105 protein-coding genes, 2 tRNA genes, 6 rRNA genes and 2 pseudogenes (2 of these 115 running past the window's edge) are annotated in these 115,343 nt (G+C 41.2%); 75 read left to right on the top strand and 40 right to left on the bottom strand.

The features are described 5' to 3' along the window. Positions 1-253: pseudogene (locus tag PSM_RS14310) on the top strand (transposase) (its annotated part extends 23 nt beyond the left edge of the window); the annotation flags it as partial. A gap of 194 nt (positions 254-447) precedes the next feature. Here PSM_RS14310 and PSM_RS14305 read toward each other — a convergent pair. The 4 genes and pseudogenes from PSM_RS14305 to PSM_RS18490 all read right to left on the bottom strand — a co-directional run. Then, entirely contained in the window at positions 448-1,323 is an 876-nt protein-coding gene (locus PSM_RS14305) for a hypothetical protein (protein WP_013466103.1), read from the bottom strand. Positions 1,324-1,475: 152 nt separating this feature from the next. Further along, positions 1,476-2,288, bottom strand: coding sequence for a hypothetical protein (locus PSM_RS14300; RefSeq protein ID WP_174961883.1), 813 nt, complete (start codon positions 2,286-2,288; stop codon positions 1,476-1,478). 465 nt (positions 2,289-2,753) lie between these two features. Continuing rightward, positions 2,754-3,755 (bottom strand): hypothetical protein, encoded by a 1,002-nt coding sequence (locus PSM_RS14295; protein WP_013466101.1) that lies wholly within the window; start codon positions 3,753-3,755, stop codon positions 2,754-2,756. A gap of 302 nt (positions 3,756-4,057) precedes the next feature. Next, positions 4,058-4,198 (bottom strand): annotated as a pseudogene (locus tag PSM_RS18490) (transcription elongation factor GreB); the annotation flags it as partial. A 183-nt stretch (positions 4,199-4,381) separates the two neighbouring features. On the opposite strand from PSM_RS18490, the gene ompR reads away from it, so the two are divergent. Together ompR and envZ are read left to right on the top strand one after the other, a co-directional pair. Continuing rightward, the gene (ompR, locus tag PSM_RS14290; protein ID WP_013466099.1) at positions 4,382-5,101 is read left to right on the top strand and encodes an osmolarity response regulator transcription factor OmpR; all 720 of its coding nucleotides are present in this window, start codon (positions 4,382-4,384) and stop codon (positions 5,099-5,101) included. Between the two features lie 5 nt (positions 5,102-5,106). Next, positions 5,107-6,420, top strand: a complete 1,314-nt coding sequence (gene envZ / locus PSM_RS14285) for a two-component system sensor histidine kinase EnvZ (RefSeq protein ID WP_013466098.1) — start codon at positions 5,107-5,109, stop codon at positions 6,418-6,420. Positions 6,421-6,461: 41 nt separating this feature from the next. Here the strand turns inward: envZ and PSM_RS14280 are convergent, their stop codons facing one another. Both PSM_RS14280 and speE read right to left on the bottom strand, forming a co-directional pair. Next, positions 6,462-8,504, bottom strand: coding sequence for a glycoside hydrolase family 97 protein (locus PSM_RS14280; RefSeq protein WP_013466097.1), 2,043 nt, complete (start codon positions 8,502-8,504; stop codon positions 6,462-6,464). Between the two features lie 139 nt (positions 8,505-8,643). Further along, complete coding sequence (gene speE, locus PSM_RS14275; protein WP_013466096.1) at positions 8,644-9,507, bottom strand: polyamine aminopropyltransferase; 864 nt, start codon at positions 9,505-9,507, stop codon at positions 8,644-8,646. A gap of 199 nt (positions 9,508-9,706) precedes the next feature. On the opposite strand from speE, the gene speA reads away from it, so the two are divergent. Genes speA through PSM_RS14255 form a run of 4 tightly spaced genes read left to right on the top strand, consistent with a single transcriptional unit; the run spans position 9,707 to position 14,715 of the window. Further along, positions 9,707-11,587 (top strand): biosynthetic arginine decarboxylase, encoded by a 1,881-nt coding sequence (gene speA / locus PSM_RS14270; protein ID WP_013466095.1) that lies wholly within the window; start codon positions 9,707-9,709, stop codon positions 11,585-11,587. A gap of 60 nt (positions 11,588-11,647) precedes the next feature. Continuing rightward, positions 11,648-12,520, top strand: coding sequence for an acyltransferase (locus PSM_RS14265; protein WP_008109502.1), 873 nt, complete (start codon positions 11,648-11,650; stop codon positions 12,518-12,520). Between the two features lie 18 nt (positions 12,521-12,538). Beyond that, positions 12,539-13,459, top strand: coding sequence for an acetyltransferase (locus PSM_RS14260; RefSeq protein WP_013466094.1), 921 nt, complete (start codon positions 12,539-12,541; stop codon positions 13,457-13,459). Beyond that, positions 13,456-14,715 carry a mechanosensitive ion channel family protein gene (locus tag PSM_RS14255; protein ID WP_013466093.1) on the top strand — a complete coding sequence of 420 codons (1,260 nt, stop codon included), beginning with the start codon at positions 13,456-13,458 and terminating at the stop codon, positions 14,713-14,715. Before PSM_RS14260 ends, PSM_RS14255 begins: the two co-directional genes overlap by 4 nt. Here the strand turns inward: PSM_RS14255 and chrA are convergent. Further along, a complete protein-coding gene (chrA, locus tag PSM_RS14250; RefSeq protein WP_013466092.1) occupies positions 14,675-15,826 on the bottom strand; it encodes a chromate efflux transporter in 1,152 nt (383 codons plus the stop codon). The genes PSM_RS14255 and chrA overlap by 41 nt on opposite strands. A gap of 184 nt (positions 15,827-16,010) precedes the next feature. Here chrA and PSM_RS14245 point away from each other — a divergent pair, with 184 nt between their 5' ends. Continuing rightward, positions 16,011-16,643 (top strand): OmpA family protein, encoded by a 633-nt coding sequence (locus PSM_RS14245; protein ID WP_013466091.1) that lies wholly within the window; start codon positions 16,011-16,013, stop codon positions 16,641-16,643. A gap of 104 nt (positions 16,644-16,747) precedes the next feature. Continuing rightward, positions 16,748-17,413 (top strand): hypothetical protein, encoded by a 666-nt coding sequence (locus PSM_RS14240; RefSeq protein WP_013466090.1) that lies wholly within the window; start codon positions 16,748-16,750, stop codon positions 17,411-17,413. A gap of 14 nt (positions 17,414-17,427) precedes the next feature. Here the strand turns inward: PSM_RS14240 and PSM_RS14235 are convergent, their stop codons facing one another. After that, positions 17,428-19,206, bottom strand: coding sequence for an ABC transporter transmembrane domain-containing protein (locus PSM_RS14235; RefSeq protein WP_013466089.1), 1,779 nt, complete (start codon positions 19,204-19,206; stop codon positions 17,428-17,430). Between the two features lie 88 nt (positions 19,207-19,294). On the opposite strand from PSM_RS14235, the gene PSM_RS14230 reads away from it, so the two are divergent. The 4 genes from PSM_RS14230 to PSM_RS14215 all read left to right on the top strand — a co-directional run bounded on the left by PSM_RS14230 (position 19,295) and on the right by PSM_RS14215 (position 21,140). Further along, the gene (locus PSM_RS14230) at positions 19,295-19,693 is read left to right on the top strand and encodes a DUF3224 domain-containing protein (RefSeq protein WP_013466088.1); all 399 of its coding nucleotides are present in this window, start codon (positions 19,295-19,297) and stop codon (positions 19,691-19,693) included. A gap of 17 nt (positions 19,694-19,710) precedes the next feature. Next, complete coding sequence (locus tag PSM_RS14225; RefSeq protein ID WP_008109493.1) at positions 19,711-19,893, top strand: hypothetical protein; 183 nt, start codon at positions 19,711-19,713, stop codon at positions 19,891-19,893. A 9-nt stretch (positions 19,894-19,902) separates the two neighbouring features. Continuing rightward, complete coding sequence (locus PSM_RS14220) at positions 19,903-20,520, top strand: LysE family translocator (protein WP_013466086.1); 618 nt, start codon at positions 19,903-19,905, stop codon at positions 20,518-20,520. A 77-nt stretch (positions 20,521-20,597) separates the two neighbouring features. Continuing rightward, positions 20,598-21,140, top strand: a complete 543-nt coding sequence (locus tag PSM_RS14215) for a PH domain-containing protein (protein ID WP_013466085.1) — start codon at positions 20,598-20,600, stop codon at positions 21,138-21,140. 62 nt (positions 21,141-21,202) lie between these two features. Here PSM_RS14215 and PSM_RS14210 read toward each other — a convergent pair whose 3' ends face one another. After that, positions 21,203-21,547 (bottom strand): rhodanese-like domain-containing protein, encoded by a 345-nt coding sequence (locus PSM_RS14210; RefSeq protein WP_008467278.1) that lies wholly within the window; start codon positions 21,545-21,547, stop codon positions 21,203-21,205. Positions 21,548-21,552: 5 nt separating this feature from the next. Next, positions 21,553-21,741, bottom strand: a complete 189-nt coding sequence (locus PSM_RS14205) for a YgaP family membrane protein (RefSeq protein WP_008467276.1) — start codon at positions 21,739-21,741, stop codon at positions 21,553-21,555. A gap of 131 nt (positions 21,742-21,872) precedes the next feature. Here PSM_RS14205 and PSM_RS14200 point away from each other — a divergent pair, with 131 nt between their 5' ends. The 3 genes from PSM_RS14200 to PSM_RS14190 are packed head-to-tail and all read left to right on the top strand — an operon-like array spanning position 21,873 to position 26,516. Next, complete coding sequence (locus PSM_RS14200; RefSeq protein ID WP_008467273.1) at positions 21,873-22,175, top strand: ArsR/SmtB family transcription factor; 303 nt, start codon at positions 21,873-21,875, stop codon at positions 22,173-22,175. 5 nt (positions 22,176-22,180) lie between these two features. Continuing rightward, positions 22,181-25,456: an efflux RND transporter permease subunit gene (locus PSM_RS14195; protein ID WP_013466084.1), complete on the top strand. Its 3,276-nt coding sequence runs from the start codon at positions 22,181-22,183 to the stop codon at positions 25,454-25,456. Beyond that, positions 25,446-26,516: an efflux RND transporter periplasmic adaptor subunit gene (locus tag PSM_RS14190; RefSeq protein ID WP_013466083.1), complete on the top strand. Its 1,071-nt coding sequence runs from the start codon at positions 25,446-25,448 to the stop codon at positions 26,514-26,516. Before PSM_RS14195 ends, PSM_RS14190 begins: the two co-directional genes overlap by 11 nt. Here the strand turns inward: PSM_RS14190 and PSM_RS14185 are convergent. The 9 genes from PSM_RS14185 to PSM_RS14145 form a co-directional block, all read right to left on the bottom strand. Next, on the bottom strand, positions 26,513-27,190 hold the full coding sequence (locus tag PSM_RS14185) for a nitroreductase family protein (RefSeq protein WP_013466082.1): 678 nt from the start codon (positions 27,188-27,190) through the stop codon (positions 26,513-26,515). The genes PSM_RS14190 and PSM_RS14185 overlap by 4 nt on opposite strands. A gap of 212 nt (positions 27,191-27,402) precedes the next feature. Beyond that, positions 27,403-28,641 (bottom strand): ABC transporter permease, encoded by a 1,239-nt coding sequence (locus PSM_RS14180; protein WP_013466081.1) that lies wholly within the window; start codon positions 28,639-28,641, stop codon positions 27,403-27,405. Next, on the bottom strand, positions 28,634-29,341 hold the full coding sequence (locus PSM_RS14175; protein WP_008467268.1) for an ABC transporter ATP-binding protein: 708 nt from the start codon (positions 29,339-29,341) through the stop codon (positions 28,634-28,636). Before PSM_RS14175 ends, PSM_RS14180 begins: the two co-directional genes overlap by 8 nt. Beyond that, the gene (locus tag PSM_RS14170) at positions 29,341-30,507 is read right to left on the bottom strand and encodes an efflux RND transporter periplasmic adaptor subunit (RefSeq protein WP_013466080.1); all 1,167 of its coding nucleotides are present in this window, start codon (positions 30,505-30,507) and stop codon (positions 29,341-29,343) included. The genes PSM_RS14175 and PSM_RS14170 overlap by 1 nt, the downstream gene beginning before the upstream one ends. Positions 30,508-30,555: 48 nt before the next feature. After that, positions 30,556-31,266 (bottom strand): YIP1 family protein, encoded by a 711-nt coding sequence (locus PSM_RS14165; RefSeq protein ID WP_013466079.1) that lies wholly within the window; start codon positions 31,264-31,266, stop codon positions 30,556-30,558. Positions 31,267-31,460: 194 nt separating this feature from the next. Beyond that, entirely contained in the window at positions 31,461-32,138 is a 678-nt protein-coding gene (locus PSM_RS14160) for a TorF family putative porin (RefSeq protein ID WP_013466077.1), read from the bottom strand. A gap of 292 nt (positions 32,139-32,430) precedes the next feature. After that, positions 32,431-33,594, bottom strand: coding sequence for a hypothetical protein (locus PSM_RS14155; protein ID WP_013466076.1), 1,164 nt, complete (start codon positions 33,592-33,594; stop codon positions 32,431-32,433). A 149-nt stretch (positions 33,595-33,743) separates the two neighbouring features. Further along, the gene (locus PSM_RS14150) at positions 33,744-33,944 is read right to left on the bottom strand and encodes a helix-turn-helix transcriptional regulator (RefSeq protein WP_013466075.1); all 201 of its coding nucleotides are present in this window, start codon (positions 33,942-33,944) and stop codon (positions 33,744-33,746) included. 8 nt (positions 33,945-33,952) lie between these two features. Beyond that, positions 33,953-34,372: a hypothetical protein gene (locus PSM_RS14145; protein WP_008115399.1), complete on the bottom strand. Its 420-nt coding sequence runs from the start codon at positions 34,370-34,372 to the stop codon at positions 33,953-33,955. A gap of 236 nt (positions 34,373-34,608) precedes the next feature. Between PSM_RS14145 and PSM_RS14140 the strand changes: the two genes are divergently transcribed. From PSM_RS14140 to rrf (PSM_RS14030), 23 genes are all read left to right on the top strand, one after another. Further along, positions 34,609-36,546: an AsmA family protein gene (locus PSM_RS14140; protein ID WP_013466074.1), complete on the top strand. Its 1,938-nt coding sequence runs from the start codon at positions 34,609-34,611 to the stop codon at positions 36,544-36,546. A gap of 274 nt (positions 36,547-36,820) precedes the next feature. Continuing rightward, entirely contained in the window at positions 36,821-37,189 is a 369-nt protein-coding gene (gene rplN / locus PSM_RS14135) for a 50S ribosomal protein L14 (RefSeq protein ID WP_008115397.1), read from the top strand. 10 nt (positions 37,190-37,199) lie between these two features. Then, positions 37,200-37,514 carry a 50S ribosomal protein L24 gene (rplX, locus tag PSM_RS14130; RefSeq protein WP_004589210.1) on the top strand — a complete coding sequence of 105 codons (315 nt, stop codon included), beginning with the start codon at positions 37,200-37,202 and terminating at the stop codon, positions 37,512-37,514. 16 nt (positions 37,515-37,530) lie between these two features. Beyond that, on the top strand, positions 37,531-38,070 hold the full coding sequence (gene rplE, locus PSM_RS14125) for a 50S ribosomal protein L5 (protein ID WP_010392500.1): 540 nt from the start codon (positions 37,531-37,533) through the stop codon (positions 38,068-38,070). 10 nt (positions 38,071-38,080) lie between these two features. Then, entirely contained in the window at positions 38,081-38,386 is a 306-nt protein-coding gene (gene rpsN / locus PSM_RS14120; RefSeq protein ID WP_006794245.1) for a 30S ribosomal protein S14, read from the top strand. 21 nt (positions 38,387-38,407) lie between these two features. Next, positions 38,408-38,800, top strand: a complete 393-nt coding sequence (gene rpsH / locus PSM_RS14115) for a 30S ribosomal protein S8 (RefSeq protein ID WP_008115392.1) — start codon at positions 38,408-38,410, stop codon at positions 38,798-38,800. Between the two features lie 13 nt (positions 38,801-38,813). Next, on the top strand, positions 38,814-39,347 hold the full coding sequence (gene rplF, locus PSM_RS14110) for a 50S ribosomal protein L6 (RefSeq protein WP_006794247.1): 534 nt from the start codon (positions 38,814-38,816) through the stop codon (positions 39,345-39,347). A gap of 9 nt (positions 39,348-39,356) precedes the next feature. Continuing rightward, positions 39,357-39,707: a 50S ribosomal protein L18 gene (gene rplR / locus PSM_RS14105; RefSeq protein ID WP_008115388.1), complete on the top strand. Its 351-nt coding sequence runs from the start codon at positions 39,357-39,359 to the stop codon at positions 39,705-39,707. Positions 39,708-39,716: 9 nt separating this feature from the next. Next, positions 39,717-40,223 (top strand): 30S ribosomal protein S5, encoded by a 507-nt coding sequence (gene rpsE, locus PSM_RS14100; protein WP_008115387.1) that lies wholly within the window; start codon positions 39,717-39,719, stop codon positions 40,221-40,223. Between the two features lie 3 nt (positions 40,224-40,226). Next, entirely contained in the window at positions 40,227-40,409 is a 183-nt protein-coding gene (gene rpmD, locus PSM_RS14095; protein ID WP_008115384.1) for a 50S ribosomal protein L30, read from the top strand. A 4-nt stretch (positions 40,410-40,413) separates the two neighbouring features. Further along, complete coding sequence (gene rplO / locus PSM_RS14090; RefSeq protein ID WP_013466073.1) at positions 40,414-40,848, top strand: 50S ribosomal protein L15; 435 nt, start codon at positions 40,414-40,416, stop codon at positions 40,846-40,848. A gap of 10 nt (positions 40,849-40,858) precedes the next feature. Beyond that, on the top strand, positions 40,859-42,187 hold the full coding sequence (gene secY, locus PSM_RS14085; RefSeq protein ID WP_008115380.1) for a preprotein translocase subunit SecY: 1,329 nt from the start codon (positions 40,859-40,861) through the stop codon (positions 42,185-42,187). Between the two features lie 22 nt (positions 42,188-42,209). Further along, positions 42,210-42,323 (top strand): 50S ribosomal protein L36, encoded by a 114-nt coding sequence (gene rpmJ / locus PSM_RS18485; protein ID WP_002959476.1) that lies wholly within the window; start codon positions 42,210-42,212, stop codon positions 42,321-42,323. Between the two features lie 125 nt (positions 42,324-42,448). Next, complete coding sequence (gene rpsM, locus PSM_RS14080; protein WP_008115377.1) at positions 42,449-42,805, top strand: 30S ribosomal protein S13; 357 nt, start codon at positions 42,449-42,451, stop codon at positions 42,803-42,805. A gap of 12 nt (positions 42,806-42,817) precedes the next feature. Next, complete coding sequence (rpsK, locus tag PSM_RS14075) at positions 42,818-43,204, top strand: 30S ribosomal protein S11 (protein ID WP_002959471.1); 387 nt, start codon at positions 42,818-42,820, stop codon at positions 43,202-43,204. 21 nt (positions 43,205-43,225) lie between these two features. Further along, positions 43,226-43,846, top strand: coding sequence for a 30S ribosomal protein S4 (gene rpsD, locus PSM_RS14070; RefSeq protein ID WP_002959461.1), 621 nt, complete (start codon positions 43,226-43,228; stop codon positions 43,844-43,846). A gap of 24 nt (positions 43,847-43,870) precedes the next feature. Beyond that, positions 43,871-44,857, top strand: a complete 987-nt coding sequence (locus tag PSM_RS14065) for a DNA-directed RNA polymerase subunit alpha (protein WP_008115371.1) — start codon at positions 43,871-43,873, stop codon at positions 44,855-44,857. Between the two features lie 39 nt (positions 44,858-44,896). After that, positions 44,897-45,298, top strand: a complete 402-nt coding sequence (rplQ, locus tag PSM_RS14060; RefSeq protein ID WP_013466072.1) for a 50S ribosomal protein L17 — start codon at positions 44,897-44,899, stop codon at positions 45,296-45,298. Between the two features lie 981 nt (positions 45,299-46,279). Next, positions 46,280-47,815: ribosomal RNA gene (locus tag PSM_RS14050) — 16S ribosomal RNA — on the top strand. 76 nt (positions 47,816-47,891) lie between these two features. Next, positions 47,892-47,968: transfer RNA gene (locus tag PSM_RS14045), tRNA-Ile, on the top strand. Positions 47,969-48,079: 111 nt separating this feature from the next. Further along, positions 48,080-48,155 (top strand) — tRNA-Ala (locus PSM_RS14040). Positions 48,156-48,459: 304 nt separating this feature from the next. Continuing rightward, positions 48,460-51,346 (top strand): 23S ribosomal RNA (locus PSM_RS14035). A 134-nt stretch (positions 51,347-51,480) separates the two neighbouring features. Further along, positions 51,481-51,595, top strand: a 5S ribosomal RNA gene (rrf, locus tag PSM_RS14030). The 16S, 23S and 5S rRNA genes sit together here with 2 tRNA genes alongside, the layout of an rRNA operon. 589 nt (positions 51,596-52,184) lie before the next feature. Here the strand turns inward: rrf (PSM_RS14030) and recG are convergent. From recG to asnC, 3 genes are read right to left on the bottom strand one after another with little or no spacing between them, the layout of a single operon-like run. Beyond that, positions 52,185-54,266, bottom strand: a complete 2,082-nt coding sequence (gene recG, locus PSM_RS14025) for an ATP-dependent DNA helicase RecG (protein ID WP_024601821.1) — start codon at positions 54,264-54,266, stop codon at positions 52,185-52,187. A 57-nt stretch (positions 54,267-54,323) separates the two neighbouring features. Beyond that, positions 54,324-55,010, bottom strand: a complete 687-nt coding sequence (gene trmH / locus PSM_RS14020; RefSeq protein ID WP_013466069.1) for a tRNA (guanosine(18)-2'-O)-methyltransferase TrmH — start codon at positions 55,008-55,010, stop codon at positions 54,324-54,326. Positions 55,011-55,051: 41 nt separating this feature from the next. After that, positions 55,052-55,510, bottom strand: coding sequence for a transcriptional regulator AsnC (gene asnC / locus PSM_RS14015; RefSeq protein ID WP_013466068.1), 459 nt, complete (start codon positions 55,508-55,510; stop codon positions 55,052-55,054). Positions 55,511-55,695: 185 nt separating this feature from the next. Here asnC and asnA point away from each other — a divergent pair, with 185 nt between their 5' ends. Then, the gene (gene asnA / locus PSM_RS14010) at positions 55,696-56,691 is read left to right on the top strand and encodes an aspartate--ammonia ligase (RefSeq protein WP_013466066.1); all 996 of its coding nucleotides are present in this window, start codon (positions 55,696-55,698) and stop codon (positions 56,689-56,691) included. Between the two features lie 33 nt (positions 56,692-56,724). On the opposite strand, the gene PSM_RS14005 is transcribed toward asnA, so the two are convergent. The 5 genes from PSM_RS14005 to gmk all read right to left on the bottom strand — a co-directional run bounded on the left by PSM_RS14005 (position 56,725) and on the right by gmk (position 62,136). Beyond that, on the bottom strand, positions 56,725-58,329 hold the full coding sequence (locus tag PSM_RS14005; protein ID WP_013466065.1) for a DUF342 domain-containing protein: 1,605 nt from the start codon (positions 58,327-58,329) through the stop codon (positions 56,725-56,727). 147 nt (positions 58,330-58,476) lie between these two features. Then, a complete protein-coding gene (locus PSM_RS14000) occupies positions 58,477-58,869 on the bottom strand; it encodes a RidA family protein (RefSeq protein WP_013466064.1) in 393 nt (130 codons plus the stop codon). Between the two features lie 12 nt (positions 58,870-58,881). After that, positions 58,882-60,987, bottom strand: coding sequence for a bifunctional GTP diphosphokinase/guanosine-3',5'-bis pyrophosphate 3'-pyrophosphohydrolase (gene spoT / locus PSM_RS13995; protein WP_013466063.1), 2,106 nt, complete (start codon positions 60,985-60,987; stop codon positions 58,882-58,884). Between the two features lie 127 nt (positions 60,988-61,114). Next, positions 61,115-61,390, bottom strand: a complete 276-nt coding sequence (rpoZ, locus tag PSM_RS13990; RefSeq protein WP_008108220.1) for a DNA-directed RNA polymerase subunit omega — start codon at positions 61,388-61,390, stop codon at positions 61,115-61,117. Between the two features lie 125 nt (positions 61,391-61,515). Next, the gene (gmk, locus tag PSM_RS13985) at positions 61,516-62,136 is read right to left on the bottom strand and encodes a guanylate kinase (RefSeq protein WP_013466062.1); all 621 of its coding nucleotides are present in this window, start codon (positions 62,134-62,136) and stop codon (positions 61,516-61,518) included. Between the two features lie 382 nt (positions 62,137-62,518). Here gmk and PSM_RS13980 point away from each other — a divergent pair, with 382 nt between their 5' ends. From PSM_RS13980 to PSM_RS18640, 11 genes are all read left to right on the top strand, one after another. Next, entirely contained in the window at positions 62,519-63,223 is a 705-nt protein-coding gene (locus PSM_RS13980; protein WP_013466060.1) for an AHH domain-containing protein, read from the top strand. Next, positions 63,223-63,810, top strand: a complete 588-nt coding sequence (locus tag PSM_RS18300) for a hypothetical protein (protein WP_013466059.1) — start codon at positions 63,223-63,225, stop codon at positions 63,808-63,810. The genes PSM_RS13980 and PSM_RS18300 overlap by 1 nt, the downstream gene beginning before the upstream one ends. A gap of 330 nt (positions 63,811-64,140) precedes the next feature. Continuing rightward, positions 64,141-64,419 carry a restriction endonuclease gene (locus PSM_RS13970; RefSeq protein WP_013466058.1) on the top strand — a complete coding sequence of 93 codons (279 nt, stop codon included), beginning with the start codon at positions 64,141-64,143 and terminating at the stop codon, positions 64,417-64,419. 13 nt (positions 64,420-64,432) lie between these two features. After that, positions 64,433-66,112, top strand: coding sequence for a class I SAM-dependent DNA methyltransferase (locus PSM_RS13965; protein WP_013466057.1), 1,680 nt, complete (start codon positions 64,433-64,435; stop codon positions 66,110-66,112). After that, the gene (locus PSM_RS13960; RefSeq protein ID WP_013466056.1) at positions 66,102-67,169 is read left to right on the top strand and encodes a PDDEXK nuclease domain-containing protein; all 1,068 of its coding nucleotides are present in this window, start codon (positions 66,102-66,104) and stop codon (positions 67,167-67,169) included. Before PSM_RS13965 ends, PSM_RS13960 begins: the two co-directional genes overlap by 11 nt. A gap of 63 nt (positions 67,170-67,232) precedes the next feature. After that, positions 67,233-68,546 (top strand): restriction endonuclease subunit S, encoded by a 1,314-nt coding sequence (locus PSM_RS13955; RefSeq protein WP_013466055.1) that lies wholly within the window; start codon positions 67,233-67,235, stop codon positions 68,544-68,546. Continuing rightward, entirely contained in the window at positions 68,547-69,785 is a 1,239-nt protein-coding gene (locus tag PSM_RS13950; protein WP_013466054.1) for an SIR2 family protein, read from the top strand. A gap of 1 nt (position 69,786) precedes the next feature. Continuing rightward, a complete protein-coding gene (locus PSM_RS13945; protein ID WP_013466053.1) occupies positions 69,787-72,960 on the top strand; it encodes a type I restriction endonuclease subunit R in 3,174 nt (1,057 codons plus the stop codon). 90 nt (positions 72,961-73,050) lie between these two features. Further along, positions 73,051-73,185, top strand: coding sequence for a hypothetical protein (locus PSM_RS18835; RefSeq protein WP_013466052.1), 135 nt, complete (start codon positions 73,051-73,053; stop codon positions 73,183-73,185). A 288-nt stretch (positions 73,186-73,473) separates the two neighbouring features. Continuing rightward, positions 73,474-73,992 (top strand): hypothetical protein, encoded by a 519-nt coding sequence (locus tag PSM_RS13940; protein ID WP_024601827.1) that lies wholly within the window; start codon positions 73,474-73,476, stop codon positions 73,990-73,992. A 150-nt stretch (positions 73,993-74,142) separates the two neighbouring features. Beyond that, positions 74,143-74,313 carry a hypothetical protein gene (locus PSM_RS18640; RefSeq protein WP_013466050.1) on the top strand — a complete coding sequence of 57 codons (171 nt, stop codon included), beginning with the start codon at positions 74,143-74,145 and terminating at the stop codon, positions 74,311-74,313. Positions 74,314-74,473: 160 nt separating this feature from the next. On the opposite strand, the gene PSM_RS13935 is transcribed toward PSM_RS18640, so the two are convergent. From PSM_RS13935 to PSM_RS13900, 8 genes are all read right to left on the bottom strand, one after another. Next, positions 74,474-75,436, bottom strand: coding sequence for an NYN domain-containing protein (locus tag PSM_RS13935; protein ID WP_024601828.1), 963 nt, complete (start codon positions 75,434-75,436; stop codon positions 74,474-74,476). A gap of 295 nt (positions 75,437-75,731) precedes the next feature. Next, positions 75,732-76,298, bottom strand: coding sequence for an HGGxSTG domain-containing protein (locus PSM_RS13930; RefSeq protein WP_013466048.1), 567 nt, complete (start codon positions 76,296-76,298; stop codon positions 75,732-75,734). Between the two features lie 151 nt (positions 76,299-76,449). After that, positions 76,450-77,331, bottom strand: coding sequence for a YagK/YfjJ domain-containing protein (locus tag PSM_RS13925; protein ID WP_013466047.1), 882 nt, complete (start codon positions 77,329-77,331; stop codon positions 76,450-76,452). 200 nt (positions 77,332-77,531) lie between these two features. Beyond that, positions 77,532-77,705: a helix-turn-helix transcriptional regulator gene (locus PSM_RS18880; protein WP_442852290.1), complete on the bottom strand. Its 174-nt coding sequence runs from the start codon at positions 77,703-77,705 to the stop codon at positions 77,532-77,534. A 47-nt stretch (positions 77,706-77,752) separates the two neighbouring features. Beyond that, the gene (locus PSM_RS13915; RefSeq protein ID WP_013466045.1) at positions 77,753-77,986 is read right to left on the bottom strand and encodes a helix-turn-helix transcriptional regulator; all 234 of its coding nucleotides are present in this window, start codon (positions 77,984-77,986) and stop codon (positions 77,753-77,755) included. A 119-nt stretch (positions 77,987-78,105) separates the two neighbouring features. Further along, positions 78,106-78,900: a hypothetical protein gene (locus tag PSM_RS13910; RefSeq protein WP_013466044.1), complete on the bottom strand. Its 795-nt coding sequence runs from the start codon at positions 78,898-78,900 to the stop codon at positions 78,106-78,108. Positions 78,901-78,914: 14 nt separating this feature from the next. Continuing rightward, the gene (locus tag PSM_RS13905; RefSeq protein ID WP_013466043.1) at positions 78,915-80,144 is read right to left on the bottom strand and encodes a tyrosine-type recombinase/integrase; all 1,230 of its coding nucleotides are present in this window, start codon (positions 80,142-80,144) and stop codon (positions 78,915-78,917) included. A 182-nt stretch (positions 80,145-80,326) separates the two neighbouring features. Continuing rightward, positions 80,327-81,187 carry a YicC/YloC family endoribonuclease gene (locus tag PSM_RS13900; protein WP_013466042.1) on the bottom strand — a complete coding sequence of 287 codons (861 nt, stop codon included), beginning with the start codon at positions 81,185-81,187 and terminating at the stop codon, positions 80,327-80,329. A gap of 179 nt (positions 81,188-81,366) precedes the next feature. Here PSM_RS13900 and rph point away from each other — a divergent pair, with 179 nt between their 5' ends. The 8 genes from rph (at position 81,367) to PSM_RS13865 (ending at position 92,461) form a co-directional block, all read left to right on the top strand. Further along, entirely contained in the window at positions 81,367-82,080 is a 714-nt protein-coding gene (rph, locus tag PSM_RS13895; protein WP_008111261.1) for a ribonuclease PH, read from the top strand. Positions 82,081-82,094: 14 nt separating this feature from the next. Then, positions 82,095-82,739 (top strand): orotate phosphoribosyltransferase, encoded by a 645-nt coding sequence (gene pyrE, locus PSM_RS13890; RefSeq protein WP_013466041.1) that lies wholly within the window; start codon positions 82,095-82,097, stop codon positions 82,737-82,739. 106 nt (positions 82,740-82,845) lie between these two features. After that, the gene (locus tag PSM_RS18830) at positions 82,846-82,977 is read left to right on the top strand and encodes a diacylglycerol kinase (protein ID WP_138687202.1); all 132 of its coding nucleotides are present in this window, start codon (positions 82,846-82,848) and stop codon (positions 82,975-82,977) included. Between the two features lie 562 nt (positions 82,978-83,539). Beyond that, positions 83,540-85,075 (top strand): 16S ribosomal RNA (locus tag PSM_RS13885). A 288-nt stretch (positions 85,076-85,363) separates the two neighbouring features. Then, positions 85,364-88,250 (top strand): 23S ribosomal RNA (locus PSM_RS13880). A 133-nt stretch (positions 88,251-88,383) separates the two neighbouring features. Next, a 5S ribosomal RNA gene (gene rrf, locus PSM_RS13875) occupies positions 88,384-88,498 on the top strand. 396 nt (positions 88,499-88,894) lie between these two features. Further along, positions 88,895-90,397 carry a bifunctional ADP-dependent NAD(P)H-hydrate dehydratase/NAD(P)H-hydrate epimerase gene (locus PSM_RS13870; protein ID WP_013466040.1) on the top strand — a complete coding sequence of 501 codons (1,503 nt, stop codon included), beginning with the start codon at positions 88,895-88,897 and terminating at the stop codon, positions 90,395-90,397. Positions 90,398-90,493: 96 nt separating this feature from the next. Continuing rightward, positions 90,494-92,461, top strand: coding sequence for a methyl-accepting chemotaxis protein (locus PSM_RS13865; protein WP_013466039.1), 1,968 nt, complete (start codon positions 90,494-90,496; stop codon positions 92,459-92,461). An 80-nt stretch (positions 92,462-92,541) separates the two neighbouring features. Here the strand turns inward: PSM_RS13865 and rnk are convergent, their stop codons facing one another. The 4 genes from rnk to PSM_RS13845 all read right to left on the bottom strand — a co-directional run bounded on the left by rnk (position 92,542) and on the right by PSM_RS13845 (position 95,706). Next, on the bottom strand, positions 92,542-92,955 hold the full coding sequence (gene rnk, locus PSM_RS13860) for a nucleoside diphosphate kinase regulator (RefSeq protein ID WP_013466038.1): 414 nt from the start codon (positions 92,953-92,955) through the stop codon (positions 92,542-92,544). Positions 92,956-93,133: 178 nt separating this feature from the next. Then, entirely contained in the window at positions 93,134-94,780 is a 1,647-nt protein-coding gene (gene groL, locus PSM_RS13855) for a chaperonin GroEL (RefSeq protein ID WP_013466037.1), read from the bottom strand. Positions 94,781-94,829: 49 nt separating this feature from the next. Continuing rightward, positions 94,830-95,117 carry a co-chaperone GroES gene (locus PSM_RS13850; protein ID WP_008113511.1) on the bottom strand — a complete coding sequence of 96 codons (288 nt, stop codon included), beginning with the start codon at positions 95,115-95,117 and terminating at the stop codon, positions 94,830-94,832. Positions 95,118-95,226: 109 nt separating this feature from the next. Beyond that, positions 95,227-95,706 carry an FxsA family protein gene (locus PSM_RS13845; RefSeq protein WP_013466036.1) on the bottom strand — a complete coding sequence of 160 codons (480 nt, stop codon included), beginning with the start codon at positions 95,704-95,706 and terminating at the stop codon, positions 95,227-95,229. A gap of 240 nt (positions 95,707-95,946) precedes the next feature. Between PSM_RS13845 and cutA the strand changes: the two genes are divergently transcribed. The 15 genes from cutA to PSM_RS13770 all read left to right on the top strand — a co-directional run bounded on the left by cutA (position 95,947) and on the right by PSM_RS13770 (position 111,458). Beyond that, positions 95,947-96,267: a divalent-cation tolerance protein CutA gene (gene cutA, locus PSM_RS13840; protein WP_013466035.1), complete on the top strand. Its 321-nt coding sequence runs from the start codon at positions 95,947-95,949 to the stop codon at positions 96,265-96,267. After that, complete coding sequence (locus PSM_RS13835) at positions 96,267-98,072, top strand: protein-disulfide reductase DsbD (protein WP_013466034.1); 1,806 nt, start codon at positions 96,267-96,269, stop codon at positions 98,070-98,072. The genes cutA and PSM_RS13835 overlap by 1 nt, the downstream gene beginning before the upstream one ends. Positions 98,073-98,302: 230 nt before the next feature. Then, on the top strand, positions 98,303-98,755 hold the full coding sequence (aroQ, locus tag PSM_RS13830) for a type II 3-dehydroquinate dehydratase (protein WP_013466033.1): 453 nt from the start codon (positions 98,303-98,305) through the stop codon (positions 98,753-98,755). Between the two features lie 33 nt (positions 98,756-98,788). Then, complete coding sequence (gene accB, locus PSM_RS13825) at positions 98,789-99,250, top strand: acetyl-CoA carboxylase biotin carboxyl carrier protein (RefSeq protein WP_013466032.1); 462 nt, start codon at positions 98,789-98,791, stop codon at positions 99,248-99,250. A 26-nt stretch (positions 99,251-99,276) separates the two neighbouring features. Beyond that, complete coding sequence (gene accC, locus PSM_RS13820) at positions 99,277-100,617, top strand: acetyl-CoA carboxylase biotin carboxylase subunit (protein ID WP_013466031.1); 1,341 nt, start codon at positions 99,277-99,279, stop codon at positions 100,615-100,617. Between the two features lie 126 nt (positions 100,618-100,743). Continuing rightward, positions 100,744-101,211, top strand: a complete 468-nt coding sequence (tsaE, locus tag PSM_RS13815; protein ID WP_013466030.1) for a tRNA (adenosine(37)-N6)-threonylcarbamoyltransferase complex ATPase subunit type 1 TsaE — start codon at positions 100,744-100,746, stop codon at positions 101,209-101,211. Between the two features lie 28 nt (positions 101,212-101,239). After that, complete coding sequence (locus PSM_RS13810; protein ID WP_016899733.1) at positions 101,240-102,583, top strand: N-acetylmuramoyl-L-alanine amidase; 1,344 nt, start codon at positions 101,240-101,242, stop codon at positions 102,581-102,583. Between the two features lie 29 nt (positions 102,584-102,612). Continuing rightward, positions 102,613-104,439: a DNA mismatch repair endonuclease MutL gene (mutL, locus tag PSM_RS13805; protein WP_013466028.1), complete on the top strand. Its 1,827-nt coding sequence runs from the start codon at positions 102,613-102,615 to the stop codon at positions 104,437-104,439. Positions 104,440-104,449: 10 nt separating this feature from the next. Continuing rightward, positions 104,450-105,367: a tRNA (adenosine(37)-N6)-dimethylallyltransferase MiaA gene (gene miaA / locus PSM_RS13800; RefSeq protein WP_024601935.1), complete on the top strand. Its 918-nt coding sequence runs from the start codon at positions 104,450-104,452 to the stop codon at positions 105,365-105,367. Between the two features lie 81 nt (positions 105,368-105,448). After that, positions 105,449-105,712 (top strand): RNA chaperone Hfq, encoded by a 264-nt coding sequence (gene hfq / locus PSM_RS13795; protein ID WP_013466026.1) that lies wholly within the window; start codon positions 105,449-105,451, stop codon positions 105,710-105,712. 16 nt (positions 105,713-105,728) lie between these two features. Beyond that, a complete protein-coding gene (gene hflX / locus PSM_RS13790; protein WP_013466025.1) occupies positions 105,729-107,018 on the top strand; it encodes a ribosome rescue GTPase HflX in 1,290 nt (429 codons plus the stop codon). 100 nt (positions 107,019-107,118) lie between these two features. Beyond that, complete coding sequence (gene hflK / locus PSM_RS13785) at positions 107,119-108,288, top strand: FtsH protease activity modulator HflK (protein WP_013466024.1); 1,170 nt, start codon at positions 107,119-107,121, stop codon at positions 108,286-108,288. 5 nt (positions 108,289-108,293) lie between these two features. Next, positions 108,294-109,172 (top strand): protease modulator HflC, encoded by an 879-nt coding sequence (gene hflC, locus PSM_RS13780; RefSeq protein WP_013466023.1) that lies wholly within the window; start codon positions 108,294-108,296, stop codon positions 109,170-109,172. A gap of 209 nt (positions 109,173-109,381) precedes the next feature. Continuing rightward, complete coding sequence (locus PSM_RS13775; RefSeq protein ID WP_013466022.1) at positions 109,382-110,695, top strand: adenylosuccinate synthase; 1,314 nt, start codon at positions 109,382-109,384, stop codon at positions 110,693-110,695. A 124-nt stretch (positions 110,696-110,819) separates the two neighbouring features. Next, on the top strand, positions 110,820-111,458 hold the full coding sequence (locus tag PSM_RS13770) for a tetratricopeptide repeat protein (RefSeq protein WP_013466021.1): 639 nt from the start codon (positions 110,820-110,822) through the stop codon (positions 111,456-111,458). Positions 111,459-111,591: 133 nt separating this feature from the next. Here PSM_RS13770 and PSM_RS13765 read toward each other — a convergent pair whose 3' ends face one another. Beyond that, entirely contained in the window at positions 111,592-113,451 is a 1,860-nt protein-coding gene (locus PSM_RS13765; RefSeq protein ID WP_013466020.1) for a cation:proton antiporter, read from the bottom strand. Positions 113,452-114,313: 862 nt separating this feature from the next. Here PSM_RS13765 and proB point away from each other — a divergent pair. Next, on the top strand, positions 114,314-115,343 hold the 5' portion of the coding sequence (proB, locus tag PSM_RS13760) for a glutamate 5-kinase (RefSeq protein ID WP_013466019.1). 77 nt of this gene lie beyond the right edge of the window; the window shows 1,030 of its 1,107 coding nt (coding positions 1-1,030); the start codon lies at positions 114,314-114,316; its stop codon lies off the right edge, out of view.

Here is a 115,343-nt window from a genome sequence, read left to right as displayed (position 1 = left end):
TGAGATTCTGACAGAAGAAATGCTTCAAAAGCTAAAGAATGAACCTGAATTGATGCTTCATCGCAAGCAAACTGTTGAGCACCCCTTTGGCACAATTAAACTCTGGATGGGAGCTACCCACTTACTAACACGAGGTTTAAAAAGCGTGGGGACAGAAATAAGTCTTCATGTCCTAGCTTACAACTTCAGAAGAATGATAACAATTATGGGAGTTAACGGCCTAAGTAAAGCAATTAGAGTAGCGTTGCCATAGCAGTTTCGCTCGCGCGGAGAAAATTGCGATACTGAGAAAAAATCGATCGCAACCATCCTAGATGGTTTTAAACTAAGAACATACCCAAGACAATTTATTAAAAATTAGTTTTTACACAGTCTGTGCCAACAGTGGACGGTCAGGAAAATAGTGCCTGAAGTCAAGATTTTCCCCCTTTGGCCTAAAACTCCGCATTATATGCCAGCTTGAATAATATCTTGCTTACACTTTTGCCATGCAACAATATGATCCATATTTAATTCATTTACAGGCTCTACATGAAGCTCATTTAATTGAATATGATTTATAACTTTTAGAGCCAAAATTGATGGATTAAATGCGAAAGTTAATAGAGCAGAAAATTTATCTCGTTGTTTTTCTAAAAATGCATCTATTTTTTCTTTTCCAAATTTGTGTTCAAAAATAAAATTTTGATCATTAATTGGAATCATCATATGTAGCACCCCTTGTGCTGCGGGGTGGCTAAGTTGGCATAGTTCAGAATAACAATCATAAAAATCTGAGCTTGTTTCTTCATCTAACATTTTAACATAGCGTGCGGCTGTTTCTGCTTTATGAGAATCAGGCGCAGATTCACCACTATTTAATCTTCTAGCATGGGAATAGTGGATAAGTTGATTTTCTAAATCTGTGTATATATGGAAATTCGGGGAGTTTTGATTAATGGAGATATTAATATCTTTTATGTTCTTTGAAAGAGTGGTGCATAAATTTGATAGAGAAAAATAACTGTCGGCTACTGACTCAATAAGGCACCTAAATGAAGATGAAAAGGGCAAATATAGTCCAGCCTCATATGAATTATGCATTCCTCTTAACCATTCATAATTTTTAGCAATTGCAGATAAGGAACCAAAATTTGCTCTATACAATAATTCTTTCATATATTGAGATTGCCCCTCACTTGGTGAGGTTTGCGTTAGGGATGTAAATTCACTCTCGTTCATGAAATGATATTTATGATTTTTAACTTCGGAAAGAATCTTATTAATTATAGGGATAAACTGTGATGCTTCTTTACCTAGTATTTTTTCGTACGTGTTTTCCATTACAACTTAACTCCTTTGATGGGCCTGAATATTTCGCCAATAGTTGATTTGGCATATAACTAACTCACTAAGAGGAAAATAATAGTTGGTTTAAATAAGCGACGAAGGCGTAAAAACCAGCTGCTATTTTTCCTTTTGAGTGACTTATAGTGCTACACACTCTCGCTGACGGACAAGCTTTTTGGTGCTGAAAGTTGAGCTCCAGTTTTATCATAAGCTAAGAATTTAAACGATGACTTATTTTTGAGCCCCTTGATTTCTGTCTCTACAACGTTTTCCATTTCTGTTTGTACATTGGCATGCACTTTAAACATTTCTTCATTTGTTTCTTTAATAGTTTTCTCTAAAGCTTCCATAGCTGTACCTAAAACTGGAATTTTAGATAACTCTCCCCACATATAATTTTGTAAGAAAGTAATTAAAAACTCCCATGCGCCATTAATGGAAAAGTATGAGCCATCCTTATTCTTTTTCAGAGTGGCGATAACTTTGCCTAGTCCCTTAATCATAACAAGGCTATCCAGTTCACCGCTTGCTTGAATTTCTTCGAGGATTCTAACTATGTCATTGAATAATTCAGGTAAACGACTTTCTGCTTTGTAGTGTTCATAAATTGAATCAAAATCAAATGCAGTATCAGTTGGGTTTTCAAAAACCCACTTATGACTTTTAATTTGATTTATATTCTTAATTAAATGATCAATTAAGTGAGTTTGCTTCCACGAATTTCCTTGGAAGTGATTGAGTCCTTGAATTAAACTAGGTAGCCACGCTGGTGAGTCTTGCTTAGATATTGAAGCTTTTAAATCATTTGCCTTCGTTAAGGCTTCTTTTCCCTTATTCTTTTTACCCTCAAGTTTTTCTCCTACGAGAGCAGCAACTAATTCATCTAGCGTTTTAATTAATTCTTGATGTTTCTCAGTCACAAAACGCATGTGAAACTGAACGCTTTCATTGGTAGTCAAAGTGTAACTCCTGTAGCACTAACATTTTATAGTGCGCTAATGGCGCATATTTCTGCCGACGCCACACTTATTTATCTATTTTATATAGTTTTATCAAATAACCTAAGGTATTGCTATCATAAAGTTTTCTAAAGCTTTAAAGAAAAGTTAAATAGAACAATATGCTCGCGTCGCTCATTTTCATGAATATATGCGCAAAGAGCTGTTTGCCCACTCAATTGACTATTATATTTATCCAATCTCAAGACCGTTACTCGCTCTATGCCGAAATTCGGCTCAGTCCCATGAGCGGACATTGGGCATCTATACAATGTACATTGCATGACGCGACCCCTGCGGATTTAGAAATATGAATAAGTCTTAAATTAAACTTTAGATTTGTTTACAGATCTCAATCAAATCTAACTGTCGTATATGCGCCAGAAGCTAATCTTCAACGCCAACATATGCGGCATGATGTTCTTGCTATATGAAGTTGCAATGCTTCTCGATGAACTCTTGCGGATTACACACGACGGTCGAACAATCAACGTATGCGAAACACGCTTTAGCCTTTTTGACAAAGTTTATGTCACCTGAAATCAAGAAACTTGCCCCCAAAGCTGACACTGCATGTTGCATATCATTATTTGAAGCATTGAAACGATCTTTACCCTTTTTGGTTCTGGTAAAATCATCAGCGTGATAACCAGCCCAATTCATTAGACTATATGCACGCGCAACGGCATTTTGCGGTGTGTCCTCAAAGTAATCTGCAAAATCAAAACTATTATTTTCCAATTTAAACGTTGCTTCAATAGCATTTACTACATCCTTGATCTCAATACTTTTTACTTCCAATGCTTTAATGCTCGGCATCTCTCTAAATTGTTGAGGCCCTAATTGTTGCTCATTAGCAATATTAGGCGCTTGCAACGAGGACAATTTTGTTCTCAACTCATCCAGTTGACTATGCATATTTACGAAATAGCTTCTTAACGGTTCATCAAGTTTTTCGAGGTCAATCGAATCCAATTGCGATTCACAATTAAAAATTAAAGTGCCCAAGTTCACCTTTAACTTCTCGTTGATTTCGGAAAAGCTTTCATCAATCGGCAACCCCGAAATTTTACGAGAAGATAACTGGCTAATCTCCATTAGACTAGTAATACCGAGGTCTGCATTTGATTTTTTGTTTTCTAGGTGTGCGTACCATATATTATCTGGCTCTTGGTTGCTAAGTGTATGTTGTAATGGCTCAATATATTTAGCATCTAATTCAGCTAGAATATCGATATGTTCTTGGCGATATTCAGCCTTTGGAATTTGCAAAATTTCATCAAGAGTAACATGAGAATAAACGACCGTTATTTGTTCAGATTTGAGAGCATGTTTAAGTAGTCTGAATAAGTCGTTTGGAGACTCATCTATTTTACGTTGACGTAAATCACTCAATGTATTTTGATCTAAATAGATCACGAAACCCATTGAACACCTCCATTTATATAGCAGCTTATTGAACACCATTTTTGTGGTTCATAACACATCAAAACGAAATAACTATAACTTTTTTAGTGTCTGTTTTTCGCTCACACCAGTCTGGAACATGAAACTTTATCTCTTGAATCATGGAGTAGCATAATAAATACCAATAGCAAGGAACAGTATAAAGTTATATTACTTTCTGTATCGGTAATTCAGTATGGTTTATAGTATGCGTACTAAATATAAATAATTGTTTTTATTTGTTAAAAGTTAAAATAGTATTCTTTGTGGGGTTATAACTTTTAGTCTGCGTTTTCAGAGCGATCACCTAGGCTAGCAGCCCAACTCACAATTTTGGTCACTTCTGGACGTTTTTCATTCCAAAGATGATCATGTTCTTGCTGCAATTGTAAATAACCTTCGCGAGTAATTAAGTTTGTTTTCACGCTGAGTTCTTGTTTAATCTTCATGAGTGGCAAGGTATTAAAATAAGGGCAGCTTGTCGAGATAAAATAGCTATCAATGAATTTGAAATGTTCAGTAACAATCTAAGCACTTAATTAGTTTTTTATTATTAAGTTTTTCATTTATATTAACTATTAATAAATTATAAAAATAAGCAACAGATTATGGGACAAGAGACAGTAAAAGTATTAGTGGTTGATGACGATAAACGTTTGCGCAGTTTGCTTGAGCGCTATTTAGTAGAGCAAGGATTTATTGTTAGAACAGCCGCCGATTCACAGCAAATGGATAGGCTTATTGAGCGTGAAAACTTTCACTTAATGGTGCTTGATTTAATGCTGCCCGGAGAAGACGGGCTCTCTATTTGCAGACGGTTACGTCAAAAAGAAAACCAAATCCCAATTGTGATGTTGACCGCTAAAGGTGATGAAGTAGACCGCATTATTGGTTTGGAGCTCGGTGCTGACGATTATATTCCTAAACCGTTTAATCCACGTGAGTTACTTGCCCGCATAAAAGCAATATTACGCCGCCAATCAAAAGAAGTGCCAGGGGCGCCCTCAGCAGAAGAGAATTTAATCAAGTTTGGTAAATTTACCTTAAATTTAGCCACACGAGAAATGAGCGAGGGGGATAATACCGTATCACTCACAAGTGGTGAATTTGCCGTATTAAAAGCGTTGGTATCTCATCCTCGAGAGCCGTTAAGTCGTGATAAATTAATGAACTTGGCAAGAGGTCGTGATTACAGTGCGCTAGAGCGTAGTATTGATGTGCAAGTGTCACGCCTTCGCCGTATGATTGAAGTGGATGCGGCTAACCCGCGTTATATTCAAACTGTATGGGGATTAGGTTATGTGTTTGTTCCTGATGGTGAAAAGTAATAATTATGGGGATGTTTCCACGTAGTGCGTTTGGGCAAACTGTTTTTTTAGTAGCAGCTTTGTTGCTGATTAACCAAATTGTATCCTACGTCACAGTAAGTTTATATGTTGTTAAACCCACTATTGAGCAAGTTAATTTGATGCTCGCTAAGCAAATTAAAACTGTATTTATTGACTGGGAAGATGGGGTTGAAGTAACCGATGAAGTTTCAGAAAAGTTTTTTGAAATAACCGGTATTGAGGTGATGACTCAGCGTGAAGCGATGCGCAATGGCTTAGGGCAAAGTCGTGAGTATTCAGGGCTATCGCGAAGTATGTCAGAGCAGTTGAATGGGTTTTCTCGGGTACGCATTAGTCAAACTGATCCACTTATTTATTGGGTGGAAGCCCCGCAAGCACCGGGCTATTGGGTTAAAGTTCCCTTAACCGGATTTAAAGAAAGTAATCTTGAATTTTTAACTTTTTACTTATCCAGTATAGGCTTTTTAAGTGTATTAGGCGGGTGGCTATTTGCAAGACATTTGAACCGACCATTAAAAGCACTGCAACAAGCGGCAATAAAAGTAGGCGTTGGTGATTTTAGTACTAAGTTACAAGAACAAGGCTCAAGTGAAGTTATTGAGGTAACGCGGGCTTTTAACCAAATGTCGCGAGGTATAGCAGCCCTTGAAAATGATCGTCGATTACTCATGGCAGGTGTCTCTCACGACTTACGAACACCGCTTACCCGTATTCGGTTAGCCACAGAAATGATGGTTGATGAAGATGATTATTTACGCGAAGGTATTATTTACGACATTGAAGATATGAATGGCATTATTGATCAGTTTATTGAATATTTACGCCATCATAAACGTGAAGAACAAAGCTATGAAGATATCAATGCGTTAGTAGCCGAAGTCGTACAAAGTGAATTAAAGCATCAACGTGTTATTACGTTTGAAAGCAATCCTAACCTAGGTAATATTCCCATAAGCTCAGTGGCTATTAAGCGAGTAGTGACGAATATGATTGAAAATGCACTGCGTTACTCGCAAGGGGATATTGAGGTGCAAAGTTATTTTAATAGCAATAAAAAGTACGTCATTATTGCGGTTAACGATAATGGCCCAGGTATTCCTGAGAGTGAATTAGAATCAGTGTTCGAACCATTTAAGCAAGGTGACGCTGCACGAGGCAGTGAAGGCAGTGGTTTAGGCTTAGCTATTATTAAACGCATTATAGACATGCATAATGGCAAGGTTGTGCTCTCTAATCGCCCTGAAGGTGGTTTAAGTGCGCAAATATATTTGCCAGTTAAAGTGGTTAATCAAAACTAAATAAAGCTATCCGCCGTTATATGCGGATAGCTTTAACCATTTTATAGTGCTTTAAAACGAATGGCTGTACCACCACTGGTGGCCAATTTTAGTGTGAGTTTATCATTTGCGGTAACAGTGCGTTTTTCAATACTTAAATCATAAGGATTGTCCTTCCACTCAGCGTTTTTACCGTCTTGGTAGATTTGCGCTTCAAACTGTTTATCTTTATCTAAGAAGTCGAGTTTAACCTCAATGGTGCGGGCGTTTTCATCAGTTACAGCGCCTAAGTACCAGTCATTACCAGTGTAATGATCGCGTTTACGTTCTTTTCGTGCAAATACAATAAAGTCGCCTACTTCTCCATCAAGCGCAATACTTTGTTGCCAATCGGTCGGTACGTCTTGAATAAATTGAAAAGCATCGGGCTTAGCTAAATAATTTTTAGGTAAATCAGCCGCCATTTGAATTGGGCTGTACATTACAACATAAAGTGCTAATTGCTTTGCAAGTGTTGTTTGCGGGCGATTTGTATCGCCACCTAAGCCATTAAAGCTCATATCAAAAATACCTGGCGTAAAGTCCATTGGGCCTGCCAGCATACGCGTAAAAGCAAGCATTGGAATGTGCTCTGGTGGATTGGGTGGCGTGCCCCATGCGTTAAATTCTTGGCCGCGAGCGCCTTCACGAGCAATCCAATTAGGGTAAGTACGGCGAAGGCCGGTGTCTTTTATTGGCTCATGAGTATTAATACTTATTTTATGTTTTGCAGCTAGCTTAACGTTGTATAAGTACTCATTAACCATAAATTGGCCGTCATGCCACTCAAAACGGGCAATGCCGTTTTCATCAATGCGTTTAATATTGCCACCATCGGCCACATAACCGGTTTTAATTTGGCTTACATTTGATTGCTCGTAAAGCGCAAAAGCGTCTTCCATTTGATTACGATAATTTGTTACGTTACCTGAAGTTTCATGGTGGCCAATTAACTGCACCCCTTTTTGCTTACCGTAGCGGGTAAGCTCCTCAATATCAAAGTCATCATATGCTTGGGTAAAGCTAAATACATCGCCATTAAAAAACCAGTCGCCATCCCAACCAGTGTTCCAACCTTCAACTAATACACCATCAAAGCCGTATTTTGCGGCAAAGTCCATGTAGTATTTAGTATTTTTTGTGGTAGCACCGTGTTTTTCGCCACTACCCCAAGTATTCTCATTGATGTGCATGCCCCACCAAATACCTACGTATTTGCCTGGTTTAACCCAGGACACATCACCGAGCTTATTTGGCTCATTTAGATTTAAAATAATATCTGAATTAACTAAGTCTACCGCATGTTCGCCAATTTGAATGGTGCGCCAAGGCGTATTAAATGCACCGTGCTTTTTGACTGCTATACCATCTGACCATGGCGTTAAATCGGCGCTAAAAGTGCCTGGGCGACGTTGGTTAAGCACCATGCCCGCATAATCGACTAGGGCTGCTTCATGAATACTGACATGCACGCCGTTGCCATTTTTAAAAGTAAAAGGGGTGTGAGCGAGTGCAGCATCTTGTAAGGCTGTGGTGTTGTAGACATATTCGTAACGATTCCAACCGCGAGCAGGTATCCACCATGCAGTGGCTTTATCGGCACCGGCGATGGCAAACTCGGTCAGCTCTTTAGTAATTTCTGTTTTTTCAAAACCGGCTTGTTTAGGGACTTCATAGCGAAATCCCACACCGCTATCAAAGGCTTTAAATCGCACTGTGTATGTGCCACCGTGGGGTGCGGGTTTATTAAAGGTAACGGCAATTTCATTGTGCTTGTCGACAACGGTTTGACGCTCTCCCCAAGGTTGCTGCCATTGACTATCTGTTTGTGAGCGAGTTACTTCACTAATAACAAAACCTTCATCAAATGGCGCTTGGCTTTTAAATCTAAAACCTAAATGTGACTGCGTAATAACAGGTTTACCGTTAAAGCTAATAGAATAGTAAGGAGATGAAGATTGATCAGATATGGTGATTTTAATTTTTTGATCAGGCGATTCCAGCATGGCTTCTTTTGCAAAAGCGCTGCTTGAAAGTAAAGCAACTAGCAGTAAAGGTAATCTCATTGTGTGTCCTTTATGTCAAATTGTAGACTATGAGCATAAAGTGAAGGTGGGGTTATTACGAGATGACTGCAAACGTATTCAGTGTAATTAAACACATAAAAAAGGGCTCTAGCGAGCCCTGTTTTATATTTATAACTTATTATTTTTTATCAAAAGCGCGTTTCATGTAATTAGGTGTTGCGAGTGCACCGTGATGAATGCCGCCATTGTAGTATTCACTATGCTGTGCAATTGTTGCTGCGCCGTCTTCTCTAAAGCCATTAAATGCCTCAGATTTGCGAGCTAGCGTCACTGACCATAACCCACTTGGGTAAATAGGTTGTGGGAATGGGAGTGTTTGTAAATCGTTAAAACCAACACTTAGCATAGCTTCGCGCATTTCAACCAACAGTGGCATATGCATTAATGGCGATTCACTTTGTTGTACCAGTATTCCACCAGGGCGAAGTGCGTTTAAACAGCTAGTATAAAACGCATGGTTAAATAAACCTTCACCTGGGCCTACCGGATCAGTACCATCAACAATCACTACATCAATAGACTCACCAGCTGCTTCGCGCATGTATTTAATGCCATCGTCAAACATCACAGTAGCACGTGGGTCATTATTTGATTCACATAACTCTGGGAAGTACTTTAACGACATTTGGGTAACCACTTCGTCAATATCTATTTGAGTTACAGTTTCTACGCTTGGGTGCTTGAGCACTTCACGTAACGTACCGCAATCGCCGCCACCAATAATAACTACGTTTTTTGGGTTTGGATGCGCCAGTAATGCTGGGTGGCTGATCATTTCGTGGTAAAAAAAGTTTTCACGGCTACTTACCATAGTACAACCATCAATGATCATTAAATTACCAAAGTCTGTGGTTTCAAACATTTCTACTTTTTGAAAAGGAGACTGTTTTTCATCTAACTTTTTGTTAATACGTAATGAAAATGCGCTGCCATCGCGGTCGCTAATTTCAGTAAACCACTTACTTTGATCTAAATTTGCCATAGTTGTTGTTACACTTTTGGTTGAGTATGAAAAAAAGGAGGCAATTCTGCCAGTGCTTGGCCTATTGCTCAATCAAATTTTACTCTCTTTAGCGAATAAAGTTAGCTATAAAGAGGGGAAAGTTCAATTTTTGTTAGCTTAGCAGATAGTGACGTATTAAAATGCCCCTTTACACCTAATTTAATAAAGAAGAGTTGCCATGACTTGGGGTTTAGAAACAGCACGTGCTACATACAATGTTGCTCATTGGAGCGATGGTTATTTTGATATTAACGCACAAGGTGAGTTGATAGCCTATCCTGATGGCGACCAAACAAAACCTGCCATTTCTTTAAGTCAGCTTACTGAGCAATTTAAGCAGCAAGGGTTAACATTGCCCGTACTGGTGCGCTTTACTGATATTTTAAAAAATCGTGTAGATACGCTCACCAATGCCTTTACTCAAGCGCGCACTAACCGCGAATATAACGGCAAATACACCTGTGTTTATCCTATCAAAGTAAACCAACAGCGCTCTGTTGTGAGTAAGTTATTAGCTCACCCAAGTGGCCTAGTGGGACTTGAAGCTGGTTCTAAACCTGAACTAATGGCCATTTTAGGGGTGGCGAAAGAGCCTATTACTATTGTATGTAACGGCTACAAAGACAGCGAGTTTTTACGTTTAGCCTGTATTGGTCAAGCAATGGGACACAGCGTTAAAATTGTGGTTGAAAAACTCTCAGAGCTAACCACATTGCTTGAAGAAATTGATAATTTAGGCATTGAACCGGCTATTGGAATTCGTATTCGCTTAAATTCGGTTGGCAAAGGTAAATGGCAAAATACCGGTGGTGAAAAAGGTAAGTTTGGTTTAACCGCAGGACAAGTACTCAGTGCAGTGGAAGTACTTAAGCAACATAGCAAGTTGCATTTAATGCAAATGGTGCATTTTCATATTGGTTCTCAAATCGCCAATATTCGTGATATCCATCGTGCCTTGCGCGAATGTGCTCGCCATTTTGCTGAATTAACTCAATACGGTGTACCGCTAAATACGGTTGATGTGGGTGGCGGGCTTGGCGTTGACTACGAAGGCTCAGGCTCACGCAGTGCCTGCTCAATGAACTACACAGTCGAAGAGTACGCGCGTAATGTAGTGAATGCATTTGCCGATGTGTGCGATCAGCATAACTTAACGCACCCTGCTATTATTACAGAATCTGGCCGTGCATTAACGGCTCATCATGCAGTGTTGATCACCGATGTCATTGATGTAGAAAAAGCACCGAATCATTTAAACCCAGAACCGCCATTGGAAAACAGCGCATTAGTGCTAGATGAAATGTGGCAATGCTTACAACGTTTGAACCCACGTATGGCACTTGAAATATATCATGATGCTATGCACTTATTTAGCGAAGCACACGATCAATACGTGCATGGTTTAGTGAGCATGCTAGAGTGGGCGAAAATAGAGCAGCTTTACTTTACGATTTTACACCGAGTTCGTGCATCGTTAAGCGTTAACGCACGCGCTCATCGCGAAGTGCTGGATGATTTAAACGAAAAGCTAGCCGATAAACTGTTTGTGAATTTTTCATTGTTTCAGTCATTACCTGATGTATGGGGTATTCAGCAGTTATTTCCGGTCATGCCCATCGAAAATCTAACGCAGCCGCTTACTCAGCGCGCGATTATCCAAGACATTACTTGTGATTCTGACGGGCAAATACGTGAGTACGTTGAAGGTGCAGGTATTGAAACTAGTTTACCTATCCCTGAATATACACAAGGTCAGCAGTATCATATTGCCATGTTTATGGTGGGGGCATACCAAGAGATTTTAGGTGACTTACATAACCTATTTGGTGATACCGACTCAGTCCATGTTGAGCTTAATGAGCAGGGATATGTATTAACCAATGCCATTAAAGGAGACAGCGTTAAGGATGTATTAAAATTTGTTGATTATGATAGCGAGTTATTAGCTGATAACTTTGCCACTCAAATTAATAAACTTGATGTATCAGAACACTGTAAAGAAGGGTACCTAGCCGAGCTCAATGCAGGGCTTGAGGGCTACACCTATTTTGAAGATTAATTTAGTTGCATAGTTAAGCGCGGTCTTAGTGGCTGCGCGATGTTTAAAGGAATAGAAGTAATGTCAGTTATTCGCAGTGTATTTAGTATTTTCTTTTATACAATAAACACTCTTTTTTGGTTTGTGCCTATTTTTATTTGTGGCATCGTTAAGTTAATCCCAATCAAACCACTACAAAAATTAATGAGCTGGACGGCCAAGCAATGTGCCTCTATTTGGGTGACCTTCAACACGTTAAATCAAACGTTATTAACGCCAACTAAACTTAATGTTATTGGCCTTGAAGAGCTTAAATTAAAAGATTGGTACCTAGTTATTGCGAACCATCAAAGCTGGGTGGATATTTTAGTGTTACAGCGGGTGTTTAACCGAAAAATACCTTTTTTGAACTTCTTTTTGAAAAAAGAGCTTATTTACGTACCTGTTTTAGGTTTGTGTTGGTGGGCACTCGACTTTCCTTTTATGACCCGTACCAGTAAAAGCCAATTAAAAAAGAATCCTAAATTGCGTGGTAAAGATTTAGAAACCACCCGTAAAGCCTGTGAAAAATTTAAAGAAATGCCAGTCAGTGTGGTTAACTTTGTTGAAGGGACGCGGTTTACAGCGCAAAAGCATGCGCGTCAAAATAGCCCGTTTCCTCACTTACTTAAACCGAAAGCGGGTGGTGTGGCGTTTGTAATGCAAGCCATGGGTGAGCAAATTTCTAAAGTGGTAAATGTCACTATTCATTACCCTGAGGGCATTCCTACCTTTATGGATTTTGCAGCCGGTAAAGTAAAACACATTGATGTACATGTTGAAGTAAAAGGCGTTAGTGACGACTTAATTGGTGATTACACTAATGATCCTGACTTTAGAGTACGCTTTCAAAGTGAATTAAACCGCGTGTGGGAAGAAAAAAACCAGACGTTGGTTAATCTCAAACAAAAATAACAAAATGAGCTGACAGTTATGCTAAAAAAATGGTTACCTAATTGGTTAAATGGCTTAATTGTTGGCTGTGTTTTATTTGCTAATTTAATAATATTTGGCGCATTAGTGCTTACCCTAGGGTTAGTTAAATTAGTGCTGCCCATACCTGTAGTGAGTAAATTATTACACAGTGCGTATAAAGGGTGGTGCAAAGGTAACCGCTTAGGGCTGTGGTTAGGCTGTAATAATATTAAAGTTAATATTAGTGGGGAGGTAAACGCCAACAGTTGGTATTTGCTAATCAGTAATCATATTAGCTGGCTTGATATTGCGGTATTGAGCTCGTTGGATGCATTGCCAGCCCCTAAGTTTTTTTTAAAAGATGAGCTTAAATACGTGCCATTTATTGGCACTGGTGCGTGGGCGATGGGTATGCCCTTTATGAAACGAGTGACCAAAGCGCAATTGGCTAAAAATCCGAATTTAAAAGGCTTAGATGTCGAGCGTACTAAGCGCAGTTGCCGTAACTTTCGTCATCATCCTACAACCATAGTTAACTTTGTAGAAGGTACGCGTTTTACTGCGCAAAAGCACCAGCATCAACAAAGTCCTTTTCAGCATTTATTAAAACCTAAGGCTGGTGGAACTGCTTTTGCCTTAGAGGTTTTAAACGAGCAGTTTGACGCTATGCTTAACACCAGTTTAGTGTATAGCGGTCAGTCAGATCATGTGTGTCGTAATATTTTAAAAGGCGAGCTGGAGTCTATTCATATTACTATTGAGGTTATGCCAATAAATACACAGATGATTGGCAGTTACCAAACCGATAAGGCATTCAGGGCCCAGTTTCAGCAATACTTAAATAACTTATGGACAGTAAAAGATAAGCAATTAAGCGCTATTCATATTCAGCAAGCTAGTACTGAATTAACACCCAGTAAGGAAATTGAAATACCATGAGCAAAACACACCTACAGGAGCTAATTACTCCTTGGTTTGAAAAAGTCCCCGATGCTTTTTTTCTCAGCGCAATCACCGCCTCATCAATTGGCATCCTTTCGTTATTATTTGTTTACTTATTTACTCGTCGCTTGATGTTACCGGGTATTCAAAAGGTGGTGACTAAACTCTCTCCTGAGCGTATTGGTTCATTGTCACCTATGTTAACTAAGCTGAATAAACGAATTGCTTGCTTGTTATGTTGTGTACTTTTTTTAGCCACATTTGATAGTGTTTATCCGGTTAATGCAATTGCTCAAGAGATCCTTAAAACCATTGGCCAAGCATTATTAATTATTTATATTGGTTTTATTATTAGCAGCATAGTGAGCATTGCTGGCGCTATTTATAACCAATTAGATTTTGCTCGCGAAGTACCTATTCAAGGCTTAATTCAAGTGGTTAAGCTGATCACCTTTATTGTGTGTTCAATATTAATTGTTAGTATTGTGCTTGAAAAATCGCCGACTTATATTCTCTCTGGTTTTGGTGCTATTGCCGCTGTTACTTTATTAGTATTTAAAGACACCATATTAGGTTTTGTCGCCAGCATTCAAATTGCCGCTAATCGTTTGGTGACCTATGGGGACTGGATCCAAGTAGATAACTACGGCGCCGATGGCGAAGTAATTGATTTAGGACTTAATACTGTAAAAGTGCGTAACTGGGATAACACCATAACGACCATCCCTACTTATATGCTGGTGGCCGGTTCATTTAAAAATTGGCGCGGTATGCAAGAATCTGGTGGGCGACGCATCAAGCGTTCTTTAAACATAGATATGAATAGCATTTTCTTGGTTAATGATGACTTTAAAACACAAATAGAAGCGGCTATACCACTGCAAGAATATATTCGACTAGGCACCCTTCCCGATCCGGTGTCGAACTTAGGGCTATTTCGTCGCTATGCAGAGGGTTACTTAAAACAACACAGTAAAATCAATACCTCGCTCACACTTATGGTGCGTGAACTACAACCGCTTAATCATGCCTTACCGATTGAGTTTTACTGCTTCAGTGAAGACAAACGTTGGATATCGTACGAGCACTTACAAGCTGAAATTATGGACCATTTACTGGCCGTATTACCTGTGTTTGGGCTGCGCGCTTATCAAAGTGTCAGTGGGCAATTAAGCCCAGCTGACGGGGCCAATATGGCAGGTAAACCCAGCATTAAAGTGCCCAATAATGCTGTCCAAGGCCAACACCAATAAACAATAACAATAGCCACCAAATAGGTGGCTTTTTAATACGTAACCATGCAAACGCAGCAATCACTAATGCAATTTGCCAAATATTGCTTACGGCAGAAGTCCAAATGGGTGAATATAATACAGCTGCCAAAAAGCCAACTACAGCAGCATTAAGCGCTGCAATTGAGCTGGCAAAGCGAGGATTACTGGCCAAGTTTATCCAGCTTTTTTGAAACGCCAGCATCAGTAAAAAACCGGGTAAAAATATCAATAATGTTGCGATTAGCGCACCCACTAATGGTTGTGCAGAGTTCAATTGTGCCCCCAAGTAGGTGGCGATAGTAAACATTGGGCCAGGAACGGCTTGGGCACTGGCGTAAGCCGTTAAGAATTGATCATTACTCAGCGTTGGAACTCCCGCTTGCAAAACAGGTAATACAACGTGTCCACCACCAAATACCATGGCACCTGCTTGGTAAAAAGGCGCGAATAACGCAGCGTTTTCGCCAAGTGGGATAAAGCTGATGGCAAGTAGTAGTGCAAATAAGCCAAGAGCAATCCAATTGATGTTGGTTTTTTCTCTGCTAACATTTTCTGTAGATTTAGCTAAGTTAAGTAAAGGCCATAAAGCACCGATAATGGCAGCGGTTACTAAAATGGCGATTTGAGTGCCCAACATAGGAAATAAAATCAGTGCTAAAGTACTCATTATTGCCAGAAGTTTAAGTACCGCACTGGTGCAAAAGCTTTTCGCCATACTAAGGGTCGCATCAGCAACAATAACCACGGCAAATAGTTTCAAACCTGCAATAATAGCAAAATAAACAGCATCAAACTGATGTGCACTTATTGCTATTAGCACCATGATCAAAAACGAAGGCAGGGTAAAGCCTATAAACGCAGCGATACCACCGAGTACACCCGCACGTTCTACGCCAATAGCAAAGCTAATCTGACTTGAACCAGGGCCTGGCAGAGCTTGACTTAAGCTAATTAGCTGCGCGTAACGCGCTGTACTTAACCAGCGAAGCGAATCAACAAAGTGGTGCTTAAAGTAACCTAAATGCGCGGCAGGGCCGCCAAAGCTCATGCAGCCAAGCAAAAAGAACTGTCTAAAAATCGCAATTAACATAGTGGCAATCGCCTTTTGATAAATCATAAAATTGTCACAAACAAGTATGACATTATTATGAAACGCTATCACTACTTCCTTATTTGATAGGCAATATCAACGCTTATACGTTATTCTTCATTGTTGGTTCATACATATATTTGCATAATCGCAATAATAAATTCTAAATGAATAGGAAATCACCATGACGTTAACTAAATCACTTTTAAGTGTCACTGTCGTTGCTGTATTACTTTCTGGCTGTGAAATGAATAACACAGGTAAAGGTGCCGCTATTGGTGCAGCCGCGGGTGGTATTTTAGGTAAAGCTACAGGTAATCATAAAGATAAGCGTATTTTTATTGGTGCAGCTATTGGTGCGCTAGCGGGTGCTGCTGTAGGTGATTACATGGATAAACAAGAAGCTGCTTTTCGTGATGAGTTAGCGGGTTCGGGAGTTGAAGTGGTTCGTGAAGGCGATAACTTACGCTTAGTGATGCCCTCTAATATTACGTTTGCGACTGATCAATCTTATATTTCATCGGGCTTTCATGACACTCTAAATGCGATAGCAAGTGTAATGAATAAATACGAAAAAACCTACTTAAGTGTTGAAGGTCACACCGACAGCACGGGCAAAGACAGTTACAACATGACTCTTTCAGAGCAGCGTGCACAAAGTGTAAAAAACTACTTAGTGAACCAGCAAATTATGGCGGCACGAGTAAGCACGAGTGGCTATGGCGAATCACGCCCAATAGCGACTAACGACACAGCGAATGGTCGTGCGCAAAATCGCCGAGTAGAAATTCAAATTGTACCAAACACTCAAGGTTAGCTTTTGTAATTACAAACCGCGTTTGCGCGCGGTTTGTGTACTTATTTAAAGGGCACTTTTAAATAAGTTAGTTGTCATAAGGAGTTCTTCATAGGGACATGTTTATGACAAATTGGCGTACAGCAATTATTTTATCGGTATGTTTACATGGGTTAGTTTTGTTTTTTTTAACTACCTTAAAAGCCCCTAAAATTAAACAGCCGCAATTAACGCCAATTAAAGCGTATATGGTGAATGTGCCTGCCAAAACTAAAGTAACGCAACAAGCCACTCAGCAAAGCGCTAATAAAAATGTTAATACAGAAATAACCCCAACCAAGCCTGTTAATGCAACCCAATCAAAACCACTAAATGCGACTAATAAAAAAACAAAGGAGACGACTGAGCCGGTAAGTACCACCTCCATAAACACCCACCCTGTAACCGCAACGTCTTATAAAAAGATCGACCTGAAAAAAGGGCTCAATAGTATTTTACAGCAACAAACTGGCTATTCTGATACTGCAAAGAATGACCCTCAGAAAAAGCGCATTACCGTCCCAAAAGAGCATGCAGGGAAGGTGAAGCCGCTATTAAAAATAGAGCAGCAAAATATGCAATTTACCACTTACCGACGAGGTGATAGCTGTTTTAAAAAGGTATCCGTTGGTGCTGGAGTTATGCCAAAAAATGACTTGCCAGAGAGTTATATTGTTGGTGCAAAGTGCGATAAAACCAAGCTAACTGAGGCTTACGATACCGCAATGAATAAATGGCTTGATAAAAAGTAGCGACTAAATTGCAATCAATCTAGATTAAACTGTAATTCACATAGCTTTTGATACAAAGGGTTGCTTGCCATTAATTGCTGATGAGTGCCTGTGGCTTTTATTTCGCCATTTTCCATTACCACAATCATATCGGCGTGTTTTACCGTGGCTAGTCTATGGGCAATAATCAGCGTTGTTCTATTTTGCATTAAGTGCTCAAGTGCGGCCTGAACATGATGCTCGCTTTGCGCATCAAGTGCGCTGGTAGCTTCATCGAGTAGCAGTATTTCGGGATCTTTTAAAATGGCGCGGGCAAGTACAATACGCTGCTTTTGCCCACCCGAAAGCCTAACACCTTGCTCACCTAAAAAGCTGTTATAGCCTTGTGGTAACTGTTTTATAAATTCATCAGCATGTGCATGTTTGGCGGCCGCATAAACTTGCTCGTCACTGGCGCTTGGGTTGCCATAGCGAATGTTATGCATGACATCAGAGCTAAATAAAATCGGGTTTTGTGCCACCATCCCCATTTTGTTACGCAAGGTATTTAATGACAACTGTTTAATATTTATATTATGAAACTTAATCGCTCCGCTGGCAGGGTCATAAAAACGCTGTAACAGTTCAAACAAGGTGGTTTTACCGGCACCGGAAGGGCCAACAATAGCCACAGTTTTACCTGTTTCAATATTTAAGCTGATATTATTTAATGCGCTTACATCTGGGCGAGAAGGGTAATTAAAACTAATACTTTCAAGTGAAATTGCACTGTTGCTGGTTGTTGCATGTAACTGATCATCTTTTGGAATTTCGGGATTTTGTATTTTACTTTCAACCGCAAGTAGCTCGAGTAACCTTGCTGCTGCTCCTGCTGCGCGTTGTAGTTCACCGTAAACTTCTGCAACGGTCGCTACCGACATGGCCACCATAATGGCATAAAACACAAAAGCACCGAGTTCACCGCCCGTCATAGTGCCTGCTAACACATCACTACCGCCTACCCAGAGCATGGCACTAATAGCACTAAAGGTAAGAAAAATAACAGCTGCAATTAAAAACGAACGTTGTTTAATTCGGCTTTTAGCCACATTAAAGGCCTTTTCGGTTTCAAGCGCAAAAGCAGATTGTTCTTGTTGTTCATGGCTATAACTTTGTACCACTTTTATGTTTTGAATGATCTCACCCGCGTAGGTGCTTATATCGGCAATAGCATCTTGGCTAGAACTGGCGAGTTTGCGCACCTTTTTACCAAACACTATCATAGGCACCAGTACTAAAGGGACGCAGGCCACAACGACCAAGGTAAGCTTTAAATTAGTAACAAGCAGCATAATTAAACCACCGACTAACATTAGCGCGCTTCGCAGTGCCATAGAAAATGACGAGCCAATAATAGATTGTAATAATGTGGTGTCGGTGGTTAAACGCGACATCAGCTCGCCGCTACGATTTTCTTCAAAGTAACTCGGGTGCAAGGTAACAATACGATTAAACACGGCTTTTCGAATGTCGTTACTGACTCGTTCGCCAATCCACGACATTAAATAAAATCGGCTGAATGTACCCACTGCCAATAAACTGATCAAACCAATTAATACCAACACAGCTTGTTGTAATTGCGCTTGCGAGCCGGCAATAAAGCCATGATCAATCACAAATTTAACGCCTTGCCCTAGCGATAAGTTAACTCCTGCGGTGGCAAGTAACGCCACTAAAGCCCCTAAAACTACCCATTTATAAGGCTTAATAAAATTGAATATAGGGAATAAAGCGCTAAAGGCGGCTTTATCTGAAGCAGGCTTGTCTGTAGGCATAGTAGATTCTTATTGATGATTAAGGTATAGATATGGCATCAATAGATTAAAAATCAATAGTATTAAAAATCATCAATAAGGAAAAATTATGACAACTAAACAGGTAACAGGCGAGTTTACCGTTTCATTAGCGCCTATAGAGGGGTATGCACACGGGCAGCAAGGCGTTAATTTAGGTCGTATGTCGATTGATAAACAATTTACTGGTGGCCTAACCGCAACTAGCCAAGGTGAAATGCTCAGCGCCATGACCCCCACCCAAGGCAGTGCCGGTTATGTGGCTATTGAACAAGTAATAGGCGAACTTGATGGTTTGCAAGGTGGTTTTGTACTGCAGCATTTTGGCACCATGGATAAAGGCCAAGATAGCTTGATTTTAAAAGTGGTACCCGACTCAGGCACTGATGAGCTCGCAGGATTAACAGGCAGTATGAAAATACGGATTGAGCAAGGGATTCACCATTACGATTTTGAATACATGTTATAAGTTCAACAAGGATTAAAATGCAAAAAGTAATCGAATTCAGAAAGGCCCGTTTTTTGGGTGGGGTAGATATAGTCGCACTAAATGATCGCATACAGGAATTAAACCAAGACGGCTGGAAAGTAATAAACGCAGTGCCATTGACAGGCTTTTATGGGCAAGTGCATGGTTATGCATTACTTATTGAAAATGAAGAAATATAAGGGTTACTAATGGCATTATCATTATGGTTTAGCTTAGCACTGGTATGCATGATGGGCGCAATGTCGCCAGGGCCTAGTTTAGCTGTGGTATTAAAGCATAGCTTAAATGGCGGGATGAAAAATGGCATGCTGGCAGCGTTAAGCCATGGTTTTGGGGTTGGTTTATATGCAGCGGCCTCATTATTGGGATTAGGCGCATTGATGTTGCAGTTTCCTACTGTGTATCAATTTTTAGTGTACTTAGGGGCAGCCTATTTAGCGTATTTAGGTTTGAAAATACTATTTTCAAAACCTAACGACAGCGAGCTGCAAGTTCAAAAAAGTGCAGTGAGCAGTTCTAAGGCGTTACAAGATGGTTTTGCGATTGCATTTTTAAACCCTAAGTTGGCAATTTTCTTTTTGGCGCTATTTTCGCAGTTTATCGATCCAGAAAACCTTACATTAAACATCGGTATTATTATGTGCTTAACCGTTTTTGTAATAGATACTGGGTGGTATTTATTGGTGGCTTTACTCACTGATGTGTCTAAAAAGCGCTTTGGCTTTACCAAGCAAAATGTGTGGTTAGATAGACTATTAGGTATGGTATTTATTGCGCTTGCGATCAAAGTGGTAATTGGATTTTAACTATCAAAGTGATTGAATTGCGTACAGTTGGTAATTAATGTAACTTAAAAAAACTATAATTTAAAAGTGATAAAACGATGTCTAATATAATTTTAAAAAGTGCCACTTTTGATAACAAAGTCAAACAGTACTGGATGTGCTTAGCTGCAATATTTAGCCTTTTTCCAGTTGTAACTATTGTGTTTTTACCCGTTGTATTGCTTTTGGTGTGGCTAGTCGCAGGGCGAGTATTAGCAGCTATGTCGGCCGATTTACTAGAGCGCAAGCTAGTGGTTAAACGCGGTATTTTGTTTAAAGAAGAAAAATCGATTCCGCTTGAAAAAATCACTGATGTGGGATTAAGTCAGGGGCCATTAATGCGACTATTTGGTTTATACCGCTTAAGCTTTGAAACTGCAGGGCAGTCTGGTCACGGTGCATTAGTATCGTTACTTGGGGTAGTTAATGCCAGTGAATTTCGTGAAGCCATTTTAACTCAAAAAGATAACCTCACTTCAGATCAGCCAGCCCAATCTAATAACGATGAACCACAAAGCCAAGTAGAGCTCATCCGCTCGCTTACCTACAGCGTAAAAAATATCGAGCAAATGTTAGTCAACTTGTTGGATGAGAGGAAGTAAGGCGCAGGTATACATTAATTTTCGGCGATCGGTTGATCGCCGAGAGATTTAATTTTTGGCCTTTAAAATGCCTGACAAACAGCTTCTGCTTTACAGGTAATAACTGTGACGTTTTCATAACCTACGCGTGTCAGTGCTTCAGCACTTAGTGTTGCACGCGCACCACTAGCGCAATGTAAGTAAATAGGGCGTGCTGCGTCTTTTTCTATTTCCATTAACTTCATTTCAAGTAAGCCGCGCGGAATATTAATTGCGCCGGTAGCGGCTTTGGTTGCATGTTCAGCCGGTTCACGCACATCAATGAGTAATCCTTTGTTTTCACTGATCTCCTGTTTAGCTTGTTCGGCGTCGATACGACGTTGATTAGGCGTAATAATTTTTAGTAAATCGGGGATAGATGTAAGCATGGTGATTATTCCTTAAAGCCAAGTTTGCGTAATAGAGTGATCATTGGGCACCAGCTAGTAAAAGCTGATTGGATTAAGTTTACAGCGATAAAAGCGGTAAAGTATATCCACTTCGGATCGTGATACGTTTGCAAAAGGATTGATACAACAATCATGATGCCAGCGATAAGACGAAGTGCGTTATTGAGTTTCATAATAGTAGGCCACTTATTTGATTGAGTACAGAGCTACTATATTAGATATTATTAAATTAGTAAATTCTAATATTAGACATTTCTTATCTAGCAATTTATACTAAGTGCATATTTTAGAATAAGAGCATAGTATGAAAATTGACTTTACAGCGATGGCGACTAATGTAGATCAAGCTGAGCAGCTATTAAAAATATTAGCGAATAAAAATCGACTAATGATTTTATGCTCATTACAAGATACCGAAATGAGTGTGTCGCAGCTTAACGAAGCCGTACCGCTAGCGCAGTCTGCGTTATCACAGCACCTAGCGGCACTGCGCAAAGCCAATGTAGTGGCTACTCGCCGCGAAAGCCAAACTATTTATTACCGCGTGATTGATCAAAATGCCGTGCATTTGTTAGGCACATTATATGGACTGTTTTGCAAGGGCTAAAAGTTATGAGCATGATTGATAACGCAGTAAAAAGCAGCTTAAGTGGCCGTATTCCGGTTATTATTTTTGTGTTGTCGATTTTGTTTGGCTTATTTGCTTTACAACAAACAGCGCGAGAAGAAGAACCACAAATAGTGGTGCCTATGCTCGATATATACGTATCGGCGCCCAACGTAGAAGCTCCAGAGGTAGCCAGATTGGTTACCCAGCCACTTGAAAAGCTACTTGCCCAACTTGGCGGTGTGGAACATATTTATTCCACTACACAAACGAATGCCGCAGTGGTTACACTTCGCTTTGAGGTTGGCCATGACCGCGAACAAGCTATTTTAGATACCTATGCAAAACTTAACAGTTATCAACATACTATGGCTTCTGTTATCAAAAGTTGGCAAATACGGCCCGTTGAAGTGGATGATGTACCTATTGTTATGCTGGGGCTATACAGTAAAGACCCACAACTTTATGGTGATTACGAGTTAACCCGCTTTGCTAACGAAATAGCCAACAGTTTACAGCGTATTGAACACACCAGTGAAGTAAAAGTCATTGCTGGTCGTAAACGAACCCTCACCATTAATTTAAATGCCAGCGCATTGGCTGCCCACCAAACAACCGTAAATGACGTTTTTTATGCATTAAGCGTGTCTAATCAACTAACGCAAGTAGGCAGTGTGGTTGATGGTCAGCAGCAAATTGAATTGCAAGCAGGTGATGTTCTACGAAGTCAATCTGCTGTAGAACAGCTGGTAGTGAATGTTGTTAATGGCAAAAGTGTTTACTTGCTTGATGTTGCAAACGTTATTGATGGCCCAAGTGAAGCTAAGTATTACCAATGGCTTGCTCAATCGGCAAACCAGCAGCATTTGCCAATGGTAACACTAAGCGTTGCAAAACAAACCGGCACGAACGCTGTTGCAGTTGCCAACGATGTTCATCAAATGATGGCGCAGCTAACACGCACGCTATTACCCCCTGAAGTGAGCTATGCGGTATTAAGAGATTATGGCCAAACTGCCGATGAAAAAGTAAATAACCTCACTTCAAGTTTAGTCTTTGCGGTCTTTACTGTGGTGATATTTGTGGGGGTGTTTTTAGGTTGGCGTCCGGCGGTTGTGGTAGGGCTGGCTGTGCCTATTTGTTATGGCATTACATTGGCTCTGGATTTTGCATTTGGCTATACCATTAACCGGGTGACCTTGTTTGCGCTTATTTTATCTTTGGGTTTACTGGTAGATGACCCAATCACAGGTATTGATAATATTAGCCGCTTTTTGAATAAAAAAGGCGATAAAAAACAGCAGATTGTTGGCGCAATGAGCGAAATTAGAAGTGCCTTACTTATGTCTACGCTCACTATTATGGTGGCGTTTATTCCACTGGCGTTTATTACCGGAATGATGGGGCCGTACATGGCACCTATGGCATTTAATGTGCCGGTTAGCGTGATGGTTTCTACCATTGTTGCATTTTTTGTAACCCCTTGGCTTGCGATGAAGTTACTCAAGCCTGATAACGAACAACCCTCCGAGCTTGCTCCTAAAGTTGGTGCATATCAAAGAATATTAAGCCCATTATTGGTTTCTAAGGGGCGAGCAAAACTTGTTTTGTGGCTAACCCTAGCATTATTTATCATTAGTGCCATGTTACCCGTGATGCGTTTGGTGCCTTTAAAGCTACTCCCTTTTGATAATAAAAATGAGCTGCAAGTGCTGATAGATATGCCAGAGGGGACTAATCTGGAGCGCACAGCTGCATTTACTAAACAAATCCAAACACTCACATGGCAATTAAACGAAGTAAGTGAAATAGCGGCCTATGTTGGTCAACCTTCAAGTATGGACTTTAACGGTATGGTGCGCGGTTATTATCGCCGTGATGCAGCGAATCTCGCCGAGCTGAGGGTATTGTTAGTGGATAAGTCTGAGCGCGATCATCAATCGCATGGAGTAGTTATGCGCCTTCGCGAACAGCTCGCGATGCTAGCAACCGATGGCATTGTAATAAAAGTGGTTGAAGTACCACCAGGGCCGCCGGTACTGAGTACCTTAGTTGCTGAGGTTTACCGAGATGCTTTTGTTGATGAGCAAACACATTCTCAAGCTGCCTTGCGGTTAGCTGCGCGTTTACAACAAGAGCCTCATGTAGTTGAAGTCGATACCTCAATGGTGGCACCCTCGCCATTACAACGTTTTGTTACCAATAAAACCAAGGCCGCACTCAGTGCGGTTTCAACTCAAAATATTGCACAAACACTCAGTATTGCCTCTCAAGGTGAAAACGTGGGTGTACTTTATGTGAGCAATGAAACAGAGCCCGTTGATATTAAATTACAGCTACCGTACAGCGAGCGAAATCAGCTTTCGCAATTACTTGCACTTCAGGTTAGGGGCGACAGAGATTTAGCTAAAACCAGTAACGAGTTTGGTTTAAGCAGTGCGCCAAGGCCGTTAGTATCGCTTTCAGAACTCGGTGAATTTACACAACATCATGTTGCTAAAACGATTGTTCGTAAAGATCAGCGTGACGTAATTTATGTTATGGCTGAGCTTAATGGGCGCACACCAGCGGAAGTGATTGCTGATGTGAATGCTGATTTAAATGTATCAAACGATGAGTTTGTTAAAACATCGTGGGTAGGTCGTCACTTTTTTAATAATGGCGGAACAGCCCCATGGCAACTACCACAAGGAACCCATGTCAGCTTTAGCGGCGAGGGGGAATGGCGCATAACCATTGATGTATTTAGAGATATGGGCATTGCCTTTGCGTTTGCGCTCAGTGCCATATTTATAATTTTACGGGTACAAACACAGTCGGCGAGTTTATCGCTGATTATCATGTCGGCTATTCCGTTAACAGTGATAGGTATAATGCCAGGTTTTTGGCTGTTAAATCAGTTTGGTGAGCGCTCCATAGCAAGTGCCCCAGAGCCGGTATTATTTACTGCCACAGCGATGATAGGCATGATTGCCCTTGCAGGTATCGTGGTGCGTAACTCACTTATTTTGGTTGAGTTTATTAATCAAGCTCGTGGCCAAGGCATGGCAATTAAAGAGGCGCTTGTTGCAGCGGGTACGGTGCGAATGCGCCCTGTGCTCCTAACCGCAGGTACCACTTTATTAGGTAACTTAGTGATCACACTCGATCCGGTATTTAGCGGGCTCGCGATTGCGATTATTTTTGGCATTGTGGCGTCTACATTATTTTCATTATTTGTAGTACCGCTTGTTTATTATTTAGTGTTTGCAAGCACAGAGGATGAAGCGCATGCAGGGTAAATCAAAACTTATAGGCACATTTGCCGCGTTATTTGTCATTATTATGGCTGTGTTTTATATGGCAGGCAGCTTTTCTGACAAGCAAGCTGCTGGCTTAAAAGAATCACAAATAACGAGCTATCAAGGTGAGCGAGTAACGGTAACGCTGCAAAGTATTGCAGGCACTGAGCAGGTACCAGGTAGTGTAATAGCAAAACAAAATACGCAAATTTCATCGCATGTTATGGCGCAGGTTGAGCAGTTAAAAGTACGTGCTGGCGATAAAGTCGCTAAGGGCGATTTACTTATTATGCTCAAGCAAGATGATTTTAAAGCGGCGTTAGCGCAAAGCAGCGCAAATATTAATGCGGTGCAAGCGTCGTTAACGCAAGCTAAAAAGCAACTAGCCAGAATGATTGATTTAAATGCGCAAGGATTAGTATCTGTTAGTGAATTAGATGACGCCAAAGCAAAGTTTGAAAACTTAACCGCTAATTTAGCGGTTGCTAAGCAACAGCAAACGCAAGCTCAGGTATCGCTTAATTATACGCGTATTACTGCCCCTATTTCGGGCGTGGTCGTTGAGCGCCTAACTGAACCTGGCGATACTGCAACACCCGGTAAACCGCTGATTACTTTGTATAACCCATTACAGTTACAGCTTGAATTTAATGTACGTGAACAACAAGCAGTAAAATTAAGAGTCGGGGACAGTTTAAATGTGGTATTACCTTCTCTAGATATAACAACACCCGCAACGGTGAGCGAAATTGTACCAGTGGCAGATAACGCGGCGCGCAGCTTGTTTATTCGTTTAGAAGCCGATGCGCAACTTGGTTTAATGCCAGGCCTTTATGCTCAACTACAGTTACCAATAAAAAGTACCCAAGGTGTATTAATTGATCCACGTTGGGTGCATGAGTTTGGTCAGCTCAATATGGTGTATGTACTTGAAAACGAAACGCTGGTTAAACGTTTCGTGCGTTTAGGCAGTATTATAAATAACCAGCAACACGTAATAGCAGGCCTAAAAGAGGGTGATGTACTTGCTGTTGATTACATGCCAAGTCAAAGCGATTAAATAAAACTCGCAATTTCATCAATCGACTTTTTATCTAGGGCGTGCAGCGGCACTGTTGCATGCTCATCTGGGTAACCAGTAATAAGTAACATATAAGGGCGTTCGTTGTCTTTATCACGTCCACAAATATCGGTTAGAAAACTCATCGGTTTTGGTGTGTGGGTAAGTGTTGCAAGGCCTGCGCGGTGCAAGGCTTGAATTAAAAAGCCAGTGGCAAGGCCTACCGATTCATGCACATAGTAATTGGTGTTTTTATCGTCCGTATTTACACCCCCCTTTTTTTGACTAAACACCGCGATTAACCATGGCGCGTGCTCTAAATAGGGTTTGTTAGCATCAGTGCCTAAGGGTTTTAATGCATCAAGCCATTCTTCGCCTGCGCGACCTTCATAAAATGAGCGCTCTAGCTTTTCAGCGGCCTCTCGTATTTGTTTTTTAACATCTGCACTATTAATGGCTACAAAATGCCAAGGCTGGTGGTTTGCGCCACTAGGCGCTGTACCTGCCGCTTTTATACAGGTTTCGATGATTTCTTTTGGCACTGGGCGGTTACTAAAGCTGCGAATACTATGACGGCGTTGACTCGTTTGTAAAAACTCATTCGCACGCGTCAGCATTTCCTCTTGAGGGTATTCTATAAAATCGGCTAATGGTTGGCTTTTATGATTTTGCATGGCTGTTCGCTTCTTATTTTTAGAGTGTGTGGTTTAAAATAGCAGCAAAGGCTTTATCTGCTAAGGTTTATAAAACCCGCGCTACGCATAAAATATTTATATCATATTACAAGGCTTAGCCAATAGATAAGAGCCTATTAGGTATCCTAAAACAGTAAAAGTCAGCTATTTTAGGATACTATTTTAAGCAAACAGGTCGCTATTTTGAGTGTTTATTCATAACGTAAGGCATCAATGGGATTAAGCCTAGCTGCTTTTATTGCGGGAGCTAAACCAAATACAATACCGATTAAAGAGGTAAAACCAAACGACAGCATAATAGCCCAGCCTGGTATATAAGCGTCGGGCATGCTTGGTACAGAGAGCGAAATGAGCTCGGCAGCACCATAGCCAATGACTAAGCCAATTAAGCCTCCAAATAATGACAGCACCACGGCTTCAACTAAAAATTGCAGCATGATAAAACCAGGAGTCGCCCCCAGTGCTTTTAATGTGCCTATCACACGGGTGCGTTCGGTGACAGATACAAGCATAATGTTCATTACACCAATACCGCCAACAACAAGACTGATACCTACAATCCCTGCGGTAATTGCTGTAGCGCTACCTGTAAATTTATCAACGTTAGCGCGTGCTTTTTCAGCTGTTTCAAATTCAAAGTCGTTTTCTTGATTGTCTTTTAGTTTATGTAATTGGCGTAAAATGCGAGTGATTTTAGCAAGTACCAATTCTTCATCACTGTCTTCTTTGAGTCTAAACATAATTTGTACATTGCTGCTGCTACTTGGACCCTCTAATGCGCTCATGGTACTGATGGGAATATTAATATAATCGTCTTGATCGAACCCCAATAAACTACCTTGTTTTTCAGCCACGCCAATAATTCTAAACCACTCGCCGCCAAGTTTAATATATTCGCCTACAGGGTTTTTTGGCAGGTTTAGCTTTTCAATAATGGATGGACCAATAAAAGCGACTCGACGGCGCTTTTCATCATCCTCTGCGCGAATAAAGCGCCCAAGTTCTGGAAAGGTTCTATACGCTTTTTGGTAATCTTGCTCTGTACCCATTACTCGTGATGAGTGGCTTTTATTTCCATATTCAGCGCCACCAGAAAAACGCCAAGTAAACATCAGTGCAGTGAGTGTTTCAGCCTCTTTTACTCGGGCTTTTAAGACTAAAAAATCGTTGTAAGTGAGTTTAGCATTTTTGCCCACCATTTCTTGTTCAATGCTGGTAAAGGGTTTAATTGTGGTTACATCAGGTGCCATATCTGCGAGTTGATCGTTAATTTGCTTAGTAAAGCCTTGCATAACGGCTACCACTGTAATAACCGCGGCAACCCCAATTATAATCCCTAAACAAGTGAGTGCGCTTCGCATGGCATTGGCTTTAATGGCCATTAGTGCTGCTTTTGTTCCTTCCATAATTGCAATAGCAGATTTAAACATGTTGTTTGTCTCCCTCGCCTTTACGAACATCACTCACTACCTTGCCATCAACTAAGCGAATAACTCGCTGGCAATGATCTGCAATTTCTTGTTCGTGAGTTACCAAAATAATGGTGTGGCCTTCATTATGTAGCTCATCAAATAGCGCCATAATTTCAGTGGTAGTTTTGCTGTCTAGATTCCCGGTTGGTTCGTCACCGAGTAAAATATGCGGTTTAGTCACTAGCGCTCGTGCAATGGCAACACGCTGGCGTTGCCCACCAGACAACTGGCTTGATAGATGATCCACTTTATCACCGAGTCCTACACGTTTGAGTGCATCGAGGGCTTTTTGTTTACGTTGTTTTGCGGGTATAAACCTATAAACCAAAGGCTGCATCACATTTTCAAGTGCCGACGCACGCGGAAGTAAGTTAAAGCTCTGAAAAATAAAGCCAACACTTTCGTTACGCTGATGAGCGAGCTCGGTTTCTGTCATACTTTTTACAAGTTTATCTTTTAAAAAGTAATCCCCAGTAGTTGGAGTATCTAAGCAACCCAATAAGTTCATTAAAGTTGACTTACCTGAACCTGAAGGACCGATTATAGCGACATACTCGTTTTCATTAATGACCACGTTTACATCATCAAGGGCTTTAAATATTTGCTCACCCATTTTGTATTGCTTGTTAATATGCTCAAGCTTAATTACCGCCGACATTATTGTGTATCCTTGGCGGTAGATTGCTTAACTTTTACTGTATCATTTTCTTTTAACTTACTGATTGGGCGTGCAGGGCCAATAACAATACGCTCTCCTTTATTTAAACCTTGGGTAATTGCTTGCTCTATATCTGAAGAAATACCTACTTCTACATAGGCTTTGCTTACAGTGTTATCGTCGTTTAAACGCCATACAAACGTTTTATCATCTTCTTTTTGTACGGCTTCGATAGGGAGCTTTAAGCCATTCACAGCAAGGCTTGTTGCGATTTCTGCACGGCAGCTCATACCTGCATATAGTTGCCTATCGGTATTATCAAGTAACACTTTCACTCGAAATGATAAACCTTGTGAACCTGCTTGGTTTTTTGCTGAGGTTCCAATGTTAATGACCTTGCCAGTGAAGGGTTGATTGGGGTACGCAGCAGCATAAATATCTGCATGCTGGTCCAATTTAATGCCAGCAATATCAGTTTCATCAACTCTGAGCTCAGCTAAAATAGCGCTTGGGTCGGCAACCAGCATTAAATCTGAGCCAATAATATTAGTGGTGCCGGCAATAACGGTTTCGCCTTCTTTAATATTTACTGAGGCGAGCAAACCACTCATTGGAGCACGAAATACACTTTTGCTAAGTCTATCTTCAGCGATTGAAAGAGAGGCTTTGGCTTGATTATAAGACTCTACTCTGGCTTCAATATCTATTTTGGCAAGGTCGCGTGCATTTTGTAAGTTCTCGTATACTTCTTGCCCTGCTAGGCCTACGTCATAAAGCTCTTTTTGACGTTTAAGCTGACGTTCAAAGTTCAAAAGGCGTGTTTTACTATGTTTTATTTCTATTTCGCTAGCTCGCAATACCGCTTTATTACGTGTTACTTCTGACTCAAAAGCAGTGGTATCTAAGCGCATTAAAATGTCGCCTTGTTTTACACTTTGCCCTTCTTCAACAAACACCTTGTCGACTCGTCCGGTTACCTCTGAACGTAACTGCACTTGAGTATTAAAGACTAAATTGCCAGAGGCCATAATGGAGTCTGCAATACTACCTTGCTCAACCTGTGCAACATTTACCTCTGGTGCTTTTTCATCGCCAGTAATTTGCTTTGATACGATAAGAGCAATAAAAGCTGCAATTGCAAGGGTAATGATAATCGCTTTTTTCATTTTTATTTCCGTATTTATGAGTAGGCAGAAAAGTTTGCCTACATTCCTTTAAGCAACAATAATAATTGTCCAGATGCTGTAAATGATAATGGTCGGTAGCGCAGCAAAAAGAAGTGCTTTATTAAAGCTGAAATTAGTCCAACACTTTAACCCAATAGCAACCAAAGCTATGCTCCAAAGACTAAAAATACTTAAACTCTCCATCATATTATAGAAGCTATCTCCAAGCTCTAATCCCAGAAATAACTGATTTATAGACGCGTAATTGAATAAACTAATAGGTAATTCATTGTTACTGGCTGTAAGAACTAGCGCAACAACACCTAAACTTGAAATAACCATGGGCATCATGCTCCAAACACCAAAACCATACCACGCACCATAGCTATAATTAGCATCAGGGTCTTGCTTAGATATCAACATGTAATACCCAGATAGGAGTGCATTTATAAAAAGAAGGCCGAAAATACCCCCGCCAATTGCAAACCACACTTGGTTATCGAGGCTTTGCTCCATACTTTGACGGATCATTTTTTTCTCGCCGATTGTGGCATCCACACTCGCTGCAGCAACCTGCTGGTCTAAAATAAATTGTGAGTCTGCAGTGGTATAAAATGTATAAGCAGAGGCTGCAAGGGTTAGAGCGAGAAGTGCAAAAGCAAGCCAAGACCAGCCTTTAGCTTCTTTTAGCCCATTAAAAGCCTTGCTTGGGCTGATAAAAATGTCGATACAAGCAGATAGCGCGTTAGATGACTTCATGATTATTCCTTTATGATTTTCTCAATAGTGAACTATATAGTTATCAGTCATATACTAAGGTAAAAGCGAGGTAAGTTGATTTATTAATTGTAACGGTTTGTTAACAAGGTGTGGCGTGATTAGATCTAGTTAAGTTATTTAAAACGAGAAAGGGCCTTTCGGCCCTTAGTGTTGCAGCAAGTAACACATTCTTTTTATAGGCTAAAGTCGACAGCGTAGGCTACATAAGCTTTTACATCTGAGCCGTCCATGTCGTTATCTGATAGGCCAAAAGTAAAACCATCTTTAGACACCGAAATACCATAATCAATAATATTGTCATCACCGATGAAATCGCCTGAGTAATGACCTATATGTAGCGCCATTTCTGTGCCATTGCTACCAACAGCGAAGCTGTAATCGGCATTTAGATACAATGAATCACCAAAATCAGTACCGTCACCATTGGCAGCAGAAGTTGCAAGTACGGCTGCACCAAATGTAAAGCCTTGCACACTAATGCTACCGTAGACTTCAGAAAAATCTGCATCTGCACCTGATGCCGCATCAGGGTAGGCATAATAGATATACCCTACGTCATAACTCACGCTTTCATTAATTGCGCCGCCAAAACCTGCGTATAAGTCTAGCTCGTAGGTCATTTCATCGGCCCAAGACGCATTTGACGCCCACGTACCTGCATAAAATCCAGATTCATTAGCGTAATCAATACCGCCAGATACAGCTGCATCGCCCCCAGTTTGCTCTTGTCCGCGCCATAAGTAGTTTGAAGTGGCTGCTGCATTTGCTGTTACTTCAGCAAATGCAGTAGTTGATGTCATTCCTGTTAATGCCAATGCACTGATCAATATTGTTTTTTGTAGTTTTAGCATGTCTCATTTCCCATTGTATGATTTTGCACGCCAAGGCTTTTTATTATGAACGACTACAACCTTTTGTTTGGCGGCATTTTATTATGTTACTAATGGGGTATTTGCACTGTGTGTGCCAAATTAAACTTATTCGTTTATAAATTATTTTTATTATTTAAAACAATGTATTGAAAATAATATGAGGTAGGGATAGAAAAGTAATTATTTAGCAGGTTCACTTTGCTGGTGCAAAAAATAGCCTAGCTGCACCATCAAAGCGCTGCTAGGCTATTTTATTTTTCTTGTGGGTTAATTAACCAAAAATGGCACGCATTAGGGTAATTGTTTCGTTAACACCGCGGCCTTTTTGTACTTCGCTAATAATAGAGTCACGTTTAGCACGAATATGCTCTGGAACATCATCAGCAGCAAGAGCGCGATCCACTAAAATCTCAGCAGATTCTTTGCCTCGGCGTGGCGCTTTACTGCTGCTAGAAGTGCTACGTGTAGGTTTATTAAGTAGCTTAATGTAGTTAGAGTTATCTGCAGTATTAGTATCTGCATAGTAAAAAAAGCAAGGTATAAGCGCTTTAATGTCCACCAACTGTGTTTCTAGTTCATTACCAGCATTGGCCATTTTAAACCATGACATAGCGTGAATGCTTTGTACTACATCTTGCCAGTAACGCTCAAAGTCACGGTTATTTAATTTGGTGATACCAAGTGCGGAGCAAAGTGCATCTAAGCGACTGTTACTAATTGGAGTAAACACATCAGGGCGGCGCATTGCTAATAAGCGGGTGGCAGGCGCCAGAGTTGGTTTTTCATCACTACCATTAAATGCACTCAAGTAAGCAATTACAAATTGTTGGTAATCATTTTGCGCTACATCACCCTCAAGTGGAATGTTGCTGAGTGCATCGTCGAATGCGCCTGGCAAATCAGCCAGCATCTGGTGAAAACCTTTGGCGCTTTTGGTAGAGGCAAACCATTCTACATCAAAGTTATAAGTACTCGTATCGAGTGATGCCATATGCTTACCGCTAAAAGCGAGTAAGTCTTCAGGGATCATCTCTTTTAACGGCTTTTCACGCAGACCTGCAATATAAGCAGTTAAACGTAATTGCTCATCAAGTGCCACCAGTTCTTTATGTTGCTCTACAAACATACTCACTACTGGCCAAGGTGCTACCCGTAATGTTTTTAACTGTAAAAAGCTAATGGCTGAAATAAGTTGGTCGTGCAGCTTTTTTAATAGTGGTAATTGTTGGCTTTCGAGTAAGTCGTAATTAATACGGTCGCGGCTTGCACTTAATAGCTCATAACACCAACCTAAAAAGTCTTCTGGATGGTTTTCCACTTTCACAGCCATCAGGTTTAGGCTTAGCTCTGAAGATTGCTTCAGAATATTTTGATAAATTTGACTTTCTTGCTCGCCTAATGCCATTTTTGACGGTGAAATTAGCAGTTTCTTCATGCCTTGTAGACTCTCCGGTTAGATATACTTTTTAGTCGCTTCATTTTAGCTTAAATAAGCCAGCAGCAACAGGGGCGTGCATCATACCGGAGAATACAGGGGATGCAATCTTGGTAAGTTAATTAACACAAGATTGCATCATTACTGTATTAATCGTGTTCATCGAGTGAAAACAGCCGTTCAACTGAGGTATTAAAGTGCTGTGCTATTTTTAAGGCAATGATCACCGAGGGTGTAAAACGAGATGTTTCAACCGTGCTAATGGTTTTTCGTGAAACATTAATAGCATCGGCCAGTTCTTGCTGTGAAAGCCCTGCCTTTTTACGAAATTCAGCTATATGATTTTGCACATTAACTCCTAATCACGGCTTTGCCAAAAAATAGAAATTCCGTATGCCAAACACATAATAGCAAGGTAAAAAGTAGCCATCATGCTATGAGATATGTGTAAAGTTAGGCCTTCAGAGAATAAATAAACCGTGCCCATACTAAATAACAATGCTAATACAACATGTTTATAAGCAATAGTATCTATAGTATTTAAGTATTCATCTTTATAAGTAAGGTGATATTTCATTCTCCATGTAAAGCCACCTCTAATTACAAACATAAGGAAAGAACCAAGAAATGCGGCGCTTCCTAAAATCAGCAACGGCGCTGACGTGTTTCCGATAATTGGGTAGCCACTGATTATTAGTAAAGTGATACCCATAAACACCGAAAACCATGCGTTCTGACTCATAAGTTTTTCTTCAGTTTTAATATCTTGTTGTTTCATAAAGTCCATCCTGTGGAAGTGTTAATTTATATTTTGTAACCTGTAGGTATCAATGTAACCTGTAGGTATCATTTGGTCAATATTTTTTTGTAACCTAAAGGTATCAAAATGTTTCAGTTACAATTCATATACCCACGTTAGAATGTAGGAAAGTAGATTTTTAGTTATTGGGCAATGCTTTTGGCGCTAACTCCCGCTATGATAAGAACATTATTTGCACGTTTGAAAGGATGATCATGAAGACCTTATTTAAAGTTATTGGTGTCATATTATTGCTATGCATAGCGTTAATTGTTGCTGCACCTTTTTTAATTCCTACTGATACCATTTTTAATAAAGTGTCTGAGCAGGTTGAAAAAACAACCGGGCGCACATTAACCATAAAGGGCGATAAAACCCTCAGTGTATTTCCTGCATTAAAGTTAGAACTTAATGATGTGCATTTTGCCAATATGCCCAGTGGCTCTCGCGCTGATATGGCGAGTATGCAGCAACTTGCTGTTCATATTCCTTGGCTTTCATTACTCGGTGGCGAACTAAAGCTAGAAAAGTTTGTAATTAATGAGCCTGATATTTTGCTAGAAACCGATAAAAGCGGCAAAGCAAACTGGCAGTTATTTGATGCAGTGGCCAAGCAACCAGAGCAACAAACTCAAGCGGGAGAGGCAGTCAAACTACCTGAAAACTTTGATATTCAATTAGGTGAAGTCGCTATTTATGGCGGGTCATTTACTTATTTAGATGGTCAAACGGGTGCTAAACAACAAATTAGCGATTTAGAACTGGCTATATTACTGCCTTCACTGCGTAAACAGCTTGAAGTAACCGGTGCTATTACTTATATGCAAGAGCGATTTGAGCTTGATGTAAAACTTAATACACCAGCAAAAGCGATTGAAGGCGCCACATTTAATGTAAAGCAAACGCTTAACTCACGTTTAGTAGATCTAATGTTTGATGGCAGCATAGCCAAACAAGGCCAAGACATTAAAGGACTTTTAACACTTAACGGTGATTCGGTTAAAAATATTGCTAACTGGCAAGGAGTTGACTTAAACGCTAAAAACAATGCGTTTAACGCCTTTAGCATCAATGCCGAAATGCACTTACTCGGTGAAGAGTTTAACTTAACTGAATTAGTAGCAACGCTCGATGCACTCGAGATTAAAGGTAAAAGTAAGTTAAATTTAGGCAGTCGCTTAGCTGTTAATGCTGATATTGACTTAGGCATGCTTGATTTAAATCCTTACTTACCTGAAACCGTAGCTAAAAAAGAAGTCCCAGCAAAAGACGACTCTAAGCCTGCAGAGCCAATAGTGTGGGATGATACTAAAATTGATTTAAGTGGCTTAAATGCATTAGATGCAAATGTGATTGTCCGTTCAAGTGGCTTAAAAGCGAACGATATTAAACTCGGCGCCAACCAGTTTACTGTGGCACTAAAAAATAGCGTTGCTAAATTAAGTTTAGACAGCTTTGCGGCTTATGAAGGAACAGGTAAAGGGGTGGTGACTATCAATGCTCAAAATACTCCTTATAAAATAGCAACCAACTTCGATTTAGATAAAATAGACGCACAGCCATTACTTAGCGATGCTGCAGGCTTTGATAAGCTAATGGGCAAGGGCTCTTTAAACTGGAATCTAACCACAGCAGGGCAAAGCCAAAAAACGTTTATTAACGCGCTTAATGGTAAACTAGGATTCAAGTTCGCTGATGGTGCAGTTAAGGGAGCAAACGTAGCAGAAATGGTGCGTAAGGGGAAAGAGCTAGTTAAAGGCAACTTTAATGCCGTGTCTGAGGGATTAGATACAGGATTTGAGGAATCTGAGAAAACAGATTTCTCTGCACTTTCTGGTAGTTTTAACTTTACCAATGGCGTAGGCAAAAATACTGATTTATCGTTGATCAGCCCCTTAATACGTATTTCAGGTGAAGGAGACGTTGATTTACCGCAAACTCAGGTTAATTACCGCCTAGTAACAGGTTTAGTTGATTCTATTGAAGGTCAGGGTACTACCGATGATAGCACTGGCTTTAAAATTCCCCTGAGGATAAAAGGCCCATTTCATGATGTTGGCATAAAATTAGATATAGGCAGTGCGGTTAAAGATGAAGCAAAAGAAAAAGCTAAAGACAAAATTAAAGACAAATTAAAAGGTTTGTTTGGCTAATTTTAATTACTGATATAAAACAAGGCACCGTAAAGGTGCCTTGTTTGTTTTATAACCACCTGTAATTTAGATAGATAGCATAAAAAACCAGTTTCTAATTTATCGTCCGCGTTAAATTAATTAAAAAATAACCTACCACTCCCCCCTCAATGCTGATACAATTGCCCGCCCTTAAGAGACATCTAGTATGTTTTTTGAGTGGAATTCAATCGAAATGTCTTGATTTTAAACAAATTTAAGACAAGTTGTAATTACTACACCGGAGGTCATTAACATGATCCAAATGCAAACTCAGCTGGAAGTTGCTGATAACAGCGGCGCTCGCAAAGTGCAGTGTATAAAAGTCCTTGGTGGTTCACACCGTCGCTATGCAGCGATTGGCGATATCATTAAAGTTTCTGTAAAAGAAGCGATTCCTCGCGGTAAAGTGAAGAAAGGTGATGTTAAAAACGCGGTAGTTGTGCGTACCAAAAAAGGCGTTCGTCGTCCAGACGGTTCATTGATCCGTTTCGACAGCAATGCGGCTGTTATCTTAAATGATAACTTGCAGCCTATTGGTACTCGTATTTTCGGCCCTGTGACTCGCGAACTTCGTAATGAAAAGTTCATGAAAATCGTTTCACTAGCCCCAGAAGTACTGTAAGGAGTCTATCATGGCAGCAAAAATCCGTCGTGATGACGAAGTAATCGTACTAGCAGGTAAAGACAAAGGTAAGCGCGGCAAAGTGCTTTCAGTTGTAACCGAGTCTGGTCGAGTATTTGTCGAAGGCATTAACTTAATCAAGAAACACCAAAAGCCGGTTCCACAGTTGAACCAAGCTGGCGGTATTGTTGAGAAAGAAGCGTCTATCGACGTATCAAACGTTGCGATCTACAACTCGGAAACGAGCAAAGCAGATCGTGTAGGTTTCAAGATTGAAGATGGTAAGAAATTACGTATCTTTAAATCTACTGGTAAAACTATCTAATAGTTGGAGTAGAATGATGGCGAAACTGCATGAAGTATATAAAGACAAAGTAGTTGCTGAACTTCAAGAGAAGTTTGGTTTCAGCTCTGTCATGCAAGTCCCTCAGATCGAGAAGATCACATTAAATATGGGTGTGGGCGAAGCCTTAGCTGACAAGAAGATTTTAGATAACGCTGTTGCGGATCTAGAAGCTATCTCTGGTCAGAAACCTTTAATCACTAAAGCACGCAAATCTGTTGCTGGCTTCAAAGTGCGTGAAGGTTACCCGATTGGTTGTAAAGTAACCCTACGCGGCGAGCGTATGTGGGACTTTTTTGAGCGTTTGGTTTCAATCGCTATCCCACGTATCCGTGACTTCCGTGGTGTAAGTGCTAAGTCTTTTGATGGACGTGGTAACTACAGCATGGGCGTACGTGAACAAATCATCTTCCCAGAAATTGATTATGATAAAGTAGACCGTGTACGCGGTATGGATATCACAATCACTACATCTGCGAAATCAGATGAGGAAGGCCGTGCGTTGTTAGAAGCGTTTAACTTCCCATTCAAGAAATAAGGGTAGGGTTATGGCAAAGAATTCTATGAAAGCGCGCGAAGCAAAGCGCACTAAACTAGTTGCTCAGTACGCTGAAAAGCGTGCAGCACTAAAAGCTATCATCAGTGATGTTAATACATCTGAAGATGATCGTTGGGACGCGGTACTTAAGCTACAAGCTTTACCTCGTGATTCTAGCCCTGCACGTCAACGTAATCGTTGTAACATTACGGGCCGCCCACATGGTTTCCTTCGCAAATTCGGCATGAGCCGTATTAAAGTTCGCGAAGCAGCTATGCGCGGTGAAATTCCTGGCCTTAAAAAGGCTAGCTGGTAATAGAATCATGGGAGTAAGACTATGAGCTTGCAAGATCCTATCGCGGATTTATTTACACGAATCCGTAACGGTCAGTCAGCGAAGAAAGTATCTGTAACGATGCCTAATTCGAAACTGAAAGTAGCAGTAGCTAATGTATTAAAAAATGAAGGTTACATCGCAGACTTCGCAGTAAGTGGTGATGTTAAACCTGAGCTTTCTATCGAGTTAAAGTACTTCGAAGGCAAAGCTGTTATTGAAAATATCCAGCGTGTAAGTCGCCCTGGTCTACGTATCTATAAGAGACGTGACGAATTACCGAAGGTAATGGGTGGTTTAGGTATCGCTATCGTATCAACTTCTAAAGGCCTAATGACAGACCGCGCAGCACGTAGTGCAGGCGTTGGTGGTGAAATCATTGGTTTTGTAGCTTAATCGGAGGGGAACTATGTCTCGCATAGCAAAGGCACCAATAAACGTTCCTGCCGGTGTAGAAGTTACATTAAAAGGCCAGGAAATCACAGTTAAAGGCAAAAACGGTGAACTTACTCGTACAATCAACGATGCAGTTGAAGTACAAGTTAACGACAACGTTATTACAACTTTACCTCGTGAAGGCGTAGCCAATGCATGGGCACAAGCAGGTACTGCTCGCGCTCTAATCAACAACATGGTTGTTGGTACGCATGAAGGTTACGAGAAGAAACTTCAGTTAGTAGGTGTTGGTTACCGTGCTGCAGCTAAGGGCAAAGTTTTAGACTTAACTCTTGGTTTCTCGCACCCAGTTAATTTCGCAGTTCCTGAAGGAATTACGATTGAAACTCCAAGCCAAACAGAAGTTCTAGTTAAGGGCGTAGACAAGCAGTTAGTTGGTCAAACAGCTGCTAACATTCGTGCATACCGTAAACCTGAGCCTTATAAAGGTAAAGGTGTTCGTTATTCAGATGAGAATGTACGCCGTAAAGAGGCTAAGAAGAAGTAAGGTAAGACGATGGATAAAAAAACAGCTCGTCTACGTCGTGCTAAACGCACTCGTAGAAATTATATTGAACAAGGCACAACGCGTCTTGTTATCCACCGCACGCCACGTCACATTTACGCTCAAGTTGTAAACGCTGAGGGTAATGTACTGGCTGCTGCTTCTACTGTTGAGAAAGCTATTAGCGAAACAGTTAAAGGCACAGGCAACGTTGCAGCTGCACAAGCAGTTGGTAAAGCGGTTGCTGAACGTGCGGCTGACAAAGGCATCGAAAAGATTGCTTTTGATCGCAGTGGCTTTAAATATCACGGCCGTGTGAAGGCGCTAGCTGATGCTGCGCGTGAAGCCGGTTTGCAATTCTAGGAGTAGACAATGGCTAACGTAGAAGCAAAGCAACAACAGCCTGATTTAGCTGAAAAGCTAATCGCGGTGAACCGTGTGTCTAAAGTAGTTAAAGGTGGTCGTATCTTTAGCTTTACTGCACTAACTGTAGTTGGTGATGGCGCAGGTAAAGTAGGTTTCGGTTATGGTAAAGCACGTGAAGTTCCAGCTGCTATTCAAAAAGCAATGGAAAAAGCACGTCGTAACATGATCAACGTAGACCTAAATGGCAACACATTACAGCATCCTGTTAAAGGACGTCATGCTGGCTCACAAGTGTTTATGAAACCAGCATCTGAAGGTACTGGTATCATTGCAGGTGGTGCTATGCGTGCAGTACTTGAAGTGACTGGTGTGCAGAACGTACTTTCTAAATGTTACGGTTCTACTAACCCGATCAACGTTGTACGTGCAACGATCTCAGCACTTGAGAACATGAATTCTCCTCAGTCGATCGCTGCAAAACGTGGTCTTCGAGTAGATGAGATTTTGGGGTAAACCATGGCTAATAAAACTGTAAAAGTAACACAAGTAAAAAGCTCTATCGGTCGTTTACCGAAGCATAAAGCTACATTACGCGGTCTTGGTTTACGTCGTATCAATCACACTGTTGAGTTAGAAGACACAGCATGTGTACGTGGTATGATTAACCAGGTTTATTACATGGTTAAGGTAGAGGGGTAATTCGATGCATTTGAATACACTTTCACCTGCTGCAGGTTCAAAAACTGCTCCAAAACGTGTTGGTCGTGGTATCGGTTCTGGTCTTGGTAAGACTGGTGGCCGTGGTCACAAAGGTCAAAAATCACGTTCTGGCGGTAAAGTACGCGTTGGTTTCGAAGGCGGTCAAATGCCTATGCAACGTCGTCTACCTAAGTTCGGTTTCACTTCTCGCAAATCATTAGTATCTGCAGAAATTAACCTATACGAAATCGCTAAAGTTGAAGGCGATGTGGTAGACCTAAGCGCGTTACAAGCAGCTGGTCTAGTTAAAAAGAACGTTCAGTTCGTTAAAGTTGTTAAATCTGGCGAAGTTTCACGCGCTGTTACCGTTAAAGGCCTTAAGGCTACTAAAGGTGCACGCGAAGCTATCGAAGCTGCCGGAGGCAAGGTAGAAGACTAAGGAAGTACTAATGGCTAAACCAGGTCAAGATACACAAAGTGCACAAGGTGGACTTTCGGAATTGAAGCGCCGATTACTCTTCGTATTGGGTGCTATCATAATTTACCGTCTAGGTTCATTTGTGCCGATCCCTGGGATTGACGCCGCTGTACTTGCCGATTTCTTCGAGCAACAAAAGGGCACCATTGTTGAGATGTTCAACATGTTTAGCGGTGGTGCGCTTGAGCGAGCTTCAGTGTTAGCACTGGGTATCATGCCGTATATCTCGGCTTCGATTATTACGCAACTATTAACGCATATGTATCCGCCGTTTATAGAGCTTAAGAAAGAAGGTGAGCAAGGGCGTAAAAAGATAAGCCAGTACACACGCTACGGCACGCTTGTGCTTGCTACTATCCAATCAATCGGTATTGCCACAAGCTTACCGGGCATGATGAACGGGTTAGTTGTTAACCCAGGTATGGGATTCTATTTCACCGCAGTGGTGAGTTTAGTAACCGGTACTATGTTCCTTATGTGGTTGGGCGAACAGATAACAGAACGTGGTATCGGTAACGGTATCTCAGTTCTAATATTTGTTGGTATTGTAGCTAACCTGCCGTCTGCTATTGGTTCGACAGCCGAAATGGCGCGCCAAGGTGATTTGAATGTTTTTGTACTGTTGATGGTTGCGGTTATAGTATTCGCTGTTACTTATCTTGTTGTATTCTTTGAACGTGGACAACGACGTATCGTTGTTAACTACGCCAAACGTCAACAAGGTCGTCAAGTATTTGCTGCTCAAAGCACGCATTTACCTCTGAAAGTAAATATGGCGGGTGTTATTCCACCAATCTTCGCTAGCAGTATAATTCTGTTCCCTGGTACAATTGCAAGCTGGTTCGGCCAGGGTGAAGGTCCGGTTGCTGATGTGCTACAAGCAATTGCTACAACGTTGACTCCAGGTCAGCCTTTGTATGCAATGGTTTTAGCTGCGGCTATCATCTTCTTCTGCTTTTTCTACACAGCGTTGGTTTTTAACCCGCGTGAAACGGCAGACAACCTGAAAAAATCTGGCGCATTTATCCCAGGTATTCGTCCAGGTGAGCAGACATCTAAATACATTGATAAAGTGATGACACGCCTGACATTGGCAGGTGCTTTGTATATAACCTTTATCTGTCTGGTGCCCGAATTCATGACTATGGCATGGCAAACGCCATTCTATTTCGGCGGTACATCAATTTTGATTATCGTTGTAGTAATCATGGACTTTATGGCACAAGTACAGACGCATCTGATGTCACATCAGTATGATTCTGTGCTGAAAAAAGCGAACCTTAAAGGCTACGGTCGATAAGGTCAGTTTACGGAGTTGAGCAATGAAAGTACGTGCTTCCGTTAAGAAAATATGCCGTAACTGTAAAGTTATTAAACGTGCTGGTGTAGTACGCGTAATTTGCAGTGAGCCTAAGCATAAGCAAAGGCAAGGCTAAGTAAACAGTCGTGCAGGCTGAGGTTTCTCGGCCTGTGTTTTTAGTTGTGATTTGGTCTTCGTTTGAGTATCCTTACGGGCTTTTCAAACAGATGATTACCAAATTCAAATATAGGAGATGTGTTAGTGGCCCGTATCGCTGGCATTAACGTCCCTGATCATAAACATGCAGTTATTGGTTTAACAGCTATTTATGGCATAGGTAAGACTCGCTCTAAGGCTATCTTAGAAGCGACTGGTATCGCCGAGACCACAAAAATCGGTGAACTTTCAGACGAAACACTTGACGTATTGCGTGAAGCAGTTGGCAAGTACACTGTAGAAGGTGACCTTCGTCGTGAAGTTACTTTGAATATCAAGCGCCTTATGGACCTTGGTTGTTTCCGTGGCCTACGTCACCGTCGCTCTTTACCACTTCGTGGTCAAAGAACAAAGACTAACGCGCGTACCCGTAAGGGTCCTCGTAAGCCTATTAAGCGATAAGGGGATAGTAAAATGGCTAAGACACCAATTCGTCGTAAAAAGGTTAAAAAGCAAGTTGCTGATGGTATGGCTCATGTTCATGCGTCTTTCAACAACACTATTGTAACAATTACCGACCGTCAAGGTAATGCACTATCATGGGCTACTGCCGGTGGTTCAGGTTTCCGTGGTTCACGTAAATCTACTCCATTTGCTGCTCAGGTTGCTGCAGAGCGTGCAGGTACTGCTGCTCAAGAATACGGTTTAAAAAATCTAGAAGTTTTCATCAAAGGTCCAGGTCCAGGTCGTGAATCTGCTGTACGTGCTTTGAATGCTGCTGGTTACCGTATCACCAACATTACTGACGTGACGCCAATACCACACAATGGTTGTCGTCCACCGAAGAAACGTCGCGTTTAACAATAGGTTAGGAGAAATAACATGGCAAGATATTTGGGCCCTAAGCTCAAGCTGAGTCGTCGTGAAGGTACTGACCTGTTCCTTAAGAGCGGCGTAAGAGCTATCGACTCTAAGTGTAAACTTGAGACTGCACCTGGTCAGCACGGCGCTCGTAAAGGACGCTTATCTGATTACGGTTTACAATTACGTGAAAAGCAAAAAGTACGTCGTATCTACGGTGTATTAGAAAAGCAATTCCGTAACTACTACAAAGAAGCTGCTCGCCTTAAAGGTAATACAGGTGAAAACTTGTTACAGCTTTTAGAGCAACGTTTAGACAATGTTGTATATCGCATGGGTTTTGCTAGCACACGCGCTGAAGCACGTCAGTTAGTAAGCCACAAAGCGATTCTAGTTAATGGTCGTGTTGTGAACATTCCTTCATACGTAATTACTCCAGAAGATACTGTTGTAATCCGTGAGAAGTCTAAGACACAAGCACGTATCATCGCTGCTCTAGAGTTGGCTGAGCAACGTGAAAAGCCGACTTGGGTTGAAGTTGACGGTAAGAAATTGGAAGGTAGCTTCAAGCGCCTACCTGAGCGTTCAGATCTGTCTGCGGACATTAATGAACAACTAATCGTCGAACTTTACTCTAAGTAAAGTTAAGAGTTAAGAGAGGATAAAATGCAGGGTTCTGTTACAGAATTTCTAAAACCAAGGTTAGTCGATATCGACGCTATAAACCCAACGCGTTCTAAAGTAGTTTTAGAACCACTCGAGCGTGGCTTTGGTCACACTTTGGGTAATGCCTTACGCCGTATACTGTTATCATCTATGCCTGGATGTGCAGTAACTGAAGTTGAAATCGACGGTGTATTGCATGAGTACAGCGCGAAAGAAGGCGTACAAGAAGACATCATTGAAATACTACTAAACCTTAAAGGTCTAGCGGTAACGTTAGAAGGCAAAGATGAAGTTTTTCTGACCCTGACTAAATCTGGTGTAGGCCCTGTGACTGCGGCAGATATTCAGCACGATGGCGATGTAACAATTGCTAACCCAGATCATGTTATTTGTAATTTAACTACAAATAACAGCGAGATCAGCATGCGTATTCGTGTTGAGCGTGGTCGTGGTTATGTGCCGGCATCTAGTCGTTTATCCTCTGATGACGATGAGCGTCCAATTGGTCGATTGCTGCTTGATGCATCATTCAGCCCAGTTGAACGTATTGCGTACTCGGTTGAATCAGCCCGTGTTGAGCAACGTACAGACTTAGACAAGTTAATCATTGATATGGAAACAAACGGCACTTTAGATCCTGAAGAAGCGATCCGCCGTGCGTCTACTATCTTAGCTGAGCAACTAGATGCATTCGTAGATTTACGCGATGTAACTGAGCCAGAAGAGAAAGAAGAGAAGCCAGAATTCGATCCTATTCTACTTCGTCCAGTTGATGATCTTGAACTAACAGTACGTTCAGCAAACTGTTTGAAAGCCGAGCAAATTCAATATATCGGTGATTTAGTTCAGCGCACTGAAGTTGAGCTTCTTAAAACGCCTAATTTAGGTAAGAAGTCTCTAACTGAAATAAAAGACGTGCTAGCTTCACGTGGTCTTTCTCTAGGTATGCGCCTAGAAAATTGGCCGCCTGCAAGCCTAGCTGAATAATCTAAATCACTATATTAGTTTAGTTAGAAGGATAGGGTCATGCGCCATCGTAAGAGTGGTCGTCAATTAAACCGTAACAGTAGCCATCGTAAAGCGATGTTCAGCAATATGGCAGGTTCTTTGGTGAAACATGAAATCATCAAAACTACTTTGCCTAAAGCGAAAGAGTTACGCCGTGTAATTGAACCTTTAATCACACTGGCTAAGACTGACAGCGTAGCAAATCGCCGTTTAGCATTTGCCCGCACGCGTGATAATGAAGTAGTTGGTAAATTGTTCAGCGAAATCGGTCCTCGTAATACAGACCGTCCAGGTGGTTACACTCGTATTCTTAAGTGTGGCTTCCGTGCTGGTGATAATGCACCAATGGCTTATATTGAACTAGTTGGTCGCCCAGCGGCGAGCGAAGAAGTTCAAGAAGACGCACAGTCTGCAGAGTAAGTCTTTAAAGAGACACCAAAAAGCCGAGCTTATGCTCGGCTTTTTAATACCTAAAATTTATCACACGGTAATAGGGTCGCGACAAGTCCTCCCCAATTTTTTTATCAATAATAAACAACAGCCCCATATCAATAAAGGCAGTCTATTTGCTACTAACAGAAAAATAGTTCGCTTATTTAAATACTTTCTTCATGTTACCCCTGACCTATATATGCTATTTAGCTATGATTGGTAAAAATAAGCTAATTATATAACTTAAGGTTGTGATTAACGTCATAGGTTGAAACAGTAAATACATAAGTAAAGAAAGCCTTATCTATATGCTATGTTTTTTGCCAAATGCCCTTAGTGTTCTACTAGCTAAAATAGTTATAGCAAGAAATCGGATGCTATTTGCAAGCGATTTCAACATCAACATCAACACGTTATCATTAAAAAATAACTTATAACCTCATTTGAAGCTAAATATGCTTGAGTTTAGTTGTCTTTTTAAGCGTTTAGTTGTAATTTTGTTCGAACAGTCATTTATTTCAAGTTTTCTTCAAAAAAGGGTTGATCTGTTTTCGGATCTCCCTATAATGCGACCCCACTGAGACGGCAGAGCGCAACGCATAGCGAGGCACGAGCTACTCAGAGAGTTAAGTAAAACTTGAGTTTAAATCATCGCAAGAAAGTTTAAAATTAAGTGTTGACAAAAAAATAGGAAAGCGTAATATGCGCAGCCCTAGCGAGATAAAGTTAAGCGCTTTAATCGCAACGTTCTTTAACAATATAAAGCAATCATCTGTGTGGGCACTCGTACAGATTGAGTTCTAACAGCCAAGCTACTTAGGTAGTGAGGCAAACAAATTTAGAGTCTCAATTGAACTGAGTGACCAACAGAATAGTTACTTCGGTAATTATTCAGCACAGTCAATTCAATATCGAAAGATATTAAATAAATTCAGAATTCATTGAGCTGTCGAAAGACATAAAACTTTTTAATTGAAGAGTTTGATCATGGCTCAGATTGAACGCTGGCGGCAGGCCTAACACATGCAAGTCGAGCGGTAACAGAAAGTAGCTTGCTACTTTGCTGACGAGCGGCGGACGGGTGAGTAATGCTTGGGAACATGCCTTGAGGTGGGGGACAACAGTTGGAAACGACTGCTAATACCGCATAATGTCTACGGACCAAAGGGGGCTTCGGCTCTCGCCTTTAGATTGGCCCAAGTGGGATTAGCTAGTTGGTGAGGTAATGGCTCACCAAGGCGACGATCCCTAGCTGGTTTGAGAGGATGATCAGCCACACTGGGACTGAGACACGGCCCAGACTCCTACGGGAGGCAGCAGTGGGGAATATTGCACAATGGGCGCAAGCCTGATGCAGCCATGCCGCGTGTGTGAAGAAGGCCTTCGGGTTGTAAAGCACTTTCAGTCAGGAGGAAAGGTTAGTAGTTAATACCTGCTAGCTGTGACGTTACTGACAGAAGAAGCACCGGCTAACTCCGTGCCAGCAGCCGCGGTAATACGGAGGGTGCGAGCGTTAATCGGAATTACTGGGCGTAAAGCGTACGCAGGCGGTTTGTTAAGCGAGATGTGAAAGCCCCGGGCTCAACCTGGGAACTGCATTTCGAACTGGCAAACTAGAGTGTGATAGAGGGTGGTAGAATTTCAGGTGTAGCGGTGAAATGCGTAGAGATCTGAAGGAATACCGATGGCGAAGGCAGCCACCTGGGTCAACACTGACGCTCATGTACGAAAGCGTGGGGAGCAAACAGGATTAGATACCCTGGTAGTCCACGCCGTAAACGATGTCTACTAGAAGCTCGGAACCTCGGTTCTGTTTTTCAAAGCTAACGCATTAAGTAGACCGCCTGGGGAGTACGGCCGCAAGGTTAAAACTCAAATGAATTGACGGGGGCCCGCACAAGCGGTGGAGCATGTGGTTTAATTCGATGCAACGCGAAGAACCTTACCTACACTTGACATACAGAGAACTTACTAGAGATAGTTTGGTGCCTTCGGGAACTCTGATACAGGTGCTGCATGGCTGTCGTCAGCTCGTGTTGTGAGATGTTGGGTTAAGTCCCGCAACGAGCGCAACCCCTATCCTTAGTTGCTAGCAGGTAATGCTGAGAACTCTAAGGAGACTGCCGGTGATAAACCGGAGGAAGGTGGGGACGACGTCAAGTCATCATGGCCCTTACGTGTAGGGCTACACACGTGCTACAATGGCGCATACAGAGTGCTGCGAACTCGCGAGAGTAAGCGAATCACTTAAAGTGCGTCGTAGTCCGGATTGGAGTCTGCAACTCGACTCCATGAAGTCGGAATCGCTAGTAATCGCGTATCAGAATGACGCGGTGAATACGTTCCCGGGCCTTGTACACACCGCCCGTCACACCATGGGAGTGGGTTGCTCCAGAAGTAGATAGTCTAACCCTCGGGAGGACGTTTACCACGGAGTGATTCATGACTGGGGTGAAGTCGTAACAAGGTAGCCCTAGGGGAACCTGGGGCTGGATCACCTCCTTATACGATTTAGAACTTATTTGTTCGTAGTGTCCACACAGATGATTGTTAATTGTAAAGAGAACAACACTTATTGTTTGGGTCTGTAGCTCAGCTGGTTAGAGCGCACCCCTGATAAGGGTGAGGTCGGTAGTTCAAATCTACTCAGACCCACCACTTCTTCTTAATGCTTCGTTGTAAGCTTCGTTGTTTAGTAAACTAAACGGCCTCAACTTACGCCTTGTCTTAAAAAGAAGTCGGTATACAAACAGTAAGACCAGCATATGTGGGGCTATAGCTCAGCTGGGAGAGCGCCTGCCTTGCACGCAGGAGGTCAGCAGTTCGATCCTGCTTAGCTCCACCACTTTACTTCTTAAAAATAAATATTCTTTTATCGGGTAGCACAATCACCTGAGAATAGAGTGTGTTTAATTTTGAGAAGTTTTTGATTCTCTGCTCTTTAAAAATTTGGAAAAGCTGATAATAAAATTCGTATGAATAACAGTGTTATTTGTACAGAGTTTTCAAAAGTAAAAAAGAATGATAGCAGTATCATTCAGTGCCATTTAATGAACGTTTCGTTTATTGATTGGTATCTACTTTAGTATTCAATATTAACTTCTGGCGAAGTTAAACTGTCACACAACAAAGACCCGTTTGGGTTGTATGGTTAAGTGACTAAGCGTACACGGTGGATGCCTTGGCAGTTGGAGGCGATGAAGGACGTATTAACTTGCGATAAGCCTAGTCAAGCTAGTAAAAAGCACTTGAGACTAGGATTTCCGAATGGGGAAACCCACCTGCTTGCAGGTATCGTTAACTGAATACATAGGTTAACGAGGCGAACGCGGAGAACTGAAACATCTAAGTACCCGTAGGAAAAGAAATCAACCGAGATTCCGATAGTAGCGGCGAGCGAAATCGGAACAGCCCTTAAGCTTATTATGTGTTAATGGAAGGCTCTGGAAAGTGCCACGATACAGGGTGATAGTCCCGTACATGAAAATGCATTTTAAGTGAAATCGAGTAGGTCGGAGCACGTGAAACTTTGACTGAATATAGGTGGACCATCATCTAAGGCTAAATACTCCCAACTGACCGATAGTGAACCAGTACCGTGAGGGAAAGGCGAAAAGAACCCCTGTGAGGGGAGTGAAATAGAACCTGAAACCGTGTACGTACAAGCAGTAGGAGCCCACTTGTTGGGTGACTGCGTACCTTTTGTATAATGGGTCAGCGACTTATATTTTGTAGCGAGGTTAACCGATTAGGGTAGCCGTAGGGAAACCGAGTCTTAACTGGGCGAATAGTTGCAAGGTATAGACCCGAAACCCGGTGATCTAGCCATGGGCAGGTTGAAGGTTGAGTAACATCAACTGGAGGACCGAACCCACTAACGTTGAAAAGTTAGGGGATGACCTGTGGTTAGGAGTGAAAGGCTAATCAAACCGGGAGATAGCTGGTTCTCCCCGAAATCTATTTAGGTAGAGCCTCGGACGAATACTTACGGGGGTAGAGCACTGTTAAGGCTAGGGGGTCATCCCGACTTACCAACCCTTTGCAAACTCCGAATACCGTAAAGTAATATCCGGGAGACACACGGCGGGTGCTAACGTCCGTCGTGAAGAGGGAAACAACCCAGACCGCCAGCTAAGGTCCCAAAGTCATAGTTAAGTGGGAAACGATGTGGAAAGGCCCAGACAGCCAGGAGGTTGGCTTAGAAGCAGCCATCCTTTAAAGAAAGCGTAATAGCTCACTGGTCGAGTCGGTCTGCGCGGAAGATGTAACGGGGCTAAACTATGCACCGAAGCTGCGGATTCAAAATTTATTTTGAGTGGTAGGGGAGCGTTCTGTAAGCGGTTGAAGGTGTACCGGGAGGTATGCTGGACGTATCAGAAGTGCGAATGCTGACATGAGTAACGATAATGCGGGTGAAAAACCCGCACGCCGGAAGACCAAGGGTTCCTATCCCATGTTAATCAGGGTAGGGTAAGTCGACCCCTAAGGCGAGGCCGAAAGGCGTAGTCGATGGGAAACGGATTAATATTTCCGTACTTGGTATAATTGCGATGGGGGGACGGAGCAGGCTAAGCAAGCATGGCGATGGTAGTCCATGTGAAAGTGTGTAGGCTAGTGACTTAGGTAAATCCGGGTTGCTGTTAGGCTGAGACACGAGACGAGTCACCAAGGTGATGAAGTTGCTGATGCCATACTTCCAGGAAAAGCCTCTAAGCTTCAGATTATACCGAATCGTACCCCAAACCGACACAGGTGGTCAGGTAGAGAATACTAAGGCGCTTGAGAGAACTCGGGTGAAGGAACTAGGCAAAATCGTACCGTAACTTCGGGAGAAGGTACGCTCCGATTGGTGATGAGACTTGCTCTTTAAGCTGATTGGAGCCGCAGTGACCAGGTGGCTGGGACTGTTTATTAAAAACACAGCACTGTGCAAAATCGCAAGATGACGTATACGGTGTGACACCTGCCCGGTGCCGGAAGGTTAATTGATGGGGTTATCTTCGGAGAAGCTCTTGATCGAAGCCCCGGTAAACGGCGGCCGTAACTATAACGGTCCTAAGGTAGCGAAATTCCTTGTCGGGTAAGTTCCGACCTGCACGAATGGTGTAACCATGGCCACGCTGTCTCCACCCGAGACTCAGTGAAATTGAAATCGCAGTGAAGATGCTGTGTACCCGCGGCTAGACGGAAAGACCCCGTGAACCTTTACTACAGCTTGGCACTGAACATTGAACCTACATGTGTAGGATAGGTGGGAGACTTAGAAGCAGAGACGCTAGTTTTTGTGGAGTCGTCCTTGAAATACCACCCTTGTAGTTTTGATGTTCTAACGTTGGCCCCTGAATCGGGGTTACGGACAGTGCCTGGTGGGTAGTTTGACTGGGGCGGTCTCCTCCCAAAGAGTAACGGAGGAGCACGAAGGTTGGCTAAGTACGGTCGGACATCGTACGGTTAGTGTAATGGTAGAAGCCAGCTTAACTGCGAGACAGACACGTCGAGCAGGTACGAAAGTAGGTCATAGTGATCCGGTGGTTCTGAATGGAAGGGCCATCGCTCAACGGATAAAAGGTACTCCGGGGATAACAGGCTGATACCGCCCAAGAGTTCATATCGACGGCGGTGTTTGGCACCTCGATGTCGGCTCATCACATCCTGGGGCTGAAGTCGGTCCCAAGGGTATGGCTGTTCGCCATTTAAAGTGGTACGCGAGCTGGGTTTAGAACGTCGTGAGACAGTTCGGTCCCTATCTGCCGTGGGCGTTTGAGAATTGAGAGGGGTTGCTCCTAGTACGAGAGGACCGGAGTGAACGAACCGCTGGTGTTCGGGTTGTCATGCCAATGGCATTGCCCGGTAGCTACGTTCGGAACTGATAAGCGCTGAAAGCATCTAAGCGCGAAGCAGGCCTCGAGATGAGTTCTCACTAGACTTTTAAAGTCTCTGAAGGGCCGTTGAAGACTACAACGTTGATAGGCAAGATGTGGAAGTGGTGTGAGCCATTAAGCTAACTTGTACTAATTACCCGTGAGGCTTAACCATACAACGCCAAACGCGTTTTATGTGATAGTTTAAGCGCAGAAGTTAATATAACTAAAGTAGATACTTGATTACTCTTTATTATCAGAATTCCAAATTTTAGTAAGCTTGATTAAATCGACCTTACACCAAATTTGCTTGGTGACAATAGCGTTTTGGACCCACCTGACCCCATGCCGAACTCAGTAGTGAAACGAAACAGCGCCGATGATAGTGTAGCATTTGCTATGTGAAAGTAGGACATTACCAGGCTCCAAATAAGAGAAACCCGTTACAGCGATGTGACGGGTTTTTTTACGTCTGCAGGAAAGTGAAAACGCAGGTGAAAGGTAAAAGGCATCAGGTAAAAGGAAAATAATAAGCGCCTAATGCCGACTCTATACATTTGCTATATGGCTCTCTACCGCTGTGGGCACTACGACATCACCAGGCTCCAAATTGAGAAAGCCCGACTAGAAATAGTCGGGCTTTTTTACGTCTGCAGAAAAGTAAAAACGTAGGTGAAAGGTAAAAGGCATCAGGTAAAAGTAAAAGAATAAGCGCCTAAAGACTACTCTAACGCTTTGGACGACACCACGACATCTTGCAATAGAAGGCCTGAGAATAAAGGCATTATGAAAATATATCCGTTTGGGGTAATACCAATCCGCAATAATACTCAATCATTTTGCGGGGCTAAACGTGTCGCTATCTGTGTTAAAAAATTCTCATTTAGAACAACTAAATAGCGAATTTTTTGCCTAGCTATCAACCCGTTTTTCCTGCCTCAAAATAGACCGCTTAATTAAGCGAATTGGTATAAGTCTGGATGATGAAGTGAAAAGTAAAGTTTAAAAACCGACTATGCTTGTGCGTAGTTTGATTTATTACCTAACCAGCGGTGAATAAGTGGGTCTATATGCTGAGGATATTGCTTAAGCATTTGTTGTGCGATGGGTCTTACTTGATTGAGTGTTTGTTTATCGCGTGTTAAATCAGCGATTTTGAATTCGGCTAAACCTGTTTGTTTAGTTCCAAGTACTTCACCTGGGCCGCGTATTTCTAAATCACGTTCTGCGATAACAAATCCATCGTTACTATCGCGCAGTACTCCTAATCGCTTCTGTGCAGTATGAGAAAGTGGCGCATGGTATAAAAGAACGCAATGCGATGCGGTTGCCCCACGTCCTACACGGCCTCGTAATTGGTGAAGCTGTGCTAAACCTAAGCGCTCTGGGTTTTCAATAATAATTAGGCTCGCATTGGGGACATCAACACCGACCTCGATCACGGTTGTTGCGACAAGTACATGAATGTTCCCCGTTTTAAACTCACTCATAATGGCTTGCTTTTCAGTGGCTTTCATTCTCCCATGGACTAAACCAATATTAAGTTCAGGTAAGGCTTCTTTTAATTGTAAAGCACTGTCTTCCGCTGCTTGGCATTGTAATACTTCAGACTCGTCTATAAGAGTACATACCCAGTAAACTTGTCGACCTTGTTCATTACAGGCAAGTTTCACCCGACTAATGATGTCATCTCTGCGGGTATCAGGGATGGCAACAGTGGTAATTGGTGTTCTTCCTGGTGGTAATTCGTCGATCACTGAGGTTTCTAAATCTGCATAAGCAGTCATCGCAAGCGTACGTGGTATAGGTGTTGCTGTCATTACTAGTTGATGTGGATAACAATCACCAAAGCGCCCTTTTTCACGCAGTGATAAACGTTGATGAACCCCAAATCGATGTTGCTCATCAATAATGATAAGTACGAGATTGTTAAATTTTACTTCATCTTGAAATAAAGCATGGGTACCCACAATCATCTGCGCTTCACCAGAGGCGATCATTGCAAGGGTATTAACTCGCTCTTTTCCTTTTGTTTTACCGCCTAGCCAAGCAACCGATATTCCAAGGTTTTCAAACCAGCTGGAAAAGTTAATTCCGTGTTGCTCTGATAATATCTCTGTTGGCGCCATTAATGCGACCTGATAGCCTTGTGCTATCGCAGTTAAAGCGCTCAGGGCTGCGACTAATGTTTTACCAGAGCCTACATCCCCTTGGACAAGTCGCATCATAGGGTAAGCGTGTTGCATGTCTGTTTTAATTTCTGATACTACACGGCTTTGTGCATTGGTTGGCGCAAAGGGTAATTGTGCTAGAAATTGCGCTTCTAATGGATTAGTGGGCTCAAGGGCAATAGCTTTAACTTGTTGTCCTTGCTCTCTTACTTTTAAGAGGCTGAGATTTTGAGCCAACAACTCTTCAAAAACGAGCCGTTGTTGTGCTGGGTGAGTCCCTTGTTCAAGCGCAATTATATCAACATCATTAGGGGGGCGATGCAGTAGCAATAACGCATCACTTAACGGTAGTTGCGATGGTTGCCATTGTTGAGGTAGTAGCTCTTCTACTGCGTATTTTTGAAGCAATTCTATTGCCTGTTCACTCAACGCCCTGATAGAGAGTTGCTTTAACCCCTCGGTTGTTGAATAGACTGGCGTAAGTGTTGATGATGTTGGTTGCTGTTCAAAAGTGTCGCTAATACTGTATTCAGGATGACTCATTTCAAAGCCAACACGTCCGCGACGTATTTCGCCAAAACAGCGAATTATTTTACCCGCGCTAAATGCGTTTTTTTGTGCTGCGGTAAAATTAAAAAATCGTAGTGTTAACCTACCTGTCCCATCATTTATTTGGCAAACCAGCATACGCCTTTTACCAAAGGTAATTTGGCTTGTTTCAATGGTTGCTTGAACCGTTACATGGCTATGTGCCGTAAGCTCACTAATAGCATAAATACGCGTTCTGTCTTCATACCTTAGCGGTAAATGAAAAAGCATATCTTGCACTGTGGTGATGCCTAGCTTTAAAAGTCGTTCAGCCATTTTAGGGCCTACGCCTTTAAGTTCTGTGATTGGGTATTGGCTTAAGCTAGGTTTAGACAAAGTAGGCTCAATTATTGTTATTTAGTGAGTTAAGTGTACTTATACACTGTATATGCATCAAGTATGTTTTAATGCCTGCCAAAATTGTTCATCCGCAACGATTTCGCCATGCTCATTAAGTGCGGGATAAGGTAAGTTCTTTTGCTTACACTGCCTTGCAATAATTGGGTGGCAGCCTTCAAAATACAGTGGGTGTTTTATTTGTTCACTCAGCATATTTCTATTATATAACCCAGCTAACTCACGTTGACGTTGTGCTTCGAATAAGATTAATGCTGCTGCAACAGATACATTTAACGATTGCACCATGCCTTGCATTGGAATAATAATGTTTTGATCTGCATATTCGAGCGCTTTTTCTGAGATCCCCGTTTTTTCTTGGCCGACAATAATTGCAGTGGGTTTAGTGTAATCAATTTCTCTAAAATCGACGGCATCTTCACTTAAATGAGTTGCCAAAATTTGTACATCAGGGTTATGAGCACGGATACTGGCTGCGGCATCATCTATATTTTTGTGAAGGTGTGTGTCTAACCAGTTCTTACTGCCACCTGAGGTATTATTGGTTAGCCACTTTTGCTTTTCTGGCCAGACTGCATGCACATGATGGCAACCAACAGCATCGGCCGTTCTGACTATGGCAGATAAGTTATGGTGTTTATGTACGTCTTCTAAACACACGGTAAGATCGGTTTGACGACGTGAAAGTACACTTTCAATTCTTTGATAACGAGTTTTCTGCATGGGAGTCCTCTTTTTCGGCAAATTATACGAGATTTTTCACCTTAAGGCACCACTGTTCGGCTAATCGGGTTTTGTAATGAGATAAGGGTTTCGGTTGACTGAATAGCTTCTATTGCTTGTATTTTATTGATCAACACATCTTGTAGATGATCGATCGAGCGAGTCATTACTTTAATAAAAATACTGTAATTACCGGTGGTGTAATATGCTTCAACAACCTCTTCTAATGATTCAAGCTTAATCAGAGTTTGTGGGTAGTCTCTGGCATTATTTAAATTAATGCCGATAAAACAACATACATCGTAGCCAAGCTGTTTGGTATTAATGGTTAATTGGGTACCTGTAATGATCCCCGCTTGTTTCATTTTTTCAATCCGCACATGAATTGTTCCTGCACTGACACCGAAACGCTTTGCTAATTCAGCATAGGGTGTACGTGCATTATCCATTAATGCATGCAGAATCTGTTTGTCTAGATTATCGATTTGATAATTTTCCATAGGTTTAGTTGCTTTGTATTGTTGTATTTAATGTTTTTATACCATTTTTTTAATGATTTTAATATCTTAAAGCTATTTTTGTTATGGGTTATTGAATTAAACCGTTTAATTGTTACGATAACCATATTGAAGCGCTACTAAGCGCTGAGTCGCCAATACAATAACTGGGAATGAGGCCAATTATTATGAGTTCACACTATGTGCAGCAGCAGCAGCAAATAAGTAAAGTTAAACAGTTTTTTTCACAGCAATTAGAGCAAAAGTTAGGCTTAATTGAAGTACAGGCACCTATTTTAGCTAAAGTAGGTGACGGTACTCAGGATAACTTAAGTGGACACGAGAACGCTGTTGCGGTGAATGTTAAAGCCATTACAGATAGCCGTTATGAAGTCGTGCATTCGTTAGCAAAGTGGAAACGTAAAACTTTGGGCGAGTATGGTTTCTCTAAAGGTGAAGGAATTTACACGCAAATGAAAGCGTTGCGACCTGATGAAGATTCATTAAGTCCAATCCATTCTGTGTATGTTGATCAGTGGGATTGGGAACAAGTTATTTGTGAAAGTACGCAGCGTTCTTTATCTACTTTGAAGCAAACGGTTGAAACTATTTACCAAGGTATTAAAGCTACTGAGAAATATGTTAGTGACAGCTTTGGTTTAACACCATTTTTACCCACAGAGATTACTTTTGTACATAGTGAAGCATTACGTAAAATGTACCCAGATTTTACAGCCAAGCAGCGTGAAAAGGCGATTACTCAAGAATATGGCGCTGTATTTTTAATTGGTATTGGGGGAGCATTGAGTGATGGCAAAATTCATGATGTGAGAGCGCCAGATTACGACGATTGGTCAACCCCGACATGCGAGCAGTACATGGGATTAAATGGTGATATTTTAGTATGGAACCCAGTGCTTGAAGACGCTTTCGAAATCTCATCGATGGGAATTCGTGTAAGCCCTGAAGTATTGCAAACTCAATTAAGTATTACGGGAGACGAAGACCGTTTAGAGTTTGACTGGCATAAGGCATTGCTAGAAAGTAAGCTTCCACAGACAATTGGCGGTGGTATTGGTCAATCTCGTTTAGCGATGCTGTTATTACAAAAACAACATATAGGGCAAGTGCAGGTAGGTGTGTGGCCAGCGCAAACCTATACAAGTGTAGACGGTTTACTATAAAAAGTTGGGGCTGTTACTAACAGCCCCTTATTATTAAGTTTTAAATTCAATTTCTATTTTATTATTTTCTAACTTAACACTACTCGGTGGGAAGTTACGGGTCGTTTTAAGCAGTTTATTGAAGATATGGATCTCTACACCCGAATGTAAAACGCTATTCACAGTCAACATGGCTTCATCGAGTAACGTATTCAGTTTTTGCTCTAAACCTGCTACCTGCTTTTCTAATTGTTCTGCTTGCTGACTATGGTGTAGCTGCGTGGTGCCAATTTTATTTATGAGTTCATTTTTTTTATCTGCATCTTTAATTAAATCTGCTTTTTCTAAAGCCGCTTGTAAACTATCAACTTGTTCATTTGTTGCTGTTAGTTCACTAAAAGATTTATCAATCTCTTTGGTCATTTCAGTGGCTGAAGCCGCTAAATTAATTACCATTTTAGCACCAGATTCATTACCTATCTCGCCGGCAATCAGTTTAGTGGCATCTAGAATTTCACCCCCAAATAGCTTTCCTTTAGGTAACTCTGATTGACCAATTTGTATTGTACTCTTTGCTTTCATTGAGCTGTGGCTAGCTTGACGTTCAAGCAGAATGTTATTAGCTTCAATGTAACAATATTGAGAGTGTGAGGCATGGACATCGCCTGCGCATATTATTCTACAAGACAGTGATTTATCTTCAGGCTTTTGATGGCCAATTACCCCTTGTTTTACAGTTATATCGCCTCCTGCGGTTAATTCGCCAGATTCAACCGTACCAAAAACGGTAATGTCGCCCGTTGCATTAATACGCATTCCTGGCTCTACATTTTTACTCACTATCACACTGCCTTCAAAGTCGATATGCCCTGTTTTTACCGACACATCGTTGACAGTAAAAATATCGTCAACACGCATGCCATTATTTATTTCAACCGGCACGCCAGCAATCGTAGAGAGTAATTCCATCGGATTATTTTTTGAGATTTCAGTGCCCTCACCTGCAATTAGAGTATGAACCTCTCCGGGTTTTGCAGGTAATACATCGCCTAACACGGTAAACCCTTCTTGGCCTGGTGTAGCGGGTTGTTGCTGTACTAGTAATTCACCTGGTTTTACACTTGCTAACTTACCAAAGTCACGCATATCTACACTGCCATCTTCTTTTAATTTAGGGGCTTTGAGACGATCTTTAAGTGTTTGAACCATTGCGTTAAATTTAGTTGGTTTACCGTCTATAGGTAAGCGCCCTTTGGCGAGTGGACCACTGACTACGGAGCCAGGTGGGAGTTCAGATTGCTTTTGTAAAAGTTGCTCTAAAAATGCTTGTTTATAACCTCTTGCGACGTGCGCTTTAACTAATTCTTTTTTAGCTTCATCAAAACTCAGTGTTGCTCCCCCTTTAGCAAGAGTGAGCGTGCCCGTGGCTAGCATTTTATCATCACTTATCTCCACGCTTAAGGTGGCATCATGACGTGTTGCAACAACTAATATACGTTCAGGTGTTGCACTGCTGAAATAGTTATTTATGGCGTCATGATTGATTTCACACTCGCTGTAAGGCGATTGTTCAATTGCTTCAATGATAAAAGCAGCACTGGCGGGTGCAGATTTACTCGTATCGAGCAATACATTGCCATTATGAGCAAGCTTAAACACAAGTTATCCTTTTCTACTACTAAAGTAAGGTTTAATAAAATAACGTGATTACAGAGTGCTAGAATTTTAGTTTTGAGTCAAGAATTCATCAAAGTGTAGTTACAGATTGGAATAAAAGCTATGAGCGGCGCTCATAGCTTATAGAGGTTAGTTTGTTGAAGGAAGTTCCATAATGCCGTCTATTTCTACTTGTACACCTTTAGGTAGTGCACGAACGCCAATAGCAGCGCGAGCAGGATAAGGCTGTTTAAAATATTGGCTCATTACTTCGTTAACAATGGCAAAATTTGAAAGATCAGTAAGGTAAATATTTACTTTTACTAAATCTTGAATGGTGCCGCCAGCTTCTTCACAAACCGCACAAATATTTTTAAATACTTGGTGTGTTTGCTCGCTAAAGTCTTCAGATATAACGTCCATTGTTTCAGGGACAAGTGGAATTTGCCCAGATAAATAAACCGCTGTGCCCACTTTTACTGCTTGGCTGTATGTGCCAATCGCTGCAGGTGCTTTATCCGTTGATATAAATGCTTTATTCATGATGTTCCTATTTTATTTTTTACGATAGACTTTTTGTACATCCGGCATCACACGTATACGACGCATGATATTAGCGACATGGATACGGTTTTTAACTGTGATCCCTAAGTCTATCACGTATAAATTACTTTCTTTTTCATCGGTAGCTATTTCTACAATATTGGCCTGTGTCGTTGCGACCACATTGGTTAATTTAGCCAGCGCACCTTGGTGGTTAATAATTTCTACTCGTAAAGCCGCAATGTATTCTTTTTCTGGATTATCATCCCATTTTACGACTAGGTATTTTGAACGATCATTTTCCCAGCCACGAATGTTCTTACACTCTTGGCGATGAACCGTTAAACCTTTACCCTGGCTTACGTGAGCTGTAATAGCGTCTCCAGGCACTGGACGACAACATTTAGAATAATTAACTAACATGCCTTCTGTACCAATAATGGTCGCTTTTGCACGTTTAGCAATATCGTTTAAATCATCGTTATCGTTTTGTAATAAGCGTTTGGCAATCAGCATGCTCATTAAATTACCTGAGCCAATTTCTACCAGTAGCTCTAAGGTTGAAGAGAGTTCATGCTCCTCAAGCACTCGCGTAATATTTTCAGCTGGCAGGTTATCAAACTTGTTTTCACCTAGGGCTGAATCAAGTAAGCGACGACCTAATAATAATGCTTCTTCATGCTGTTGGCTTTTAAGGTAGTTACGTACGCCCAGTCGCGCTTTACCAGTAACAATAAAGTTAAGCCATGTTGCGTTAGGATGAGCGCCTGAGCTAGTAATAATTTCTATTGTTTGCCCAGTATCAATGGCTTTACTTAAAGGATAAGGTTTACGATTAACGCGTGCGCCTACACAAGTATTACCAACATCAGTATGAACGGCATAAGCAAAATCGACCGCAGTCGCGCCCATTGGCAGTTCAACGATGCGACCATCTGGGGTAAAGACATAAATTTCTTCAGGGAAGAGTTCGGTTTTAACGTTTTCAACAAACTCAAATGATGATCCCGCACTTTGCTGTAACTCTAGTAAGCTTTGCATCCATTGGCGAGCACGCTGCTGCGCAGTGTGACCCGCATTGTCACCAGACTTTTTATACATCCAGTGAGCCGCGACTCCTTTGTCTGCCATGTGATCCATATCGTGAGTACGGATTTGAATTTCAACAGGAATACCATGCGGGCCAACCAAAGAAGTATGAAGTGATTGATAGCCATTAGTTTTTGGCACGGCAATATAGTCTTTAAAGCGGGTTTCAATTGGCTTATATAAGTTATGAGCAACGCCGAGTACGCGATAACAGGTGTCCATAGAATCTACCGCAATACGAAAAGCGTAAATATCCATGACTTCGTTAAATAGTAACTCTTTGTTGAGCATTTTTTTATAAATACTGTATAGATGCTTTTCACGGCCTGATACGGTGGCCTTTATGCCAGACTCCTCAAGGCGTGCTTCAATTTCTGTTTGAATATTTGAAATAACTTCTTTGCGATTTCCACGCGCTTTAGCCACTTCAGATTTAAGTGCACGATGACGCATTGGATACAGCGCTTGAAAACCTAAGTCTTCTAGCTCATTTTTTATATCGTGAATACCTAAACGATTAGCAATCGGCGCATAAATTTCTAGAGTTTCGCGAGCAATACGGCGGCGTTTATCAGGACGAAGTGCGCCTAATGTTCGCATGTTATGCGTTCTATCAGCCAACTTGATTAAAATAACCCGAATATCTTGGGTCATTGCCATAATCATTTTTCGATAGTTTTCAGCTTGAAACTCTTTTTTATCTTTAAAGCTTAACTTATCAAGCTTGCTCACACCTTCAACGAGTTCAGCCACCGTTTCACCAAATATTTCAGCTAAATCTTGTTGGCTAAAATCGGTATCTTCAATCACATCGTGCATCAATGCTGCCATGAGCGTTTCATGGTCAAGGTGCATGCTAGCTAGTATCTGAGTTACTTCAACGGGGTGAGTAATGTAAGGCTCGCCACTTGAGCGAGTTTGACCTTCATGGGCCTCTCGGGCTACCACATAGGCTTTTTGAACTAGCTCAACATCGTCTGCTGGCAAGTATTTTGAGATTTTCTTTTTAAGACCTTCAAAAAGATACATTCACACTCCAATGTTCTCGTGAAGCAAATAAGTTAGGATAAGTTACGAATATACGATGAAAACAAAGGATTGCCAACGGCTATAGTTGAAATACTATGCCGTTAGCTAAATCAAACCGGGCGGTTGATTATTGGTTGCCACCAACAATGGCAGCAACAGCAGCTAGTTCTGCCGCTTCTTGGTGTTGTTGTTCTTCACGGTCAATAACATCCATTGAAGAATTATCAACTAAACCAAGTTCGATTTCACGTAAAGCAACAACTGTTGGCTTATCGTTCTCAGGATCTACTAGTGGATCTTTACCACCAACAGCAATTTGGCGGGCACGACGGGCCGCAACTAAAATTAAGTCAAAACGATTACCAATTGCATCTACTGCATCTTCAACTGTTACGCGAGCCATCTTAGCACTCCAAAATAATTTAAAAGCAAAGGCGTAGTTTACTGCACGCAGCAGGTTTCGCCAATAGCCAGTGGTTAATTTTTATCTGTTTTAGGGCATGAACACCTAATTTATCTTAATTTAGATTATTTGAGTAGCTCATTAATTAAAGTTTGATGACGTGTTGTTTGCGCTTTTAGCGTTAATCGCTGTGCAATAACAATACTTTCTATCTCACTTAAAGCAGTATCAAAATCATCATTCACAACAACAAAGTCATACTCATCGTAATGAGAGGTTTCTGATTGAGCTTGTGCCATACGCCCGGCAATAATTTCAGCTGAGTCTTGGCCACGGTTATTTAAACGTTGCTCTAACTCTTGCTTTGACGGCGGTAAAATAAAGATAGTTTTTACGTCATCCATTATTTCTCGAACTTGGCGAGCGCCTTGCCAATCAATATCTAAAAACACATCAATGCCAGCGGCGAGTTGCTCTTCAATAGCTTGCTTAGAAGTACCGTAATAATTGTCAAATACTTGTGCCCATTCAAAAAAGTCATCTTTGGCAATTAGTGCCTTAAACTCATCAACCGATACAAAATGGTAGTGTTCCGCATCGTTTTCACCAGGGCGCGGTGCGCGGGTGGTGTGTGATACCGATACTTTCATATCAGCATGTTTTTTCAGTAATGCATTTATTAAGCTCGATTTACCCGCCCCAGAAGGCGCAGATAAAATAAATAAGTTTCCGCGAGAGTGTGCCATTATTTTCTCTATCTAAAAATAAACAGGCTCGAACTATAAACAGCTCAAGCCTTCAATTATTATATTGTACTTTATTTAGCTAATTATGCTCAAGTGAGTGGTAAAGCCAAAAAAAGTTACTCAATATTCTGGATCTGAATATGGAACGATATTTTAAACCTCATTATTATCAGTGGTTTAATCTTGGTGGAGAGTGTTTTAACTGTGTTTGGTAACCGCTATGGTAACCACTTGGAGTCGGTTTCTGGTGCATAGAGATTATTTTACTAAAGAGGAAGTAAGTTTAAATCAGTACCGAAAAACATACATAAAAATTGATAAACTGTTTAGTTTTTGTATTATACACCCAATTGTAATCAAATAATCAAGGAAGAGTGTTTTTATGAAACAATTACAGCAGTACCCTCACCCTGAAAGGCCTCAAAACCCTTCACCCTTAGAAATGGCTATTTATAATTATGAGTTAAAAGCTAAAGATTTTCATAACAAGCGAATAGCTCAAAAAGGGCAGGCGAGTGAAGAGCTTAAAAATAAGATGGCTCGTGACTTTAATCATTTGCAAAAAGAGAAAGAGAGAATTACAGCTCATGCTCGCTTACAAACAGATTTAAAAGAATATCGTGAGCTGAGTGCAAACTCTACAGTTACACAATTAAAACAAGAAAAGCATCATCCAACGCAAAAGCTTGCTCGTCACTTGGCTGCAATAGGGGAACCCAAACCAACTAAGCTACACGAGGCTCACCATATTATTTGTGGCACAGGGAAATACCAATCAGCGAACATGTTACAAACAAGACTTAACCTTCATCTGCATGGAGTTGGCATTAACGATCCCATTAACGGTGTATGGCTAATAAACTTTGAAAAAAATAAAGACCAGAACTGGGATAGCCCAGCTTCGCCACCTCATCGAAAGCTACACAGATATAACTATGAGACATGGATTAATACTAACTTTGGTAATGCGGCTACGCCTAGAGCTTTATTTTTGAATAGGCTGAAAACGGTTAAAGTTAAAATAAAAACAGGTACTGTGCCTGCAGGTTTACTTGCACCAAAAGATGAAAACTGGAAGGCTTTATAGTGACTGTATATCAAATTAAAAACGAAGCTTACACATATGACGTGATCGACCTTGATATTGTTGAGCTCTCAGAAACAATTTCAAAAAATAACGACCTTGATACAGATACTGTACTAAGGATGTTTATGTCATCTTCACTTAATAATATCGAATTTAGCCATCTATGGCCCGAAGGACTACACTTTGACTATTTTGGTAAAGCTAAAAAGCAAAACTATGACATATCGCGCTTAGGTCATTTTTTAATAATGAAGATGCCAGTATATGAGTTATTGAAAGAGCGTTTAGCTAGTTTTGGAGAGTTTTTACCCGTTAAAGCTGAAGGCAATAACATGATGTTGTTTAATTTGCTTACCTTCGGACAAGAGCAAAAAGACATGTGTTTGACCAAGTACGAAGATGGCTTTGAAGACGGTTTAGAGTTACTTAACTTTGAGCAAGATGATATACAAAATAAGTTATTATTTAAGTCTAAGCTGGAAGGCGCTCAAAAAGTTTATTGTACTGATGAGTTTAAAAATATCATCCAAAGTAACAAACTTAAAGGCTTAGTGTTTGACGAAGACTTACTAGATCCGTTTGTTTGATTTTATACTTATAAAGTGTATTTATCACTCAAGTATACTTTTTAGGTATATACAAATATCTTGAAATTATACTTTTAAGCTCTACAATTTGACGTAACAACACCCCTCCCGCTACCCTTAAGCTCAGCGCCCTGCGAGGGGTTAATTGTTTATAAAGCATAGTAAAGCTGCTTACATAACCTTTGCCCCATATTCTTAATTTGTATATTATCTCAACTAATGAGAATAATGGATTAGCTGTTTAGTTATCTACTAATATGGTTTGGCAGGGAATAGTATGTCGTTACGCGATCACCAATCTTTCATTACTCCACTTTTAAAATGATATACTTGCAAGCCAAACGCTACACCAATAAAACAGTTGGCCGCCCAGATATACAAGCCTTTGCCGGTGCGCTTGATATGCACCGCGCTAAAAAAGGTGTATTCATCACCACCAGCGGTTTTAGTAAAGACGCTTTTGATTACATTGGTAGAATAGACAAACGCATAGTGCTTATAGATGGTGCGCAACTTACCGAGCTAATGCTTACCCATAACTTAGGCGTTAGTACCAAACGCGTATTTGAAGTAAAAGCGCTTGATAGCGATTATTTTATAGAAGATTAATTAGGCAAAACTAATGACCAATACTGAAGAACAACAATTTCTAACCGATCTTGAAAAAAAACTCTGGAATGCTGCCGACAAACTACGTTCAACTCTTGATGCTGCGCAGTATAAACACGCCGTACTGGGTTTAGTGTTTATTAAATACGTGTCTGATGCTTTTAAAATTCGCCAAGACGAATTAATCTCCGCGTTTAATAATCCTGATAGCGATTACTTTTTAGACCCAGAAGACTTTGGAGGGAAAGAATCAGCTGAGTACCAAGAAGAACTTGCAGTTGAGTTAGAACAGCGTGATTATTATCTTGAAACCAATACATTTTGGGTGCCAACTCAAGCGCGCTGGTCGTTTTTACAAGATAATAATAAAACGGTAATTGGTGGCGCTGAGCTGCCAATTGGTAACGATAAAACCATTAAAATCACTTCGGTCGGTCACTTAATTGATAACGCGCTTGATGCCATTGAAGTTGCCAACCCAAAACTTAAGGGCGTACTTAATAAGCAATACACACGCCTGCAAATAGACCAAGTTAAACTGGCAGAACTTATCGACTTAATCGCGACTATTCCTTTTGTGCATGCGTCATTAAATTCAAAAGATATTCTGGGTCATGTGTATGAATACATGCTTGGCCAATTTGCATTAGCAGAGGGTAAAAAAGGTGGTCAGTTCTACACGCCTAAATCAATTGTAAGCCTCATGGTACAAATGATGGAACCCTTTAAAGGCCGTGTATACGACCCAGCTATGGGCTCGGGTGGGTTCTTCGTACAAAGTGAGCACTTTATAAATGCGCACAAAGGTAAAATTGGCGATGTGTCTATTTACGGCCAAGAATACAACCACACCACATGGCAGTTAGCATCGATGAATATGGCGATTCGTGGTATCGATTTTAACTTTGGTAAAGAGCCAGCTAATACCTATACCAACGATCAACACCCTGATTTGCGTGCCGACTTTGTAATGGCTAACCCGCCATTTAACATGAAAGAGTGGGATGTTGGCGTGAGTGATGATGACCCTCGCTGGGCATATGGCACGCCGCCATCGGGTAATGCCAACTTTGCTTGGTTACAACACATGTTATATCACACAGCGCCCAATGGCAGTGTTGGCTTGTTACTGGCTAATGGCTCAATGTCGTCAAACACCAATAACGAAGGTGCAATCCGCAAAGCCCTCATTGAGCAAGACCTAGTAGAATGCATGGTAGCCTTGCCCGGCCAGCTATTTACGAATACCCAAATCCCTGCCTGTATTTGGTTTTTAACTAAAAACAAAAATGCGCGAGTGAGTGCCTCAGGCCGTCAATTAACCGACCGCCGTGGCAAAGTACTATTTATTGATGCGCGCAACTTAGGCTATATGAAAGACCGTGTATTGCGCGACTTTACTCAAACCGATTTAGACCAAGTAACCGCCACCTTTCACAATTGGCAGCAAGCAAGCGACTATCAAGACACCGCAGGCTTTTGTGCCAGTGTTGATTTTGCAGGCATTACCAAACACGATTTTGTATTAACCCCAGGGCGTTATGTGGGCGCAGAAGCCGCCGAAGACGATGGCGAACTCTTTGCTGATAAAATGGCGCGCTTAACTACTCAGCTTAAAAGCCAATTTGCAGAGTCAGAGCATTTAGAGGCGCAAATAAAACAAAACCTCGAAGGCTTAGGGTATGACATCTAAACAACCTAATATCACAACCGAGGTTACACCTGTGCTATTAGCCAATATTCGTCAAGTAATTGACCAAGCGCAAAGCCAAGTTAAACATGCGGTTAATAGCGCCATGGTGCAAGCTTACTGGCATATTGGCCAGTTAATTGTTGAACAAGAACAACAAGGGCAAAACCGTGCCGAGTACGGGAAATCCCAACTTAAACAGCTCTCAATGCAGTTAACCAAAGAATACGGTAAGGGTTTTTCTAGCCGTAATCTTGCTAATATGCGCAGCTTTTATCTGGCGTTTCCAATTTTGCAGACACTGTCTGCAAAATTGAGTTGGTCGCATTACACTCAACTAATTCGTATTGAAAACCAAGCGGCACGGCTTTGGTATATGCAAGAATCTGCCGAGCAAAATTGGAGCGTGCGCGCACTTGAACGCCAAATGGGCACCTTGTATTACGAGCGCTTATTAGCCAGTAAAAATAAACAGCCCGTTGAGCAAGAAGCCCAGCAAAATACTTTGCTACTGACCGATAAAGCGCAAGACTATTTACGCGACCCCTACATTCTCGACTTTTTAAATTTAGATAGCGGACAATACCTAGAAGCAGACCTAGAGCAAGGCATTATTAATAACTTACAAAAGTTTTTATTAGAGCTAGGTAAAGGCTTTGCCTTTGTGGCGCGCCAACAACGTATTTGCACTGACGATGGTGACTATTTTATAGATTTAGTATTTTACAATTTCCATCTTAAATGCTTTATGCTGATTGATTTAAAACTCAACAAACTCACCCATCAAGATGTGGGACAAATGGACATGTACGTGCGCATGTACGAAGAGCAACAACGCCGCCCTGACGATAATCCCACTATTGGTTTAATTCTCTGTAGCGAGCATAACCACACCGTGGCTAAATACTCCGTGCTGAACGAAAGCAAGCAGTTATTTGCGTCAAAATACCTGACTCAATTACCGAGCGAAGAAGAGCTAAAGCGCGAGCTTGAAAAAGAGCGTGCCCGCGTGCAACAGCAGCTGAGTAACCAGCAAAAGGAGCTTGATGATGAAGAGTAAGTATTTGATGGCAAAATTAATTGGTGTGCCAATGAAGCGTATAAAAAAAAGAGGCATTGGTTTATGAATTGGATAGAAACAACTGTTGGAGAATATTGCCCATTCGTTTATGGAAAAAGTTTACCTAAAACCCAGCGTACCGAAGGTGATATTCCTGTTTTTGGCTCAAATGGCTGCGTGGACTATCACAACAAAAGTTATGTGAATGGCCCTGGTATTATTATTGGTAGAAAAGGCAGTGTTGGTGCAGTCCATTTATCTGTAGAGCCTTTTTGGCCAATAGATACTTCTTTTTATGTAGAAAAGGAAAGTATTGATGAGCTTAAGTTTACTTATTACCTATTAAAGTCATTAGGTTTAAAGGGGATGAATTCTGATAGTGCAGTCCCTGGATTAAACCGCGAAAATGCACATGCATTACCAATCAGAATACCTGAAAAAATACAGGATAGAGAAAAGCTTGGTCAATGGATTTCTGTATATGACTCTAAAATCGAACTCAACCGCCAAACCAACCAAACCTTAGAGCAAATTGCACAGGCAATATTTAAAAGCTGGTTTGTCGATTTTGATCCCGTACGCGCAAAAATAGCTGCTAATACCGCCGGTGAAAATGCGCAGCGTGCTGCTATAGCTGTTATTAGCGGTAAGAACCAAGCAGCGCTTGACCAACTAGAACAACAATACCCAGCGCAATACCAGCAACTACAAGCTACCGCCGACTTATTCCCCGATAACCTCATCGACTCAGGACTAGGCGAAATACCAGATGGGTGGGAGGTTGTTGGTTTCAAGGATATAATTAGAAAATATATCGATAATCGGGGAAAGACGCCGCCAACGGCAGAAAGTGGCATCCCTTTACTTGAGGTCAAACATTTACCTGATGGGTCAATTAAGCCAAGTTTAAATACTTCAAAATACGTTGATATTGAAACATTTAATTCTTGGTTTAGAGCGCACCTTGAAGCTGAAGATATTTTGATCTCTACAGTAGGTACAATTGGTCGTATTTGTATGGTACCTAAAGGTGTCAAAGTTGCAATCGCGCAAAACTTACTTGGAATGCGGTTCCAACGCGAAAAAGTTTCTCCTTATTTTATGTATTACCAAATGGATAGTCTTAGGTTTAGACATGATATTGATGCACGATTAGTTGTAACTGTCCAAGCCAGCATAAAAAGAAAAGATTTAGAGACAATTGATTTACTAGCACCACCAGTCGCTTTACAAAATGAGTTTGAAAAACTAATTCTTCCCTTCATTGAAATACTGCAAAGTAATCAGTCAATAGAGTTAGCTAGCACAAGAGATGCTCTTCTCCCGAAACTGCTTTCAGGCGAACTTAGTATAGACACCAGCGAAACGGAATTTTAAATGGCGATTGAAAAAATAAAGCAAAGTGCTGACTTAATTGAAAAAGTCGAGCAGTATTTACAAAATGGTTTGAACTCAAATTCCTTGTTTAATGACGCATTAGATGAGGGGGATTTACTAAGCATTCGTAGCATAAAAGATACTGAACATACCCACCAATACAAAGCCAGTGAGGTGTTGTATTGGGTTGATCGCAACGCCTATTTAGATGAGTTTGATAATTGGAATGGCGAGCAATTGCGAGATAAACACCGAGAGGCGATTGAGTATGTTGATGCGACTCAACAAGACTCAGTTGTGTCAGACTTGATTGCCCTAATTAAAAAAAAGAAAGTGGCGCCTTTTGTTGGTGCTGGGGTTTCAGCTGCTGCAGGCTACCCAAGTTGGGATACGGTACTTAAAGAGCTGGGTAAAAAGCTGACTAATGTTGATAATTTACAAGTTGAAGAACTCTTAGCTAACGAGCGCTATTTAGAATTAGCACAGCTATTAGCAGATGCATCATCTTCGCAACTCAATAATCATATTCGTACCACGTTTAGAATTAAATCGACGATTGAACAAGATAAAACTCTTGTGCCAGACGTGATTAAATTACTGCCGCGCTTGTGTGCAGGCGCTATGGTTACCACTAATTTTGATACTTTAATTGAGAGTTGGTTTAAAGCGCATAAAACGGCCTCTGAATTTGATGGAATTTTATGTGGTTTACAAGAGAATCATAATTTTGTTACTAAACTACTCAAGGGTGAGCGTTGTTTATTAAAGCTCCATGGTGACGCTACACAGCCGGAATCTTATATTTTCACTCAAACACAATATGAGCAAGGTTATGGAAGTGGTGGTATTGATTATCGTAAGCAACTCCCTAAAGCACTGCGCCAAATATATATCAGTCATTCATTATTGTTTTTAGGTTGTTCATTACAGCAAGATAAAACCATGGAGCTGTTTGAACAGGTGCGCAACGATGGTGAGTTTGTCATTCCTGAGCATTTTGCTCTATTGGCATTACCTGTTAAACCTATTGAGCAGCCACCAACAGTAGCTGAAAATAGTGGACAGGTTGTTCCTGCCTTTGAAGCGGATGATGATAAGCGCCAAGAAATGGAAGATAGATTGTTTGAATTAGGTATTCGACCTATTTGGTATCCAGCAACAGATAACCATAAAATGTTAATTCAACTGATTGAGCTGATGGTCGATGTCGCCGATGGTCGCTTAATGCTAAGGGGATAAAATGATCACGGAAGACCAACTAGAACAACTTTGTCTTAACTGGTTTCAAGGCATCGGCTATCAATATATTTGTGGTTATGATATTGCCCCTAATGAACCTGCTGCTGAGCGCAGTGATTATCGCCAAGTGATATTGCATGGGCGTTTATTAGCACAGCTTAAAGTAATTAATCCGCATATTCCATTGGCGACCCTTGAAGAAGTCGCGTTGAACTTAGGGAAAGCCGAAACCCCGATACTGATTAAAAATAATAAAGGCTTTCATCAAGCGCTATTGCAAGGTGTAAAAGTAGAATACAAAGTTAATGACGAAAGTAAAACTGACAATACCAGAACAGGCTACGTTCAGCTGGTGGATTTTAACGATGTAAATAAAAACCAGTTTTTAGTGGTGAATCAGTTCACTTTAACGGGCACTAAAGGCAATCGCCGCCCAGATGTGATGGTGTTTATTAACGGCTTACCGTTGGCGCTATTGGAGCTGAAAAACCCCATTGATAATAACGCTGACATTTGGCAGGCGTTTCAACAAATTCAAACCTATAAAGATGAGCTACCTGATTTATTTATTTTTAACGAGGCGCTTGTTGTTAGTGATGGCTTAACTGCAAGAGTGGGCTCGCTAACGGCTAATAAAGAGCGCTTTGTACCGTGGCGCACTGTAAATAGTGAAGATGACAAGCCGCTATTTGAATATCAGTTAGAAACCTTAGTAAAAGGTTTTTTTCAGCCTGCGCTGTTTTTAGATTATTTGCGCCACTTTATTCTGTTTGAAGAGGATGATGGTAAAACCATTAAAAAAATCGCGGGCTATCATCAATTTCACGCCGTGCGCGCTGCAGTAAAGGCAACATTAATTGCTGAAGCGAAGGCGCAGCTTGCAGAGCCTCGCGCTAATTATGTTGATAAAGTGCAGGCAGGCTCCGGCAAAGCAGGGGTTGTGTGGCACACCCAAGGTTCGGGTAAATCGATTTCGATGTTGTGCTATGCGGGTAAGCTGATGGCACAACCGCAAATGAATAACCCAACCATAGTGGTGGTAACGGATCGCAATGATTTAGACGGCCAGCTTTATAATACCTTTTGTATGGCAGCGGATACGTTAAAACAAACGCCAGTGCAAGCAGGGGATAGGGACGAGCTGCGTGATATTTTAACTGCTCGCCAAGCGGGTGGCATTATATTTACCACTATTCAAAAGTTTGCCCTGTTAGCTGATGAGAAAAGCCATCCTAAATTGAGTGAACGCCACAATATTGTGGTGATTTCAGATGAAGCTCATCGCAGCCAATATGGCGATAAAGCCAAGTTAAACAGTAAAACAGGCGAATATACTTTTGGCTATTCTAAGCACTTACGCGATGCGCTGCCACAAGCGACGTTTATTGGCTTTACTGGTACACCTATTGACGCTGCCGATAAAGATACACGCGCCGTATTTGGTGATTATGTGTCGGTTTATGATATTCAAGATGCGGTAGATGATGGTGCTACGGTGCCTATTTATTATGAATCACGCCTTGCCAAGCTGGATATCAACCAAGCAGATATAGAAAGCTTAAATGATGACGTAGATGAAGTGATTGAGGACGAAGAGGATATTTCGAGCCGAGAAAACACTAAATCAAAATGGGCAGCGCTTGAAAAACTAGTAGGCAGTGAGCCCAGAGTTAATTTAGTTGCAAAAGATTTAGTGGCGCACTTTAGTGAGCGTACCAATACTATGCAGGGCAAAGGCATGATAGTGGCAATGAGCCGCGAAATTTGTGCTGATTTATACAATGCCATAATCGCTATTAAACCCGACTGGCACGATGATGACCCCGCCAAAGGCGCAATTAAAATTGTTATGACTGGCTCAGCGTCAGACAAAGCGAAGCTACAGCCACACATTTACAATAAAGAAACTAAAAAGCTGTTTGAAAAACGCTTTAAAGATGTAAATGACCCGCTGCAATTGGTAATAGTGCGCGATATGTGGTTAACGGGCTTTGATGCGCCAAATTGCCACACTATGTACATCGACAAACCCATGAAAGGCCATAATTTAATGCAGGCCATTGCCCGCGTTAATCGGGTATTTAAAGACAAGCCCGGTGGTTTAGTGGTCGATTACATTGGAATTGCCAATGAATTAAAAGCTGCGCTGCACACTTACACTAATTCAAACGGTCGTGGCCAGCCCACTCATGATGCTCACGAAGCGTTTGCGGTATTACTTGAAAAAATGGATATTGTGCGTGGCATGCTACATGGCTGTGATTACAGTGACTATGAAACTCACGCACTGCAATTATTGCCTAAAGTGATGAATCATATTTTAAGCTTACCTAACTCGGGCGATGGTAAGCTTGACGGTAAAAAACGCTTTTTAGATGTGATGGCAGCGCTTAGTAAGGCGTACACTTTATGCGGCACGCTAGATGAAGTGGCTCCCCTTAAAACTGAAATTGCTTTTTTTGCCGCAGTAAAAAGCGCATTGGGCAAATTTACCACCGTAGATAAACGCCGCACCGATGAGGATAAAAACACCGCCCTTAAACACATCATCGACAATGCGCTTATTGCTGAAGGTGTTGACGATATTTTTAAGCTGGTGGGCTTAGATAAACCTAATATTGGTTTGTTATCGCCTGAGTTTATGGAAGACGTGGCGAACATGAAAGAAAAAAACCTCGCCGTTGACTTACTCGAGAGACTATTACGTGACGAAATAAAAGCGCGAATGAAAACAGATGTAGTATCAGAGAAAAAATACTCTGACCGTATTCTAGAAACGCTGCGTAAATACCATAACCGCGCTATTGAAACAGCTCAGGTGATTGAAGAGTTAATCAAAATGGCCAAAGACATGGCCGCCGATGCTGAAATGGCTGAAAATTCAGGATTAAATACCGATGAAATAGCTTTTTATCGTGCGCTGATTCAAAACGAATCCGCAGTACGCGAACTTGGTGATGACTCGCTGCGCAGTTTAGCAAAAGAAGTGACCGAAAAGCTGCGTAAGTCGACCACGGTTGATTGGCAGGTACGCGATAGCGTGCGCGCAAAGCTGCGCAACTTAGTGCGCAGAGCATTACGTAAGTTTAAGTACCCGCCAGATAAGGCAGATGAGGCAATAGAGCTGTGTTTAAAGCAAGCTGAAGCGCTAAGTAATAGCTGGACACAAGACTAATGCATTTTAATTATGTAAATCAGCATGTAGTGTGATTAGGTCCGGACCTAAACCGTGAAGGTCCGGAGTTAAGCTCCAAGGTCCGGACCTTTGAGTAAATATTCTGACTCAGACTTCGCTGATGTACTCGAAACTAAACCCAGCTTATTGCAGCGCAAAAAAGTACTGCCCATCATTACTGATAAATTTAAATGCTTTGTAGATACGTTTATGACAGGGTTTTAAAGGGCTGTAGTCGTGTTTTTTGTAAACCGTCAACGGTTGACGGCTTGTTAAGAATGTATAAGTGAGGACGCTGACAGCTCGCTATGCACTTAGTGATAACTTTGCTGATGTACTCGAAATCAACCTCAGCCTTTTACAGCGCAGAAAATACCGTCAGTAATAACGGGTAAATTTAAACACTTTGTTGATACATTTATAGTAGGTATATAAAGGGCTGTGGCCGTGTTTGGTATAAACCGTCAACAGTTGACGGCTTGTTAATAACGTATAAGAGAGGACATTGCACTCATGGATTCCGAACGTATTTGGAGTGAGTTTACAAAGGCTCATTTAGATGATGAGCATGCGCGCCTTAGAAGAGGTTCAAGGTTCAAACTAGCTAAACCATGGATTAAGGGGGTCTCTTCTCCAGCGATGCCAACTAGAATGCTTTCAAAAGTAGTTGTTTATGATAGTTGGTTAAATAATTTTAATATGGATTTAGCTAATCAGATCGTCGATAAATATTCGTCACTTACTCTACGAGAGCTGGTAGAAAAGATGTTAAAAAAAATGGATGATAATCATACAAGTTATCCATATTTATGGTGGGTTTGGCCTAAGTCAAAAAAAATGCGTGTGATACATGAAGATGCTAACGGAATAACATTTGTTAAGCTTGATAATAAATGGCAGATGGTTTTTTCTTCACAAGTTGTAGGCGTGTTAGTTGGCGCACAGGGAGTGGAAGGGTATGAGTCATTACCGAGAAACTCATATTTTATTTCTTGGGAAAATGAAGAAATAGCCCTTAAACACTCTATATGAGTTATTTGCCTTAATTTAGGTGAATAAGCTTTAACTTGAACTGCCATATTCGATAATAAGGTTCAATTAAATATGACAGCTGTATACCTTCTAAAAGCTGTCCCTAGTAGCTATAGTTACAATAATTATTAGGCTCTGAGGTGTTAGTCCATGAGTAAAGATCACAATGCAAATGGTATATTAAAGTCGGTTAAAGTAATCGATGCGATTGATGATGAAATACCTTTTTCATCAGTAATTGAAGAAGACGACGAGTTGATTGAGCTGATTCGAGAGCGAGAGCATCAAAAAGAAATCGAAATTGACATAGATGATTTGTAAAGAATTAACTTAACCCTTTATTTCTTGCTCATTGCTAAGCTATTCGTTAAGACTGTAAGATTAAATATGAGTAGTACAAGTTAATTTATTTAGTAAGTTTGAGCTATAAAGTATAACTAGCCGTCAGTTTAGTGTTTTAATCTGTCAATAAGGTTAATGACTATGCTTGCTGTCTATTTCTATTATTTAGGTTGTACTTATGAGTGGCGTAAGCACTCACATGCTGCTCTATAATTGCAAGTGCTTCTTCATCGTCCATGTTATTAGCCGGTGCTCCTTCTAAGTATGGTAAATTATTGGCTTTATGTAGTGGCTTATTAAGCCACTTCCAAGCTCTAGGTAAGCTTTTTTCAACTTGAGGATCAGTTAGAGTATCAAGTATTCTCCCTACTTTTTTAGGGTATTTGAACCATCCAATAGGTTTAAGAGCAGTTTTGCTCCCTACAACTCGACAAGGCAATTGTGATGCAGCCAGCTCTTCTTCAAAGATATATTTAATTGTCCAGTCAGCCAGTGCGCTTAGACTTTTATTAGCTTGTCTAAACTCATCATTATCAGATTTTCTAGGGATTATTAAGCCAATTTTGATAGGTGATCTTACTTTTAATGTATTGTGGTATTTAATTTTTTCTAGTGCTGGAACAATGTCTGTGTCATTAGTTACGAAAACAACTTGCTCTATAGATAAGTCAGTAATTGCATCATAGACGGCTTCGAGCGCTACATTTACATCACTTTGCTTTTCCTCCATTTTCCATATTTTTACACGTTCAGACTCGCTAGGTTCTTTTTCTTTACCTAGGTTATCCTTTTCAACTATAGGAAATTTGGTCTTATCGATGGCATAGCTACCTTTGATGGTTTTTAACTTAGAACCACAATAATTGTGTAAGGCAAGATGGTAAGAACGCTGATCGTTAAGTGAGCTTTTATCAGATGCAGCCCTTTGGGATATTTCTGCGGTAAAAAATTTTACAGCTAGATCATCCAAAACAGACGCACTTACTCCGCAACGCTTTAAAAGCCGTTCAGACAAAGAAACAGGGTTTAACCATTTAAAAGGACTACCCTTAAGGCAGCCAAAATAAAGATTGTATCCGTCAATATAAATTCTTGTGTTCACGTTTTAGTAGCCCAGAAATGAAAAAACCGACGCTAAGGTCGGTTTGATCGCCCAACTCCAGAGGTCTGTATATCGCCTGCGTGGAAGAAGGGTAAGTTGTTGACTGGATACTACAACAAGAGATAATAACAATCAATGATTATGTAAAGTTAATTTTAGTACAGTAATCACTATATTTCTACTAACCAAAAGCTAGTTATATAACTGATGTATTAGTACACAACTTACTTGTTAGTCATTGAAAATTAGTTATTATCTTACCCTCAAAAGTCACCCGTCAACCGTTGACGGGTTACTACCAATTAAACTTAAAGCCCTTATTAATAAGTAAGAATTGCTTTCTTGCTTCACTCATATGCTGGTGGAAGTACGGTGCTTTTACTATCTTCGTGTGGATATGAAAATGGAGATGTTGACTATCAGTATCTTTGTAATATGCATCAAGTGCCGATTGGATAATGATAAAGCTATCCACGCCATAGTACTCAAGAACCCGATATTTAAAGCATTCTAATGCAACTCTGTGTTGCGCTATTAATGCGTTTAACTCGCTTCTATCTGTATTGTTTAGTTTAACCATATCGAACAACTGGAGGTATGCATCGATAGAGTATTCATTTAACTCTGGATCATAGCCTTGTATGACGTTCCAACCAGCTCCATTTTTGATAGGGTTAGTTCGTACGGCAAGTTTGCCTTCAGTTGTTTTTGCACCAGTAGAGCGACCACCATGCAATTTACATCGACCATTACGCTTGTTGCCCAAGCGTTTACAGGGACTACCTGAACGTGTTTTAGCGCCGCACTTGGGTAAACTGTTTAAATCAAACTTACTCATTTTTGCCTTTTTATGATCGATCATATTCGGTTAACCTTCGGTTCAAGGGGTTTGTTTTTTGAAAATTTATTTTCTTCAAAGTTTCTAAAAATTAAAGTTTTATGTGTTTATCACCATGGCGGGGGTATATAAATCAATTGTTTATATGGTTTTGGTGCCATTAAAAGCGATCACTTTATGAAGTTTTTTGCTGTAAATTCACATAGGGTGATCGATCACCTTGCATGTATATACTTCGGTGCATAGAGTGCTGAACGGATAAGTGATCGCTACTAGCTTGATTAAGGTGATCGCTGCACATTAATAAGTGATGAAGTTTAGGTCGTTTTAACTGTGTACTACTTATATCTGAGCACCTGTTTTGTAAATAGATACCATCAGTCTTTAAGCTATTTGGCTTTATTTGAATCACTTTTTTATTTTGCTGATATGTAATAGCAGGGTTCACGAACAAGGTATCGTTAAAGCGCTTACTATCGTGCACAGTGGAGTATTCAAGCTTATTAAATAAATAACTATGAGCCTTAATGTCAGTTTCTTTTGTAGCGAGCTTAGTTAGATAACTTAAACGGTAAAGGGCAGGCTCTATACTGAGCTTATTACCCCTTTGCATTAGATAGTATGGATGTTTAACGAATGAAGCCGAGCCTAATCCTTCAGACTCCCAAGCATGCTTTAATTGGTGGGTGAGCTTGCTACTATGCTTTATTTTGTGGCCACTCAATAACACAGCTAAATGATAATGATGATTTGAAGATGTATTTCTTTCTCTAGTGCATATATAGCTTACTTTGCAGTTGTATTGCTTTGTAAGTACTGATAGCTGCTTTTTAATAAATTTTAAGAACATCTGATTGTTAGTAGAGTAGGATTGAGTACTTAACTCTATTCTTGCCACTAAAACTTTAGAATAATGGGAAAGCATACATTCACAGTGCTGAAAGACTTTAGTTAATGCTTTTAAATTTTGCCCTTTAGTTTTTGGCTTAAATACTCGGTAGCTATGATTCTTGTATATGAACTCTAACGAGTTAGTTGCTGTTATTTTAAAAGTCATTGTCATATCTATTTGGTTTAGTTATTAATAGGTATCTTTCTTATATTATTTAATATCCGCTGCGAGGAGATAAGCGCTCTATCAGTAAAAGCTCTTTAAATATAATAAGTAAGATGTATTTATTGATTGTGGCTAAGCGTATTTTTACTGATCAATTTGCTTCAAAGTGCGTCATCAGGAGGCAAAAAAAAGCAGGTTATTTACCTGCTTTTGGGGTTCTTATTAGCTAGCCAACTCTTATAATCTTGAAAGTGCCACATAGATCGCCCGTTAATTACATGAGCTGGTGGGGGGAAGTGGCCTGCCTTTACCCATCTTCCAAGTGTTGACCTGCTGATGTTAAGAAGCTTTTGTAATTCAGGCTTCTTTATCATCCGAGCATCGTCAATATACATAGCAAGATCTGGTAGGGTGTTATTGCTCATAAAGTGGAGCTCATGTTTATAACTTCACGAGATTGAACAAACTCTTGAAGCTCGCTTAAAAGCCAGCAAACTCTGTCGCTATCGGCATGCAATTTACGACGTTTAGGAAATAAGCCCTTTTTCTCTAGATTCCATGCACTTGTCCGTGAAACTGATGTGATTTTTACACGCTCAGCTTCTCTTACGAGACGGTCAGTAAATTGCGTTGTTGGTTTAATTAGTTTGTTCATATATGTATTCTCCGGTTCATCGTTGTTGATGGGAGAATTTTGATGGAATATTGATTTGATAAAACCCTATGTGCTAAGCATAGGGCTTTTTTTTTGATGTTAGTTATTGAAATTTATAATTAAATTATTTTTAATTTTTTCTTTATTTTCGTTGGTTTATACTCTGACTTAAGAACTTCCACCAGCTTATTTACTGATGGCTGCCGTAATGAAGAGCTTTTTTGTATATGCTTTATTTGACGCCTTACAAATTGCTCTTTAATTTCATTGTTACTAAAAGTGCTGAAACACTCTAATGCTTTGTTAGTGAGGTTAAATTGATAAAGTAATTGAAAGATTGCAGCCGTCGCATTTTCCTTACTGAATTTGCCTATACTATTATTTTCATAAAGAAATGAGGCCATTTCCTTAATTATATCTCTTAAAGGAGTAATTTTTTCCGTTTTAGTTTTACCACCTTTTTGAGGATCAAGGACATTCTTTTGAAACCCCTTATTAGCATGTCTTTCCAAGTTAACTCTCATATCATGGGCGCCAGTATGGTAACCAATAAGAAGAGCACTGGTTAATGCATCACTAAATTGCTTTTCTTTTGAGGTATAGGATGCCGTCAGTGTTTTCGCCATAATTTTTAGTTCGTTATCTACCTCTTTGAGCATAGATTGCTCATTGTCGGGAAATAACTCTTTATTAACCTTTAGCTTTTTAACTCTATGACCTAATAAATTAAGGAGTTCAATACCAGAAAAGAAAGACTCTAATGCCGTTTTCAATTTATTATCTTGTTTTAGAGTATCGCTGTTTAATCTATCAAGCAGCATTTCAGGTAATACCATCTTCTTAAGGTTTTCAAATTGTTGCTTAGCTTCATTACTTGTTACACCAGTAATAGATATTATTTTTGATTTAGCCATTTTGGATTTCTTAACTATTTTTTTGTTAACGGGATTACAAGTTCAGCTAGTGCTGTTAGTGCTTTTTGGCGCTCGTCGAAGTAGTCATATCGGTTATAAACCCCTTCTACACCTTTAATTTTGTGATTTAAGCAGCGCTCAGCTATATTGTCTGGAACACCCAGCTGAGCAAGTAGACTACGGCATGAGCGTCTTAGGTCGTGAATTACAAAGTATTCAATACCTTTATTACCTAAGATGTTTGGGTATGGTTTTTTATTACCATCGACTTTTTTACCAAATATTTTGGCCAAAGCATGGTTGAGGGTATCATCGGAGATATAAGCTCTTCTTTTACTTGCTCGCCTCGAAGGGAATAAATAATCAGATCCGCAAGAACGTACTTTTAGCTCTTCAAATAATGGTAGTAATGCAGATGCTATAGGTATTTTTATAGCCACATTTGTCTTACTTCTTGATTCAGGCAAAGACCAACTATTTTTTGAGAAATCAAACTCACTCCATTTTGCAGCGATGAGCTCACCTTTTCTAACTCCTAAAGTAAGAAGTAAGATAGATGCTATGTAATTATCTCTTGTAAAAATATGGCTATTCTCTTCAAAAGAACTAAATATAATTTTTATCTCTTCAGTGCTTAATATTCGGCTGCGACTGTTACCCGCACCACCAGCATCTATTGCATCGAAAGCAGCCGCAGGGTTTTTATCTGTACAATCTAATTTGGTAGCATGTTTAAATAGCTGTTTACATAGAAGCAAAACCTTATTGGGAATGGATGGGCGCCCGCTATCCATAATTTTGTTGATTAAATCCTGTATATGCTTTGCTTTTACATCTTCTACCCTCAATCGTCCTATTTCGGGTTTAACTTCGTTAGTAAAATATCTTAAGGGGTAATCAGCGTATTTAAGTTTTCTTCTTGGGCCTTCATACCAATTATCAAATAGGTCCGAGACAGTAATAATAGTTTTATTACTACTTTCAATACGTTTTTGTAAAGGGTCTTTTCCTTGCTTTACCATTTGTAGAACATTATTGGCGAGCAGTTTTGCATCCGCTAATGACAGCTCAGGAAAGCGGCCTTCGGTTAGCGTCATAAATGATCGCTTTTTATTTATTGTGTATCTAACTTCCCATGCTCCACCAGTCCTTTCTTTATTGGGCTTTACATATAGTCCTGTAACAACACGTACTCTTACAGATTTTGTATTCTTAATGGCTGACTTTAACTCTTTTTGGTTCATTAAATTACCGGAAAGTGGTTACTAGAAGTTTGATTAAGTGGTTACCAAAATGTTTTGGTAACCGTTTTGGTAACCACTTGGATGCAAACAATAAGAAACTATTATGAACCATAGAAAACAAAAAACCTAGCAAAAGCTAGGTTTATTAAGGGGTTGTGAACACTTAAGAACAGCTGGAAATACTATTCTATATTCTGGATCTGCTCACGCATTTGCTCAATCAGGACTTTTAGCTCTACAGCTGCGTTGGTGATGTCACTATTGATAGATTTAGATGCTAACGTGTTTGCTTCACGATTAAACTCTTGCATCATAAAATCTAAACGACGACCACAAGCACCACCTTTACTCAGGATTTTGCGAGTTTCTTTAACGTGCGACTTTAAACGGTCTAGCTCTTCGGCAACATCTTGCTTTTGTGCAAGATAAATCAGTTCTTGCTCAAGGCGTGACTCATCAATATTTGTTGTTAAATCTTCAAGCTTTTGTACTAACTTTTCACGTTGCCACTTAGTAATTTCTGGCATATGTGCTTCAACAATATCAACTTGCTCTAAAATGGCGGTTAATCGTGTAGTTATCATTTCTTCAAGGTTTGCACCTTCATCGCCACGCGCAGATTTAAAGTCTTCAATTACTTGGTCAAGACCACTAATAAGAGCTGTATTTACACTATCCATATCAATTTCTTGTGCTTCCATAACACCAGGCCAACGTAAAATATCCACAGGGTTAATGTCACCACTGCTTTGTTGCTGAACCCACTTAGCACTATTAATTAACTGCTCCGCCAGCGACTGATTAATTGATAATTCACCAACATGTGCTGGATTTGCGACAAATTTTAAGAAGACTTCTACCTTACCACGCTGTAAGTGCTTACGCAGACGCTCGCGAATAACGGGCTCCATGCCACGAAATTGCTCTGGTGCACGAATAAATGTTTCAAGGTAACGTTGGTTCACTGAACGAACTTCCCACGTGCCAGTGCCCCATTCGCCTTTAATTTCGCGACGCGCATAAGCTGTCATACTGTGGATCATGGATGATTTCCTACATTTTTAAATACAATAGTGTAATGATTATACCGTAACACTGCTTAAGCTCTAAAGAAAATTTAACCTACTGAGTGTTTTTTAAACACACTTTAATCTAAATCAACATGGCATCTGTATTCACATCCACATATAATGTGGCAAATTCAGAATTAAGGGGATCGTCAATGCGTCCAAGCGAAAGAACACCTAATCAAATTAGACCGGTTACGTTTACACGTAACTATACTTTGCATGCTGAAGGCTCAGTATTAGTAGAGTTTGGTAACACTAAGGTACTTTGTACCGCGACTGTTGAAGCTGGCGTGCCACGCTTTATGAAAGGCCAAGGTAAAGGTTGGGTAAACGCAGAATATGGCATGTTACCGCGCGCAACACACACACGTAACAGTCGTGAGGCAACGCGAGGTAAACAAGGCGGTCGTACAATGGAAATACAGCGTCTGATTGCTCGCTCTTTACGTGCAGCAATAGATCTAAAAGCACTCGGTGAAAACACAATTACTATTGATTGTGATGTAATTCAAGCTGATGGTGGTACACGTACAGCATCAATTAGTGGTGCATGTGTCGCACTCGTTGATGCACTTACTTACATGCGTGCAAAAGGGATGATTAATTCAAATCCACTTAAGCATATGATCGCGGCTATTTCAGTTGGTATATATAAAGGCCAAGCGATTAGCGATTTAGAATACCTTGAAGACTCTGACGCTGAAACCGACATGAATGTAATTTTAACTGAAACAGGTAAAATTATTGAAGTACAAGGGACTGCTGAAGGCGAGCCTTTCTCGTTTGACGAACTTGATGAGCTACTTACACTCGCTAAGCACTCAATTCGTGAAATTATAGATGTACAAAAACAAGCACTAGCATAAATAGGTAATCAGCGATGAAAGAATATCAAAAAGAGTTTATTGAATTTGCTTTAGAAAAGCAGGTATTAAAGTTTGGTGAATTTACCTTAAAATCTGGCCGTACAAGTCCATACTTTTTTAATGCAGGTTTGTTTAATACCGGTCGTGATCTTGCTCGCTTAGGTCGCTTTTATGCAGCGGCACTTGAAGATGCAGCAATTGAATATGATGTACTATTTGGTCCCGCTTATAAAGGTATTCCAATTGCAACAACTACCGCAGTTGCGTTAGCTGATCATTACAACAAAGATGTGCCTTACTGCTTTAACCGTAAAGAGAAAAAAGCACACGGTGAAGGTGGCAGCTTAGTAGGTTCGGATCTTAAAGGTAAGATAATGCTAGTTGATGATGTGATCACTGCAGGTACTGCAATTCGCGAATCTATGGAAATTATTGCTGAAAATGGCGCAGATTTAAGTGGTGTTTTAATCGCACTTGATCGCCAAGAAAAAGGTAAAGCTGAGCTTTCAGCTATACAAGAGGTAGAGCGTGACTTTAATACTCAAGTAACTTCTATTGTTAAATTGGCTGATCTAATCAGTTACCTTGAAAATCAAGGAACCATGGATGAGCATTTAGCGGCAGTAAAAGCATACCGAGATCAATACGGTGTAGCATAAGTAAGAGCCTCGCAAAAGCGGGGCTTTATTTTGTTTAAAATTTAGCAGAACTCGCACGAATAGTTAAAGCGAGTAAATTCTCATAGTCGAGTGATTAAATCCAACTATAGCCATAAAAGCATTAGCAGATCGTATAAGTACAGAGATTAATGTTCCATCGGATCAAGCTAAAGATATAAGATCTGCAGCGGTTACTCTCCTATTGGTGATCATGATGATCATTCTTTCACACATTTAAGGGCTACCTCACAGTTAAACGCTTAAATACCGCGTTTATTGTTAATAAATTGATAGTTATGTTGTGTTTTTAGTATCTATCGTTCAAATATCCAGCGAACAGTCATTTATTTCAAGTTTTCTTCAAAAAAGGGTTGATCTGTTTTCGGATCTCCCTATAATGCGACCCCACTGAGACGGGGAAGGCCAACGCATAGCGAGGCACGAGCTACTCAGTGAGTTGAGTAAAACTTAGTTTCGAAAAATTTCAAGTTTAACAAAATTAAGTGTTGACAAAAAAATAGGAAAGCGTAGTATGCGCAGCCCTAGCGAGATAAAGTTAAACGCTTTAATCGCAACGTTCTTTAACAATATAAAGCAATCATCTGTGTGGGCACTCGTACAGATTGAGTTCTAACAGCCAAGCTACTTAGGTAGTGAGGCAAACAAATTTAGAGTCTCAATTGAAACTGAGTGACCAACAGAATAGTTACTTAGGTAGTTATTCAGCACAGTCAATTCAATATCGAAAGATATTAAATAAATTCAGAATTCATTGAGCTGTCGAAAGACATAAAACTTTTTAATTGAAGAGTTTGATCATGGCTCAGATTGAACGCTGGCGGCAGGCCTAACACATGCAAGTCGAGCGGTAACAGAAAGTAGCTTGCTACTTTGCTGACGAGCGGCGGACGGGTGAGTAATGCTTGGGAACATGCCTTGAGGTGGGGGACAACAGTTGGAAACGACTGCTAATACCGCATAATGTCTACGGACCAAAGGGGGCTTCGGCTCTCGCCTTTAGATTGGCCCAAGTGGGATTAGCTAGTTGGTGAGGTAATGGCTCACCAAGGCGACGATCCCTAGCTGGTTTGAGAGGATGATCAGCCACACTGGGACTGAGACACGGCCCAGACTCCTACGGGAGGCAGCAGTGGGGAATATTGCACAATGGGCGCAAGCCTGATGCAGCCATGCCGCGTGTGTGAAGAAGGCCTTCGGGTTGTAAAGCACTTTCAGTCAGGAGGAAAGGTTAGTAGTTAATACCTGCTAGCTGTGACGTTACTGACAGAAGAAGCACCGGCTAACTCCGTGCCAGCAGCCGCGGTAATACGGAGGGTGCGAGCGTTAATCGGAATTACTGGGCGTAAAGCGTACGCAGGCGGTTTGTTAAGCGAGATGTGAAAGCCCCGGGCTCAACCTGGGAACTGCATTTCGAACTGGCAAACTAGAGTGTGATAGAGGGTGGTAGAATTTCAGGTGTAGCGGTGAAATGCGTAGAGATCTGAAGGAATACCGATGGCGAAGGCAGCCACCTGGGTCAACACTGACGCTCATGTACGAAAGCGTGGGGAGCAAACAGGATTAGATACCCTGGTAGTCCACGCCGTAAACGATGTCTACTAGAAGCTCGGAACCTCGGTTCTGTTTTTCAAAGCTAACGCATTAAGTAGACCGCCTGGGGAGTACGGCCGCAAGGTTAAAACTCAAATGAATTGACGGGGGCCCGCACAAGCGGTGGAGCATGTGGTTTAATTCGATGCAACGCGAAGAACCTTACCTACACTTGACATACAGAGAACTTACCAGAGATGGTTTGGTGCCTTCGGGAGCTCTGATACAGGTGCTGCATGGCTGTCGTCAGCTCGTGTTGTGAGATGTTGGGTTAAGTCCCGCAACGAGCGCAACCCCTATCCTTAGTTGCTAGCAGGTAATGCTGAGAACTCTAAGGAGACTGCCGGTGATAAACCGGAGGAAGGTGGGGACGACGTCAAGTCATCATGGCCCTTACGTGTAGGGCTACACACGTGCTACAATGGCGCATACAGAGTGCTGCGAACTCGCGAGAGTAAGCGAATCACTTAAAGTGCGTCGTAGTCCGGATTGGAGTCTGCAACTCGACTCCATGAAGTCGGAATCGCTAGTAATCGCGTATCAGAATGACGCGGTGAATACGTTCCCGGGCCTTGTACACACCGCCCGTCACACCATGGGAGTGGGTTGCTCCAGAAGTAGATAGTCTAACCCTCGGGAGGACGTTTACCACGGAGTGATTCATGACTGGGGTGAAGTCGTAACAAGGTAGCCCTAGGGGAACCTGGGGCTGGATCACCTCCTTATACGATTTAGAACTTATTTGTTCGTAGTGTCCACACAGATGATTGTTAGTTAGTTTGCTCTTTGAGTTGACTAATTAATATGCTCTTTAAAAATTTGGAAAAGCTGATAATAAAATTCGTATGAATAACACTGTTATTTGTACAGAGTTTTCAAAAGTAAAAAAGAATGATAGCAGTATCATTCAGTGCCAATTTAATCTTCGGATTAATTGGTATCTACTTTAGTATTCAATATTAACTTCTGGCGAAGTTAAACTGTCACAAAACAAAGACCCGTTTGGGTTGTATGGTTAAGTGACTAAGCGTACACGGTGGATGCCTTGGCAGTTGGAGGCGATGAAGGACGTATTAACTTGCGATAAGCCTAGTCAAGCTAGTAAAAAGCACTTGAGACTAGGATTTCCGAATGGGGAAACCCACCTGCTTGCAGGTATCGTTAACTGAATACATAGGTTAACGAGGCGAACGCGGAGAACTGAAACATCTAAGTACCCGTAGGAAAAGAAATCAACCGAGATTCCGATAGTAGCGGCGAGCGAAATCGGAACAGCCCTTAAGCTTATTATGTGTTAATGGAAGGCTCTGGAAAGTGCCACGATACAGGGTGATAGTCCCGTACATGAAAACGCATTTTAAGTGAAATCGAGTAGGTCGGAGCACGTGAAACTTTGACTGAATATAGGTGGACCATCATCTAAGGCTAAATACTCCCAACTGACCGATAGTGAACCAGTACCGTGAGGGAAAGGCGAAAAGAACCCCTGTGAGGGGAGTGAAATAGAACCTGAAACCGTGTACGTACAAGCAGTAGGAGCCCACTTGTTGGGTGACTGCGTACCTTTTGTATAATGGGTCAGCGACTTATATTTTGTAGCGAGGTTAACCGATTAGGGTAGCCGTAGGGAAACCGAGTCTTAACTGGGCGAATAGTTGCAAGGTATAGACCCGAAACCCGGTGATCTAGCCATGGGCAGGTTGAAGGTTGAGTAACATCAACTGGAGGACCGAACCCACTAACGTTGAAAAGTTAGGGGATGACCTGTGGTTAGGAGTGAAAGGCTAATCAAACCGGGAGATAGCTGGTTCTCCCCGAAATCTATTTAGGTAGAGCCTCGGACGAATACTTACGGGGGTAGAGCACTGTTAAGGCTAGGGGGTCATCCCGACTTACCAACCCTTTGCAAACTCCGAATACCGTAAAGTAATATCCGGGAGACACACGGCGGGTGCTAACGTCCGTCGTGAAGAGGGAAACAACCCAGACCGCCAGCTAAGGTCCCAAAGTCATAGTTAAGTGGGAAACGATGTGGAAAGGCCCAGACAGCCAGGAGGTTGGCTTAGAAGCAGCCATCCTTTAAAGAAAGCGTAATAGCTCACTGGTCGAGTCGGTCTGCGCGGAAGATGTAACGGGGCTAAACTATGCACCGAAGCTGCGGATTCAAAATTTATTTTGAGTGGTAGGGGAGCGTTCTGTAAGCGGTTGAAGGTGTACCGGGAGGTATGCTGGACGTATCAGAAGTGCGAATGCTGACATGAGTAACGATAATGCGGGTGAAAAACCCGCACGCCGGAAGACCAAGGGTTCCTATCCCATGTTAATCAGGGTAGGGTAAGTCGACCCCTAAGGCGAGGCCGAAAGGCGTAGTCGATGGGAAACGGATTAATATTTCCGTACTTGGTATAATTGCGATGGGGGGACGGAGCAGGCTAAGCAAGCATGGCGATGGTAGTCCATGTGAAAGTGTGTAGGCTAGTGACTTAGGTAAATCCGGGTTGCTGTTAGGCTGAGACACGAGACGAGTCACCAAGGTGATGAAGTTGCTGATGCCATACTTCCAGGAAAAGCCTCTAAGCTTCAGATTATACCGAATCGTACCCCAAACCGACACAGGTGGTCAGGTAGAGAATACTAAGGCGCTTGAGAGAACTCGGGTGAAGGAACTAGGCAAAATCGTACCGTAACTTCGGGAGAAGGTACGCTCCGATTGGTGATGAGACTTGCTCTTTAAGCTGATTGGAGCCGCAGTGACCAGGTGGCTGGGACTGTTTATTAAAAACACAGCACTGTGCAAAATCGCAAGATGACGTATACGGTGTGACACCTGCCCGGTGCCGGAAGGTTAATTGATGGGGTTATCTTCGGAGAAGCTCTTGATCGAAGCCCCGGTAAACGGCGGCCGTAACTATAACGGTCCTAAGGTAGCGAAATTCCTTGTCGGGTAAGTTCCGACCTGCACGAATGGTGTAACCATGGCCACGCTGTCTCCACCCGAGACTCAGTGAAATTGAAATCGCAGTGAAGATGCTGTGTACCCGCGGCTAGACGGAAAGACCCCGTGAACCTTTACTACAGCTTGGCACTGAACATTGAACCTACATGTGTAGGATAGGTGGGAGACTTAGAAGCAGAGACGCTAGTTTTTGTGGAGTCGTCCTTGAAATACCACCCTTGTAGTTTTGATGTTCTAACGTTGGCCCCTGAATCGGGGTTACGGACAGTGCCTGGTGGGTAGTTTGACTGGGGCGGTCTCCTCCCAAAGAGTAACGGAGGAGCACGAAGGTTGGCTAAGTACGGTCGGACATCGTACGGTTAGTGTAATGGTAGAAGCCAGCTTAACTGCGAGACAGACACGTCGAGCAGGTACGAAAGTAGGTCATAGTGATCCGGTGGTTCTGAATGGAAGGGCCATCGCTCAACGGATAAAAGGTACTCCGGGGATAACAGGCTGATACCGCCCAAGAGTTCATATCGACGGCGGTGTTTGGCACCTCGATGTCGGCTCATCACATCCTGGGGCTGAAGTCGGTCCCAAGGGTATGGCTGTTCGCCATTTAAAGTGGTACGCGAGCTGGGTTTAGAACGTCGTGAGACAGTTCGGTCCCTATCTGCCGTGGGCGTTTGAGAATTGAGAGGGGTTGCTCCTAGTACGAGAGGACCGGAGTGAACGAACCGCTGGTGTTCGGGTTGTCATGCCAATGGCATTGCCCGGTAGCTACGTTCGGAACTGATAAGCGCTGAAAGCATCTAAGCGCGAAGCAGGCCTCGAGATGAGTTCTCACTAGACTTTTAAAGTCTCTGAAGGGCCGTTGAAGACTACAACGTTGATAGGCAAGATGTGGAAGTGGTGTGAGCCATTAAGCTAACTTGTACTAATTACCCGTGAGGCTTAACCATACAACGCCAAACGCGTTTTATGTGATAGTTTAAGCGCAGAAGTTAATATGACTAAAGTAGATTTACGATACTCTTTATTATCAGAATTCCAAATTTTAGTAAGCTCGATTAAATCGACCTTACACCAAATTTGCTTGGTGACAATAGCGTTTTGGACCCACCTGACCCCATGCCGAACTCAGTAGTGAAACGAAACAGCGCCGATGATAGTGTAGCATTTGCTATGTGAAAGTAGGACATTACCAGGCTCCAAATTAAAGAAAGCCCGACTAGAAATAGTCGGGCTTTTTTACGTCTGCAGGAAAGTAAAAATATTAGCTATCAGCCGTCAGCTATCAGCTGCACAGCGTTAACTTGACCACTGTATCATGGGTTGAGTATCTCGAAACCTATGGGTAAAAGAATGCGACGACCACCTCAGAGCCTAATATATACTCTACCGCTGTAGGGACCGCGACATTCTATTGCGTTGTCGCTAAGAATAACGTATCAGCATCAGGTAGCAAATCCATATAAATTGGTAATAAATACTCAAATAAGGGGGTTGCGCCCTTATTCTGATTGATACATTTCTGATCTTACTTGAAAAAAAACCAATGAGCCCAAAGTCTACTTAATCAACACTTATTTTTATAGAGCCTATCATGTCGTTATTACCTTCATCTTCCAGCGTTAAGCAATTCGTATATTTAGCACAGCAAATAAGAGAGCATGAGGGTAATGCTGCAAAAGCCAGTGGTTGTGATCTGTTTACCCTAATGGAACGAGCGGGGCATGCCGCATTTTTAAATTGGAAATCATTCAATGCACAGCAGACTCTAGTACTCGTAGGGAGTGGCAATAACGCAGGAGATGGCTATATTGCGGCTAGCCTTATTAAACAAGCCGATAGACATGTAGTGGTGTGTGCCGTAGATGAAAATAAAGAATTAACCGGCGATGCTGCAAAAGCACAAAAGCGCTGGATTGATGCCGGTGGTGAAATTTGTAACTTTAGCGCTGATGCACTCGATGAGTGTGATGTAATCATTGATGCATTACTGGGCACTGGTCTTGAAAATACGGTACGCGATAATGTTGCCACTATAATTAAAGCGGCGAATGAAAGCACTAAACCAATACTCAGTATTGATGTGCCATCAGGTATAAATGCTGATACAGGCCAACCTTTAGGTATTGCAATTAAAGCCACTAAAACAATTACTTTTGTAGGGGTAAAACAAGGGTTAACAACGGCTGCGGGTAAACAGTATGTTGGTGAACTTATCTTTGATGACTTGGCTATTGGCGAGTCATTCGTAGAATTAGCAAGCCCTTCGGGTAAGCTTATTAATATCAATAGTTTTAAAGGCTTAGGCCCACGTGCTTTGAATAGTCATAAAGGTAGTTATGGAAAATTACTGTGTATTGGTGGGAATCAAGGAACGGCAGGTGCTATCAGCTTAACAAGCGAGGCAGCGCTTAGAGCTGGTGCTGGAATGGTCAGAGTGCATACCCATGAAAGCTCAATTATGCCAGTCAGTTTTGGCCGACCAGAGCTTATGGTAAGTAGTAATAACTTGCAACACGCATTGGAGTGGGCAAGCTGTGCTGTTATTGGCCCAGGCCTTGGACAAGACGAATGGGCGCAAAATACCTTTAATCAAGTCATTGAGTATTGTACACATAATAATATGCCTTTAGTTATTGATGCTGATGCACTTAATTTACTCGCTAAACAAGCTTCACCGAAAATGCCCACGCGGTGTGTACTTACCCCGCATCCGGGCGAAGCCTCTCGATTATTAAAGGTGTCGACTGGGGAGATAGAGTCTGATCGGTTCAGCTATGTTCAACAATGTGCTAAACGTTACTCAGCAGTTTGTGTTTTAAAAGGCGCAGGAACTTTAATAGCCGATGGTAAGCATACTTGGGTTTGTGAAGAAGGAAGCCCTGCGCTTGCTGTTGGCGGTAGCGGTGATGTTCTTACTGGTATTGTAGGGGCATTACTTGCTCAAGGGTTAGATTGTGCTGAGGCGACTTGCTATGGTGTTACACTGCATGCTAAAGCGGGTGATATTGCTGGGCAAAAAAATGGAGAGCGAGGTATGCTACCTAGCGATCTGTTTTGTATAGTGAGGCGGTTAATTAATAATATAAAACCATAAGATAAAAGCATTCATATTAATTTTGTTCTTTTTTTGATAAATCCATTAACCTTCTTATACTTAGTTAACGCTGTTTGGTTGTAACTGAGGTTAAAAATGTTAATACAGAAAAAAATGTATGCGGGAAGCTTATTACTTATCGTTTTCTCTTTGCTCGTTTTAACCGGAATTATGCAATGGGTGATAACGCCAATTATAAAAAATGAAGCTATTTCTGCAGCTAAGTTACAGGCTAAAGTAATCGGAGAATCATTTGCTAAGGATTTAGGAAAAAGTGCAGCATTAACTAAAAGCTTATCTGTTGTTGCTCAAACACTTCCCCTTGATAAAGATCAATTTATTAAAAATTTGGCACCGTTAATTGCTAGTGGTACAGGTATTGCCGGTGGTGGAATATGGCCAGAGCCAAATATGTTAGATGCATCAGCACAAAGGGCATCTTTGTTTTGGGCTAAGGGCGATAATGGTCAATACACTTTATTAGATGACTACAACCAAGCTGATAGCAGTCCATATCAACAAGAAAGCTGGTATACAAGTGCTGCTAACGCTCAACCAGGCGTATGTGTTTGGTCTGAGGCTTATGTTGATGCAGTCTCGAATGTGCCTATGGTAACTTGTTCCGTTAAAATTGAGCGTAATAATCAGTTTTGGGGAGTCGCTACTTTAGATATAGAGCTTTCTCATATTGAAAAGTCACTACTTGCTGAAAACCAAGCAACCGGTACCTACAGTTTTATTATTGATAGTGCGCAGCAGTTTGTTTCTATTCCTGCATTTAGAGATACGAATTTAGCCATGCTAAATTTTTCACAAGCTGTAAGTAAAGATAGCTCTTTACAGCCTTTAGTTAACGCCTTGAAAAATGAAGATAGACTCGTAGCAGAGTTTAGTTCTGGTGTCATAAAGGGGGATAGCTCAATTCTAGTGACATTCTCACTGCCGGAGCAAAAGTGGCGCTCTGGCGTGATAATCCCAACAGCGATTGCAAAAAAAGCAGCTAATACGCTGACATATTATTTGTATGGTTCATTCATTGTACTCATTGTTATATTTATATCGGCATTATTAGTCTTTGGTAAGCGATTAGTTGAGCAAATAGAGCAGACTTCGGCGCAAGTTAGGTCATTAATGCAAGGGCAAACAGATTCTAAATTACCAATATCGGGGGATGATGAAATGAGTCATCTTTGCGAAGCAATTAATGATTACGGTGATCATCTTATTAAAATTCTTGGGCTGATTAAAGAAGAGGCGGCCTCAGTAAAAAACAATGCTGAATCTATTGATAACTTGAGTAGTAATAGTCAGCAACGCGCACATGAACTAATGCAAGAAAATGAACTGTTAGCCACGGCTATCAATGAAATGTCGATAGCGGCTTCATCGGCATCAGAAGATATTGGTGGCGTTGCAGATATTACCGCTAAGTCATCAGATCTTGTAAACTCTGGATTTAATGTTATTGAACAAAACGCAGAATCTATCCAGCTGTTGTTCAATAAACTAACTGAGTCGTCCAATGCAATATCACAAATCTCTGAAGATTCACAGCAGGTTGGTTCGGTATTAGATGTGATTATGAATATCTCTGAGCAAACTAATTTGCTTGCGCTTAATGCTGCTATTGAGGCTGCTCGTGCTGGTGATTCTGGAAGGGGGTTTGCGGTCGTTGCTGATGAAGTTAGAACACTGGCACAAAGAACGCAACAATCAGCTGGTGAAATTGAAACCATGATAAGTCAGTTACAACAAGCGGCTGCAAAAGGAGTCAGTGTTATTCAAGAATGCCGAGAGTTCTCAGAAGTGGTCAATGATCGTTCAAATACAACACGCACGCAATATGAAAATATAGTCGATGCATTTAACGACATTAAAGGGCGCTCAGCAAGTATTGCCGTAGCCACTGAAGAACAGGCTCAAGTAACCGTCAATGTTAAAAAACTAGCGGAACGGATCCGAGAAATATCAGGGCAAAATGCTGCCGATGCCGAAGACTTTAGAGAAGTAAGTAAAGCCTCTAATAGTCAAGCACAAAGGCTATACGACATTAGTCAGCAGTGACTTAATAAAAAAATCCAAGCCTTGCTTGGATTTTTTATATAAATTTGTTTATTAATTTAAAATTATGAGGATTTAGAAGTCTATCTATGAAGCTCGCCAGCTCTTTCTGGTTGATAAGTTACCTCTTTAATAGCTACTGTTATTAACCCACCGCCTGGCTTTGGCCATTCAATTTGATCTCCTTGTGAAAGGCCAAGTAATGCACTACCAACAGGGGCTAAGATTGATATTTTGTTGCCACTTGAGTCAATATTCTTCGGGTAAACAAGCGTTAAAGTAAACTCCTCACCTGTAGACTCAACAACAAAGTTCACTGTTGAATTCATGGTTACCACGGTTGAGGGAACTTCGTGTGGCTCCACTATGTTAGCTCTACCAAGTTCTGCTTCAAGTTCTTTTTCACCCGCAAAACTGTTCGCAGGTAATGATTCCATTAGCGCATACAATCGATCTGCATCCAGTGATGAGATGATTATTTCAGGTTTAGTATTCAACTTAATATCCTTAATCATGTTAAATAAAATTTACTCTGGGTATAGCTTGCAGGAACTCAGTTGCATTGGAATACACTGAGATAATTTTATTGTTGTCTTAGTGAATTTATTTTATCTCTATTGCTAAAAACCCAGCCGAAGCTGGGTTTTATTTGAGCTAGGTGTGTGAGGGAATGATTTACATCATGCCGCCCATACCACCCATTCCGCCCATGCCACCCATATCAGGAGCGCCCGCTTCTTCTTTAGGAATTTCAGCGACCATTGCTTCTGTGGTGATCATTAGACCGGCAATCGATCCTGCAAATTGTAATGCAGAACGGGTTACTTTCGTTGGATCTAGGATACCCATTTCAATCATGTCGTTGTATTCGCCAGTGGCTGCGTTGTAACCGTAGTTACCTTCACCGCCTTTCACTGCGTTAATAACAACAGATGCTTCGTCGCCTGCGTTTGTAACGATTTGACGAAGTGGTGCTTCCATCGCGCGAAGTGCCACTTTAATACCGTGGTTTTGGTCTTCGTTATCGCCTAGTAAATCTGCTAATTTGCTAGCAGCACGCACTAAGGCAACACCGCCACCTGGTACAACACCTTCTTCAACCGCTGCGCGAGTTGCATGTAATGCATCTTCAACACGATCTTTTTTCTCTTTCATTTCAATTTCAGTAGCGGCACCTACTTTGATTACTGCAACACCGCCAGCTAATTTAGCCATGCGCTCTTGTAGCTTTTCTTTATCGTAGTCTGAAGTCGCTTCTTCAATTTGTGCTTTGATTTGTGCAACACGGCCGTTAATACCGTCTTCTTCACCAGCACCATCAATGATTGTTGTGTCGTCTTTAGTGATTACTACGCGTTTAGCTGTCCCTAAGTCTTCAACTGTTGCTTTTTCAAGCTCAAGGCCGATTTCTTCAGAAATCACAGTACCGCCAGTTAATACCGCGATATCTTGTAGCATTGCTTTACGGCGATCGCCAAAACCAGGTGCTTTAACCGCTGATACTTTTACAATACCACGCATGTTATTCACTACTAGTGTCGCTAACGCTTCACCTTCAAGGTCTTCTGCGATGATGAGCAGAGGTTTACTTGCTTTAGCAACCGCTTCTAATGTTGGTAATAATTCACGGATGTTAGATATTTTTTTATCTACAAGTAAGATAAATGGGTTATCTAGCTCAACCGCGCCTTTTTCAGCGTTGTTGATAAAGTATGGAGATAAGTAACCACGGTCAAACTGCATGCCTTCTACAACATCTAATTCGTTTTCAAGTGATTGCCCTTCTTCAACCGTAATAACACCTGTGTTACGGCCTACTTTTTCCATTGCATCAGCAATGATTTCACCAATTTCTTTATCAGAGTTAGCTGAAATAGTACCTACTTGTGCAATCGCTTTAGTATCAGCACATGGAACAGAAAGCGCTTTAAGTTCTGCAACTGCAGCAATGATTGCTTTATCAATACCGCGCTTAAGATCCATTGGGTTCATACCCGCAGCAACCGCTTTAAGACCTTCGTTTACAATAGACTGAGCAAGCACAGTTGCGGTAGTGGTACCGTCACCAGCAGCATCATTTGCTTTAGACGCTACTTCTTTAACCATTTGTGCGCCCATATTTTCAAACTTGTCTTCAAGTTCGATTTCTTTTGCTACAGATACACCATCTTTGGTGATCACAGGAGAGCCAAATGATTTGTCTAATACAACGTTACGACCTTTAGGGCCTAATGTTACTTTTACTGCATTTGCTAGAATATTTACGCCAGTTAGCATTTTTGCACGTGCGTCGCCTGCAAACAGTACTTCTTTTGCTGCCATGTTTAATTTCCTCTAAATTCTTAAAATGTGTGTTAAACGAAAAGTAGGTTTAGCCTACAATGCCTAAAATATTGTCTTCACGCATGATCAGGTACTCTTGACCTTCGATCTTTTCTGTTTTTTCAACATATGAGCCAAATAACACAGTGTCACCGGCTTTCACTTCTAATGCTCGAACGTCACCGTTTTCTAAAACGCGACCATTACCTACGGCAACAACTTCTCCGCGAGTTGATTTTTCAGCTGCAGAGCCAGTTAATACAATACCGCCAGCAGACTTGGTTTCTTCTTCTAGACGCTTGATGATTACGCGATCTTGTAAAGGACGAATGTTCATGTTTTTAGTTCTCCTAACAGTTTCTGAACAGTACAGAAAAAAGTGTATCTAATTTGCTTTCATTAATGGGGGTGGAGTGAAAAATTCCAAGAGAAAAAATGATAAATTTTTAATCTTTTCGCTCGTATTCACCATCTATGGTCTTAGGGCGGTTTTCATCTTGCTCGTGATGCATTGATTGATGAGTTTGCGAAAACCCTGAAGTGCCAGTTTGATGCATGCTGGCGCTCATTCTTACAGTTGCTTGGCTAGCAAGTCCTGCAGCTAATTTGTTACGAATAGCAGGGGTAAGGAGTAGTAAGCCAAATACATCTGTCATAATGCCGGGTGTTAATAAAAGTACCCCTGCAATAATTACGCAAATACCGGTAAACAATTCTTTAGCAGGCATTTGCCCTTGAGCCATTTGCATTTGTACGTTTTGTAGTGCGCCCATTCCTTGCTGTTTCACCATTTTTGCACCCACAATGGCGGTTAGTACCACTAAAGCGATTGTTGCAAAGCCACCTATCACGTCACTAACCTGAATTAGTAAGGCAATTTCAATAATAGGGATGATGATAAACAGCAAAAATAAAATTCTAAACATAAGACTCTCTAAAAAAATGACACTTATTAAGGTGCTAATGAAATATAAGTGAGGGTTGTCGGGTCTATTTTCAAGCTAATAAGAGTAAGTAATAAACGTTAATGTTAGTAAAGTTATAGGTAGCGGGTCTAAATCAATTTACTGCAAAGACCCAAAATGCAGACAGAGTTCGTGTCTACACATTATACCCGCTATCAGCTACTATGGGGCTAGACCCCCGTAAACAAGTAAAGGTTCACTATGACAACGCAATTTAAACTTATTTTTACCACTTGCAAAGATAACGATGAAGCCCGTTTATTGGCTATGGCGCTAATTGAGAAGAAATTAGCTGCTTGTGTAAATATTTTACCGGCCATGACTTCTATTTACATATGGGAAGGTGAAGTAGCTGAAGCAACTGAAGTAAAGCTGCTAATTAAAACTAAGGCTGACAAAATGAACGATGTATTTTTAACCTTAAAAGATCTTCACAGCTACGAAGTACCAGAAATACAAGTTGTTGATGTAGCAACGGGTAACTTGGCTTACTTTAATTGGATGGACGAGGTGCTTCATTAATGCGCTTTATTTTATTTTTTTTATTAAGCGTATTAATGGCGCCTGCTTGGGCGGCACAAAATACCCTTGATGATTTTCTAAAACCGACTCAGCACACATTTTTACCGGTAAATGAAGCGTTTGTATTTGATTTTGACCAGCAAGGAAGTACGTTATTTGTTGGTTGGGATATCGCTGATGACTATTACCTATATAAAGATAAAATAGAAATTATTGCCAAAGATGCCAGCATTGACGTGCCTGAGTTGGGCGCTGGTGAAATAATTGAAGATGAATTTTTTGGCAAAACTGAGGTGTTTTTTAATTCTCTTAGCGTTATCAGCAAACTAAGTAATGTGAGTGAAGATGGCGTTGTTAAGGTGCGTTATCAAGGCTGTGCAAAAGCAGGGCTGTGTTATCCACCTGAAATCATCAGCATTCCATTAAGTGTACTGGCAAGTGAAACTAATACTAATGACAATACCGCAGCAAGCAGTGCATTTGCAGCACTTAGTCAATCTGCAGAAAAACCAGCAACTGCATCAACACCTGATAAAGAGCTCACATTTACAGAGCAGTTAGCCAGCCAAAGCTTAATGGTTAACTTAGCTATTTTCTTTGCCGTGGGTGTAGGTTTGGCATTTACACCGTGTGTATTTCCGATGTTCCCTATTTTATCTAGCTTAATTGCGGGTCAAAAGAACCTATCTACCAAAAAAGCATTTGCCCTATCATTTGTTTATATTCAAGGCATGGCGGTTACCTATGCAGCATTAGGGCTTGTGGTTGCTGCGTTAGGCGGGCAAGTGCAAGGCTATTTACAGCATCCATATGTATTAATTAGCTTTAGCTTATTGTTTGTACTGCTGGCTATGTCGATGTTTGGTTGGTACGAAATAAAGTTACCCAGCGGCATGATGAACAAGCTAACCCAAGTGAGCAACAACCAAAAAGGCGGTAACTATATTGGGGTGTTCTTGATGGGGGTTTTATCAGGGCTTATTGCATCTCCTTGTACTACAGCGCCTTTATCAGCCGCATTATTATTTGTGGCACAAAGCGGCGATTACCTAGTAGGCGGGCTAACACTTTACGTACTGAGTTTAGGTATGGGGCTACCGCTGTTATTATTAGGTACATCGGGAGGTAAGCTATTACCGAAAGCTGGCGGCTGGATGGAACAAGTCAAAACCTTATTTGGTTTTATTATGTTAGTTGTGCCACTTATTTTGCTAGAGCGCATTATAGATATTGAAATTATTATGCTTATGGCAGGCTTATTAGCTATCGCCACAGCGCTTTATTTCCATTATTGGCAAAGCGCCCAAACTCAAGGCAAATTAAAAACCTTATTGTGGTTTATGGCTGTTTTATTGATGCTTACTGGCTTTAATTTAACCAAAAACTATTTTTGGCCAACACAAGCCGTGAGTTTACAAACAACCTCGCAAAGCAATGAGTTTAAACACGTTGCCAATTTAGCCGAGCTTAAACAAGCCGTATCACAAGCAAATAGCGAAGGGCGCATGGTTATGGTGGACTTATACGCTGACTGGTGTGTAGCGTGTAAAGAGTTTGAGCATTACACCTTTCCCGACCCGCAAGTACAAAGTGAGTTTAGCCATTACCAACTGATTCAAATTGACTTAACCCAAAGCGATAATGAAACAATTGAGCTAATGGAAGCATATTCAGTGTTTGGTTTACCGAGTATTTTATTCTTCAATACTCAAGGTGAAGAGCTAAGTGCACAACGTGTTACTGGCTTTTTAAATGCGGATGATTTCGCTAAGCACCTTGCTGCAGTGCGTGCCAGCGCTGAATAACCATTCTATATGGCACAACATGATTGTTAATGTTGTGCCATTATTCCCCCCTCAAGATTCGTCCCCAAAATAGAGATTAGACCAGTATTTTGCTGCTATTTACTTCGAAATCACTATAATAGTTGGTTAACGTGAGAAATTGTTGCTATCTTACTTTTTTCAGCTTACTTTTTAGTGAAAAATTAGTTAGTAACCGCTTAACTCATTACTTATAGGATATATCGCGTATTATGGCTGCAAAATTAAAGATTTTAGTTATAAATGGCCCAAATTTAAACATGCTAGGAAAGCGTGAGCCCGATAAGTACGGTTCGCACTCTTTAGAGCATATTATGAGCGAGTTAAACAGCGCTGCTAATAGTTTAGATGTGGCGTTAACGCATTTTCAAAGTAATAGTGAGCAAGCGCTCATTGAACGCATTCATGATGCTTGGCAAGCGGTTGATTACATCATTATTAACCCTGCAGCATTTACGCACACAAGCGTCGCATTACGTGATGCATTGCTAAGCGTTGATATTCCGTTTTTTGAAGTGCACTTAAGTAATGTGCATGCACGTGAAACGTTTCGCCATCATTCTTATTTTTCTGATGTGGCGCAAGGCGTTATTTGTGGATTAGGTGCAATGGGCTATCACGCTGCTTTACATGCAGCGGTGAGCCGATTGCAAAACTCAAACTAAATTTAAACTAACAAACTAATAGGCGGGTCGTTTATGGATATTCGCAAGATCAAAAAACTAATTGAATTAGTAGAAGAATCAGGTATTGCAGAACTAGAAATCACTGAAGGTGAAGAATCAGTACGTATTAACCGTAACAACATGAGTGCCGGTCCTGCGTACGCGCAATTTGCTCCACAGCAATATGCTCCAGCACCCGCTCCTGCGGTTGCACCAGCAGCACCTGTAGCAGAGTCTGAAGTACCAGCGGCAGGTCCTACAGGACACCAAGTTAAATCACCTATGGTAGGTTCTTTTTACGCAGCAGCTTCTCCAGAAGCGCCAGCATATGTTGAAGTCGGTTCACAGGTTAAAGTTGGCGACACATTATGTATCGTTGAAGCAATGAAAATGATGAACCAAATTGAGTCAGATAAAGCCGGTACAGTAAAAGCTATTTTAGTAGAAAACGGCGAGCCAGTAGAATTTGATCAACCTTTATTCATCATTGAATAATAGCGCAACGTAAAAGGCCAACTCTCATGTTAGATAAAGTAGTCATTGCAAACCGAGGTGAAATTGCACTTCGTATATTGCGCGCCTGCAAAGAGCTTGGGATCAAAACGGTTGCTGTGCATTCAACGGCGGATCGCGATCTTAAGCACGTATTACTAGCAGATGAAACCATCTGTATTGGTAAACCAGCAGCAACTGAAAGTTACTTAGACATTCCACGCATTATTGCCGCAGCTGAAATAACTGATGCGGTCGCTATTCACCCAGGTTATGGTTTTCTTGCTGAAAATGCCGACTTTGCCGACCAAGTTGAGCAAAGTGGCTTTGTATTTATTGGTCCTCGTGGCGACACTATTCGCCTAATGGGGGACAAAGTATCAGCTATCGAAGCGATGCGTAAAGCCGGTGTTCCATGTGTGCCAGGTTCTGATGGTCCGGTATCGGATGATAAAGAACGCAACATGCAAATTGCGAAGCGTATTGGTTACCCGGTAATTATTAAAGCAGCTGGCGGCGGCGGTGGTCGTGGTATGCGTGTTGTACGCAACGAGGCTGAGTTAATCAACTCGATTGCGCTTACGCAGCAAGAAGCTAAGCAGTTCTTTGGCAACAGCATGGTTTACATGGAAAAATTCCTTGAAAACCCACGCCACATTGAAGTACAAGTATTGGCCGATGGTCAAGGTAACGCGGTTCATCTAGGTGAGCGTGATTGTTCAATGCAACGTCGCCACCAAAAAGTAGTGGAAGAGGCGCCAGCACCAGGGATTACTGCAGAAGTACGTAAGTTCATTGGTGAGCGTTGTACACGTGCATGTATCGAAATTGGTTATCGTGGTGCAGGTACGTTTGAGTTTTTATACGAAAACGGCGAGTTTTACTTCATTGAAATGAATACCCGTATTCAGGTTGAACACCCAGTGACTGAAATGGTTACCGGTGTGGATTTAATCAAAGAGCAGCTAAAAATTGCCGCTGGTCAGCCATTATCATTCACTCAAGACGACGTTGTTATTCGTGGCCACGCTATTGAGTGTCGTATTAATGCTGAAGACCCTGAAACCTTTATTCCATCGCCAGGTAAAATCACCCGCTTTCATCCAGCTGGTGGTTTAGGTATTCGTTGGGACAGCCATATTTATGCTGATTACACGGTACCGCCACATTACGATTCTATGATTGGTAAGCTGATCACTTACGGTGAAAACCGTGATGTTGCTATTGCCCGTGCTCGTAATGCACTCAATGAGCTGGTAATCGACGGTATTAAAACGAATACGCCATTGCATAAACGCATTCTTGCAGATGAAAACTTCAAAAACGGTGGTACAAATATCCACTACCTTGAGAAGAAATTAGGGCTGTAAAGTTCATGCTAATTAAAAACCGGCTCAGGCCGGTTTTTTTATCTTTAAAAAAGAGGCAGTATCACCTTAAATAAATAATCTGGTATGATTAACAAATATGCGCTTTTCGTAAATTTTGAGGTAATCATGTCGTGTAGTTTTGATTTTCATTTAGTCGATGAAAATGCCACTGTTGCTATGGGTAATAAATTAGCTGCCATAATAGAACAGGGCGCAGTTATTTATTTGCATGGTGATTTGGGGGCCGGTAAAACGACATTTACTCGCGGTATAGTGCAAGGTTTTGGTCATACAGGTAAGGTTAAAAGTCCCACTTATACACTTGTTGAACCTTACGAGCTTGTGCGTGGCAATGTCTATCATTTTGACTTATACCGATTAGGTGACCCAGAAGAGCTTGAATTTATGGGAATTCGTGATTATTTTTCAGAAACGGCAACTTGTATTGTTGAGTGGCCGGAAAAAGGCGGAGAATTTATTCCTGTTCCCGATCTAAATGCTACGCTAAGTTATGTAGGTGATGAGCGTAAAATTGTTATTAACAGTGCGAGTGAGCGTGGTGTAGCAATTGTCGAAAAACTAAATAATAGATAATAAAATAGTTAAGGCAGTGATTATCAAAATGAGTCGTGGTTTAGTTAAACTTTTTATTTACCTCATGGTTTTTACAGTGAGCTTGCCATTGTGGGCGCAAAACACTATTAATAGTGTGCGTGTCTGGCCATCCCCTGATAGCACCCGGGTGGTGTTTGATCTCGACGATAAACCCGATTTCAGCTACTTTATGCTAAAAAATCCAAGCCGTTTAGTGGTTGATTTAGAAAACACTGATGAGTTGAAAACATTGCCAGGTGTGCCACCAAAACACCAAATTGTTAGTAAGTTACGTTACTCAAAACCTAAAAATAACCACAGCGTGCGTTTAGTGTTTGAATTAAATGGGCCAGTTAAACCGGTTATATTTGCACTAGCCCCCACAGGCCCTTATAAAAATAGATTGGTGGTAGATTTATACGATAAAAGCCAAGCTAAAGGTGCAATTACCCCTGCGCAAACGGCGGCTAAAAAACGCCAATTAAGCCAAGAGCGCGATATTGTAATTGCTATTGATGCAGGGCATGGCGGTGAAGACCCTGGCTCCATTGGCCCGACAGGCACTTACGAAAAAGACATTACACTGCAAATTGCCAAGCGTTTAGAGCGGATGATTGATGCTGAGCGAGGCATGATTTCGCGTATGGTTCGCAGTGGCGATTACTTTGTAAAACTCAATACACGTACCAACCGCGCACGTCAGAAAAAAGCAGACTTTTTTGTTTCTATTCATGCAGATGCGTTTACCAGCCCTGGGCCAAATGGTGCTTCTGTATGGGTGTTGTCGCTGCGACGTGCCAATTCAGAAATTGGTAAATGGATTGAGGATAAAGAAAAACACTCTGAGTTACTTGGCGGTGCTGCCGATGTAATTAAAGATGCTGCAAATGAAAAGTACTTAGCTCAAGCCTTGCTTGATATGTCGATGGATCACTCCATGAAAACCGGCTTAAATGTGGCTGAGGAAGTAGTTAAAGAGCTACGAAAGGTGGCTAAACTTCATAAAAAAGAGCCGCAACATGCCAGCCTTGCAGTGTTAAAGTCGCCAGATATTCCGTCTATTTTGGTTGAAACTGGGTTTATCTCTAATCCACGTGAAGAGCGACTGCTTAAAAGTGCCAATCATCAAGAGCGCTTAGCTAAAGCCATGTTTACCTCAATTAAAAATTACTATTTACGTAACCCGCCTGACGACTCACTGTTTGCGTCATTAAAGTCTCAATACCCAACAAAACATAAAGTACGCCCTGGTGAGTCACTGAGCATGTTGGCAGGTCGATATGGCGTGAGTATCAGTAAAATAAAACAAGTTAATAAGCTCAGTTCAAATACGCTATTTATTGGTCAGGAACTTGATATTCCTCAGAGTTAATTTTAAAAGCGCACACATTTAAGGTTGTTATGAGTATTGAAATATTACCTGCGCGCTTAGCAAACCAAATTGCGGCGGGTGAAGTTGTTGAGCGTCCCGCATCGGTGGTTAAAGAGTTAGTAGAAAACAGCCTTGATGCAGGCGCGACACGTATTCAAATAGATATTGAACGCGGGGGCCACAAGTTAATTCGTATTCGCGACAATGGAGCGGGTATTGCAAAGGATGAGCTCACATTAGCGCTCTCCCGCCATGCAACCAGTAAACTAAAGTCCCTAGACGACCTAGAAAATATTTGTTCTCTTGGTTTTAGGGGGGAAGCCTTAGCATCTATTAGTTCGGTATCTCGCTTAACCTTAAGCTCTAAACCCGAAAATCAAGAAGCTGCTTGGCAAGCCTTTGCACAAGGCCGAGATATGGCCGTAGAGGTAAAGCCGGTTGCTCACCCTAGCGGTACCACAATTGAAGTTAAAGATTTATTTTTTAACACCCCAGCAAGACGTAAGTTTTTACGCACTGAAAAAACCGAATTTAGTCATATTGATGAGCTTATAAAGCGTATTGCGCTGAGCCGTTTTGATGTATCAATTACATTAACCCATAATGAAAAAGTGGTGCGCCAGTATCGCGCTAAAACTGATCCCGCTCAAGCGATTACGCGAGTCGCACAAGTGGCGGGTAAAGCGTTTGCTGAGCAAGGATTGCATATTCAATCGGGTGAGGCTGGGTTGCAACTACACGGTTGGGTATTGCCAGTTGGATCGGCTAATACTACTCAGTATACCTATGTCAATAATCGTATGATGCGCGACAAACTTATTCTGCATGCTATTCGTCAAGCATTTGAAGAGGTCAGTGGCGAGCAAGAACTTCCCGGATTTGTGATTTACATAGATATAGACCCACGCCAAGTGGATGTTAACGTGCACCCGGCAAAGCATGAGGTACGTTTTCATCAAGGTCGTTTGGTACATGACTTTATTTTACAAGCTATTAAACAAGTTGTGGTGCCACTTCAAGCTGAGTTTGTTAATTCGCCAGCCGCTCACGCTCATCATTCACCAGTTACATCGTTTAACCAAGAACACACTTCCAGTAGTGAACTTTTTGATTATCCTAAGTCGTCATTACAACCAAGTCATTCGCCATCTACAAGTAGTGCCTCTTATAGTGGCAGTCGTCAAGGTGGGGGTAGACAGGTGCGTGCTGAAAGCCAAAATTACCATGATGTGAATGCGTTTTATCAGGGCGTGAATGAGCAACAAGCGCAGCACTTTGATACTGCGTCAGCATTTCTACAACCTAATGAGACGCAAGTATCAGATACAGCACTGCGCACTGTCGATATAATAAGCATTGAAAAGGGCGTTTGCGTGTTCAATAATGAAAATCAACTTTATTGTTCACACTTTAAATACGCATTAGCGGATGATTGGCATACACAAATAAAAGAGCACGGCAGCCTTGAAGGTAAAGCACTCCTATTGCCTGTGCGTGTCAACGTATCAAAACAAGACACGGCGCTTCTTGCTGCTCAGCAGTCTTGGTTTACCTTACTAGGTTTTGAGTTATTAATAGAAAAGCAGTTTGTTATGGTAAAGAAGTTGCCTACAAGTCTGTACTTATTAGATGTAAGTGCTGCAATAGATGCATTGCTTGAGGGATGTAAGGCTCAGTTAGCAAGTATTGATGAATGGCTACGATGGCAGGTAAATATAATTCCCGCACGGTTCTATGCGAGCAATGCCTTTTTAGAGCAGCAAGCGCGCTTACAAAATAATCCGCAAACAATTGAACGCTTGCGAGAAAAAGCAGTTAAAATAGATCTAAACTCTTATCTAACGCAATTTAATTAAGGTATTCGTGTTGAGTAATTTACCGGTCATATTTTTAATGGGCCCAACCGCTGCTGGTAAAACAGCATTGGCAATTTCACTGTGTGAGTATTTAAATACTGAGATTATTAGCGTTGATTCTGCGCTTGTTTATAAAGGTATGGATATTGGTACGGCTAAGCCTGATGCCGACGAATTAGCTCGTGCCCCACATCATTTAATTGACTTACTTGATCCGAGTGAAACGTATTCGGTTGCTGATTTTAGACGTGATGCTATAGAAAAAATTGATAAATTTCATCAACAAGGTAAAGTGCCTGTATTGGTTGGAGGTACAATGATGTACTTCAAAGCGCTAATTGATGGGTTGTCGCCATTACCTGAGGCCGATGCAGACGTTAGAGCCGAACTAGAAACACAAGCTAAAGAGCATGGCTGGCCTTATTTATACAAAGAGCTGGTTAAAGTTGATCCGCAAGCCGCACAAAAGATGAGTGAAAATGATTCGCAGCGAATTAATCGTGCTTTGGAAGTTTACCGTATAACAGGTAAAACGATGACTGAATTGCAAAAGCAAAAGCAGCCAGCATTACCCTATACTTTTCATCAATTTGCAATTGCACCCGATGATCGCAGTGAATTACATCATCGAATTGAAGAAAGGTTTAAAATAATGATTGAACAGGGGTTTGAAAAAGAAGTTTCGACCCTATATCTACGTGAGGATTTACATCCCAATATGCCTTCTATTCGTTGTGTAGGTTATAGACAGATGTGGGATTACCTTGCGGGTGAAATTGATCATGATGAAATGATTTTTCGCGGCATTGCAGCCACACGTCAATTGGCTAAACGTCAATTAACGTGGTTAAGAAGCTGGCCTGATGTTACATGGTTAACAACAGGTGATGAAGAAAACTTGCATCGTGTAGTAAGTTCGCTAAGCTAGTAGTAGTTGAACAAAATTTATCTTTGTTAAATCAGTTCAGCCACTTAATTATAATAACACCTAGAACGAAGGAATAATAACATGGCAAAAGGCCAATCGTTACAAGACCCATTTTTAAATGCACTACGCCGTGAGCGCATTCCAGTATCAATTTTTTTGGTAAATGGCATAAAATTACAAGGTAAAATTCAGTCATTTGACCAATTTGTAATTTTGCTGGAAAACACTGTTAACCAAATGGTGTATAAACATGCAATTTCTACAGTTGTACCTGCACGCGCAGTCAACTTCCAAGGTGTTCAGGGAAATGAAGACACTGAAGAACCTGAAGCTGGAAACTTTTAAATTAGGAGCGTAATGCTTGTTTGACCGCTATGAATCTGGCGAACAGGCAATTTTAGTCCATATCGACTTACCTAAAGAGGGGGATCGTGAAGATCTCCACGAATTAGAAATGTTGGTATCTTCTGCTGGTGTTAGTAGTTTGGCGGTTGTGCAAGGCAGCCGTCAAGCACCACATCCGAAGCTATTTGTCGGTACCGGCAAAGCAGAAGAAATAGCTGAAATTGTCAAAATCCACAATGCCGATGTTGTCATTTTTAACCATCAGTTAAGTCCGTCTCAAGAACGTAATTTAGAGCGTGTTTGCCAATGTCGGGTGCTTGATAGAACCACACTTATCCTCGATATTTTTGCTCAGCGCGCACGTACTCACGAAGGTAAACTTCAAGTTGAGTTAGCGCAGCTTCGTCATATGTCGACTCGTTTAATCCGAGGTTGGACCCACCTTGAACGCCAAAAAGGCGGTATTGGTTTACGTGGTCCTGGTGAAACGCAGTTAGAAACCGATCGACGTTTATTACGTGCACGTATTAAAAATATACGCGCCCGTTTGGCTAAAGTTGGCGTACAACGTGAGCAAGGTAGACGAGCACGTACTCGTAATGAGATCCCAACGGTTTCTTTAGTGGGCTATACTAATGCGGGTAAATCAACCTTATTTAACCGTATTACAAATTCTGATGTGTATGCCGCTGATCAGTTGTTTGCAACACTAGACCCAACCTTACGCAAATTAGATATTGGCGATGTTGGTTCGGTTATTTTAGCGGATACTGTAGGGTTTATTCGCCACTTACCGCATGACTTAGTGGCTGCATTTAAAGCAACGCTGACAGAAACGCGAGAGGCTGATTTACAATTACACGTGATAGATGTAGCCGACCCTCGTCGAAAAGAAAATATTGAACAGGTACAAGAAGTACTCAAAGAAATTGAAGCTGATGATGTACCGCAATTACTTGTATACAACAAAATTGATGCGCTGGATGATGTAACCCCACGTATTGATCGCGATGACGAAGGCCAACCTATAAGGGTATGGTTATCAGCAAAAACAGGTGAAGGTTGCGAGCTGCTAAGTGAGGCTATTAGTGACCTACTAGCTAAAAAGATGTTGAGTGAAACTTTAATACTGGCTCCTCAGTATGGACGTTTAAGAGCATCTTTATTTAACTTAAGTGCAGTACATAACGAACGTTTTGATGAGCAAGGTAATTGGTTGCTAGATGTGCGATTACCTATGATTGAGTGGAATCGTTTGATTAAAGATTTTGGCCCAGAGATTGAAAGTTTTATTAGCTGCGACTAAAAACTGAAAGATTAATGTCGGTTTTAGTATAAGAAATGCATAAGATTTGTTAGATTTAACACAATTTCCGAATTTATTTAGATAACAATGGAGTATAGCTATGGCCTGGAATGAACCGGGTAATAATGGCAATGACAAAGATCCGTGGAATAACAAAGGCGGACGTGATCAAGGCCCACCTGATTTAGACGAGGTGTTCCGTAAATTCAGTAACAAGTTTAACGGCTTATTTGGCGGTAAAAAATCCGGCAATGGTAGCGGCGGTGGACTTGGCGGAGCCGGTATTTCATTTGTACTTATTATCGCTGCCATTGTGTGGGCGTTAAGCGGTATTTATACGGTGAAAGAAGCTGAACGCGGTGTCGTTCTTCAATTTGGTAAGTTTGACCGAATTGCAGATCCAGGCTTGCGTTGGAAAATGACCTTTGTTGAGACGGTTATTCCAGTCGATATCGAAGCTGTTCGTTCGTTATCAGCATCAGGCTTTATGCTAACTGAAGATGAAAACGTAGTAAGCGTTGAGTTTGAAGTACAGTATCGAGTAATCGACCCATACTTATACAAGTTTAGTGTCACTAACGCTGACAGCAGCCTTGAAGAAGCATTAGATAGTGCACTGCGTTATGTTGTTGGTCATTCAAAAATGGACCAAGTACTGACTAACGGCCGTGAAGTTGTGCGTCAAAATACCTGGGATGAGCTAAATCAAATCATCGAACCTTATAACTTAGGTTTAATCGTAACTGACGTTAACTTCAAGGATTCACGTCCGCCAATGGAAGTTAAAGATGCGTTTGATGATGCAATTGCAGCCCAAGAGGATGAACAACGCTTTATTCGTGAAGCCGAAGCGTATGCCCGTGAAATTGAACCGCGTGCGCGTGGTCAAGTAACGCGTATGACGCAAGAGGCTGAAGGTTACCAAGAGCGTATTACTTTAGAAGCGCAAGGTGAAGTGGCTCGTTTTGAGAAATTACTTCCAGAATACCAAGCAGCTAAAGAAGTAACACGCGAGCGTTTATACATAGACGCAATGCAAGAAGTATTAGGTAATAGCTCTAAAATATTGGTTGACGTTAAGGGCGGTAACAACATGATGTATTTACCACTTGATAAAATCATGGAAAAACAGGGTTCATCAACACGCGTTGCTTTACCTAGCTCAAGCGATATTAACGATTTACGTAACAAGGTAAATACGTCACGTAACAGCACTGTTAATAGTGGTAATGATCGCTTTAACAATGATCGCTTCAACGACGGGAGATAAGCATAATGAAAAACTTTAGTTTAGTAATCCTATTAGCTGCCATTGTAATGTGTTTCTCGTCAGTATTTGTGGTTTCTGAAGGCCAAAAGGCGATTGTACTTTTATTTAGTAAAGTACAAAAAGACAGCGATGATCAAGCGGTAGTTTATGGTCCAGGTCTACATCTAAAAGTGCCATTTTTTAGCCAAGTGCGCCGCATTGATGCGCGTATTCAAACGCTAGATGGCACACCGGATCGCTTTGTAACTAGCGAGAAAAAAGACTTAATTGTTGATTCGTTTGTAAAATGGCGTGTTAACGACTTTAGCTCTTTTTACCTGCGTGCACGTGGTGATAAGCAATACGCTGAAACACTGCTTAAGCAAAAAGTAAATAATGGCCTACGTACTAACTTTGGTACTCGTACTATTCGTGAAATTGTATCGGGTGAACGTAGCGAGCTGATGGAAGAAGCGTTAGTACAAGCCTCTGAAAGTGCTAGTGAGCTGGGTATTGAAGTACTTGATGTACGTGTTAAGCAAATTAACTTACCTCAAGAGGTGAGTAGCTCTATTTACCAACGTATGCGTGCTGAGCGTACTGCCGTTGCTAAAGAGCACCGTTCTGAAGGTCAGGAAAAAGCAGAGACGATTCGTGCAGGTGTTGACCGCCGAGTAACAGTAATGCTTGCTGATGCAGAACGTAATGCGCGTTCTGTTCGTGGTCAAGGCGATGCTGATGCTGCTGCGATTTACGCTAGTGCTTATAATAAAGACCCTGAGTTCTTTAGCTTTGTTCGCTCTTTAGAAGCTTACAAGCAAACTTTCAAAGGAAAGCAAGACGTGATGGTGTTATCACCGGATAGCGACTTCTTCCAATACATGAAAGGCGCGAAAGCTCAGTAATCACAGCTTTAGTTAAATTTAAAAAGCCCTGCAATTGCAGGGCTTTTTGTTATCTGAATTTTAATCTTATAAATCACTGTTATTTATGTGATTATTAGCTAAACACTGATGTTTACTAAGGGCACGAGGAAAAAATAAGCTAAACGGGGTGAACTTTGCTTTAGTTTTCTGGTAAAATCTCGTCCTAATTTTCTCTAAGTGAATTTGCAATGGGTAAAAACGTTGTTGTACTAGGCACCCAATGGGGTGACGAAGGTAAGGGTAAGGTAGTTGACCTCCTTACAGATAAAGCATCTTTAGTAGTTCGTTATCAAGGTGGTCATAACGCTGGCCATACCTTAGTGATCGACGGTGAAAAGACAGTTCTACACCTTATTCCATCGGGTGTATTACGTGACAATGTTAAATGTGTGATTGGTAATGGTGTTGTTTTATCACCAGAAGCGCTAATGAAAGAAATTGGCATGCTTGAAGAGCGTGGCGTACCAGTACGCGAACGTCTTTTAATCAGTGAAGCATGTCCGCTAATATTGCCTTTCCATGTTGCATTAGATGTAGCTCGCGAAACAGCGCGTGGCGATAAACCAATCGGTACAACGGGTCGTGGTATCGGTCCAGCGTATGAAGATAAAGTAGCACGTCGTGGTTTACGTGTTGGCGATTTATTCAATCCTGAATTATTTGCTACTAAGTTAAAAGAAGTATTGGAATACCACAACTTCACATTAGTGAACTACTACAAAGTAGATGCAGTAGATTTTCAAAAAACGTTTGATGACGCAATGGCTGTTGCTGACATCTTAAAAGCAATGGTAGTTGATGTAACTGAGCTTTTAGATCAAACGCGTAACGCCGGTGACAACATCTTATTTGAAGGTGCACAAGGTACATTACTTGATATCGATCACGGTACTTACCCTTATGTTACATCTTCAAACACTACTGCTGGTGGCGTTGCTACAGGTGCGGGTTTTGGCCCATTACACCTTGATTATGTACTAGGTATCATTAAAGCGTACACAACACGTGTAGGTTCAGGTCCTTTTCCTACAGAGCTTTACGATGGCCTTGAAAAACAAGACCCAGTAGGTAAGCATTTAGGTGACAAAGGTCATGAGTTTGGTGCTACTACTGGTCGTTTACGTCGTACTGGCTGGTTAGATGCAGTGGCTATGCGCCGTGCAGTTCAAATTAACAGCATTTCAGGATTTTGTTTAACTAAACTTGACGTTTTAGACGGTTTAGAAACACTTAAAATCTGTACTGGTTATAAGCTTGAAGATGGTACTGTGACTAACGTTACGCCATTAGCGGCTGAAGGTTACGATAAAGTAACACCAGTATACGAAGAAATGCCTGGTTGGTCTGAAAATACCGTGGGTGTAACATCGATTGAAGGTTTACCTAAAGCAGCAATTGATTACATTAAACGTATTGAAGAAATCACGGGCGTCCCTGTTGATATTATCTCTACAGGTCCAGATCGTGTTGAAACCATGATACTTCGTAGCCCATTTGCATAATTGGGTTTATGTTGAAAAGAAGCTGCCATGTGCAGCTTTTTTTATGTCTATAAAAAAGCATACCTATTAATAGTGGAACGATCTTTGTATATTATTTGGTAAGTTTATTTTTAAAGTGGTTAATATGCGTTTATCTTCTCGTTGCTCAGTGTGGTCATTATCACTACTTACACTTTCTTTATTTAATATAAGCAATAGCTTAGCTGAAGAAAGCCCTGCAGCTGTGCCGCTGTATACTGAATCTGAGTTAATAGCTTTAATTAATGAGAACACTCATCTAGCCCGCGTGAAGGCAGATAATTGCCAGTTAGTGCAAGATATAGAAGCGCGAGCCAATAAAATGGCATTGCCGTCGTATCAATTTTTATACGGTGATATGCTCGCCTACAAGGTGTGTGTTGAGCGTGATGTAGCTTTAGGTGTGTATTACATGAAAAAAGCGGCTGAGCAGGGCTTAGCGGCAGCATTAGAGCAGCTAGGTCGCTATTACGATGTTGGGCAGTTAGTCCAAAAAGACAAAGCCATGGCAATAACCTACCTCCGTGAGGCCTCAGCGCAAGGTAACTTAAAAGCGCAATTACGATTAGTGGGCTTGTTTAATCAAGGCTATGGTAGTCCAAGAGACTTTGAAGATGCTTATCGTTGGCTGTTTAACACCACGGTAGCCGATAAAGCGACACATAAAAAAATAGAGCGAGCATTAACTAAACTTGCTGAAAAAATGCCAGCTAGTGTCGTTACCCGCGCGCGCTTACCTATGTAACCTAAACTCTAGCTAGAGAAAATAAACCTAATTATGACTATGATTTAATATGTTAGTAAATCTCTTAATCAGAGTTTAGGTTTGTAAATAAAAAAGTGAGAGTGCTTTTTTTAGCACTCTCGCTTTTTAGTTATTACTCATCTTTTTTATTGTCTTTGGCTTTGTTATTGGCCGGATCTTTTAATAGCGATATTTTAGGCGGTTGCAATGCAACTACTCGTTCACCCTCTTGTGGTGGCTTTTCCATATCACTGGTAAAAGGCCTCATTTTCACTGGTGCGTCTTCATCACTGTCTTTATCCCCTTTGAGAATAAACAGTGGGATCGCTTCAGGATTCATTTCTAAATACTGCTGCCAGCTAAACTCTTCAGATATACGTGTTGCACTCACTTTACCGCCTTTGGCAATAACACTGCTTAAGCGTGCATATGCGCCGTTTTCACCAAACAGAATTTGTCGTGATAAAAACGTCGCACTGTCTTTATTTGCTTTAGCATGTGATGAAGAGGAACGTAGTGAAAATACATTTTTTTCATTTAATAAATGAGAGAAGTACTGCACCCCTAATGCGTTGTGGTGGCGATTAGGTGAAAGCGCTAAAACACTGCGAATCGTGGTTAAAGGTAAATAACGTTCAGCATGCTCCGATTGCGGGTTACCGTAATAACAAGGAAGGCCATCCATGCGCGCCATTCTACAGTTCTCCCAAGCAGGATCTGATAGATGAACAGGAATATTTTGCTCTTTTAAGCCACGTGCAATTGCACGCGATACATGGTTTGCACCAATGATTAAAATAGTATTAGGGGATGGTTGACGCACTCCAAGTAGTTTCGCAACAGGGATAGCCGTTAAGCTTTGCAGTACCACAGTAACAATAATAACAGTAAATATGAGTGGCACCATTTTTTCGGCATCGGCTACTCCCGCTTCCATCATACTCAGCGCAAATACTGAACCAACGGCTGCTGCAACAATACCGCGAGGTGCAATCCAAGCAAGTACTAGGCGTGATTTCATCGGTAAGTCTGTACCAAAGGTTGAAATAGCAATACACAATGGGCGCGCAATAAATAGCACAATAGCTAAAAATATAAATACGTCGCTGTCGAGCATCATTAAATCAGAGAGTTGTAGTCTTGCGGCCAATAAAATAAATAAAGTCGAGATTAAAATCATCGACAAATCTTCTTTAAACTCGAGTACCGAATCTATTTCCAAGTCATCTTGATTAGCTAACCAAATGCCAAACACCGTCACAGCCAGTAAGCCTGACTCATGGCTTATGTGGTTTGAAATAGAAAAGCTAATTAACACTAACGCTAAAATACCAAACTTATGTAGCTCAAATGGCAGCCATTCTCGGCGCATTAGTTGCGTCGTGATCCAACCCGAAACCACACCAATGCTTAAACCAACGCCAACGGTTTTAACCAGTGCAACGATAGTATGGCTAAGTACTTCACCCTGACCAACCAGCATTACGGCTTCAAACACTAGTACTGCAAATAAAGCGCCAATGGGGTCTATTACTATGCCTTCCCAGCGTAAAATACGATCGATATCCTGGGTAGGTCGCATCGAGTTAAGTAATGGAGCAATAACGGTTGGCCCCGTAACAACAAGCACTGCGCCAAGTACTGCAGCAACTCGCCAATTTAACTCGAGTAACCAATAGGCGCTAAAACTAATAACAATACAAGTTGTAAGCATACCAATAGAGCAGAGGTTTCTGACGACTTTACTGATCCCTTTAAGTTCTCGAAAATGTAAAGTTAAGGACCCTTCAAATAAAATCACAGCGACACTCAAAGAGACCACAGGAAAAAGTAAATCACCTAATAATGCATCAGGGTCTAATACGCCACTAAATGGCCCTAATAAAAGCCCTGTAAGCAATAAAAACAGAATAGCGGGTACTCTAAACGCCCAAGCGACCCATTGGGCTAACACTGAACACAGTGCAATACCGGCTATATAAATTGCTGACATAGAGTAAAAACTCCTTAATTTTAATAATGTTTAAAAGTATAACGGTTACCAACCAGTAATACAGTGGGTATACACGTGTAAATTAAATTTAGCTAATAAATAATGTTTATTTATTTAGTGTTAACGTCTTTTGTGAGAGTGTTATCAAAGTTATAGTCTCTATAATTACCATTTATAGTAGTCTAACTTTATGATATCTATTGCAAAATGTGCATGCCTTGTCTGTTATCACCTATTTAGCTTTAATTTTAGCCTTGATCTAAGCGGCTATTTTAACGTATTATACTTCGTGTTCGAATAATTAGTTATCTAATAAAGTTTGTTGTTTAAGTAAGTAAACGTGTTAGATATAAACATCTTAACTCTCTTAGTGATTGTTTCAGCGATGTTTTATAATGTTCGAACATAAAATATCATTTACCGAACTCTTTGGTATAGTTTTGCTCAAGGTGTTTATTTGCTTAACGCATATAAATTAAAGTTTGAGTTGAATTATTACCTTTCAATATTTAATCCCCATCGTGGCGGTTAAATCTCGGTCCTTAAGTCATCACCCTATCTGTTGGTGTACCAGACTTAAGAGGCTCTATGTATGTTGTTAATAAAAAAGCCGCACACAGCTTTTTACAGCGATACATAAACAACACTTTATATTTTTTTAGTTAGTACAATCCAATTTTATTGGGTTAATACTATTTATTTTTTGCATCTCAATTTAAAACAATGGTTTTAGAGACGGTGTACGCGTGTGTAAAAAAAGTGTGGGCAATGATAAACAAATTCGACGTTATGTTTTAAACATAGCGACCTGGTTTCATTCATCAGTGTGATGAATACAAATAAAATGGAAAGTTGAGCATTTATGCAAAAGTTAAATTGGCGACGTATCGTACTTAAAGTGGGCAGTGCCTTAATTGCACCCGATCAAGATGGCTGTCGTTCACGCTACTTGTTAACCATCGCACAGTTTATCGTTCACTGTCGCGCACGTGGTATAGAGGTTATTTTAGTGTCATCAGGCTCTGTAGCGGCAGGCTCGCATTTATTTCCATCAGAGAAGCCGCGCTCAGTTGTTATGAAAAAAGCCATGGCAGCAGCAGGGCAAACAGAAATGATGGCCATGTGGGATCGTTTCTTTGATTTTCCTTCGGCGCAGCTACTATTAACTCATGGTGACCTACGTGACCGTGAGCGCTATCAAAGTATTCGTGAAACTGTATTTACCTTGTTAGAACACGGCGTGCTACCTATCATTAATGAAAATGATGCGGTGACAACAGATGATTTAAAAGTGGGTGATAACGATAACTTATCAGCTATGGTGGCAGCTGCCGCTGACGCTGACGCATTAATGATTTTTTCAGATGTAGATGGGCTGTACGACAAAAACCCAAATTTGCATGACGATGCCGTATTATTGCCTGAAATAAAATCAATTGATGATTCTATTTATGCTATGGCAGGATGTGCTACCAGTGCAGTAGGCACCGGTGGTATGAAAACCAAGATTGAAGCGGCAGAAAAAGCCACATCACATGGTATTGCAACGTATATTATTAACGGCTTTAAAGAAGAAACCTTTACTCGTTTATTAGCGGGCGAAAATCCAGGTAGTGTGTTCTTGCCTTATGAAAAACCAATGCAAGACTCTATTCACTGGATGACACATACCGCAAATGAACAAGGTGAAGTGGTTGTCGATGGGTCATTTGATGATTCACTAGAAGGCGAAGACGGCTGTTTACGAGGCGATGAGATCAAGGAAGTACATGGCGAGTTTGCTGTGGGCGATACTATCTTAGTTCGCAGTGAAGATGGTACGCGTTTAGCTAAAGCCACAGCAAATTACAGTAGCTGCTTGTTAAACTTTATTGCAGACAACGAGCAGAGTG

Origin of the sequence: Pseudoalteromonas sp. SM9913, assembly GCF_000184065.1 — a bacterium.
GTDB classification, from domain to species: Bacteria; Pseudomonadota; Gammaproteobacteria; order Enterobacterales; family Alteromonadaceae; genus Pseudoalteromonas; species Pseudoalteromonas tetraodonis.
Note: the sequence above shows the minus strand (reverse complement) of the source record. Positions and strands in the feature narration are given on the sequence as shown.

Excerpts from the sequence above, each read along its gene's own strand:
- PSM_RS14305 (WP_013466103.1), bottom strand. The coding sequence starts at position 1,323 with ATGGAAAACACGTACGAAAAAATACTAGGTAAAGAAGCATCACAGTTT.
- PSM_RS14295 (WP_013466101.1), bottom strand. The coding sequence starts at position 3,755 with ATGGGTTTCGTGATCTATTTAGATCAAAATACATTGAGTGATTTACGT.
- ompR (WP_013466099.1), top strand. The coding sequence starts at position 4,382 with ATGGGACAAGAGACAGTAAAAGTATTAGTGGTTGATGACGATAAACGT.
- envZ (WP_013466098.1), top strand. The coding sequence starts at position 5,107 with ATGGGGATGTTTCCACGTAGTGCGTTTGGGCAAACTGTTTTTTTAGTA.
- PSM_RS14280 (WP_013466097.1), bottom strand. The coding sequence starts at position 8,504 with ATGAGATTACCTTTACTGCTAGTTGCTTTACTTTCAAGCAGCGCTTTT.
- speE (WP_013466096.1), bottom strand. The coding sequence starts at position 9,507 with ATGGCAAATTTAGATCAAAGTAAGTGGTTTACTGAAATTAGCGACCGC.
- speA (WP_013466095.1), top strand. The coding sequence starts at position 9,707 with ATGACTTGGGGTTTAGAAACAGCACGTGCTACATACAATGTTGCTCAT.
- PSM_RS14265 (WP_008109502.1), top strand. The coding sequence starts at position 11,648 with ATGTCAGTTATTCGCAGTGTATTTAGTATTTTCTTTTATACAATAAAC.
- PSM_RS14260 (WP_013466094.1), top strand. The coding sequence starts at position 12,539 with ATGCTAAAAAAATGGTTACCTAATTGGTTAAATGGCTTAATTGTTGGC.
- PSM_RS14255 (WP_013466093.1), top strand. The coding sequence starts at position 13,456 with ATGAGCAAAACACACCTACAGGAGCTAATTACTCCTTGGTTTGAAAAA.
- chrA (WP_013466092.1), bottom strand. The coding sequence starts at position 15,826 with ATGTTAATTGCGATTTTTAGACAGTTCTTTTTGCTTGGCTGCATGAGC.
- PSM_RS14245 (WP_013466091.1), top strand. The coding sequence starts at position 16,011 with ATGACGTTAACTAAATCACTTTTAAGTGTCACTGTCGTTGCTGTATTA.
- PSM_RS14240 (WP_013466090.1), top strand. The coding sequence starts at position 16,748 with ATGACAAATTGGCGTACAGCAATTATTTTATCGGTATGTTTACATGGG.
- PSM_RS14235 (WP_013466089.1), bottom strand. The coding sequence starts at position 19,206 with ATGCCTACAGACAAGCCTGCTTCAGATAAAGCCGCCTTTAGCGCTTTA.
- PSM_RS14230 (WP_013466088.1), top strand. The coding sequence starts at position 19,295 with ATGACAACTAAACAGGTAACAGGCGAGTTTACCGTTTCATTAGCGCCT.
- PSM_RS14225 (WP_008109493.1), top strand. The coding sequence starts at position 19,711 with ATGCAAAAAGTAATCGAATTCAGAAAGGCCCGTTTTTTGGGTGGGGTA.
- PSM_RS14220 (WP_013466086.1), top strand. The coding sequence starts at position 19,903 with ATGGCATTATCATTATGGTTTAGCTTAGCACTGGTATGCATGATGGGC.
- PSM_RS14215 (WP_013466085.1), top strand. The coding sequence starts at position 20,598 with ATGTCTAATATAATTTTAAAAAGTGCCACTTTTGATAACAAAGTCAAA.
- PSM_RS14210 (WP_008467278.1), bottom strand. The coding sequence starts at position 21,547 with ATGCTTACATCTATCCCCGATTTACTAAAAATTATTACGCCTAATCAA.
- PSM_RS14205 (WP_008467276.1), bottom strand. The coding sequence starts at position 21,741 with ATGAAACTCAATAACGCACTTCGTCTTATCGCTGGCATCATGATTGTT.
- PSM_RS14200 (WP_008467273.1), top strand. The coding sequence starts at position 21,873 with ATGAAAATTGACTTTACAGCGATGGCGACTAATGTAGATCAAGCTGAG.
- PSM_RS14195 (WP_013466084.1), top strand. The coding sequence starts at position 22,181 with ATGAGCATGATTGATAACGCAGTAAAAAGCAGCTTAAGTGGCCGTATT.
- PSM_RS14190 (WP_013466083.1), top strand. The coding sequence starts at position 25,446 with ATGCAGGGTAAATCAAAACTTATAGGCACATTTGCCGCGTTATTTGTC.
- PSM_RS14185 (WP_013466082.1), bottom strand. The coding sequence starts at position 27,190 with ATGCAAAATCATAAAAGCCAACCATTAGCCGATTTTATAGAATACCCT.
- PSM_RS14180 (WP_013466081.1), bottom strand. The coding sequence starts at position 28,641 with ATGTTTAAATCTGCTATTGCAATTATGGAAGGAACAAAAGCAGCACTA.
- PSM_RS14175 (WP_008467268.1), bottom strand. The coding sequence starts at position 29,341 with ATGTCGGCGGTAATTAAGCTTGAGCATATTAACAAGCAATACAAAATG.
- PSM_RS14170 (WP_013466080.1), bottom strand. The coding sequence starts at position 30,507 with ATGAAAAAAGCGATTATCATTACCCTTGCAATTGCAGCTTTTATTGCT.
- PSM_RS14165 (WP_013466079.1), bottom strand. The coding sequence starts at position 31,266 with ATGAAGTCATCTAACGCGCTATCTGCTTGTATCGACATTTTTATCAGC.
- PSM_RS14160 (WP_013466077.1), bottom strand. The coding sequence starts at position 32,138 with ATGCTAAAACTACAAAAAACAATATTGATCAGTGCATTGGCATTAACA.
- PSM_RS14155 (WP_013466076.1), bottom strand. The coding sequence starts at position 33,594 with ATGAAGAAACTGCTAATTTCACCGTCAAAAATGGCATTAGGCGAGCAA.
- PSM_RS14145 (WP_008115399.1), bottom strand. The coding sequence starts at position 34,372 with ATGAAACAACAAGATATTAAAACTGAAGAAAAACTTATGAGTCAGAAC.
- PSM_RS14140 (WP_013466074.1), top strand. The coding sequence starts at position 34,609 with ATGAAGACCTTATTTAAAGTTATTGGTGTCATATTATTGCTATGCATA.
- rplN (WP_008115397.1), top strand. The coding sequence starts at position 36,821 with ATGATCCAAATGCAAACTCAGCTGGAAGTTGCTGATAACAGCGGCGCT.
- rplX (WP_004589210.1), top strand. The coding sequence starts at position 37,200 with ATGGCAGCAAAAATCCGTCGTGATGACGAAGTAATCGTACTAGCAGGT.
- rplE (WP_010392500.1), top strand. The coding sequence starts at position 37,531 with ATGGCGAAACTGCATGAAGTATATAAAGACAAAGTAGTTGCTGAACTT.
- rpsN (WP_006794245.1), top strand. The coding sequence starts at position 38,081 with ATGGCAAAGAATTCTATGAAAGCGCGCGAAGCAAAGCGCACTAAACTA.
- rpsH (WP_008115392.1), top strand. The coding sequence starts at position 38,408 with ATGAGCTTGCAAGATCCTATCGCGGATTTATTTACACGAATCCGTAAC.
- rplF (WP_006794247.1), top strand. The coding sequence starts at position 38,814 with ATGTCTCGCATAGCAAAGGCACCAATAAACGTTCCTGCCGGTGTAGAA.
- rplR (WP_008115388.1), top strand. The coding sequence starts at position 39,357 with ATGGATAAAAAAACAGCTCGTCTACGTCGTGCTAAACGCACTCGTAGA.
- rpsE (WP_008115387.1), top strand. The coding sequence starts at position 39,717 with ATGGCTAACGTAGAAGCAAAGCAACAACAGCCTGATTTAGCTGAAAAG.
- rpmD (WP_008115384.1), top strand. The coding sequence starts at position 40,227 with ATGGCTAATAAAACTGTAAAAGTAACACAAGTAAAAAGCTCTATCGGT.
- rplO (WP_013466073.1), top strand. The coding sequence starts at position 40,414 with ATGCATTTGAATACACTTTCACCTGCTGCAGGTTCAAAAACTGCTCCA.
- secY (WP_008115380.1), top strand. The coding sequence starts at position 40,859 with ATGGCTAAACCAGGTCAAGATACACAAAGTGCACAAGGTGGACTTTCG.
- rpmJ (WP_002959476.1), top strand. The coding sequence starts at position 42,210 with ATGAAAGTACGTGCTTCCGTTAAGAAAATATGCCGTAACTGTAAAGTT.
- rpsK (WP_002959471.1), top strand. The coding sequence starts at position 42,818 with ATGGCTAAGACACCAATTCGTCGTAAAAAGGTTAAAAAGCAAGTTGCT.
- rpsD (WP_002959461.1), top strand. The coding sequence starts at position 43,226 with ATGGCAAGATATTTGGGCCCTAAGCTCAAGCTGAGTCGTCGTGAAGGT.
- PSM_RS14065 (WP_008115371.1), top strand. The coding sequence starts at position 43,871 with ATGCAGGGTTCTGTTACAGAATTTCTAAAACCAAGGTTAGTCGATATC.
- rplQ (WP_013466072.1), top strand. The coding sequence starts at position 44,897 with ATGCGCCATCGTAAGAGTGGTCGTCAATTAAACCGTAACAGTAGCCAT.
- trmH (WP_013466069.1), bottom strand. The coding sequence starts at position 55,010 with ATGCAGAAAACTCGTTATCAAAGAATTGAAAGTGTACTTTCACGTCGT.
- asnC (WP_013466068.1), bottom strand. The coding sequence starts at position 55,510 with ATGGAAAATTATCAAATCGATAATCTAGACAAACAGATTCTGCATGCA.
- asnA (WP_013466066.1), top strand. The coding sequence starts at position 55,696 with ATGAGTTCACACTATGTGCAGCAGCAGCAGCAAATAAGTAAAGTTAAA.
- PSM_RS14000 (WP_013466064.1), bottom strand. The coding sequence starts at position 58,869 with ATGAATAAAGCATTTATATCAACGGATAAAGCACCTGCAGCGATTGGC.
- spoT (WP_013466063.1), bottom strand. The coding sequence starts at position 60,987 with ATGTATCTTTTTGAAGGTCTTAAAAAGAAAATCTCAAAATACTTGCCA.
- rpoZ (WP_008108220.1), bottom strand. The coding sequence starts at position 61,390 with ATGGCTCGCGTAACAGTTGAAGATGCAGTAGATGCAATTGGTAATCGT.
- gmk (WP_013466062.1), bottom strand. The coding sequence starts at position 62,136 with ATGGCACACTCTCGCGGAAACTTATTTATTTTATCTGCGCCTTCTGGG.
- PSM_RS13980 (WP_013466060.1), top strand. The coding sequence starts at position 62,519 with ATGAAACAATTACAGCAGTACCCTCACCCTGAAAGGCCTCAAAACCCT.
- PSM_RS13965 (WP_013466057.1), top strand. The coding sequence starts at position 64,433 with ATGACCAATACTGAAGAACAACAATTTCTAACCGATCTTGAAAAAAAA.
- PSM_RS13960 (WP_013466056.1), top strand. The coding sequence starts at position 66,102 with ATGACATCTAAACAACCTAATATCACAACCGAGGTTACACCTGTGCTA.
- PSM_RS13955 (WP_013466055.1), top strand. The coding sequence starts at position 67,233 with ATGAATTGGATAGAAACAACTGTTGGAGAATATTGCCCATTCGTTTAT.
- PSM_RS13950 (WP_013466054.1), top strand. The coding sequence starts at position 68,547 with ATGGCGATTGAAAAAATAAAGCAAAGTGCTGACTTAATTGAAAAAGTC.
- PSM_RS13945 (WP_013466053.1), top strand. The coding sequence starts at position 69,787 with ATGATCACGGAAGACCAACTAGAACAACTTTGTCTTAACTGGTTTCAA.
- PSM_RS13940 (WP_024601827.1), top strand. The coding sequence starts at position 73,474 with ATGGATTCCGAACGTATTTGGAGTGAGTTTACAAAGGCTCATTTAGAT.
- PSM_RS18640 (WP_013466050.1), top strand. The coding sequence starts at position 74,143 with ATGAGTAAAGATCACAATGCAAATGGTATATTAAAGTCGGTTAAAGTA.
- PSM_RS13930 (WP_013466048.1), bottom strand. The coding sequence starts at position 76,298 with ATGATCGATCATAAAAAGGCAAAAATGAGTAAGTTTGATTTAAACAGT.
- PSM_RS13925 (WP_013466047.1), bottom strand. The coding sequence starts at position 77,331 with ATGACTTTTAAAATAACAGCAACTAACTCGTTAGAGTTCATATACAAG.
- PSM_RS18880 (WP_442852290.1), bottom strand. The coding sequence starts at position 77,705 with ATGATAAAGAAGCCTGAATTACAAAAGCTTCTTAACATCAGCAGGTCA.
- PSM_RS13915 (WP_013466045.1), bottom strand. The coding sequence starts at position 77,986 with ATGAACAAACTAATTAAACCAACAACGCAATTTACTGACCGTCTCGTA.
- PSM_RS13910 (WP_013466044.1), bottom strand. The coding sequence starts at position 78,900 with ATGGCTAAATCAAAAATAATATCTATTACTGGTGTAACAAGTAATGAA.
- PSM_RS13905 (WP_013466043.1), bottom strand. The coding sequence starts at position 80,144 with ATGAACCAAAAAGAGTTAAAGTCAGCCATTAAGAATACAAAATCTGTA.
- PSM_RS13900 (WP_013466042.1), bottom strand. The coding sequence starts at position 81,187 with ATGATCCACAGTATGACAGCTTATGCGCGTCGCGAAATTAAAGGCGAA.
- rph (WP_008111261.1), top strand. The coding sequence starts at position 81,367 with ATGCGTCCAAGCGAAAGAACACCTAATCAAATTAGACCGGTTACGTTT.
- pyrE (WP_013466041.1), top strand. The coding sequence starts at position 82,095 with ATGAAAGAATATCAAAAAGAGTTTATTGAATTTGCTTTAGAAAAGCAG.
- PSM_RS13870 (WP_013466040.1), top strand. The coding sequence starts at position 88,895 with ATGTCGTTATTACCTTCATCTTCCAGCGTTAAGCAATTCGTATATTTA.
- PSM_RS13865 (WP_013466039.1), top strand. The coding sequence starts at position 90,494 with ATGTTAATACAGAAAAAAATGTATGCGGGAAGCTTATTACTTATCGTT.
- groL (WP_013466037.1), bottom strand. The coding sequence starts at position 94,780 with ATGGCAGCAAAAGAAGTACTGTTTGCAGGCGACGCACGTGCAAAAATG.
- PSM_RS13850 (WP_008113511.1), bottom strand. The coding sequence starts at position 95,117 with ATGAACATTCGTCCTTTACAAGATCGCGTAATCATCAAGCGTCTAGAA.
- PSM_RS13845 (WP_013466036.1), bottom strand. The coding sequence starts at position 95,706 with ATGTTTAGAATTTTATTTTTGCTGTTTATCATCATCCCTATTATTGAA.
- cutA (WP_013466035.1), top strand. The coding sequence starts at position 95,947 with ATGACAACGCAATTTAAACTTATTTTTACCACTTGCAAAGATAACGAT.
- PSM_RS13835 (WP_013466034.1), top strand. The coding sequence starts at position 96,267 with ATGCGCTTTATTTTATTTTTTTTATTAAGCGTATTAATGGCGCCTGCT.
- aroQ (WP_013466033.1), top strand. The coding sequence starts at position 98,303 with ATGGCTGCAAAATTAAAGATTTTAGTTATAAATGGCCCAAATTTAAAC.
- accB (WP_013466032.1), top strand. The coding sequence starts at position 98,789 with ATGGATATTCGCAAGATCAAAAAACTAATTGAATTAGTAGAAGAATCA.
- accC (WP_013466031.1), top strand. The coding sequence starts at position 99,277 with ATGTTAGATAAAGTAGTCATTGCAAACCGAGGTGAAATTGCACTTCGT.
- tsaE (WP_013466030.1), top strand. The coding sequence starts at position 100,744 with ATGTCGTGTAGTTTTGATTTTCATTTAGTCGATGAAAATGCCACTGTT.
- PSM_RS13810 (WP_016899733.1), top strand. The coding sequence starts at position 101,240 with ATGAGTCGTGGTTTAGTTAAACTTTTTATTTACCTCATGGTTTTTACA.
- mutL (WP_013466028.1), top strand. The coding sequence starts at position 102,613 with ATGAGTATTGAAATATTACCTGCGCGCTTAGCAAACCAAATTGCGGCG.
- hfq (WP_013466026.1), top strand. The coding sequence starts at position 105,449 with ATGGCAAAAGGCCAATCGTTACAAGACCCATTTTTAAATGCACTACGC.
- hflK (WP_013466024.1), top strand. The coding sequence starts at position 107,119 with ATGGCCTGGAATGAACCGGGTAATAATGGCAATGACAAAGATCCGTGG.
- hflC (WP_013466023.1), top strand. The coding sequence starts at position 108,294 with ATGAAAAACTTTAGTTTAGTAATCCTATTAGCTGCCATTGTAATGTGT.
- PSM_RS13775 (WP_013466022.1), top strand. The coding sequence starts at position 109,382 with ATGGGTAAAAACGTTGTTGTACTAGGCACCCAATGGGGTGACGAAGGT.
- PSM_RS13770 (WP_013466021.1), top strand. The coding sequence starts at position 110,820 with ATGCGTTTATCTTCTCGTTGCTCAGTGTGGTCATTATCACTACTTACA.
- PSM_RS13765 (WP_013466020.1), bottom strand. The coding sequence starts at position 113,451 with ATGTCAGCAATTTATATAGCCGGTATTGCACTGTGTTCAGTGTTAGCC.